The organism is Arthrobacter ginkgonis, from assembly GCF_039540195.1.
Lineage (GTDB): Bacteria > Actinomycetota > Actinomycetes > Actinomycetales > Micrococcaceae > Zafaria > Zafaria ginkgonis.
In genome coordinates this window covers 1-98,210 of record NZ_BAABEO010000035.1, presented here as the reverse complement: position 1 = coordinate 98,210, position 98,210 = coordinate 1, and the positions used below count along the sequence as shown (strand labels likewise).

Below are 98,210 nucleotides of genomic sequence, written 5' to 3'. Positions count from 1 at the left end.
GACGCCTCGCCCTCGACCCCGAAGCGACCGCAGCACTGAGGGCAAGCATGGCCCAGGTGTAACGGCCGGCAGCAACGGGCCGGGCCCGGGACGGCGGAGACGCCGTCCCGGGCCCGGCCCGTTGCTGTTGTATCAGCTGCGTGCGGTGTCAGCTGTGTGGGGAGTCAGCCGGCGGTTCCTCCGAGCCGGACACTGATCTCGGACGCCGCACGCCGGCAGGCGGCCCGCAGCGAGTCGAGGACGTCCCCGGTGACGCGGTAGCGCGGGGCAGCGATCATAACCGCGGCGACGACCGTGCCCCGGTGGTCGCGCACCGGGGCCGCGACGCCGACTTCGTCCGGGCTCGTTTCGCCGTAGTTCACGGCGCTGCCGGCCTCGCGGACGGCAGCCAGGCGCTCCTGGTACGACGCGGCGTCACCGGTCCCGGCCTCGAACTTGATGGTGCCTCCAGCCACGCGTTCGGCGACGCCGGCAGGGTCCTCGTAGGCCAGGAAGACCTGCACGGACGCGCTCAGCCCGGTGGCGTAGCGGCTGCCCATGGGCGAGGTGTGCTTGACCTGGCGCGGGCTCGCAAGCTGCTCGACGGAGATCGATTCGGCCCCGTCCCAAACGGTCAGGGCGACCGTCTCCTGGGTGGACTCACGCAACTCCTCCAGGACGGGATAGGCGACCTGGCGGACATCGAGGTTCGCCAGCAGCGGGCCGGCCACGGCAATCAGCCCCAGGCCCAGCCGGTACTTGCGGCTGGGCCCGTCACGCTCAACGATCCGCTCCTGCTCGAGGGTGGCCAGGATGCGGGAAACCGAGGACTTGTGCAGCCCCACCCGGGCGGCGATCTCGGTCACCCCTTGCAGGGGCTGCTCCACGGTGAAGCAGCGCAGCACCTCGATGACATTGACGATCACCGACGCGCCCCGCGATTCCGTGGCGCTGCCTGCCGACGTCTCGACGGCCATCGGTGCTCCCTTCCGTTGTGCTGGGTTTCCTTGTGTCCCGCGCCCCGTTGATTCCGAGGTTGTTGCCCCTGAGGATATCCTGCCCAATCCACCCCGAACCCTGCCGCCTTAAACCCAGCCGCCCTGCCCCAAGACGGGTGTCCGGGGCAGGGCGGCTGGGGTCCGGGGTGGCCTAGCGGTGCCGCAGCGGCTTGTGGCTGGTTTCCGCCGACAGGCCGACCGCCACCAGCGAGACGACGGCGGCCGCCATCAGGTACCAGCCGGGTGCCAGGTCGCTTCCGGTCGACGCGATGAGCATGGTCGCCACGAGCGGCGCGGTGCCTCCGAAGAGGGCGTTGGAGAGGTTGAAGCTGACGGCGAACCCGGAGTAGCGGACCTTGGTCGGGAACATCTCGGCAAGGAAGCTGGGCAGCGTGCCGTCATTGAGGGTCAGCATGGCGCCCAGGAGGATCTGCACCAGGACGATCAGCAGGAAGTTGCCGGTGCCCAGCAGGGCGAACGCCGGAACGGTGAGCACGATGAACAGGACGGACGCGGTGATCAGGATCTTCTTGCGGCCGTACCGGTCGGACAGCATGCCGGTGAGGAAGATGAACCCGATGTACGTCGCCAAGGCAACCGTGGTGGCCATAAAGGACAGCGTTTCGTCGAGGCCGATCTCCTGGGACAGGTACGTGGGCATGTAGCTGAGGATGACGTAGAAGCCGACGGCGTTGAGCAGGACCGCGCCGGCCGCCTGCAGCAGCTGCCGCCAGTAGGTGCGGAACAGGTCGCCAAGGGGGGCCTTGGCCGCCGCGGCGTCCTCTTCCTCGGCGAGTTCCCGGAAGGCGGGCGTGTCCTCGAGCTTGGTCCGGATATAGCGCCCGATCAGGCCCATGGGTGCCGCGAGCAGGAACGGCAGCCGCCAGCCCCAGTCGTGCATCTGCGTGGAGTCGAGCAGGCCGGTGAGCAGGGCCGCGAGGAGCGAGCCCAGCAGCAGCCCGGTGGCGGTGCTGGCCGGAACGACGGCGGCGTACAGGCCGCGCCGGTTGGCCGGGGCGTACTCGACTAGGAAGGCGGAGGCGCCGGCGTATTCGCCGGAGGCGGAGAAGCCCTGGACCACCCGCATGACCAGGAGCAGCACCGGAGCCCAGATACCGATCGTGGCGTAGCCCGGGATGAGCGCAATGCAGAACGTGGCCATCGACATCAGCAGGATCGACCAGGACAGCGCCGTGCGCCGCCCGATCCGGTCGCCGAGGTGGCCCCAGACGAACCCGCCGAGGGGCCGGACCAGGAAGGAGATCGCAAACAGGGCGAACGTGAGCATCAGGCCGGTCTTGGGATCCGATTCGGGGAAGAACACGGCGGTGATCGTCACCGCCAGGTAGCCGTAGACGGCGTAGTCGAACCACTCGACGAAGTTGCCGATGAAGCTGGCCGCAACGACGCGGGTCCGCGTCTGCTTGTCCACGCCGGCCGTGATTGCGGGCTGCGGCACTCCGGCCTGCAGCGATGAAGCTTGGGGATCTGACATTGGTTACCACCATCTTGAGGAGTCGCACCGGGTACGACGTGCTTGCATCAATTGGTTGTGTTGCAAAGATCGCTTCAGGGCCTTCCGGGTCCTTTTTTTGAACGCCTCGTGGGAGCCGTCCGCCGGCAGGCAAGAAAATGGCAGCGGGGCACCCACGGAAGCCGTGGGTGCCCCGCTGCCAAGCGTCGACGGCTAGGCGTCGATGATGTTGTGCTCCGGGCCGAAGCCGAACTTGGTGATGTTCTCGGCCCCGTCCTCGCCCACGACGAGGATGTCGTGCTCGCGGTAGCCGCCGGCACCCGGCTGGCCGTCCGCAACCGTGATCATCGGCTCCATCGAGACGACCATTCCCGGCTCGAGCACGGTGTCGATGTCCTCGCGCAGCTCCAGGCCCGCCTCGCGGCCGTAGTAGTGGGACAGGACGCCGAAGGAGTGCCCGTAGCCGAAGGTGCGGTTGGCCAGCAGGCCGTGTCCGATGAAGATCTCGTTGAGCTCGGCGGCGATGTCCTTGCAGACGGCGCCGGGCTTGATCAGTTCCAGGCCGCGGCGGTGGACCTCGACGTTGATGTTCCACAGCTCCAGGCTGCGCTCGTCCGGCTGGCCCAGGAACATGGTGCGCTCCAGGGCGGTGTAGTAGCCGGAGGTCATCGGGAAGCAGTTCAGCGAGAGGATGTCGCCGCGCTGCAGCTTGCGGGTGGTCGCCCAGTTGTGGGCGCCGTCGGTGTTGAGGCCGGACTGGAACCACACCCAGGTGTCGCGGACCTCGCGGTCGGGGAAGGTGCGGGCGATCTCGTGGACCATGGCCTCGGTGCCGATGAGGGCGACCTCGTACTCGCTGATGCCCTCGCGGATCGCGGCCTTGATGGCCTCGCCGCCGAGGTCGCCGATGCGGGCGCCGTGCTTGATGACCTCGATTTCCTCGGCCGACTTGATCATGCGCTGGCGCATGGCCTCCTGGGAGATGTCCAGCAGCTGCGCGCCGTCGAACGCGGCCTGGATGCGCTGGCGGGTCATCAGCGGCAGGGCGTCGTCCTCGACGCCGAGGCGGCGGGCCTTGACGCCGCGCTGGCGCAGGGCCTCCTGCAGGCCGAAGTAGAAGTTGTCCCGCCGCCAGTCGGTGTAGACGATGTTCTCGCCGTAGCTGGTGCGCCACGGCATGCCGGCGTCGATGTTGGCGGTGACGGTGACCGAGTCGTCGGCGGTGACGACCAGGGCGTAGTTGCGGCCGAACGTGGTGTACAGGAAGTCCGAGTAGTACTTGATGCCGTGGTAGCTGGTCAGGATCACGGCGTCGAGGTCCTTGGCCGCCATGATGCTGCGCAGCCCGGACAGGCGGCGCTCGAACTCGGCGTCGGAGAAGGTCAGCGGCTGCTTGGTGCCGTTGTGCAGGACCTTGAGGCGCTCCAGCTCGGCGACGGAGTTCGGGTTCGCTGCAATGCTCATTGGTTTTCCCTTTCTAGCTACGCCTCGGGCGCGTTGGTTTGGCGTGGAAGGTTGTTGTGTTCGTGCCGCTGTGTGTGCGGCCGGATCCGGCGGGGAGTGCCACCAAACCAAGATCCGAGTTTCGGGATCCTCTTGTGGGATCCGACTTGCCCTTCAAGAGTTGCATTCTTTGCAACCCTGTTGCATCAGTATGGTCGAGTGACGGCCGCCACGTCAAGGCATGCCCGCCGTCACATTTGCCGCCGCTTCGGGTGGGGTCGGGCCCGCACGGAATCCCGCACGCTGGCCCGCACGCACGGAGGGTGGCGACCCCGATGGGTCGCCACCCTCCGTGCGTGGTGTCACCTCCGCGGCGTCATTGCCGCGGCGTCACAGGCCCCATGTCACAGGCGGACGGCGTCCGGCAGCGACAGCTCCGCCGCCGTGTCGGCCGCGATGTCGGCGACCACCTGCTCGTAGAGCAGCCGGCCCTTGGCAGCATCCGCACCCTGGGGCGAGGAGAGGCATCCGGACTCCGGGGTCCGCGACGCGACCACGGGCAGCCGGTCGAAGCGCGGCAGGCGGGCCGGCGGGCCGGACGGGCTGCGGTCCAAATCGACCCGGGCGGGCTCGAGGTGCAGCATCAGCGAGGTTTCCAGCACCCCGCCATGCTCGATCTCCCACCCGGGGAAGCCCTCGGGGTAGACCTTGGCCAGGGTCTCGTCGGTGACGAAGTCCCAGTAGGAGAGCAGGAGGACGGAGCGGTCCGCATCGGAACCGATGCCGCACTCCTCCAGGGCGAGGTCGATCCCCTCGTAGAGGAACTGGTAGTTCTCGTAGTGCCCGTTGACGAAGACCAGGTGCCGGAACCCCTGGCGCAGGTACGACTTGACCAGGTCGCGGGCCTGGGCCGTCAGGGAGGCCCCGGCCAGGCTGGTGGTGCCGACCAGGTGGTCCCCGCCGCCGGACTTCTGCTGCGACTTGTACCCGTAGGCGATCGCCGGTGCGACCACGGCCCCGATCCGTTCGGCAACCCCCTGGCAGATCCGCCCGGACAGCAGCGTGTCGGTGCCCAGGGGCAGGTGCGGTCCGTGCTGTTCCAGCGATCCGACCGGGACCATCGCCACCCCGGATCCGGTGGCCAAGTAGTCGCGCAGGGTGAAGGCGTCGATGTCTTCGAGTCGCACGGCGTTGTTCATGGTGCTTTCCTCTCCGCCCGCAGGGCGTGGGGTCGTGGGATGGGGACTGGCTAGGCGAGCGGTGCCGGCGTCGTCTCCGGCTCGGTTTCGGGCGCGGCGCCCGGACCGAGGTCGATCGCCTCCTGCCGGCGCTCGGCCTCCTGCTGCTGGCGCAGGGCGTCCTCGTCGCAGATTCCGGCCTTCAGGCCCAGCGGGACGCCCGCCTCGATGCGGGTGCGGAAGCGCCGGTACCCGAGGGCGAAGTACACGCCGCCGGAGGTTACGGTGCCGGCCAGCCAGGAGAAGTCGATCCCGCCCACGGCGGTGGCGATCGGGCCCTGGAGGGCGGGGACCGAGCCGTACATGCACATCCAGGTCATCAGGATGCCCGCGAAGAAGGCGATCATCGCGGCCGGGTTGACGGCCTTCAGCGTCGTCTTCGACGGCGACAGGAACAGGTAGGAGTAGTCCTTGTGGCGCCGCTCGAAGATGAAGTAGTGCACGGCCATGATGCCGCCCCAGGTCGCCACCCAGGCGGCGATCGCGATGATCCAGTTGTGCAGGATGTGGGCGAAGTCGGTGGCGAAGAGGAACGCGATGACCGCGCCCATCGAGAGGCAGCCGACGATGATGGAGATCTTCTTGCGCGAGACCTTGATGTCCAGGGACTGCACCGCCACGCCGAAGGTGTAGAGGTTGATGATGTTGGTGGCGATGGGGCCGTGGATGACCAGCAGGATGACCGGGATGGCCATAACGCCGAAGCTGGAGACGATCAGCTGGCCCGGGTCGGCGTGGCCGTTGCGGGTGGCGAGGCTGGCGCCGAGCACGCCGAGCCAGACCACGGGGAGGAACTGGCCGAGCACGCTGACCGCATACAGCCTGGACGGACGCACGGTGCGGGAGACGAAGCGCGAGTAGTCGGGGGCGTAGGTGAACCAGCCGATGCCCCAGCCGATGCCGATCGCGGTCATGATCGAGGACATCGCGGCGATGCGGGGCATCCCGGTGAGCACCTCGCCGACCGGGCCCTGATAGCCCCAGTCGATGTCCAACTGCGTCCAGGCGACGATCGACATAACGATCAGCACCAGCACGGTCGGCGGCATGGTGATCCGCTCGAAGCGTGCGATCGCCCGGTAGCCGCGGTAGCAGATGGCGACCTGGATGGACATGATCACGGCGGCGGTGCCGATCTTCCACCCCATGTTGGCCTCTGCCGGGTCGACCCACCCGATCATGCCCAGCAGGGCCATGATCAGGTCCAGGATCACCCAGGTGTTGACGGCGGACCAGCCGATGGCGATCGTGGCCTGGATGGCCGCGGGCAGGTAGGCGCCGCGCCGGCCGAAGGCCCCGCGGGCCAGCAGCATGCCGGTGGCTCCGGTCCGCTGGCCCAGCAGCACGAAGAAGCCGAAGCCGAGCATGCCGATGACGTTGCCCAGGATCAGGACGGTCAGGGTGTCGGCCAGCCCGAGGCCCAGCTGGATGCCCAGCGCCCCGAGAATCCAGTTGATCGGGGCGACGTTGGCGCCGGCCCAGATCCAGAACTGCCCCGACAGCTTCCGGGTGCGGTTCGCTTCCGGGATGGGCTGTAGCTCGTCCTCAATTTCGCCGTGGCCCGGCGATTGCTGCAAGCTCATGTGTCGTCTCGATTCTTGAGGAAAAAGGTGACACATCAAGCGTAGGAGTGATACAGGTCACCGGATATATGCTATTCGTCTACACCCAACGCCTTATGGGGCGACAAAATGTCAGGAGATTCCATGCCCACCTTGGCCGCGGCGTTGCGCTTCCCCTCATTGGCGGGGGCTGCCCCGGTGGTCCGGACGGCCCCGGAGGGCGGGCTGGAGCGCGACGTCCGCTGGATCCACTCCAGCGAGGTACTCGCCATCGCCCCACTCCTGCGCGGCGGAGAGGTCCTGCTCACGGGCGGAATGGCGCTGCTGGCGCTCGCCGATGCGGAGCGCCGGGAATACGTGCGGAGCCTGGCCGCCCGCGACGTGGCGGCACTGGCCGTGGAAATGACGGACTGGGACGAGCCGGAGGTGGAGGCCCTGACGGAGGCCGCCGCCGAGGCCGGCCTCACCCTGGTGGAACTGAGGCGCGTCGTCCGGTTCGTGGACGTCGCCGAGGAGATCAACAGCGCCATCGTCAACCGGCAGGCGCGCATCCAGTCCGTCGTCGACGGCATTTCCCGCAGCATCGCCGAACACATCGCCGGGCGGGGTCCCCAGCTGGACGCCATCGTCCGCCTCGCCGCCGAGTCCCTCGAGGCCCGCGTCACACTCACGGCGACCGATGGCGCCCGCGAGGAAGCGGCCGGGAGCGCCGGCGATCCCGCCGGGCCGGCGCCACGTTCCGCCGAGGCCGACATCGCCGTCGGCGGACACGTGGTCGCCCACCTGCTCATCGAGTCGCGCGCGGCCGGCAACGATCTCCTGTCGGCGGCGGCCAGTCGCCTGTCCGAGGTCCTGGCCCTGGCCCTGGCCCAGTCCTTCCGGCCCTCGCCGGACCAGATCGCCGAGGGCCGCTTGATGCAGGCGGTGATTGACGGCGCCCCGCGCAAGTCAGTGGGCAGGCTCTGGGCCGGGACCACCCTCCCGCCCGGCCCCGCCTGCGTGGTGCTCCTCGTGCCGCTGGGCTCGACGACGGCGCACGAGGCCGTGCTGCGGCGCACCGTCCCCCGCGCCGCGGGCGCCGTGTGGGGCCGCGGCCGCGCGGTCCTGGTCCCGCTGGCCAGGCCGGATGCACCGCAGCGCCGGGCGGACCTGGTGGCGGCAGCGGTGGAAGCCGTGGACGGCCTCATGGTCCGCTGCGTCGTCGGACCCCTGGTGTGGGACGGGGCGGAGGCCCACGAGTCCTTCACCGAGGCGCGCACGCTGCTGGACGAAGCCGCCGACCAGCCCGGCGTCGTCGACGTGTCGGCCGAGTTCGGGAACCGCGTCGCCCGCCAGTTGGAGGCGGCCTCCTTTGTCCCCGTCCACGTGCGCTCCGCGCTGGGCATGGTCCACGACTGGGACCGGCGGCACGGGACGCCGCTGGTGGAGACCCTCGCCCGGTGGCTCGACTCCGGCTGCAATGCGACCGCCACCGCGGCGCGGCTGCACATCGAACGCCAGACCCTGCACAAGCGGCTGTCCAAGTCGTTCGAGCTGCTGGGCGGGGACCCGCGGACGACCGGCGACGTGTTCCCGCTCCACGTGGCGGTGCGGGTCGCGCTGCTGGGCTTTTACCTCCCCTAGGGAGCGGCCCCCGGAACCGCCCTACAGGACCGCGCGCACCGCCCGCTCGAAGTGGCGCACGTGCTCGGCCGCGAGCTTCGCCGCGCCCTCGGCGTCCCCGTCCAGGATGGCCTGCAACAGCCCGACGTGCTCGGCGATGTGCTCGGTGATGGCCGGGAGCCGGTCCAGCACCAGGCACCAGATGCGGGTGGCAAGGTTGTCCAGGCGCACCAGGGACTCCTCGAGGTGGCGGTTGCCGGCCGCGCGGTAGATCAGCCGGTGCACCTCCACGTCGTACTCCATCAGTTCGCGGCGGTCGCGGCCCGCGTCGAGGGCCTCGAGGCCCTGCGCGACCTCCTCCAGCTCGGCGCGCACCGCCGGATGGGTGTTCAGCGCCGCCTTGCGCGCCGCCAGCGGCTCCAGCAGCTGGCGTACCTCGGAGATCGCGGCCAGCTCGGTGATGTCCACGATGGTGGCGAACGTGCCGCGCCGCGGGTAGGACACGACCAGGTGATCGGTCTCCAGCCGCTTGAGCGCCTCGCGCAGGGGCGTGCGCCCGAAGCCCAGCTCCGCCGCCAGCTGCCCCTCGTTCAGCGGATCGCCCGGGGCGATGTCCAACATGATGAGCCTGTCCCGCAGGGTCCGGTACGCCTGCTCGGCCAGCGAGAGCCCGCTCGACGCGATCTCGGTCTGAATCCCCATGCCTCCTCCGATCCGCCCCCGTTCGCCGGGGGTCTTGACGGTGTGTGAACCCCATCATACTCTTGATCTCACATTGATATATCAGTGGTCGACAAAAGATCAACGAGGAGGAAACCCATGACGCAGATCGCCGTGAGCGCCACCGGAACACCGGCCGAACTGGCCGCTCCCCTGGCCGAGCTGGATCCCGAGGTTGCGGCGCACATCGACGCCGAACTCGCCCGTCAGCGCGATGGGCTGGAGATGATCGCCTCGGAGAACCACACCGCGGCCGCCGTCATGCAGGCCCAGGGCTCCGTCCTGACCAACAAGTACGCCGAGGGCTACCCGGGCAAGCGCTACTACGGCGGCTGCGAGCACGTGGACGCCATCGAAACGCTCGCGATCGAGCGCGTCAAGGCCCTCTTCGGTGCGGAGTTCGCCAACGTGCAGCCGCACTCCGGCGCCCAGGCGAACGCTTCGGTCATGCACGCCCTCATCAAGCCCGGCGACACGGTGCTCGGGTTGAACCTGGCCCACGGCGGCCACCTGACCCACGGCATGAAGATCAACTTCTCCGGCCGCCTCTACAACATCGTCCCCTACGGCGTGGACGAGGTGAACCACACCGTGGACATGGACGAGGTCGAGCGGCTGGCCCGCGAGCACCGTCCGCAGCTGATCATCGCCGGCTGGTCCGCCTACCCGCGGCAGCTGGACTTCGCCCGCTTCCGCGCGATCGCGGACGAGGTCGGAGCCTACTTCATGGTGGACATGGCGCACTTCGCCGGCCTGGTTGCCACCGGCCTGCACCCCTCCCCGGTCCCGCACGCCCACGTGGTCACCTCCACCACCCACAAGACCCTCGCCGGTCCGCGCGGCGGCATCATCCTGAGCAACGACGCCGACATCGCCAAGAAGATCAACTCCGCCGTCTTCCCCGGCCAGCAGGGCGGCCCGCTGGAGCACGTCATCGCCGGCAAGGCCGTGGCCTTCAAGATCGCCGCGACCGACGGATTCCGCGAGCGCCAGGAACGCACCCTGGCCGGCGCCCGGATCCTGGCCGAACGGCTCTCCCGCCCCGACGTGGCCGCCCGCGGCATCACCGTCCTGACCGGCGGCACGGACGTGCACCTGGTCCTGGTGGACCTGCGCGCCTCCACCCTGGACGGCCAGCAGGGCGAGGACCTGCTCGCCGCCATCGACATCACCATCAACCGCAACGCGGTCCCGTTCGACCCGCGCCCGCCGATGGTCACCTCCGGCCTGCGCATTGGCACCCCCGCCCTGGCCACCCGCGGCTTCGGCGAAGAGGCCTTCACCGAGGTCGCCGACATCATCGCCGAGGCCCTCATCGCCGGCACCACCGAAGGCGTCGCCGACCCGGAGACCCTGTCCGCCCTCAAGGCCCGCGTCGAGGCGCTCGCCGCGGCCCACCCCCTCTACCCGAACCTCGCCCCGATGGGAGCCCAGTAATGGCCGATCTGCTGCCCGAGCACCCGGATTTCCTCTGGCACAACCCGGACCCGAAGCCCTCCTACGACGCCGTCATCGTCGGCGGCGGCGGGCACGGCCTGGCCACCGCCTACTACCTGGCCAAGAACCACGGCCTGACCAACATCGCCGTGCTGGAGCGCGGCTGGCTGGCCGGCGGCAACATGGCCCGCAACACCACGATCATCCGCTCCAACTACCTGTGGGACGAGTCCGCAGGGATCTACGAGCACTCGCTGAAGCTGTGGGAGCAGCTGCCGGAGGAGCTGGAGTACGACTTCCTCTTCTCCCAGCGCGGCGTGATGAACCTGGCGCACACCCTCGGGGACGTGCGCGAGAGCATGCGCCGGGTCAACGCCAACGTCCTCAACGGGGTCGACGCCGAGTGGCTCACCCCGGAGCAGGTCAAGGAACTGTGCCCGATCATCAACATCGGCGACGACATCCGCTACCCCGTGATGGGCGCGACCTACCAGCCGCGCGCCGGCATCGCCAAGCACGACCACGTCGCCTGGGCCTTCGCCCGCAAGTGCGACGAGATGGGCGTGGACATCATCCAGAACTGCGAGGTCACCGGGTTCATCAAGGACGGCAACCGGGTGGTGGGCGTGGAAACCAGCCGCGGCCGCATCAACGCCGGCAAGGTGGGCCTGAACGCCGCCGGTCACTCCTCGGTCCTGGCCGACCTCGCCGGGTTCCGGCTGCCGATCCAGTCCCACCCGCTGCAGGCCCTGGTCTCCGAGCTCTTCGAGCCGGTGCACCCCACCGTGGTGATGTCCAACCACGTCCACGTGTACGTGTCCCAGGCCCACAAGGGCGAGCTGGTCATGGGAGCGGGCATCGACTCCTACAACGGCTACGGCCAGCGCGGCGCGTTCCACGTGATCGAGGAGCAGATGGCAGCCGCCGTCGAGCTCTTCCCGATCTTCGCCCGGGCGCACCTGCTGCGCACCTGGGGCGGCATCGTGGACACCACCCTGGACGCCTCCCCGATCGTCTCCACCACCCCGATCGACGAACTCTACGTCAACTGCGGCTGGGGCACCGGCGGTTTCAAGGGCACCCCGGGCGCCGGGTACACCTTCGCCCACACCATCGCCACCGGCGAGGCCCACCCGCTGAACGCGCCGTTCGCGCTGGATCGCTTCGAAACCGGCCACCTCATCGACGAACACGGCGCCGCCGCCGTCGCGCACTAGGAAGGACAGCCATGCTGCTCATCGAATGCCCCAACTGCGGTCCGCGCGACGAGACCGAGTTCCACTACGGCGGCCAGGCCCACGTCGCCTACCCCGAGGACCCCAACGCGCTGACCGACCGCGAATGGGCCGAGTACCTCTTCTACCGCGAGAACCCCAAGGGGCTCTTCGCCGAACGCTGGCAGCACAGCACCGGATGCCGCAAGTGGTTCAACGCCGTGCGCGACACCGTCACCTACGAATTCAAGGCCATCTACCGCATGGGCGAGCCCCGGCCGGCCCTCGCCGAAGGAGGAACCAAGTGAGCACCGCACGCCTGGGCGCAGAGCGCGCCACCGGCCACGGCATCGACCGCACCCGCGAGGTGTCCTTCAGCGTCGACGGACTCGTCTACACCGGCTTCGCCGGCGACACCATCGCCAGCGCCCTCATCTCCGCCGGCCGCGTCGACTGCGGCACCTCGATGTACCTGGGCCGCCCCCGCGGCGTCCTGAGCGCCGGCGTCGAGGAGGCCAACGCCCTGGTCACGGTGAAGTCCCGCTTCCCCGGGCACGTCGACGAGTCGATGCTGCCGGCCACCACCACGGAAATCACCGAGGGCCTCGAGGCGACCTACCTGCGCGGCCTGGGCACCCTGGACCCGCGCAAGGACGAGGCCGTCTACGACCGCAAGTACGTCCACGCCGACGTGCTGGTCATCGGCGCCGGTCCGGCCGGCCTGGCCGCGGCCCGCGAGGCCGCGAAGACCGGCGCCCGGACCATCCTGATGGACGACCAGCCGACCCCCGGCGGCTCGCTGCTCTCCACCCGCGGGGAATCGATCGACGACGTCGACGCCCGCGACTGGGTGGCCAACACCATGGCCCGCCTGGCCCACGCCGAGGAGTTCACCTACCTGCCGCGAACCTCCGCCTTCGGCAGCTACGACTCCAACTACGTGATCGCCGTCCAGCACCGCACCGACCACCTGCCGGCCCGGGAGCGCCGCGGCGTCTCCCGCCAGCGGATCTGGCACGTGCGCGCCGCCCAGGTGGTCCTCGCCACCGGCGCCCACGAGCGCCCGATCGTCTTCGCCAACAACGACCGGCCCGGCATCATGCTCGCCGGCGCGGTGCGCTCCTACCTGAACCGCTACGCCGTGGCCGCCGGCTCCAACATCGCCGTCGCCACCACCAACGACTCGGCCTACGCGCTGGTCGAGGACCTGCACGCGGCCGGCCTGGGCGTCGCCGTCGTCGTGGACTCCCGTCCCGCCCCGTCCGCCACCGCCGCCGCGGTCCTGGAGGCCACCGGAACGCGCGGCGTCTTCGGCGCGGCCGTCGTGGACACCGAAGGCAGCGGCACGGCGGGCCGGATCAGTTCGGTCACGATCAGCCGGATCGACGACGCCGGCGCGCTCGCCGGCGAGGTCGAGACCGTCGCGGCGGACCTGCTCGCGGTCTCCGGCGGCTTCTCCCCGGTGGTCCACCTGCACAGCCAGCGCCAGGGCAAGCTCGCCTGGAACGAGTCGGTCGCCGGCTTCGTGCCGTCCGCCCCGGTGGCCAACCAGCAGACCGCCGGCGCCGTCAACGGCTCCTACTCGCTGCACCAGGCCCTCGCCGAGGGCGCGGCGGCGGGCCACCGCGCCGCGCAGCTCACCGGCCGCTCGGCTCCGCTGGTGGTTCCCGCGGCCCCGGCCGACGCCTCCGGCACGGTCCGCCCGCTCTGGCTGGTGCCCGGGCTGGCCGGCGAGCCGCGCGAGTGGCGCACCCACTTCGTGGACCTGCAGCGCGACCAGACGGTCGCCGACGTGCTGCGTTCCACCGGCGCGGGTATGCGTTCGGTGGAGCACGTCAAGCGCTACACCTCCATCTCCACCGCCAACGACCAGGGCAAGACCAGCGGCGTCAACGTCATCGGCGTGATCGGCGCGGCGCTGAACAACGAGGACCTGGGACAGATCGGCACCACCACGTTCCGGGCCCCGTTCACGCCGGTCGCCTTCACCGCACTGGCCGGACGCCAGCGCGGTGAGCTGTTCGACCCCGCCCGCGTCACCTCGATCCACCCGTGGCACGTCTCCCACGGCGCCCTCTTCGAGGACGTCGGCCAGTGGAAGCGCCCCTGGTACTACCCGGCCCCCGGCGAGGACATGGACACCGCAGTGCTGCGCGAATGCGCCGCCGTGCGCGAGTCCGTGGGCTTCATGGACGCCACCACGCTGGGCAAGATCGAGATCCGCGGCACCGACGCCGGCGAGTTCCTCAACCGCATCTACACGAACGCGTTCAAGAAGCTCGCCCCCGGCATGGCCCGCTACGGCGTGATGTGCACCCCGGACGGCATGGTGTACGACGACGGCGTGACCCTGCGCCTGGACGAGGAACGCTTCTTCATGACCACCACCACCGGCGGCGCGGCCAAGGTGCTGGACTGGCTGGAGGAGTGGCACCAGACCGAGTGGCCGGAACTGGACGTGGTGTGCACCTCCGTCACCGAGCAGTGGAGCACCGTGGCCGTCGTCGGGCCGAAGTCCCGCGCGGTCATCGCCAAGCTGGCCCCCGAAGTGGACCTGTCCAACGACGCCTTCCCGTTCATGGCCTTCCGCGAAACCACGCTGGCCAACGGGATCCCGGCGCGGATCTGCCGGATCTCCTTCTCCGGCGAACTGGCCTTCGAGATCAACGTGGAGGCCTTCTACGGCCTCACCGTCTGGGAGGCCGTCGCCGAGGCCGGCGCGGAGTTCAACATCACCCCGTACGGCACCGAGACCATGCACGTGCTGCGCGCCGAGAAGGGCTTCATCATCGTCGGCCAGGACACCGACGGCACGGTCACCCCGCAGGACGCTGGCATGGACTGGGTGGTCTCCAAGGCCAAGGAGTTCATCGGCAAGCGCTCCTACGTCCGCCAGGACACGGCCCGCACGGACCGCAAGCACCTGGTCGGCGTGCTCCCGGTGGACCGCACCACCCGGCTGCCCGAGGGCGCCCAGCTGGTGGCCGCCGGTACTCCGATCACCCCGCAGGAGGCACCGGTGCCGATGCTCGGCTACGTCACCTCCTCCTACCTCTCCGCCGCCCTGGGCCGCCCCTTCGGCCTGGCCCTGGTGGAGAACGGCCGCAACCGGATCGGCGAGGTCATCCAGGCCCCGCTGGGCGACCAGCTGGTCGACGTCGAAATCACGTCCCCCGTCCTCTACGACCCCGAAGGGAGCCGTCGCGATGGCTGAGAACACCCTGACCCACGCATCCACCTCCACCCCCGCCGGCCTCGAGGCGCTGCGCACCTCTCCGGCAGCCCACCTGGCCGAGGCCATGGCCGCCGCGACGGTGTCCGGTGAGCGTTCGGTGGCACTGCGAGAGGTCGCCTTCGCGGTCCAGCTGGGCCTGCGCGCGGAGCCGGGTTCGGCCTCCGCCGCGGCGCTCGAGGCAGTGCTCGGCCTGCCGCTGCCCGCCGGGTACGGCCAGATCACCGGCGACCCGGCCGCGGCGCACGTGCTGTGGCTGGGCCCGGACGAGTTCCTGGCCGTGGACGTGTCCCGGCGCCAGGCCCCCGGCGCGGCCGACGCCTCCGCCGCGGCGCTGGCCGGGCTGCCCGGACAGGCGGTGGACCTCTCCGCCAACCGGACCATCCTGGAACTCTCCGGCGCCAGCGCCCGCCTGGTGCTGGAGAAGGGATGCCACGCGGACCTGCACCCGCGCTCGTTCCCGGTGAACACCGCGGTCTCCACCCAGGTCGGACCGGTCCCGGTGGTGCTGCACCGCACCTCCGAGCGCGGGTACCGGCTGTACCCGCGGGCCTCCTTCGCGGACTACCTGGTGCGCTGGCTGCTCGATGCCATGTCCGAGTTCTCGGGGGAAGAGGTCCGGTAATGGCCCTCAGCGTCCTGGACCTCTTCTCCGTCGGCATCGGTCCCTCCTCTTCCCACACGGTGGGGCCGATGCGGGCAGCCCGGCGGTTCACCGCCGAGCTGGCCGACGCCGGCCTGCTCACCTCCGCCGCACGCGTCAAGGCCGAACTCTTCGGCTCCCTCGGTGCGACCGGGATCGGGCACGGCTCCGATGCCGCGGTGGTCCTGGGACTGGCCGGCCACGACCCGGAGAGCGTCGACACCGTCGCCGCCCCCGGGATCGTGGCCGGGGCCGCGGCCTCCGGCAAGCTCACCCTGGGCGGGGAGCACGAGGTGGCGTTCGACCGCTCCCGCGACGTGGTGCTGCACCGCCGCCGGTCCCTGCCCGGACACCCGAACGGGATGCGGCTGTCCCTCTTCGGGCACGACGGAGCGGTCCTGGCCGAACGCGACTACTACTCGGTCGGCGGCGGGTTCGTCGTCGCCGCCGACGAGGCGTCCGCTCCGGCGGGCGGGGAGGAGGGGCCGGCGGAGCCGTACCCCTTCGCCTCCGGCGCCGAGCTGCTCCAGCGGTGCCGGGAGACCGGGCTGTCCATCGCCGGGGTCATGCTTGCCAACGAGCTCACCCGGCACAGCGAGGCGACGCTGCGCGCCGAACTGCTGCGGATCTGGGAAGTCATGCGCGAATGCGTGGAGAACGGCTGCACCCGCACCGAGTCGACGCTGCCCGGCGGCCTCAAGGTCCGCCGTCGCGCCCCGGAACTGCGCCGGCGCCTGCGCGAGCAGGAGGCGGCGCGGACCGTCGAAGACCCGCTGTGGGCGATGGAGTGGGTGAACCTGTACGCGCTGGCGGTGAACGAGGAGAACGCCTCCGGCGGTCGGATCGTCACCGCCCCGACCAACGGGGCGGCCGGCATCATCCCGGCGGTGCTGCACTACTACACCCGCTTCGTCAGGGGTGCCAACGAGGACCAGGTGGTGGACTTCCTGCTCACCGCCGGGGCGATCGGCTCGCTGTTCAAGCGCAACGCCTCCATCTCCGGTGCCGAGGTCGGCTGCCAGGGCGAGGTCGGGTCGGCGTGCTCGATGGCCGCCGGGGCGCTGTGCGCGGTGCTCGGCGGAACCCCGGAGCAGGTGGAAAACGCCGCGGAGATCGGGATCGAGCACAACCTCGGCCTGACCTGCGACCCCGTCGGCGGGCTGGTCCAGGTTCCGTGCATCGAACGCAACGCGATCGCCTCGGTCAAGGCCATCAACGCGGCCCGGCTGGCCATGGCCGGCGACGGCGACCACCGGGTGAGCCTGGACCAGGCGATCAACACCATGCGCCAGACCGGCGCGGACATGAAGTCCAAGTACAAGGAAACCTCGCGCGGCGGCTTGGCCGTCAACGTCGTCGAGTGCTGAAGGAAGGAATGACCATGGAGAACACGGCCGGACGGTTTGTCCTCACGCTCGCCTGCGCGGAGCAGCCGGGGATCGTGCACGCGGTGACCGGGGTGCTGCTCAAGCACGGCGGGGACATCCTTGAGCTTAAGCAGTACGACGACGCCCTCTCCGGCCGCTACTTCCTGCGGCTGGCCTTTTCCACCGGCGCCAGCGAGCTGCCGCAGGGCCGCGAGGCGGCCCTGCGGGCGGACTTCGAGGCCCTCGGCGGGGACCTCGGGGCCACCTGGGAACTGCGCCCCGAGGGGGCGAAGCGGCGGGTGCTGGTGATGGTCTCCAAGTTCGGGCACTGCCTCAACGACCTGCTCTTCCGCGCCCGCATCGGCGAGCTGCCGGTGGAGATCGCCGCGGTGGTCTCCAACCACCCCGACCACCGCCAGCTGGTCGAGTGGCACGGCATCCCCTTCTTCCACGTCCCGGTGACCGCCGAGACCAAGCCGGAGGCCGAGGCGAAGCTGCTGGACCTGGTGGACCGGTTCGAGATCGACCTGGTGGTCCTCGCCCGTTACATGCAGGTGCTCTCCGACGACCTGACCCGCCAGCTCAGCGGGCGGGCGATCAACATCCACCACTCGTTCCTGCCCTCGTTCAAGGGCGCCAAGCCGTACCACCAGGCGTTCGAGCGCGGGGTGAAGACCGTGGGGGCCACCGCACACTACGTCAACAGCGAGCTCGACGAGGGGCCGATCATCGCCCAGCAGGTGGTGGAGGTGGACCACACGTTCGGTCCGGAAGACCTGGTGGCCGCCGGCCGCGACACAGAGTGCAAGGCGCTCTCCAACGCGGTGAAGTGGCACTGCCAGGGCAGGGTCTTCCTCAACGGCAGCCGCACCGTCGTGCTGCGCTAGGAGCGCCCGCCGGCAAGCCCAGATATGCGATCAAGGACGCCTACTCCAAGCGGATCATCGGATACTCCATCGATCCAGTTGAGGTAGGCGTCCTTGGTCGTGGCGGCCTGGGGGGCACGCGATCGGCCTTAGGGACCGCCGCCGTACCGTGGTCCGCTCGGGTCACAGCCTTAGTTCCGTTCCAACGCGTTCGTCCGGGGTAACTGGCCAACCAACCTCCTACGAGGGTCGGTGGGACGGGCCGGAACTTGCGAAGGCAATGCAGAAGGGAGTCCTCCTTCGCCCTGATTCGGAGAAACGTGCCGGGCCAGGCCCCGGTCCCGACAATCCGGAGGGACACGTGCATGTGGTGGTGGCTGCCCTTGCAGCCACCACCACATGCACGGCGGTTTTTCCTAAACGAGCGCCGACTCGCTGTCTTGGTTATCCGGCTGCCGCCGGAAGGCGGGCGCGCTGTACTCGTCAGGGCGAATGGTTCCATTCGTCCGGTCTTCGGCCTCAAGCTTGCGGGTTTGAGGCAGCGAGAGCCATACCGCCAGCAGCATCGCGATGATGCCTGCCGAGACCTTCCCCACGATGAAGGGGAAGACCATGTTGGGCTGGAAGTTGGCGATGAAGGCCAGGTGGTCTCCAAACGAGAACGCCGCGCAGACGCTGAAAGCCGTGCACAGCACCTTGTCCCGCGGGGGCATGGTCTTGATTAGCCGGAACATTGCCTGAATGTTCACGGCCCCTGCCACCACGCCGGCTGCCCCTTCTTCGGTGAAGCCGAAGCGGGCTCCGGCCGCACTGAGCGGCTTGGCCAGCCAGGTCTTGATGGCATAGACCAGCGGGAACGCCCCGGCCAGCATGATGCCCACGTACCCGGCAATCTCCAGCGCCCTGAACTGGTTTTCGGCGTCCGCAATGAACGGGTGCAGGCCCCAGCCTCCGAGAAGGCCCGAGAAGAAGCCGGTGAAGTACTCCACGATCGAGACCGCGAGGCCGATCTTGATCACCCCGTCCACGATGCGGCCGAAGACAATGAACACCCGCACCATGAAGCCGGTGAAGAATTTCAGTCCCACGGCCAACGCCGTTACAACGATCGCCAATGGAATGAGGTTGAGGAAAATCTCGCTCCAGGGCAGGCCGAAGGGCTGGGTCGAAGCCGCATCGGTGGACACTTCGGTGCGCAAGGGCGTACCCGTCACCTGGAGCATCAGCGTGGTCACGAACACCGCAACCGGAATCGTGAGCAGGCCTGCCATGAAACCGAGGGCCATGTACTTGTGGTCCCTCTTGTCCAGCATGGCCAGGCCAACCGGGATGCTGTAGAGGATGGTGGCGCCGGCCGTGAGGCTGGTGGCAAACGCCATCATCCACGCCCCGTGGCTACCGGCTGTCTCCGAAGCCAGCTGGTAGCCGCCCATGTCCCCGGCGATGATCGTGGTGGCCGCCAGTGACGGGTCCGCATGGAACCATGCGTAGATTGGCCCCAGGAACTGCGTAACGAAGGCCGTCAGATAGGGCATGAAGACCATGATTCCCGCCACCGGCAGGAAGATGACCCCGATCGAGTAGATGCCTTCCTTGAATTCCCGTCCCAGCCCCCTTTCATCATCGATGACCGCGGCGACGGCACCGATGAGCACGAACGCCATCATGATGTAGATGATGACCTGTCCGATAACTTCCATGGCTCGACTCCTGTCCGGTGCTTAGGCCGGCCTAGCCCACAAGGGCGCGGGTGTGGTCGTTGAGGAAGACTCCGTTGGGGTCGAATTCCCGGCGGACCTGGACAAAGGTGTCGTATTCGGGGAAGTGCCGCTGCATGCGTTCGCGGGTCATGAAGTGGATCTTGCCCCAGTGCGGGCGGGCATCGAAGTCTTCCAGCAGCGCATCGAGGTCGCGCAGGTAGGGCCAGTAGTCGGTGCCGGGAGCGCCGGAGACGGAGAGCACGGTGGTATCGCGCTTGTAGAAGGGCGAGATGTAGCCCTCGTCGCCCTTCACCCAGCGGACTTCCAGCGGGTACTTCTGGTCCTTGTGGGTAGTCTGCAGCAGGTTCTGCACCGCCTTGACGGCTTCCAGGCCCTGTTCGGCCGGAACGTAGTACTCCAGTTCGTGGAACGGGATCATGTATCCGCCGGCGTAGATGTTGTAGGCACGGTCCTTGCGGGCGCCTTCAACGCTGGAGAGTTCAGTGGCTTCGTCGAGATTCGCCGCACGGTACTTCTTTGTGTAAGTGCGGTTGACCATGGACTCGCCCTTGGGGGTGGGGAGTTCATAGAGTTCGGCTGAGCCTTCTTCCTGGCACCAGATGAAGGAGTAGTGGCGGTTGTTGCGGATGTTCTCTTCCCAGTTCCGTTCCACGTCGTCCCACAACGGGTAGGTGATTTCCTCGACGATGTGGTAGGCCGGTGAGGCCTGCAGTTCGACTTCCAGGAAGATGCCCAGGGTGCCCAAGGCAACCTGGGCCGCCTTGAGTTCACGCAACTGGTCTTCGCCGACCTCCACGATTTCCCCATGGCCGTTGACGATCTTCGCCCAGCGCAGTGCCGATGAGAAGCTGCCCAGGTCGATGCCTGAGCCGTGGGTGCCGGTGGAAATCGCGCCGGCGATGGCCTGCTTGTCGATGTCGCCCTGGTTCGACAGGGAAAGGCCCTTGTCCCAGAGCGGGGCGCCGACGTCGCTGATGCGGGTTCCGCCGTACATGCGTACACGGTTCTTGTCGGTGTCGGTACCGGTCAGGCCGGCGAGGCCTTCAAGGTCCATCAGGATGCCGCCGGTCTGCACGAGCGGTGTGAAGGAGTGTCCGGCGCCCACCGCGCGCACGGGCAGCCCTTCCTTGATCGCGAAACGGACCGTGTCCAGAACTTCCTGCTCCGTCTTCGGACGGACGGTGAAGGCCGGAGTGCAGGACTGGTTTCCGCCCCAGTTCGTCCACTTCTGTTCGGTGCCGTGGGGAATCGGGGGGACGGGGTAGAGCGCATTGGGCATGGGAAATCCTTAGGTGTGGGGTTGGGTTCGGTACCGGCCGGGACTGTCCCGGCCGGTACCGGTAAGGGAAGGGCCGCTGCTGCACCCGTTTGCGGGCGCCGCGGTGCGGTCGGTGGACGGGCTGGTGTGGCGCCCGGCCTTAGCGGCCGTGGTTGATCATCACGTGCTTGGTGCGGGAGAAGTCTTCCAGCGCATAGATGGACAGATCCCGGCCGTAGCCGGAGCCCTTGAAGCCGCCCCAGGGAACTTCACTTGCCAGTACGAGGTGGGAATTGACCCAGACCGTGCCGAAGTGAAGCTTCTTCGGGACATCGAGGCTGCAGGCTGAATCCTTGGTCCATACGGAGGCGGCGAGGCCGTAGGGGACCTCATTGGCCCGTGCGATGGCGTCGTCCTCGTCGGTGAAGGTTTCAATCGAGACAACCGGACCGAAGATCTCATCCCGTGCCACCTCGGCCCCGGCAGGGACGTTGGTCAGGACGGTGGGGGCGATAAAGAAGCCTGGACCCTCCAGCGGTCCGCCGCCGATGGCTGCTGTGATGCCGGCTTCGCGGGCCCGCTCCAGGAAGCCCGATACCCGGCGGAAATGGGCCTCGGAAACCATCGGGCCGATCTCGACGTCCTCGCCGGCAGTGGGATCTCCGATGACGAAGGAGGCGACCTGTTCCACGAGCAGTTCGGTGAAGCGCTCGGCCACGGATTCGTGGACCAGGACACGGCAGGCGGCGCCGCATTCCTGGCCCGAGTTCCAGTAGCTGGCAGCGCGCAGCGATTCGGCAGCGGCGGCGAGATCGGCATCGGCGAAGATCACGACCGGTGCCTTGCCGCCGAGCTCGAGGTGGACGCGCTTGACCGTGCTGCCGGCCGCGGTGGCCACGGCCTTGCCGCTGTTGACGCTGCCGGTGAGGGCGACCAGGTCGATGTCCGGGTGATCGGCCAAGCGCGCGCCGACCTCCGGCCCCAGACCGGTGACGACGTTGAACACGCCGGCGGGCAGCAGATCGGCGATGATCTCGGCCAGCTTCAGTGTGGTCAAGGGGGTCTGCTCGGAAGGCTTGAGAATCAGGGAGTTGCCGGCGGCCAGAATGGGGGCGATCTTCCAGGCCGCCATCAGCAGCGGGTAGTTCCACGGGGTAACCACCCCGACGACCCCTGCCGGCTCGCGGAGGATGATCGAGAGGTGGCCCTGGGCATAGTCGGAGGCCGCCATCGAGGTCAGCGCCCGGCCGGCGCCGGCCATGAACCGGAAAGTGTCCGCCGAGCCGGCAACGTCATCCTGGGACGTGGCCAGCGGCTTGCCGGCATTGAGGGATTCGATCCGGGCCAGCACGTCCGCGTGCTCTTCGATCCGGTCCGCGATGCGCAGCAGCAGTTCTGACCGCTCCTTGGGCGTGGTGGCCTCCCACCCGGCCTGCGCCTTCCGGGCGGCCGCAACGGACAGGTCCACATCGCCCGCGGTTCCTTCCGGCACCCGGCAGATCAGCGACCCGTCGCTGGGATTGATGATTGCGGTGCTGGCCGCAGCGGCCGCAGAGACAAAGGTTCCGTCGATGAAGTGGTTCAGCGGCGGAAGTTCTTCCGGCGCGACGAGGGGGGCGCCGTTGCCCCGGCGGATGACGACAGTGGTAAGGGTGGCGTTCATTAGTGTGCAAGCTCCGTTATATGCAGCGGGTTGACCGGATTCCGGCCGTGTGGCTGTTGTCACACTTAAAAGATACAAACCCAGATCTTAAATTCAATACCCCTGGGCGTTAACTTTTTGTTTCGCCGCAATTGGGGGGCCGGGGGTCGAAGCGCCCTCGGGCAGGGAGCAGCGGCTCAGTGGGCAGCAGATTCCTGCCGAAGGGTGGGCGGAATACGGCTCGCCGACTCGATCGGGGTGCGGTCCGAAGCCATGGATCGCCGCGGGAGCGGCTAGTGGTTGGCGACGACCAGATTCCAGGGAAGCTGTTCATACTTCGCCGGCAGCAGGGGCTGGTTCACCACTGCTTTAGTTAGGTCGGCGAGAGTGCCGACAACCAGTAGCGGGGAGTTCGACGCGATGATTCTGGCATTCGGACCCACGAGGATCACCGTAGGATCAAGCGTCCGCACCGCCTTGATGAATATGGTCTCCAACGCGGAGAGGGAGACATCGCAGCCAAGCACATGGGTTCCATGAACTGTCCGGGCGGGCGCCGTAAGGGTGACGGTATTGACGTTGATTCCACCCATGTCGATGTAGGGCCCGATCGCTACCGGGTGGCCGGCGGTCCTGGGAATCCTGAACCAGTCACGGGCGGAGTAGTCGTAGTACCTGAGGGAGCTGGGATTCAGGTCATGACGGATGAACTTGGGATGGCCGGTAGCTTGGATGCGCCACCAGTCAAGCCAGTACTCGACGTCGGCCAGGGTGCCGGGTTCGTAGGCAATGCCGGCGCCGTCAATGAGACCGCCGTTGCGCACCAGCAGGTCCTCGAAGAGGGGCTTGAGGAAGGATAATTCAGCCCTTCGCGGCACATGCCCCATCTTGGCCACTGCCGCAGCAAGCTGTGCTTCGATTGCCTGGAGGTCATCAACAAGGCCCCCAATGCGGGAGGCCACCGCTTCGGCGGTTCGGCCCAGCACATCGGAGAGAGGTTCCGTTGTCATCCGCTCTCCTCGGACTGCACCAACAGCTGAAGGTGCTGCGCGATAAGCAGTGCCGTCTCGCTGCGACTGTGGGATTCCGCTGCTTCTGCCGCCGCCGCCGGATCGTGTTTGGCGATTCCTTCCACGATTTGGGCATGCTGCCTGCTTGCCTCCGCCACGGAGAATCCATACTCGTCGGCCGCCCAGATGAAACCGGACAGCTCAGCCTGGATCTGCAGCATCGCGGCGGTGAGCCGACTCGACTGCGCGGCGACCCCGACAGTGACGTGGAACCGGCTGTCGGCCCTGCGCCGTTCCTGCGGGCTTGAGCTGTTCTCAAAGCGTTCGGCCAGTCCGGCCAGGTATTGGACGTTCCGGTCGTCGGCGCGTTCCGCTGCCAACTTTGCGGATATGGCGGCGATGGCAGTGCAGTGATCACCTAAGTCGCGCAGCTCTTCCGTATTGGTGGTGCGCAGCCTCCGGCGGACCTCGGCGCCGGACGGTTCCAGCTGGCCCAGCACGACGCTGCCTCCGCCGCGCCCCCGACTGGTCTCGATCAGTCCCTTGGAGCGTAGGGCGGACAGGGACTCTCTCAGGGTGGCGGGAGAGACGCCGAGTTCGGACGCCAGGACCAACTCCCGGGGCAGCCTGTCGCCCTCGCCGAGGATCCCCATCATGATGGCGGTCTCAAGCTGGTAGGAGACTTGTTCTGCGCGGCCGAGACCCTCGGGCTCGCTGCCCCTGAGGAGCACCAAGAGATCGATGGCGGAAGAAGAAACCGTGGCGTCTTCTCCTGATCCTCGCTTCACGCTTGAAGCTTATCAGCGCCGGTCGCCTGAAATGCGTCGTCAGGCCGCGAACAGAGCCGATCGCACCACGCCATCTCGAACCCGTCCACGTGCGTGCGCACGAGCTCGGCCGCACGGCCCTCGTCGCCATCGAGGTGCCCGAAACGCCAGCCGAGACGGGAGGAATCGACGCAACAACGGAGGACGGCAGCACTCTTCCGGATGCACCAGGGACACGCGGCCGCCCCGGGACGGATTCCGTCCCGGGGCGGCCTTTTGCCTATCCCCGGCAAGCGCGGGGCAGCAGGGTCCCTAGTCCAAATGCGTCGGAGCGAACATCCGCAGCAGCGTCTCCACGACCACGACGTTCGGTCCGTCCGCGGCGAAGGACTCCTCCAGCGCGGCACGCACGTCCTCGGGCGCGGCCCGCCGGGCGGGGACCCCGAAGGACTCGGCGAGCGCCACGAAGTCGGGGCGGGCCAGTTCGGTCGCCGTGGCCTTGCCGAACGCACCGACCATGTACTCGCGCAGGATCCCGTACCCGCCGTCGTCCACGATCAGCCAGGTGACAGGCACGTTGTGCTGCTTGGCGGTGGCCAGTTCGGCGATCGAGTACATCGCGGACCCGTCGCCGGAGACCGCCAGGACGCGGCCGTCGATCCCGGTGTTCCCGGCAACGGCCAGTCCCACGGCCCCGCCGATCGCCGCCGGGTAGCCGAAGCCGAGCCCGCCGGCGCCCTGGGCGGAGTGGAACTCGCCGGCGCGCGCGTCCCAGCAGCTCCACGCCCAGTAGGCGGAGATGGTCATGTCCCAGAACGTCTGCATGGCGTCCGGCACCGCGGCCCGGATGTCCGCCATGAACGTCCGCTCCTTGCCGAGGTCCTGCGCGTCCAGCCGGGCCTTCACCTTGGCCAGCGTTTGGGCGACCACCGCCTCCGGGGCCTGTCCGTGCCAGTCGGCGCCGTCGCGGGCCTCCTCCGGGAGCGTGTCCAGCGCGCGGTCCAGGTCCTCGAGGGCCGCCCGGGCGTCGGCGCGGATGCCCAGCGCCGGCACGTTGGATTCGAGCACGCGCGGCTCGGCGTCGATCTGGATCATCCGCCCGCGCGGGGCGAGCGTGAAGTAGTTGGAGGTGACCTCCCCGAGCGAGGATCCGACGACGATCAGCACGTCGGCGTCCTCCAGGACCTCGGTCACGTGCCGGTCCTCCACCCAGGACTGCAGGCTCAGCGGGTGCGTCCACGGGAAGGCGCCGTTGCCGCCGGGCGAGCAGACCACGGGCGCGCGCAGCTTCTGGGCCACCCGCAGCAGCGCGTCCCGGGCCTGCGCCCGGCGCACCCCTCCCCCGGCCACGATGGCGGGGCGGCGGGCCGCGGCCAGCCAGCGCACCGCCTCCTCGACCAGTTCCACCCGGGGCGGGTGCTCGTAGGGCACGGCGAGCGCGTCGGCCACCGGCGGCACCAGCACCGGGGCCAGCAGCACGTCCTGCGGCACCTCGACCCACACCGGGCCCTGCGGCATGGTGATCGCGTCCGCCCAGGCGTCCTGGATGGCGGAGGGAATGCCGGAGGCGTGGTGGACGGTGCGCTGGCTCTTGGTGACGTTGGCGGCGGAGGCCTTCTGGTCATCGAGCTGGTGCAGCATGCCCTTGCGGCGGGCGCCGAGCCCGGAGAGCGGGATCTGGCTGGCGACCACGACCATCGGAACGCCGGTCGCGTAGGCCTCCTGGAGGCCGGCGAGGCTGGTCAGCGCGCCGGGGCCGGTGGAGAGGAAGAGGACGCCGACCTCGTTCGTGGCGCGGGAGTACCCGTCGGCGGAGAACGCTGCGTTGTTTTCCACCCGGGAGGAGACGAACCGCAGCGGCGAGCGCGAGAGCGCGTCGAACAGCCCCAGCGCATGCTGGCCGGGGATGCCGAACACGGTCTTCGCGCCGAGGGCGGCGAGGGTCTCGACGACCAGGTCGCCGCCGTTCCGGCCAGTGGGCAGGGCGGCACCGACCGCGTCCGGGCCGGAGGACGGCGCCGGGGTAGACGACGCCGGCGCGTCGGCGGGGATTTCGGGGGTTGCCTTCGCCTGCACCAGGTTTCCTTCCACCAGGTTTCCTTCCATGAGGTTCCCTTCCACCTAGGCGTCCTTCCGCTGTCCGGCGAGCGACGCCTCGGCACCGATGCGCGAGGAGCGCAGGTCCGCCATGAGGGTGACCAGGTCGTAGGCCACGTGGGAGGCCGCGACGCCGGTGAGCTCGGCGTGGTCGTAGGCCGGGGCGACCTCGACGACGTCGGCGCCAACCAGGTTCATCCCGCGCAGCCCGCGCAGGATCTCCAACAGTTCGCGGCTGGTGATGCCGCCGGCCTCCGGCGTGCCGGTGCCCGGCGCGTGCGCCGGGTCCAGCACGTCGATGTCCACCGAGACGTACAGCGGGCGGTTGCCGATGCGGTCGCGCAGCTTCGCCACGATCTCCGCCACCCCCTGGTAGTAGACGTCCGCGCTGGTCACGATGCCGAACCCGAAGCGCTTGTCATCCTCCAGGTCCTTCTTCCCGTACAGCGGGCCGCGCGTGCCCACGTGGGAGATCGCCTCGGTATCCAGGATGCCCTCCTCCACCGCCCGGCGGAACGGTGTCCCGTGCGTGTACTCGGCCCCGAAGTAGGTGTCCCAGGTGTCCAGGTGGGCGTCGAAGTGCAGCAGCGCCACGGGCTCGCCGGCGCGCTCGGCCGCCGCGCGCAGCAGCGGCAGCGCGATCGTGTGGTCTCCGCCCAAGGTCACCAGCGAGGAGCCGTCGGCCGTGAGGTCCAGCGCGTTCTGTTGGACGGTCTCGATGGCCTCGTTGATGTTGAACGGGTTCACCGCCATGTCGCCGGCGTCCGCGACCTGGACCAGCTCGAACGGGCTCACGTCCAGGGCCGGGTTGTAGGGACGCAGCAGGCGCGAGGCCTCGCGCACGTGGCTGGCGCCGAAGCGGGCGCCCGGACGGTAGGAGACCCCGGCGTCGAAGGGCACGCCCACAACCTTGATGGATGCCTCCTTCAACTGGTCCAGCCGCGGCAGGCGGGCGAACGTGGCGGCGCCGGCGAAGCGCGGGATGCGGGAGGAGTCGATGGGACCGATGTTTCCGTTGGCCTCTAGCCGGATCTCTTCCATGGTGCTCCTTGGGAGTCGTCGCCGAAGATGGCGGTGCGGATGGTAGGGGGATGTGGCACGAAGGGTGCGGGCGGAGGAGCCGCCGGAAAGGGGAACCTCCGCCGCATGTTTTCCGGTAAGTATGTTTTCCGATAAGCAACATCCGTTGCCTTGCATGCTATTTCTTGGGTGGCCGGCGGTCAAGGCCGCGCCGCCTCCACCCCTCCGTTTTTTGTGACGAACCATACTGGGATTCGCCGCCCCCGGGGGTCCTCCCGGCGCCCGCCAGGGAGTAGCGTTCCCTCTCGTGATCAATTCCCCCGTCGCCCCGCGCCGTGGGGCGGGCACCGCCGCCTCGCTGCGGGCCCGCGCCGGCCGCTGGCTCATGGACGAGGAAGTCGGACGCGAGGAGCACCCGGAAGTCCCGGCGCCCCAAGCCCCCGCCACCCCACCCGGGCACCACTGGTGGCAGGTCATGTGCCTGTCCGGCCTCGACTACTTCTCCACCCTGGGCTACCAGCCGGCCATCGCGGTCCTGGCCGCCGGGGCGCTGGCCCCCATAGCCACGATCATCCTGGTCATCGTGACCCTCTGCGCCGCGCTGCCGGTGTACCGGAGGGTCGCGGAGGAGAGCCCGCACGGCCAAGGCTCCATCGCCATGCTGGAGCGCCTTCTGCCGCACTGGAAGGGCAAGGTCCTGGTCCTGGTGCTGCTGGGCTTTGCGGCCACGGACTTCATGATCACCATCACCCTCTCCGCCGCCGACGCCACCGCCCACGTGATCGAAAATCCGCTGGCGCCGCACTGGTTCGAGGGCCAGAACGTCGCCATCACGCTGGTCCTGCTGGCCCTGCTCACGGCCCTGTTCCTGCGCGGCTTCCACGAGGTGATGGGGCTGGCGGTGTTCCTGGTCTTCACCTACCTGGCGCTGAACCTGGTGGTCATCGCCTCCAGCCTGGCCCGCATCGCGGCCCAGCCGTACATCCCGGGAGACTGGTGGGCCGGACTCACTGCCAGCCACGGCAGCCCGCTGGCCATGGTCGCCGTCGCCCTGCTGGTGTTCCCGAAACTGGCCCTGGGCCTGTCCGGGTTCGAAACCGGCGTGGCCGTTATGCCGCAGATCCGCCACCGGCCCGGCGACACCGAGGCCCGTCCCGCCGGCCGCATCCGGGGAGCCAAGCGGCTGCTGACCACGGCGGCGCTGACCATGAGTGCCTTCCTCATCGCCTCCAGCGTTGCCGTCACCTGGCTGGTCCCGGAGGATGAGCTGCAGCCCGGGGGCGAAGCGAACGGGCGTGCCCTGGCCTATCTGGCCCACGAGCAGCTCGGCGAGGTTTTCGGCACCGTGTACGACGCCTCCACCATCGGCATCCTGTGGTTCGCCGGGGCCTCCGCGATGGCGGGCATGCTGAACCTGATCCCGCGCTACCTGCCCCGCTTCGGCATGGCCCCCGAGTGGGCACGCGCCAACCGGCCGCTGGCGCTGGTACTGGCGTCCATCGCCGTCGTCGTCACGGTGCTGTTCGAGGCGAGTGTGGACGCGCAGGGCGCCGCGTACGCCACCGGCGTGCTGGTGCTGATCACCTCCGCCGCGGTCGCCGTGACCCTCTCCGCCCGGCGAAAGCGCCAGTGGGGGCTGGCCGTCGGGTTCGCGCTCACTTCCGTGGTGTTCCTCTATACAACCGTGGCGAACTCGTTCGAGCGCCCGGACGGCCTGCGCATCGCTGGGTTCTTCATCCTGGCGATCGTCCTGGTCTCCTTCGCCTCCCGGTTCCACCGCTCCACCGAACTGCGCGCCACGACGGTCCGGCTGGATCCGGCGGCCGTGGCGCTGCTGCGCGGGGCCGAGGAGGACGGGCTGGTCCGGCTGATCGCCCACGAGCCGCTGCGGCTAAGCGCGGAGCGGTACCGGCACAAGCTGGAGCACGCCCGGCTGGCCAGCCACCTGCCGCAGCAGAGCCCCACCCTGTTCATCGAGATCCGGGTCGGGGACTTCTCCGACTTCGCCCAGGACGTGGTGGTGCGCGGCATCGAGCGGCACGGCTACGGCGTCCTGGAGGCCACGGCCCCGGCCGTCCCCACCGCCATCGCGGCGATCTGCCTGCACATCCGCGACGAGCTGGGCATCATGCCGCACGTCTACTTCCGCTGGACCGAGGGCTCCCCGCTGCGGAACCTGCTGCAGTTCCTCTTCCTCGGCCAGGGCGAGATCGCCCCGGTGACCCGCGAGGTGCTGCGCGAGGCCGAACCGAACCTGCAGCGGCGGCCCTGGGTGCACGTCGGCTGAGCTCGGCAGTTCCCCACCCGCTCCCCGCCTGCCCTGGGCAGGGAGCGGCGAACATCGTCTAGGGTGATCCGCGTGAGCTACCAGGCCGACGACACCACCATCGAGCACGCAGCACGCCGGATCGCCATCTCGACCACCGCGCCCTTCGGACTGCTGCGGCGGCGCTTCGAGGAACTGGTCCCGGCCGTGTCGCTGACGGAGCTGCACGGGGAAGCCGAGGGCGGAAACGCGTGGGAGGCGATCCGCCGGGGCGCCGAGTGGAACGCCCCATACGGGCTCTGCCGCTTCTGGTCCGACGAACCCACCGTCCTGATGCGCGCAGCGGGCAACGACACCCCCAGCGCGACATACCTGGTGGGCAGCCTGACGCTGCAGGCACGGCTGTTCCGGCACAGCCCGGCGACCATGCTGTACTTCCCGATGCGGATCGAACTGCATGAGGAGCGAACCGGGCGGACCGTCGTCGGATTCGAACAGCCGGGAGCGCAACTGGCAGGCTTCGGGATCAACAAGGTCACGCAGGCCGGCTACGAGCTGGACCGGCTCCTCGGCGACCTGCTGGAGGCCCTGGACCTGCCCCGGCCCGCCGCGCTCCGGCGTTAGGGCCTGCCGCGGCGGGTTCGCTTCCCCGGCAGAAGGGCCTGCTAGCGCGAGGCCGCGGGCACCAGGACCCAGAGGACCACGGCCTCCTCGTCGGCGGGGTTGATCCAGGAATGCGGTTCGCGGCCGGGGAAGGTCACCGAGTCCCCGGCCTCCAGCTCCAGGCGCTCATTGGCCAGGACCAGGACGAAGCTGCCGGAGACGACGTGCAGCACCTCCACCTCGCAGTCCACCGAGTACAGTTCCGCCTCGCCGGCGCCACGCGGCTCAATCACGGCCCGGATCACCTGCAGCCGCTGCTCGGAGCGGGCCGTGAGCAGCCGCTCGACGATCCCCTCCCCGCCGAGGGAGATGCGGGGGGCCTCGGCCAGCCGGACCAGGTGGGTGTCCGGCTGCGCGAACAGGTCGCCGATGGACAGGCTCAGCACCTGGCACAGGGTCACCAGCGAGGCGACGGACGGGGAGGTGAGGTCGCGCTCGACCCGCGAGAGGAAGCCCTTGGTCAGCCCGGTGGATTCGGCCACCTGTTCGATGGTCATGCGCTGGGCCTGCCGCGCGGCGCGGATCTTCGCCCCGATCGCGAGCGGCGCGTTGCTGGGTTCGACGGGCAGGACCTTCATGGCTGGGTTCTCCGGACGGCAGGGCGGGTGGTGGACGGCGGACCGCTGGGCACCAGCCTAGGGGAAGTTGACGTGTTAGTTGAGTCACATTAGCCTAATGGGCAACATACGTTTACCAATGGTAAATGAGTCTGCCCGTCTCCTCCCTGAAAGGCCCGCCCGTGGACTACATCAACGCGGGCATCGTGATCGTCTACCTGGTCGCGATGCTCCTGTTCGGCTGGTGGGGCAAGTCCCGCACCAAGAACTCCAGTGACTACCTCGTGGCCGGCCGCAGGCTCGGCCCGTTCCTCTACACCGGAACCATGGCCGCCGTCGTGCTCGGGGGCGCCTCCACCGTCGGCGGCGTCGGGCTCGGCTACAAGTTCGGCATCTCCGGGGCCTGGCTGGTCATCGCCATCGGCGCCGGCGTCCTGCTGCTCAGCCTGCTCTTCGCGCCCACCCTGCAGCGGCTGAAGATCTACACCGTCTCGCAGATGCTGACCCTTCGCTACGGCAGCCGCAACGCCACCAACACCTCGGGCATCGTGATGCTGGCCTACACCCTGATGCTCTGCGCCACCTCCACCAGCGCCTACGCCACCATCTTCGTGGTCCTCTTCGGCTGGGAGCGCTGGGCCGCCATCGCCATCGGCGGGGCGATCGTCCTGGTCTACTCGACCGTCGGCGGCATGTGGTCGATCACGCTGGCCGACCAGGTGCAGTTCGTCATCAAGACCATCGGCATCTTCTTCCTGATGTTGCCGTTCGCCCTGAACGCGGCCGGCGGCTTCGCCGGCATCAGCGCACGCGTCGAGGAATCCTTCTTCCAGTGGAACGGCATCGGCGTGCAGACCATCATCACGTACTTCGTGGTCTACACCCTGGGCCTGCTGATCGGCCAGGACATCTGGCAGCGCGTCTTCACCGCCCGCACCCCGCAGGTCGCCCGCTGGGGCGGCTCCACGGCCGGCGTGTACTGCATCCTCTACGGGATCGCCGGCGCCGTGATCGGCATGGCCGCCCGCGTCGCGCTGCCGGAGATCGATGTCGCCTCCATGGGCAAGGACGTCGTCTACGCCGAGGTGGCCACCCAACTGCTGCCCGTCGCGCTCGGCGGGCTGGTGCTCGCCGCGGCCGTCGCCGCCATGATGTCCACCGCATCCGGGGCACTCATCGCCGCCGCCACCGTTGCCCGCGCCGACGTTTCCCCGTTCGTGGCCAGCTGGTTCGGACGGCGCATCGAGGTCAACACGGACCGGAACCCGGAACACGACGTCCGCGCCAACCGCATCTGGGTCCTGGCCTTGGGGCTCGTCGCGATCGTCCTGGCCATCCTGGTCAAGGACGTCGTCGCGGCCCTGACCATCGCCTACGACATCCTCGTCGGCGGCCTGCTGGTGGCCATCCTGGGCGGCCTGGTCTGGAAGCGGGGCAACGGCGTGGGCGCCGCACTGTCCATGGCCGTCGGCACCGTGGTGACGCTCGGCACCATGATCTACCTGGAGATCAACGCCGCGGCACCCCTGGACGGGGTCTACGCCAACGAGCCGATCTACTTCGGCCTCGCCGCCTCGGCCGCCGTCTACATCATCGCGAGCCTGGCCACCCCGCCCACGCGGCCGGAGGTTGCCGCCGGCTGGAGCGCACGCGTCGCCGGCCGGAACCCCGACGGGTCGCCCATCATGGACGACGGGGCCGTGCTGGAACAGCGGGCCTGATCGGTACACACAGTCACGCCGTCCACACGGCACCGCCCGTCCGCACCCGCGGGCGGGCGGTGCCGTGTGTTGTGGTGCCGCCGGTCCGGCCCGCGGAACGCCGCGGTTTTTCCTTCCGCGGGGCCCGCGGCTATGCTTGAGGGTTGAAGGGGAGTAGTTCCTGAACCGCCCGCGGCCACGCAGGGCGTATGCGGCTTGTCGACATACTGGTCACCACCGTGACCCGGCAATCCACCCGGCTCCAGCACAACGGCGGCACCGCCGCCGCGGACCGGGCGAACGAGACCTTCGGCCCGCCAGGCGCGGTCCGAAGCTCGCCGTACCCCTAAACCAGTTCAGGCAGAGCCGATCGGACCAGCGCCCCCGGAAGATGATTCCGGGGCACGACGACCGAACGAGGACTGATTCATGACACCGGACACCGTACCGGCCGACCCGTCACCCGCCGACTCCCCCCAGCGCGACGCCGTCGCCCCCCACCGGAACCCCACCCACGCCCAGATCCGGCGCTGGCGCAAGTATCTGGCCGACGAGCGCGCCGAAGGCGCCATCTACCGCGAACTGGCCGCCCGCCGCGAGGGCGAGGAACGCCAGATCCTCCTCGGGCTGGCCCAGGCGGAGCTGCGCCACGAGATGCACTGGCACCGGATGCTCGGCGAGCACGCCCACCGCCGCGCCCGCCCCTCCGCCCAGCGCGTGGTGCTGCGTGCCCTCGCCCGCCACTTCGGCTCCGTGTTCGTCCTGGCGCTGGCCCAGCGCGCCGAAGGGGCCTCCCCCTACGCCGAGGACACCGACGCCACCCCGCAGATGGCCGCCGACGAACTGGTCCACGAGGAGGTGGTGCGCGGCCTGGCCGTTCGCGGACGCAACCGCCTCTCCGGGAACTTCCGCGCCGCCGTGTTCGGCGCCAACGACGGACTGGTCTCCAACCTGGCGCTGGTCATGGGCATGGGCGCCACCGGCGCCTCCAGCTCCCTGGTCCTCTTCACCGGATTCGCGGGCCTGCTCGCCGGCGCCCTGTCCATGGGGGCGGGCGAATACGTCTCCGTCCGCTCCCAGCGCGAACTGCTCTCCGCCTCCAAGCCCACCCAGATCACCCTCACCGCCGCCCCGAACCTGGACCTGGACGCCAACGAACTGGTGCTGGTCTACAAGGCCCGCGGCATGTCCCAGGAGGCCGCGGAGCACCGTGCCGCCGAGCGCATGGGCTACTTCTCCTGCGACTGCGACCCGTCGCTGTCGCTGCACCCGGAGAAGGCGGACGAGGACGAGCTGGAGCACGAGACGGTCGGCTCGGCCCTCGGCGCCTCCGCCGCCAGCTTCTGCTTCTTCGCCTCCGGCGCGATCGTGCCGATCCTGCCCTACCTCCTGGGGCTGACGGGAGCGCCGGCCGTCATCGTCGCGACCGTCCTGGTGGGCCTGGCCCTGCTCTTCACCGGCAGCGTGGTGGGACTGCTTTCCGGCGCCTCGCCGTCCAAGCGCGCCTTCCGCCAGTTGGGCATCGGCCTGGGGGCCGCCGCCTGCACCTACGGCCTGGGCCTGCTCTTCGGAACCACCGCCGTCTAGCGCGTGGGGCAGGCCCTTTCGTGTCGACTTCGTCGCCCGTTCGCGGCCTGCCCCGCACGCTCCGCACACGGGGACCCCTGGCCGCTCTCTTGCAGGGACCCGGCTGCCCCACGCTTACACGGCGCGGGGGCGCTCAGGACGCCGCGCCGACACCCCGCTTTGGTGGCCGGGGCCGTCCTCGTGAAACGATAGGAGGATGGCCGAAACAGCATTTCCCCTCATCGACGCCCGCGAGATCCTCCGCGTGGTGGGAGGCGCAGCGTTCACCCGTGGCAAGGGCTACGCCAACGCTGCCACGATCAGCGGATTCGGCTGGGACGGCGCCGGCCAGCTGCTCTCCGGCCAAGTCTCCGGATCGGCTCCGGAGCCCTACCGCACCGCGGTGCGCCTGGCGGACAAGAAGGGCGCCTGGACCATCGCCTCCACCAGCTGCAGCTGCCCCGTGGGCTCCGGCTGCAAGCATGCCGCCGCCCTGCTGATCTACTCCAACGCCCTGCACCTGCAGGCCAAGGACGTCTTCTTCCGGGACACCGCCGCCACCGCCCCGGCCTGGCAGGAGTCGCTGACCGGACTGCTGGCCACCGCCAAGCCCGCCGCCCGGGCCCACGGGGCCGACCGGCAGCCGCTGCAGCAGATGGCCCTGCAGTTCGACCTGCAGGACACCACCATCCAGGCGCACCGGCAGTGGGCCCCAGGTTCCGGCGTCGGACGCCAGGTGGCGGCCGCCCAGCGCTGGCGCCTGGGCGTGCGCCCCATGGTCCGGTCCGGCAACGGCCGGTGGGTGCGCGGAAACCTGCGCTGGAACACCATCAGCTTCAAGACCTACGGCCTGAACCTGGACGCGGAGCAGCACCGCTGGTTCTGCCAGTTCGTCCCGCTCTACCGCGCCAACGGGCAGCTGTACTTCGGCGAGGACAACGACTGGCTCTTCCTCGACGAATTTTCCTCGCCGCTGCTGTGGCCGCTGCTGAAGGAGACCGTCGCGCTGGGCATCGAACTGACCAGCACCCAGCCCGGGCTGCACATCGAGGTCGGCGGCACGGCGGGGGTCTCGTTGGTGGCGGCCGGATCCGCGGCGGGCATCGAGCTGGCCCCGACCGTTGCGCTGGACGGGGCGCAGCTGACGGTGGATGCCGACCTGGCCGCCGGCGCGATCGGCAACCACGGGGTCTACGCGCTCGACGGCGGCGTCCTGCGGCTGGCGCCCACCGGCCGCCGGCTCGATTCCGCCGAGCTGGAGCTGCTGCACCGCCGCGAGACGGTCACCGTTCCGGCCTCCGACGTGCCCGTCTTCCTGGCCAAGATCTACCCGCGGCTGGGCCGGCGCATCGCCGTCGCCAGCCCCGACGCGTCCGTCGAGCTGCCGGCCATCCTGCCGCCGAAACTCAAGCTCTCGGTGCGTTTCGAGGCGGACACCGCCCACCTGGCCTGGGACTTCGACTACGGGCCGGTCGCCGTGGAGGCGGACACCCGCGACACCGCGGCCGAGGCCGCGCTGGAGCAGCGGGCCCTGGCCGTCCTGGCCCAGTCCCCCGTGCTGGAGACCCAGGTCCTGGCCCCGCGCACGCTGCACGGCCTGGACACCGTGGACTTCGTGCGCCGCACGCTGCCGGCGCTGGAGGCCCTGGAGGACGTGCGCGTCGAGACGGCCGGCGAGCGGCCCACGTACCGCGAACTGACCGAGGCGCCGGAGCTGACGGTCACCACCGTGGAGTCGGAACAGCGCGACTGGTTCGATCTGGGACTGGTGATCTCCGTGGGCGAGCGTCGCATCCCGTACGCGGACATCCTGCGCGCGCTCTCCCGCGGGCAGACGAAGCTGCTCATGACGGACCGCACCTACCTGTCCCTGGAGCAGCCGCTCTTCGACAAGCTGCGCGCCCTGGTCGGCGAGGCCAGCCAGCTGCATGACAAGCAGCACGGACTGCGCATCACCCGCTACCAGGCCTCCCTGTGGGAGGAGCTGGACGCCCTGGCCACGCACACCGAGGCCCCGGACTCGTGGACCGAGTCCGTCGGGTCGCTGCTGGCCCTGGCCGAGGTCGGGCCCGTCCCGCTGCCCGCCGGGCTGAACGCGCAGCTGCGCCCCTACCAGCGCGACGGCTTCGCGTGGCTGGCCATGCTCTGGCGCAACGGGCTTGGCGGCATCCTCGCCGACGACATGGGCCTGGGCAAGACGCTGCAGACCCTCGCCCTGATCCTGCACGCCCGCGACAGCTGGGCGGAGGACGCCGTGCAGTCCTCCCAGCCGGGCCCGTTCCTGGTGGTCGCACCGACCTCCGTGGTCTCCAACTGGGCCGCGGAGGCGGCGCGCTTCGCCCCGGAGCTGCGCGTGGCCTCCGTCGGGGACACCCAGGCCAAGGCGCAGCAGGGGCTGGCCGCGCTGGCCGCCGGGCACGACGTCGTGGTCACCTCCTACACGCTCTTCCGCCTGGATGCGGAGGCCTACCAGGAGATCGCGTGGGCGGGCCTGATCATGGACGAGGCGCAGTTCGTGAAGAACAAGGCGACCAAGGCCCACCACGCCGCACGGGACCTGAACGCCCGGTTCAAGCTGGCGATCACGGGCACCCCGATGGAGAACAACCTGATGGAGCTGTGGTCCATCTTCGCCATCGTGTCCCCGGGACTGTTCCCGTCCGCGGTGAAGTTCGGCGAGCAGTACCAGCGCCCCATCGAAAAGCAGGGCGCGGCGGAGTCGCTGGAACGGCTCCGCCTGCGGGTGCGCCCGTTCATGCTGCGCCGCACCAAGGACGCGGTGGTCACCGACCTGCCGCCGAAGCAGGAGCAGGTGCTGCACGTGGAGCTGGCGCCGAAGCACCGCCGGATCTACGACACGCACCTGCAGCGCGAACGGCAGAAGATCCTGCAGCTGGTGGAGGACATCGACAAGAACCGGTTCACGATCTTCCAGTCCCTGACGCTGCTGCGCATGCTTTCCCTGGACGCGTCGCTGGTGGATGAGGAGTACGCCGGCGTGGCCTCGGCCAAGCTGGATGTCCTGTTCGAGCAGCTTGAGGACGTGCTCGCCGAAGGCCACCGGGCGCTGGTGTTCAGCCAGTTCACGTCCTTCCTGAAGAAGGCCGCCGAACGGCTCGAGGCCGAGGGGGTGGAATACGTGTACCTGGACGGGTCAACGCGCAAGCGCGGCGAGGTGATCGACGCCTTCAAGTCGGGCAAGGCCCCCGTGTTCCTGATCTCGCTCAAGGCCGGCGGATTCGGGCTGAACCTCACGGAGGCGGACTACTGCTTCCTGCTGGACCCGTGGTGGAATCCGGCGGCGGAGTCCCAGGCCGTGGACCGGGCCCACCGCATCGGGCAGACCCGCAACGTCATGGTGTACCGGATGGTCGCCAAGGACACCATCGAGGAGAAGGTGGTGGCGCTGCAGGACGCCAAGCGCCAGCTGATCTCCTCGGTGATGGACGAGGGCGAGGGCTTCGGCTCGGCCCTGACCGCCCAGGACATCCGGGACCTCCTCAAGGACTGAGCCGCTCCCCCGCCCCCTCCCGCCCCCGACTTGCGGGGAAACATAACGCCGGACTGTTGAGCGGCATGACGGCGGGCGGAGAACGCGGGTGCGCGGAGCCCGCGCCCCGGGTTAGGCTGGTCACAGCTTCACGAGACATGGCCCCGCGCCCGCAGGACTTCCCTTCCAGGGGTCCCGCGGGCGGCGAACAGCTCCGACTGGCCATGCACCAACCCCGCGGTGGGGCGCGTTCCGCGTCCCGGATTGTTTCTCCCGACTTGCTCGGGGGGTGGTTCGGATGACGAAGCGGCCCGTGCGGCAGCCGCCGGCGGGCAAGAGCGATCCGAAAGGTCCTGCCATGTCGGCACGTCCCCTGCCCCACGCCCTCCCCGCTCCCGCGCCGCGCGCGCTGGCGTTCGTTCCCGAGCCGGTCGTGCCGGTCTCGGCGCACAGCGCCCCGCGCTTCGCCAACGACTGGATCGGCGCCACCCTGCGGCTGTGCCCGGAGCGCCGGATGGTGCGCATCGCCGCCGGCACGCTGGAATGGCTGCTGGCCGCCGCCGATTTCGACGCGCTGGCCGAGGCCGCCGGGAGCCTGGGCCCGCTCGCCGTGGAATGGAACCCCGACCTCGGCCAGGTCCTCGTCCCGGGCGGGCACCTGCGCGGCGGCGCGTCCTTCTTCCGGCTCCGCGCCTGACCTCCTCGCGGCCTGACACAACGACGACTGTCTGGCGCAACGAAAACGACGGCGGTGGGTGCGGTCCCTAGGGACCGCACCCACCGCCGTCGTACCGGTTCTGCACCCGGCCATCGCTAGGCGATGGCGATGTCCTTGGTGTCGTGCCGGTAGTTGATCGTTACCGTCCCGCCCTCGTGGGTGAGTTCGTGGTTCGCCCCGTCAAAGCTGCCGAAGGCGCCGTAGTTCTCCGCCCAGGACCGGTTCAGCGCGATCTTGAAGCTGTAGGTGCCGGCCGGCAGGTCCACGGTGCGGACCCAGCTGAGTGTCGGGGCATTGAACTCCATCTGCACCTCGTCCAGTTCGGGAGCCCAATCGGCCGCGCCGCCCAGCAGCGCGGCAAAGTCGCCGGCAATCGCCACAGCTTCCGGCTGGCCGGAGCGGCCAGCGGACTCCCCGGCAGGTGCCTCTTCCTCGCCCTGTGCCGGTTCCTCGGCCTGTGCCACTTCCGGGGCCACCTCGGCCTCCGGTGCCGCCTCCGCGGGGGCCGGGAGTTCGGTGCCGGCCGGCACCGGGGTGCCGGAGGCGAGAGCCGCACCCAGTTCCTCGGGGGTGGGGAACGCCACCAAAGCGCGCAGCCCCTCCTCGGTGATCGCCCAGCCGCTGCGTCCCTTGACCATCCATCCGGCCTTGACCAGCTTCGCGGTGGCGGTGGTGAGCGCCTTGTACCCGCGCGGAACACCGCCGGAGAGCAGGTGCGCTTCCTGCTCGTCGAACGGGTGCGCAGCCACGGCCATGGACAGCACCGTACCCGCGTTCGCATTGCCGCCGTCCTGGTCGGCCGCGGCCAACCCGTCCAGAACCGCCTTCAGCCGTGCCTCAAGTTTCGAGTCCTTCGCCATACCATCCCCTTTTCACAGAACAATCCAGAGCACGCTCCCCGAGCGGACCCAACTCTAGCCTGCCGTAGCAAGGTTTCGAATGGAAGACGGGAATGTATAAAAAGAACGACGGCGGCAGGTGTACCTTCCCGTGGGGAGGATCCTGCCGCCGTCGTGCTATAAGGGGCTACCGCGGGGCAGCCTTAGAGGCTGGAGAGCTCTTCGCGCTCCGGGTAGACCTCGCGCAGCAGGTGCGCGGTCTCGGACGGGGTCTTGCCGACCTTCACGCCCGCGGCCTCGAGGGCCTCCTTCTTGGCCTGCGCGGTGCCGGAGGAGCCGGAGACAATGGCGCCGGCGTGGCCCATGGTCTTGCCCTCCGGGGCGGTGAAGCCGGCCACGTAGCCGACAACCGGCTTGGTGACGTTGTTCTTGATGAACTCGGCCGCGCGCTCCTCGGCGTCGCCGCCGATTTCGCCGATCATCACGATCGCCTTGGTCTCCGGGTCCGCCTCGAACGCAGCCAGGGCGTCGATGTGGGTGGTGCCGATGACCGGGTCGCCGCCGATGCCGATGGCGGTGGAGAAGCCCAGGTCGCGCAGTTCGTACATCATCTGGTAAGTCAGGGTGCCGGACTTGGAGACCAGGCCCACGCCGCCCTTGCCGGTGATGTTGGCCGGGGTGATGCCGACCAGGGACTCGCCGGGGGTGATGATGCCGGGGCAGTTCGGGCCGATGAGGCGGGTGATCTGCTTGCCGTCGGCGTCCACCTTGGACTGGGCCAGGGCCCAGAACTCGGCGGAATCCTGCACCGGGACACCCTCGGTGATGATCACGACGAGGCCGATCCCGGCCTCGATGGCCTCAACCACGGCGTCCTTGGTGAATGCCGGCGGAACGAAGACGATCGAGACGTCCGCGCCGGTCTCGGCGATGGCTTCCTTGACGGAGCCGAAGACCGGGAGGGTCTTGTCGCCGTGGGTGACGGTCGTGCCGGCCTTGCGGGCGTTCACGCCGCCCACGATGTTGGTGCCGGCGTGCAGCATGCGCGCGGTGTGCTTGGAGCCTTCGCCGCCGGTGATGCCCTGGACGATAACCTTGGAATCCTTGTTGATGAAGATAGACATGTTCTTTTTCCCCTGAATCCTTAGGCGTTCGCCAGTTCGGCGGCCTTGTCGGCGCCCTCGTCCATGCCCAGCGCCAGGGTCACCAGCGGGTGGTTGGCCTGGGCCAGGATGTGGCGGCCCTCTTCGACGTTGTTGCCGTCCAGGCGCACGACGAGCGGCTTGGTGGCCTTGGCGCCCAGGATCTCCAGGGCCTGCACGATGCCGTTGGCAACGGCATCGCACGCGGTGATGCCGCCGAAGACGTTCACGAACACGGACTTGACCTGGGAGTCGTTCAGGATGATGTCCAGGCCGTTGGCCATGACCTCGGCCGACGCGCCGCCGCCGATGTCCAGGAAGTTGGCCGGCTTCACGCCGCCGTGGTTCTCGCCCGCGTAGGCGACGACGTCCAGGGTGGACATGACCAGGCCGGCGCCGTTGCCGATGATGCCGACCTCGCCGTCCAGCTTGACGTAGTTCAGGTCCAGTTCCTTGGCGCGCGTCTCGATCGGGTCGGCCGCGGCCGTGTCCTCAAGCGCAGCGTGCTCGGACTGGCGGAAGTCGGCGTTCTCGTCCAGGGAGACCTTGCCGTCCAGGGCGATGATGTCCCCGGCGCCGGTGCGGACCAGCGGGTTGACCTCGACCAGGGTGGCGTCTTCCTTCTTGAAGACGTCCCACAGCTTGACGATCGTGTCGGCGACCTTCGGGGCCAGCTCGGCGGAGAAGCCGGCTTCCGCGACGATTTCCTCGGCCTTGGCCTGGTCGATGCCCACCAGCGGGTCGACGGCGACCTTGGCGAGGGCCTCGGGGCGCTCGACGGCGAGCTGCTCGATCTCCATGCCGCCCTCGACGGAGCACATGGCCAGGTAGTTGCGGTTCGCGCGGTCCAGCAGCACGGAGAAGTAGAACTCCTCGGCGATGTCGGCGCCCTGGGCGATCATCACCTTGTTGACGGTGTGGCCCTTGATGTCCATGCCGAGGATGGCGGAGGCGTGCTCGAAGGCCTCGTCCGCGTTCTTGGCAACCTTCACGCCACCGGCCTTGCCGCGGCCACCGACCTTTACCTGCGCCTTGACCACAACGACGCCGCCGATCTTCTCAGCAGCGAGCTTGGCTTCTTCCGGGGTGTACGCCACGATGCCGGCAAGCACGGGAACGCCGTGTGCCTCAAACAGATCGCGCGCCTGGTACTCATACAGGTCCACGTGCTTGTGTCCTTCTACGTCGAAGTAGTTCTTGACTGCGGAGGGTGCCGACGGTAGCCGGCGACTCCATGGGGAACTTTAGCCCCTAGGCGCTGGGCGCCCCATTCAGAGTATCCCTTTCGTGATGAAGCGCACAGTTCTACAAAAGGTAGAGACTTAACCTGGAAAAACCGCAGAAAACCGCGGATTTTCGGCAGGGCAAAGCCCCTCCGGCAGCTGGCGCCGGCCGCTTCCGGGCCGCCGGACTAGGCCAGTTTGGTGAGCGGCGCGTAGCGCAGCAGCAGGCGCTTTTCGGCGTCCCCGAACTTCACCTTCGCCACCGTCTTGTCCCCGGCTCCCTCCAGTGCCAGCACCACGCCGTCGCCGAAGCTCGCGTGGCCGACCTTGTCCCCGACGGACAGGGCGATGATCTCCTTCTGCGGCTGGACGCGGCCGGCCGCCCGGGCGGTCGGGGCGGTGCTCAGCGTCGCGGTCTCCGAGTCGCCGGCACGGCGCCCGCCGGTCCCGGACCCCCAGTGGGAGCCCTTGTCGTAGCGGCTGGTCGCGAAGTCGCGCTGCAGCGAGCCGCCGAACCCGCCCAGGGGGGTCCGTGCCCGGCCCTCCCGCTTCCAGTCGATCAGCGGTGCCGGGATCTCCTCGAGGAACTGGCTGGCCGGGTTGTACTGGGACTGGCCCCACAGGCTGCGGTACTCGGCCCGGGTGACGTAGAGGCGCTTGCGGGCCCGGGTCAGCCCCACGTAGGCCAGCCGGCGTTCCTCGGCGAGTTCTTTCTCGTCCGTCATGGAGCGCTGGTGCGGGAAGATCCCGTGCTCCATGCCCGTCAGGAACACCACCGGGAACTCCAGGCCTTTGGCGGTGTGCAGGGTCATCAGGGTGACCACGCCTTCCCGGCGGGCCATCTCCGCGCCTTCCTCGTCGGTGGGGGAAGCGGGAATCTGATCCGCGTCGGCCACCAGGGAGACCTGCTCCAGGAATTCGGCCAGCGACCCCTCCGGGTTGTCGCGCTCGTAGTCGCGCACCACCGCCACCAGTTCCGCCAGGTTCTCCACGCGGGACTCGTCCTGCGGGTCCTCGCTCTTGCGCAGCATCTCCAGGTAGCCGGTCTGCTCCAGCACGGCCTCCAGCGAGGCGGCGGCGCCGGAGCCTTCGGCGACGACGGCCAGGTCGTCGATGATCTTCACGAAGGCGGCGACGGCGTTGAGGCTGCGGGTCGCCAGCCCCGGGGCGTCCCCGGCTCGGCGCAGCGCGGCCATGAAGCTGCTCCGCTCGCGTTCGGCGAGCGCTGCGACGGCGTACTCGGCGCGGTCGCCGATCCCCCGCTTGGGCTCGTTAAGGATGCGGCGCACGTTGATGTCGTCGTCCGGGTTGACCAGCACGCGCAGGTAGGCCAGCGCGTCCTTGATCTCCTTGCGGTCGTAGAAGCGGGTGCCCCCGACGACCTTGTACTTCAGGTCCACCCGCATCAGTTGCTCCTCGAGGGAGCGGGACTGGGCGTTGGTGCGATAGAAGACCGCGACGTCGCCGGGGCGGATGCCCTCCTCGTCGTTGAGCCTCAGGATCTCGTCGGCGATCCAGCGGGCCTCGTCCTGCTCGGATTCGCCGACGTAGCCGACGATCCCCGCCCCGTCGCCCTCCGCGGTCCACAGCCGCTTCTCGGGCCGGTCCGGGTTGCGGGAGATCACCGCGTTGGCCGCGGACAGGATGTTCTGGGTGGAGCGGTAGTTCTGCTCCAGCTTGATGGTCTCCGCGTCCGGGTAGTCCTTGCCGAACTCCACGATGTTGCGGATGTCGGCCCCGCGGAAGGCGTAGATGGACTGGTCGGAGTCGCCCACCACGGTCAGCTCGCCCGGCGGGGTCGGCCCGTCGGGACCGGTGAGTTCGCGCACCAGGGCGTACTGGGCGTGGTTGGTGTCCTGGTACTCGTCCACCAGCACGTGGCGGAAACGGCGCCGGTAGGAGTCGGCGACCGCGGGGAAGGCGCGGAAAATGTGCACCACCTGGGCGATCAGGTCGTCGAAGTCCATCGCGTTGGCTTGGCGCAGCCGCTGCGTGTACCCGCGGTAGACGGAGGCCACGGCGGAGGAGAACGGGTCGTTCCCGGAAATGGTGGACGCGAAGTCCTCGTCGTCGATCAGTTCGTTCTTCAGCGCCGAGATCTTGTGCTGCATGGCCTTGGGGCTGAAGCGCTTGGGGTCCAGGTCCAGCCCCTTGGCCACCAGGGTGACCAGCCGCAGGGAATCGGCGGAGTCGTAGATGGAGAAGTTCGACTTCAGCCCGACGGCGGGCGCCTCGCGGCGCAGGATCTTCACGCAGGAGGAGTGGAAGGTGGAGATCCACATGCGGTCGGCGACGTCCCCGACCAGTGCTCCGATGCGCTCGCGCATCTCGGCGGCGGCCTTGTTGGTGAACGTGATCGCGAGGATCTCGTGCGGGCGGGCCCTGCCGGTGGCCAACAGGTAGGCGATGCGGTGGGACAGCACCCGGGTCTTGCCTGAGCCGGCGCCGGCGACGATCAGCAGCGGCGAACCCGCATGCTTGACCGCCTCCTCCTGTTGCGGGTTCAGCCCATCCAGCAGCGCGGCGGCATCGGGCAACGCGGGACGGCGGGCCGGGGCAGTGAAGTCGTCGAAGAGGAAATCCATGGTCCTTCCAGTCTACGGTTCGGCGCCAGTGGCGCTCCGGCCGCGCCCTCCGGCCCTCCGGTCCGGCCCGCTAGGATCGAGACCGTGTCCAAGAAGTCCGGCAAGCGCCGCCCCCAGCAGAAGCGGCGCCCGGCGCCGGCCACCCCGCAGCGGCCCGCACCCGGGCAGCAGCCAATGGTCCCGCGCAGCCCCACCCCGGCGGAACAGACCCCGAAGCAGTCCGCGTCGAACGCGGGCCTGATCCTGCTGGCCGGCTTCGGCGCGGCCCTCCTGCTGTTCTGGTACTACCACCTGCTGGTGCTGAACCAGATGACCGACCTCTCCGCCGGACTGGCGATGCCGGACCAGCTCGTCGGGGGCTTCGACGCCGCCCACGTCGAGGCGCTCCGGGCGGCCATGGACGCGGACGCGGCGGGCCAGCTGAACTACGTGCACAAGACCGCCGGCGTGCTCTTCACGCTGTTCCTGTCCGGCGCGACGCTGCTGGCGATCGCCCTGCACGTGCGGCGCCGGGCCCTGCGCTGGGCGCTGTTCGCGGTGCCGCTGGGCTTCGCCGTGGTCCGGTTCTGGGGCCAGTCGGCCATCGATGGGCTGCTCGGCTCCGCGGCGGCGTCTCCCGTCGACGCCGGGGCCGTCGCGGTGGCCAGCGTCCTTACCGTCGCGGGCTGGGTGCTGCTGTTCGCCACGGTGGCGGTGGCCGCCGGCGTGCTCCTGGCCTCCTTCAACCGGACCTTCCGGCAGAAGTGGGCAGAGGCCGGACTGGGCTAGCGCGTGGGGCAGCCGGGGCCCAGTTGGATGCACGGGCCTGGCTGTGATTACTATGGGGAAGGTCCGCGCACGCGGGCGCGCCCCTGTAGCTCAGTAGGATAGAGCGACCCTCTCCTAAAGGGTAGGCCATCGGTTCGATTCCGGTCAGGGGCACCACAGGGCCCGCGCACGGCCCGGGCCGCCCGAAGGACTCGGGCACAAACAAAAAAGGGGCCGTCGGCCGGAGTGGCGAGGAAGGCTCCCTTTAAACATCCCCAACACACTCCGGCACGACGGCCGGGCTTGGCTCTGTCCCCCGACAGCCGAACCGCCGTTCCCCCATCAATCCGGTGGCGGCCCCTGAGACTCGCACGCGACCCCTGATGGGCAGTTCGGATACCGCAGAGCCAATACGTATTATCTAAAGCTATTCGAATTAGGGAGTCAACCCGGTGAACAACTATTTCTACTGGTGTCCGAATGTGACGGGGGCCACGCTATACTCGTTGACTTAAATCCACTTTCCCGCCTTTTGTTACGGGCCTTTCCGGTTCCTCGCCTAGTGCAGCAGCAGCGCGCTGGCCTTCGGGGAGAGCACAGCGTCCATCACCGCGCAGGCGCCCCCGATCGCTCCAACCAGGTGCCCCAGGTCGGAACTCACCACCTTCACCCCGTGCAGGTCCCGGGCGACGAACCCGGCGTTGATGACCTCGGCCACGGCGCCCAGGTGGCGGCCCTCCAGCGCGGACCACAGCGGGCCGCCGAAAATCACCTTGTCGACGTCCAGGGCGTTGGCCAGGCGAATGGCCACCTGGGCGACCATCCGGGCGCCGCCGCCGATCAAGGCCTCGGCGTCCTCGTTGCCGGCCAGGGCTAGTTCGACGAGGCGGTTCATCCCGGCTGCGCGGCCGGCCACCGTGGCATCCAGCTCCTCCGGCAGGTCGATCCCGCGGCGGCGCGCCGAGCCAGCCAGCCTGGTGAAGGAGAAGGCGACGGCGAGGCAGTCGAGCCTCCCGCATTCCTCGCACGGTTCCGCCCCGTCCTCGACGAATTCCATGCCGGCCGAGAAGTGCCCGACCTCGCCGGCGTTGTTGCTCACCCCGCGCAGCACCTCCCCGTTGACGACGATGCCCGCCCCGATGCCCGCCCCGATGTACATAAAGAGGAAGTTGTCGCGCCCGTGGTCCGGACCCTTCCACAGTTCCGCGATGGCGGCCGCGATCGTGTCCTTCTCGAGGAGGACGTCCATGTCCAGCCGCCTGCGCAGCGGTTCGACGATCTCCACGTGGTTCCAGCCGTCCAGCAGCGGCGGGGCCGCAAGGAAACCGCGCTCCCGGTCCATCGGACCGGGGGCGACGACGCCGACGCCGAGGATGCGCTGGCGGGGCCGCCCCGACGCCTCGACCAACTCCTCCACGGCCGCGGCCATCGCCTCGATGGTGCGCTCCGGATCCTCCAGGGACGGCTCGTCCACGCGCTTGGAGACCACGACGTCACCCCGCAGGTCGAGCATGACCACGCTGACCATCCCCGGATCAACGTGGATGCCGAGGCTCAGCAGCCGGTCCGCCTCCAACTCCAGGACCGTGCGCGGCTTGCCCGGTCCCGACACGACGGTGCGGTCCTCCCGGACCAGCCCCTCGTCGAGCAGGCGGCGCACCACGTTGGAGATGGTCTGCGGAGACAGGCCCGTCGACTCCGCGAGCTCGACGCGGCTGATCCCTTCCGCAGCGCGGCGGATGGATTCGAAAATCACCGCTTGGTTGAAATCCCCGAGCCGGCCTAGGTTGGTACCCCGCTGCATGTGGTCTCCAGATTGTTGTTGATTGCTTGTAAAGCTATCAGGTCGACGGGCGCCGGGAACCATTCTTTGCACCGAAAATTACCCGGTCAGGGTCCAGTGGCAGCGGTCCACAACTTCGTCAAGTGTCCGACAAATGACGGATTGCTAGGGTTGGAACATGCCTTCGATCCTTACGGTTTCAGCCGTCCGCCTGCTCGATCCCGCCGGCCGCATCCTGTTGGTCCGCAAGCGCGGAACCACCATGTTCATGCAGCCCGGCGGCAAGCCCGAACCCGGCGAGTCGCCCGCCGCGGCGGCCAGCCGCGAGCTCGAGGAGGAACTGGGCCTGCGGGTTCCGGCCGCCGACCTGGAGCCGCTGGGAACATGGACCGGGCCGGCCGCCAACGAGGCGGACACGCTCATCGACGCCCACCTGTTCGGGGCGCCGCTGCGCGGCGAGCCCCGGGTGGCCGCCGAGCTGGAAGAAATGGTCTGGGAGGACCCGGAGGCGGCGCTGGCCCGCACGGACATCGCCCCGCTGCTGCGCGAGCACGTGCTGCCCGAACTGCTGGGCCGTTAGGCGGCCGTGCCGGTCGGGTCGGCGAACTGGGTCTGGTACAGCTCGGCGTAGCGTCCTCCCGCGGCGAGCAGCCCCGTGTGGGTGCCGCGTTCGACGATCCGCCCGTCCTCGACCACCAGGATCGCGTCCGCCGAGCGGATGGTGGAGAGCCGGTGGGCGATGACGACGGCGGTGCGCCCCTCGAGGGCCTCCGTCAGGGCCGCTTGGACGGCGGCCTCGTTGGTCGAGTCCAGGGCCGCGGTGGCCTCGTCGAGGATGACCACGCGCGGGGAGGCCAGCAGCAGCCGGGCGATGGTCATGCGCTGGCGTTCGCCGCCGGAGAGCCGGTAGCCGCGCTCCCCCACCGTGGTGTCCAGCCCGTCCGGCAGGGAACGGACCAGCCCCTCCAGCCTGGCCCGGCGCAGGGCGTCCCAAAGCCGGGCCTCGTCCGCGTTCGGGTCGGCCAGCAGCAGGTTGGCACGGATGCTCTCGTGGAAGAGGTGCCCGTCCTGGGTGACCATGCCGACGGTGGAGCGCAGCGAGGCGAAGGACACCGAGCGCACGTCCGTGCCGGCCAGTTCCACGGCGCCGGAATCGACGTCGTACAGGCGCGCGAGCAGCTGGGCGATGGTGGACTTGCCCGCGCCCGAGGAGCCCACCAGGGCGACTGTTTGGCCGGGGGCGACCTCGAAGTCGATGCCGTGCAGGACCTGCTGCCCGCCCCGGCTGTCCAGCATGGCGACCTCCTCGAGCGAGGCCAGTGACACCTTGTCGGCGCTCGGGTAGCCGAAGTTCACGTCGCGGAAGCGCACCCCCACGGGGCCCGCCGGCACCGCGACGGCGTCCTCCTTTTCGCGGATGAGCGGGACCAGGTCCAGGACCTCGAAGACGCGGTCGAAGCTCACCAGGGCGCTCATGATTTCCACCCGGGCGTTGGCCAGCCCGGTCAGCGGGGCGTACAGGCGGGTCAGCAGCAGGGCCAGCACCACGACGTCGCCGGGGGCCAGCTGCCCGCGCAGCGCATAGACGCCGCCGAGCCCGTACACCAGCGCCAGGGCCAGCGCGGCGACCAGGGTGAGCGCGGTGACGAAGAGGTACTGCCGCATCGAGGTCTTGATGCCGATGTCCCGGACCCGGGCGGCGCGCACCGCGAACTCGCGCGACTCGGCGTCCGGGCGGCCGAACAGCTTGATGAGGGTGGCGCCGGGGGCGGAGAACCGTTCGGTCATCTGGGTGCTCATCGCCGCGTTGTGGTCCGCGGCCTCCCGGCGCAGCGAGGCCAGCCTGGCCCCCATGCGGCGGGCCGGGATGAGGAAGATCGGCAGCATCGCCAGCGCCAGCACGGTCACCTGCCACGAGGTGCTGAGCATGACCACCAGCGTCAGGGCCAGCGCGACGACATTGCTCACCACCCCGGACAGGGTCCCGGCAAAGGCGGCCTGGGCGCCAATGACGTCGTTGTTCAGCCGGCTGACCAGCGCGCCGGTTCGGGTGCGGGTGAAGAACGCGATCGGCATCTTTTGCACGTGGTCGAAAACGGCGGTGCGCAGGTCGTAGATGATGCCCTCGCCCAAATTGGAGGAGAGCCAGCGCAGCCCCACGGAGACACCGGCATCCACGAGCGCGACGAGCGCGATCAGCAGGGCCAGGGCGATGACCGTCGATTCGGTGGAACCGGCGACGATCGCGTCCACCACGCGCCCGGCCAGGACCGGGGTGGCCACGGCCAGCGCCGCGGAGACCACCGAGACCGCGATGAACCCCGCCAGCCTCCGCCGGTAGCGTTTCGCGAAGGCGATGACGCGCTTTAACGTGCCCGGGGCGAAAGCCCGCCCCTTGTTGGCCGTGGACATCCGCCACAGCGAATTCCAGGCGGCACCCTCCATGCTCATGTTCGTTCCCGTTCCCGCGCCGTCCGGCGGACCGCAGCCCCCCGGGCCTTCATACCCGTATCCAGCCCACGAGTCTACTCCCGCCGGCGCTGGGGGCCCGTGCCCGGGCGGCGCCGGCGGTCAGCCGCCGCAGCGGGCGGCGGCACGCTCGACGGCGGCAGCCACCTCCGCCGGCGCCTCCAGGGGCGGGGTGTGGCCCACCCCGGGGAGCAGCGTGAAGCACGCCGAGGGGAACAGTTGGGTCCAGGCGCGCGAATCCACCGGACGGCGTTTGGGGTCGCGTTCCCCGTGGAGCAGTTCCACCGGCACCCCCTCCAGGGGCGGGCGTCCCAGGAAGTCTTCGCCGGCCTGGCTTTCCAGGATGCTCAGGGCCGGGCCGGAGCCGACGGAGCGGCTGTACCCGACCATCTGCCCGATCCAGGCCTCCCGCTGCCCCGGATCCCCGGAGGAGACGTTCAGTTCGGCGTACCCGCGCCAGTCGGCGTCCGAGCGGGCGACGCGCAGGCCCTCCAGCATGGGCCCGATCGAGGCGTGGGCGGCCATGTTCGGCCCGCCGTCGACCAGCACCAGCGCCGCGACCCTGGCCGGGTGCAGCACGGCGGCCATGGCGGCGATCGCGGCCCCGGTGGAATGGCCCACCAGGATCACCGGCGGCCCGCCGCGGGTGAGCGCCACGACGTGATCGGCCACCCGCACCAGCGTGGGATCGGGCACCTCCCGCATCCAGTCGACCGTCACCGGGCGGAAGGCGCCCGTCCGCTCCAGGAGCGGGACCACGGCGTCGAACACCGAGGCCGGGACCAGGGTTCCAGGCAGCAGCAGGACCGGGCGCATCGGACGGCTCCTTCGTGGTGCGGATGGCGGTGCTGGTGGCGATGCTAGTGGCCCGTGCCGGCGATCGGTACTGGTGACAGGTACCGGCGTGCGCCGGGCCGGTCAGGCGCGGCGCACGTCGGCGGGATGCGGATCAGCTGATTGGGGATCAGCCGTGTTGGATTCAGCTGGGCGGGAACTCGGCGGTGGCCCGCCCGGCTTGCCGTTCGTCAAAGGCAGGATCCGGTTCCTCAGTGTGGGGGACGAACCTGACCATCATTGCCTTGTAGCCGGGGGTGTTGGACTCGCGGGCGACCAGTTCGCGGTGGACCAGCGCGTTGGCCTCCGGGAAGTACGCAGCGGCGCAGCCGCGCGCGGTCGGGTAGGAGACCAGCCGGAAGCGGTTGGCGCGCCGTTCGGTGCCCTGGAAGGTGGAGATCACGTCCACCAGGTCGCGGTCCTGCAGGCCCAGTTCGGTCAGGTCCTCCGGGTGCACCAGGATCACGCGGCGGCCGTGGGAGATGCCGCGGTAGCGGTCGTCCAGGCCGTAGAACGTGGTGTTGTACTGGTCGTGGCTGCGCATCGTCTGCAGGACCAGGTGCCCCTCGGGCGCGCTGAGGTACTCCAGCGGGCTGACCGAGAACCGGGCGCGGCCGATGTCCGTGCCGAAGGTGCGGGTGTCCCGCGGCGGGTTGGGAAGCACGAACCCGTTCTTCTGGCGCACCCGGCGGTTGAAGTCCTCGAACCCGGGCAGCACGCGCGCGATGTGGTCGCGGACGACGTCGTAGTCCTCGGCCATCGCACGCCAGTCGACCGGGTGCTCCGGCCCGAAGACGGCCTCGGCCATCCGGGCCACGATCACCGGCTCGGCGAGCAGGTGCTCGGACACCGGCGCCAGGCGGCCCTGGGTGGTGTGGACCACCGACATCGAGTCCTCGACGGAGAGGAACTGCGGGCCGTCCGAGTGCTTGTCGTCCCGGTCGGTGCGCCCCAGCGTGGGAAGGATGAGGGAGGTCTGCCCGTGCACCACGTGCGAGCGGTTGGGCTTGGTGGAGATGTGCACGGTCAGGCCCACGCGCTCCATGCCGGCCTCCACTACCGCGGTGTCGGAGCACGCCAGGGAGAAGTTCCCGCCCATGGAGACGAAGACGTCCACGTCGTCGCGTTCGAAGGCCTCGACCGTTTCCACCGCGTCGTAGCCGTGGTGGCGCGGGGACTCGATGCCGAACTCGGCATCGATCGCGGCCAGCAGGTCCTCCGTCGGCTTTTCCCAGATGCCCATGGTGCGGTCGCCCTGGACGTTGGAGTGGCCGCGCACGGGGCAGGCGCCGGCGCCGGGCTTGCCGAAGTTGCCCTGCAGGAGCAGGACGTTGATGATCTCGCGCAGCGTGTCCACCGAGTGCGGCTGCTGGGTCACGCCCAGGGCCCAGCAGATGATGGTGGCCTTGGACTTCGCGAGCAGGCGCGCGATCGAGGCGATTTCCAGCCGCGAGAGCCCCGTCGCCTCCTCGGTCTGATCCCAGTCGATCTCGGCGCGGGCGGAGCGGTAGGCCTCGAAGCCTTCCGTCTGGGCCTCGACGAAGGCCCGGTCAACGATCGTGCCCGGAGCACGCTCCTCCTCCTGGAAGAGCAGGTGCCCAAAGGCCTGGAACAGGGCCAGGTCGCCGCCGACCTTGATCTGCAGGAACTCGTCGGCAATCTGGTCGCCGTGGCCCACCACGCCGTTCACCCTCTGCGGGTCCTTGAACGCCAGCAGGCCGGCCTCCGGCAACGGGTTCACCGCCACGACCTTCGCCCCGTGCTTGCGCGCCTCGGCCAGCGCCGAGAGCATCCGCGGGTGGTTGGTCCCGGGGTTCTGCCCGACGACGAAGATCAGTTCGGCGTGATCGAAGTCCTCCAGGGACACCGTGCCCTTGCCGATGCCGATGGTCGGGCGCATTGCCGAGCCCGAGGACTCGTGGCACATGTTGGAGCAGTCCGGCAGGTTGTTGGTGCCCAGCGAGCGCGCGAACAGCTGGTACATGAAGGCGGTCTCGTTGGCCGTGCGCCCGGAGGTGTAGAAGACGCAGCGGTCCGGGGTGGTGGCCCGCATGTGTTCGGCGATGGTCCCGAACGCATCGCTCCAGCTGATCCGCCGGTAGCGGTCCTCCCCCGGCCGCAGGATGACCGGTTCGGTGATCCGCCCCTGGTTGCCCAGCCAGTATTCGGTCTTGTTGCGCAGCACCTCGATGGGGTGCTCTTCCCACCATTCCGGGGTGACCGTGCGGGTGGTGCTCTCCTCGGCCAGGGCTTTGGCTCCGTTTTCGCAGAATTCCGCAGGTTTGCGGGCCCCGGTGATCGACTCGGGCCAGGCGCAGCCCGGGCAGTCCACGCCGCCGCGCTGGTTGACCCGCAGCATGGACCGCACCGTGCGGGAGACGCCCGCCTGCGCGATGCCGCGTTCCAGCGCCACCATCACCGCCTTCACGCCGGCCGCCGACGTCTTGGGCGTACCGACCCGGAGGTCCTCCTCGTTGATGTCCTCCACTGGTGCGAGGCGGTTCATGCGGTCTCCTGTTCGTGCTTCGGATGCGGACCGGCTGGATGCGGCCTGCCCGCGTGCGGACTGCTGGGATGTGTACTGCTGGGGTGTGGACCGCGTGGGTCCGGGCTGCCTGGGTGTCGGCCCGTCAGTTGCGGCCGGCGGCGCTGCCTTGGCTGCGGGCGGCCTGGCCGTGGATGGTGTGGCCAGGGGCGGTGCCCGCCTCCGGGGCCATGATCCGTTCGGGGTGGGAGTAGACATTCACGGTGCTGCCGCGGCTGAAGCCCGCAAGCGTCATTCCGGCGCGCTGGGCCAGCTCGACGGCGAGGGAGGAGGGCGCGCTGACCGCGGACAGCACGGGGATCCCGGCCAGCCAAGCCTTCTGGACCAGCTCGAAGGACGCCCGGCCGGACACCTGGAGCACGGTGTCGGCCAGCGGCAGCCGGCCCTCGCGCAGCGCCCAGCCGACCACCTTGTCCACGGCGTTGTGCCGGCCCACGTCCTCGCGCAGGCACAGCAGCTCCCCCTCCGTGCTGAACAGCCCGGCCGCGTGCACGCCGCCGGTCTTGCCGAACAGCGCCTGCCCCGAGCGCAGCGTCTCCGGCAGCTGCAGCAGCACCGGCAGTTCCACCCGTCCGCGCTCCGGGTCCAGGGCGAAGCGCGAGGTCTTCGCCACCGCGTCGATCGAGGCGGTCCCGCAGATCCCGCAGGAGCTGGTGGTGTACACGTGCCGGTCCAGCGACGGGTCCGGGGCCGCGGCGCCCGGTCCCAGCTGCGCCTCGACCACGTTGAACGTCTGCCGCCCGTCCTCGTCCTCGCCGGCGCAGAAGCGCAGGCTGAGCAGGTGCTCGGCGGCGGAGACCACGCCCTCGCCGACCAGGAATCCGCCGACCAGGTCGAAGTCGTCCCCCGGGGTGCGCATCGTGACGCTGAACGCGCGCCCGTCCAGCCGGATCTCCAGCGGCTCCTCCGCCGCCATGGTCTCCTCGCGCGTGCGCGGCGCATCGCCCAGGGAGAAGCGCACCACGCGCTGCCGTCGGGTCAGCCTGCCCATCGCCGCCTCCATCTCCGGTTCAGTTTCCGGTTAGGTCTTGCGGATCACCGTGCGAAGGCGCACCGCGGGCGCCGGGCCTGTCGTCTTGCGTGTGGGCCCGCCGCCCCGTGTGCGCCGTTGCGCAATGTGTCCTACATCTCGCTATACGAAGCTACCACGGCAGGGGAAGCCACCCGGCGTCCGCGCCCTGCCGCAGCCCCTCGGGCGGGATGACCAGCAGGGCATCGGCGGTGGCCAGCCCGCGCATCATGGCGCTGCCGACGTGTTCGGCCGGGGCCAGCGCGCGGTCCGCGCCGGCGCCGATCCAGCGCGCGGGCACCAGCCGGTGCCGTCCCGGCAAGGGCGGTGCGTCCGCTGCCGCGCGGCACGGCACGGGGTACGACGCCGGCCGTCCGGCGGCTGCCCGCAGCGCCGGTTCCAGCAGGGTCGCCACCGCCACCAGTGCGGCCAGCGGGTTCCCCGGCAGCGCCAGGAGCAGCCTCCCGTCGGGGAAACGGGCCAGCAGCGCGGGGTGTCCGGGGCGCATCGCGATGCCGTCGACGAGGAATTCGGCGCCGAGCCTGCGGGCGGCCGGGCGGACGTGGTCCGCCGGCGATGCGCCGGTCCCCCCGGTGGTGACCAGGATGCGGGCGCGGCGGGCGGCGGGCCCGTCCAGGGCCTCCAGCGTGGCCTCCATGCTGTCCCCGATCCGCGCGGTGGAGTCCACGGTGCCGCCGAGCCCGGCAACGCAGGCCGGCAGCACGGGGCCGAACGCGTCGCGCACCTGGCCGGGGGCGGGGATGCCGGAGGTGACGACCTCGTCGCCGGTGAACACCAGCCGGACCGGGACCGGTGCGGCGACCTGGACGGTGTCGGCGCCGGCGACCGCGGCCACCGCCACGGCCCCGGGGTTCAGGCGCGTGCCGCGGGGCAGCAGCAGGTCGCCCTCCGCGGCCTCGGTGCCGGCCGGGCGGATGTCGGTCCCCTCGGAAGGGGCGCAGCCTTCGGTGGCGGACAGCACGTCCGCGGACCCCTCGCTTCCGGACCCTCCTTCACCGGAGACGGCGCCGCGCTCGCGGCGCAGCACCGCCGTCGTGCCGTGGGGCAGGGCGCCGCCGGTGAGGATCGGCACCGCCTGCCCGGCCTCCAGCGGCGGGGGCTCCCCGTGGCCGGCGGGAGCGGCCGGCGGGAGCCTCCACGGGCCGGGGCCGGCCACGGCCCAGCCGTCCATCGCGGAGGAGGCGTAGTGCGGCAGCGCGTAGCGGGCCAGCAGGTCGGCGGCCAGCACGCGGCCCACCGCGGCCGGCAGCGGCACGGTTTCGGGGCCGGGCAGGTGCGCGGCCAGGCCGGCACCCGCCTCCTTGGCCGCCTCCCGGGCTGCGGGCCAGGACAGGTCATGCACGGGCAGGTCGTGCGCCGGCAACTCGCGTCCGGGGCCCGCGCCCGCCAGGCGGCCCGGTTCGGCCTGGTGCATCAGGCTCAATCGGTGGGTCCGGCGGCTTCGGCGCGGCGGCTCAACACCTCACGCACCACGCGGTCCGCGGCGCGCACGGACTCGGCTTCCGGAGCCTGTCCGCTTCCGGCCGCCAGGCCCGCGGCGAAGCCGGCGATGTAGGTGGTGAGGGGGGCCGCGGGGCGGACGATCTGGTGGGCCGCCACGCCGGCCAGGGACAGCACCGCGTCGATGTCGATGGGAGCGTCGGGGATCTCGAACGCCTCCAGCAGTTCCCTAACCCACGGTTCCAGTTCCGGCTGTTCCGCCACGTGTTCCTCCTGATGCGGTCCCGTCCGCGGGCCGCTCGTTCCGTTCCGGCCGGCCGATGCCGTGCCTCCCGGCGTCGGCCCACGTGTCGACGTCATTGAATTCGATGCCGTCCAGGGCCAGCCGGACTATGTGCACCTTAGCAAGCAGGAGCATCATGCTGGAGTGGGCCAACCCTCCGGAGCCGGCCTCGGCGGCCCCCACGGCGGCCCGCAGGGCGTCGGTGGCCACGGCGCAGCTGAGCGGCTGGAGGCGGCCGGTGGCGTCGACCGGCACCCAGGCCGAGCCGGCGTCGAACCCGCTCCGGGCGGCGGCCACGACCCCGGCGACGGCGGGTCCGGGATCCAGCAGGTCGGCGGCCAGGACAACGGTCAGCGGCGACTCGCCCCGCGCCTCCGGTTCCAGGTCGTCGGATTCGCCCGAGGCGTTGGCGGCCCCTGTGTCCTCGGCCAGCGCATGCAGCCCGGCGGCGACGGCCGCGGCCGGCCCGCCGAAGGCGGGGTGTTCCCGGGTGAGCAGGATCAGCTGCCGCGGGTCGGCCGCGGCCGCGAAGCGGGAGACGGCCGCGGAGAGCTCCGGAGGGCCGACCACCGCGATGCGGGTGGCCTCCGCAAGCGCCTCCAGGGAGTGCTCAAGCAGCGTCTTTCCGCGGTGGACCAGCAGCGGCTTGGGTTCCCCGCCCAGGCGGCTGCCGCGCCCGCCCGCAACGACGACGGCGTCGAAGTTCATGCGGCCCCGCTGCGCAGGAAGTCGGTCCAGGCCGGGGCGGGGCGCTCCAGTTCGGTGATGTACCACTGGGGCCCGTGCGGCCGGGTCGGGACGGTGCGCAGCGTCCAGCCCAGCTGGCGCAGGGTCTTGTTGCCCTTGGCGTTGTTGCAGGTGAGGCAGCAGGCCACCAGATTCTCCCATGTGTCTTGGCCCCCGGACGAGCGCGGCTGGATGTGGTCCACGGTGGAGGCGTGGCGCCCGCAGTACCCACAGCTGTGTCCGTCCCGGCGCAGCACCCCGCGCCGTGTGACGTTCGCCGCCTCGCGGTACGGGACCTTGATGTAGCGGTGCAGCAGGATCACTGACGGACGGCCCAGCACCTCGCGCGGGCCAACCACGGGCTCGCCCTCCTCGGCCAGCACGCTGGCCTTGCCGGTCAGTACCAGCAGCAGGGCGCGGCGGAAGGTGACGACCGCAAGCGGTTCGTATCCAGCATTCAGTACCAGGGTTCGCATCAGCGTTCCTCGTTGTCCTGACGGGCCGCGGGCCCTTTGGTGACGCATCGCTCGCGGCATCCAGCATGGGCTATCGAATCCTAGCCTAGTCCCCTCGGCGATTCGCGCCACCTGCCGGAGGGTTCCAGGACGCGCATCGGGGAATCTTCACCCGGATTTCGCCCGGATGTGGCGTTGTCCCCGGCCCCGGAAACGCAAGAAGGCAGGACCCGCCCAAAAGGGGGATCCTGCCTCAAGGCGGGTGGTGCTAGCCGCGCAGGGTGTAGTACCCGTACAGCGGGTTGCGGGTGACGTCGTGGATGATGGTGTCCACGGTCGGGTTCTGGGCGCCGACCATCTTGCCGCCGCCGAGGTAGATGCCGACGTGGCCTCCACCGTTCTGGAACACCAGGTCGCCCGGCTTCGGGCTGCTGGTGCGCACGAACTGGCCGGAGGCCAGCAGGGCGGAGGTGCCGCGGGCGACGTTGATGCCGTGCTGGGCGTAGACGTACTTCACGAAGCCGGAGCAGTCCCAGCCGGAGGTGCTGGCGCCGCCCCAGACGTAGGGAACGCCAACGTACTTGGCGGCGGTGGCCGCGATGCCGCCCAGCTTGGAGGTGTCCACGGAGGCGGAAACCTTGGCCGAGGCGACGGAGGTGGTGGCCCCCGCGCTGGTGCGGGTGGTCGGGGCCAGCGCGTTGCTGGAGGCGTTGCTGCTGGAAACGGTGTTCGCGACGGCGGCGACGACCGGGGCCGGAGCAGGCTTGGAGGTCAGCTCGGCACGCTCGATCGAAAACTTCTTGACCGCGTCCTTCGAAACGGCGACGGCCTTGACGGCGACGCGCTCGGCGTTCAGGCCCTCGGCCGGAACGGCGGAGGCCTCGCGGGTGGCGGTGGTGTTCTGGGCCGGAACGCCCAGGGTCAGCACCAGGCCGGAAGCGGCTGCGATGACGGCGGCCTGGCGGCCGACCGAGCCGGCGTTGGACGCAACGGCCTTGGAAATCGCTTCTAGCGGGTTGGTGCGGACGGGAGTCGCGCGGTGGCGACCCAGCACTTGGCTCTTGGACACGTTAGTTAGGCCTCTCCCAATGCCTGCGAGGTAAGCTGTCGGGTTCGAGTGGGAGTCACTCGGCATCCACCCGTTTCCGGGCCGGACACTTAACCCCAAGGATCCTTGCGGATCCAAAATGTGGGTCCCCCGCCACTGCCAAGCGATTCTGCGAACGGACCTCGGTCGGTGGCAGTGTTCGGCACTCCGCCCGAGGGTGTTGGATCCTTGCCGATCCAGCACACGGACAACGGTAACGGAAAATCACCCGAAAGTCACATTCTGGTCACGGAACGGTATTTCTCCGGTTACAGCCAGCCCGCGGGGTCCACCGCTTTGCCATTAATGAGCACTTCGAAGTGCAGGTGGCAGCCCGTGGAGTTGCCCGTGGTTCCGCTCAGCGAAACCACGTCGCCACGCTTCACTTTTGCGCCCACCGAAACTTTGAGACTGGTGTTGTGGTTGTAAGTGGTCTGCAACCCGTTGCCGTGGTCGATCACCACGCGGTTGCCGGAGTGCCCGGCCCAGCCGGCCTGGACGACCGTTCCGGCGGCCGCGGCCTTGACCTCGGTGCCGCATTCGACGCCGTAGTCCTGCCCGATGTGGGTCACGGTGCCGCTGCCGCCCCACGGGTCGGGACGGACGCCGAAGCGGGACGTGACCCGCACATCGGCGAGCGGCTGGGCCAAGACCCCCGCCGTCTCCACCTTGGTGACGTCGCCACCGGCCGCGGACATCAGCTCGGTGAGCTGCTGGTCCTTCGAGAACGTACTGGTCAGGGCGGTGCGCTCGACGGCATATCCGTCGGCGGCGGGAACTGTGACATCCGCCACGGCGGCGGAAGCCTTCGCCACCCGATCCTCGGCGGCGTCGCCGAGCGCGGGGTAGGCGGCGGCCAGCGCCAGGCCGGAGACGGCGGCCACGGCGGCGATCTTGTGGCTCAGGCCCAGCGTGTCGCGCTGGAACCGCTGCGGGAAGGCAATGACGTTGCCGGGCTCGCCGGGGGCCGGGCTGGCGGGCGCCTCGGCGGACTGGGCCGGGAGGTCCGCTTCCGGCAGCTGGGGCAGCTCAAGGGCCGGATCCGGCAGGGTCTCCGGATTCCGCACGCTGTAGCGCATGGAGGTGGAGAAGCGGCGGCCAACGTACCCGGCGGCGTCCGGGTCCATCGTGGGCACCGCGGGCCGGACCTCCGGCTGCGCGGCGCGGCGGGACTCGCCGCGCGGGCGCTGCGGAACGGCGGGAGCCGCTGCGTTGGGGGCCGCTGGCGCGGCGGGGGGAGCCGCGGGGGCGGCGCCGGGCCGCGCCGGAATCACCGCGGGGGCCGCTGGCACCATATTCCGGGCCGCTGGCGCTGCGTTCGGGACCGCTGGCGCGGGGACCGGACGCGCAGCGTCCAGCGGTCCGGCGGCACGGCGGCGGCCGGAAACCTTTTGTTCCGTCAAGTCGACAACCTCTCAGGCGCCGGCGAAGTTAGCTGTCGGATTCGGGTCTGAGATCAACCCGGCCGAGCCCGTAGACGGACCCGACTTCACCCCAAGGCTGCGGCGGGGAATACCGCGCACCGGAATTTGTGGATCCTCCGCCCCTGTCGTACATGCGTGAACGGATCCGGTCCGCCGACAGGGCTAGGCGTTCGAACTGGATGAAGGAAACGAGTCTCCTCCGCTATCTAAGATAGCGGCCGATTTGTAAAAGTAATAATTCCGTTATCAAGCAGCGCGTGACACGAAGACATGCACGCTGACCTCCGAGGGGAGCTCCAGCGCCCCCTCGATGCCGTCGACCCGGACCACCACGTAGTCTCCGGCGCGCTCCAGCGTGACCGTCGCGCCCGGGCGGATGCCGCCGTCGTCCAGCTGCGCCAGGAGTTCCGGGTCGACCTGGATCGTCTCGGCCAACCGGGCCACCACGACCGGTCCGGTGACGCCGCGGGCCAGCGCCTTGTCCAGGTTCTCCACGCCGGACGCGAAGCCGGAGACGGCGGGCCCGCCCAGGGCCTCGAGGCCGGGGATCGGGTTGCCGTACGGCGAGTCGGCGGGGCGGCCCAGCAGGTCGTACAGGCGCTGCTCGACGCGCTCGCTCATGACGTGCTCCCACCGGCAGGCCTCGTCGTGCACGTATTCCCAGTCGAGGCCGATCACGTCGGCCAGCAGGCGTTCGGCCAGGCGGTGCTTGCGCATCACCTCGGTGGCCAGCTGGCGCCCGGACGGGGTCAGCTCCAAATGGCGGTCCTCGGTCACCACCAAGAGTCCGTCGCGCTCCATCCGCGCAACGGTCTGGGACACGGTGGGGCCCGAATGGCCCAGGCGTTCGGCAATGCGCGCCCGCAGGGCGGTGATCTGCTCCTCCTCGAGTTCGAGGATGGTCCTCAGGTACATCTCGGTGGTATCGATCAGATCAGACACAGCTGGAACTCCTGTAGGGATCAATGGGAATCAAGGGGCGGCAACTGGTAAGCGGCCTCCCCTAACTGTAGTGCCCGTAATCAATTGCGGTGCGGTTCTGCGTTCGGCGGCATTTTGCGAGACGATAAGGGCTGGTGTGGGCCGTCCCCACGATCCGACGCGCCCCCACGTCACCGGAACATCCACGAGGAGCAGCATGAGCACCTTCCCGACCATTCCCACCGATCTCCTGCCCGCCGACGGACGCTTCGGCGCGGGCCCCTCGAAGGTCCGCAAGGAGCAGATCGATGCCCTCGTTGCCGCGGGCCCGACCCTGCTGGGCACCTCCCACCGCCAGGCGCCCGTGAAGAACCTGGTCAAGAGCGTCCAGGAAGGCCTGCTGGAGTTCTTCCGGGCCCCGGAGGGCTACGAGGTCGTGCTCGGCGTCGGCGGCTCCACCGCGTTCTGGGACATAGCCTCCTTCGGGCTGGTCGAGAACAAGGCCCAGCACCTCTCCTTCGGCGAGTTCGGCTCCAAGTTTGCCGCCGCCACCAACAAGGCCCCGTTCCTGGACGCCTCCTCCATCATCAAGGCCGAGCCGGGCACCCGCCCCGAGGCGGTCGCCGAGGCCGGCGTCGACGTCTACGCCTGGCCGCAGAACGAGACCTCCACGGGCGTCGCCGCCCCGGTCCAGCGCGTCGCGGGCGCCGACGAGGGTGCCCTGACGCTCGTTGACGCCACCTCCGCCGCCGGCGGCCTGGCCGTGGACGTGAGCGAATCCGACGTCTACTACTTCGCCCCGCAGAAGAACTTCGCGTCCGACGGCGGCCTGTGGCTGGCGCTGTTCTCCCCGGCCGCGCTGGAGCGCGCCGAGCGCATCGCCGCGACGGACCGCTGGATCCCGGACTTCCTGAACCTGAAGACCGCGATCGACAACTCCAAGCTGAACCAGACCTACAACACCCCGTCGCTGAGCACGCTGGTGACCCTCGACGCGCAGGTGCAGTGGCTGAACGGCAACGGCGGCCTGGACTGGGCCGCGGCCCGCACCGCCGACTCCGCCTCCCGCGTCTACGGCTGGGCCGAGGCCTCCCCCATCGCCACCCCGTACGTGGTGCGCGCCGAGGACCGCTCCAACGTCATCGCGACCATCGACCTCGACGAGTCCATCGACGCCACCGCCGTCGCCAAGGCGCTGCGCGCCAACGGCGTGGTGGACACCGAGCCCTACCGCAAGCTGGGCCGCAACCAGCTGCGCATCGCGACCTTCGTCGCCATCGAGCCGGACGACGTCAGCGCGCTCACCCGCTGCATCGACTACGTCATCGAGAACCTCTAGCCGGTCCCGACCGGCAAAAGGGGCTGGGCCCCGACTCCGCGGAGTCGGGGCCCAGCCCCTTTTGCCAGGACGCCCGGTCAGGCGTCCGCCTCGGCGAGGTCGCCTTCGGTTCGGCCCTCTTCGTCGCGATCCTCTTCGGCAAGGTCCGTCTCGACGGAGGGCCCGCCGTCGGATTCATCCTCTTCGGATTCCGCGTCGTGCCCGTACTCGGCATCGTGCTCGGCCTGCAGTTCAGCCTGCTCGGCGGCCTGCTGTTCGGCCAGCTCCTCGGGCTTCACGCGGTCGGCCCACGGAACCCACTCGGGGGCGAGCAGCGCGCCCGCTCCCGGCAGGATGCCGACCTCGCACACCGAGGCGTCCTTGCCGCGCGGGATGCGGGACAGCGTGGCGTACCACTCCCAGCCGGCGTAGCCGACCACGTTTGCCGTGAAACGGTGGGTGACCAGACGGTCGTCGTCAGCAAACGCGCCGGCGTGGTCGCCGACGGCCTCGGCCGGGGCGACCTCCAGCACCGCGGCGCGGGCGGCGTCGACCGCCGCGGCGAGCATCGCGTCCAGCTTGGGTTTCCGGGCCATGGTCAGGCTTCCAGATCGTCCGCTACGCGGCGCAGCGCCGCGGCGATGCGCGCACCCTGTGCCTTCTCCGGGTAGCGGCCCTTGCGCAGCCCGGCGGAGATTCCCTCAAGAACCGTGGCCAGGTCCTGGATGATCACCGCGTTCTCCTCCGCCGGGGTGCGCTTGGCGCGGGCCAGGGACGGAGCCGCCTCGACGATGCGGGCGTTGAGGGCCTGTGCACCCTTGCGGCCTTCGGCAATGCCGAACTCCATGCGGGTGCCGGCCCGGACCTCGGTCACGCCCTTGGGCAGCACGGATCCGGGCAGGTAGACCTGCTGCCCGTCGTCGGTGACCACAAAACCGAACCCCTTGCCGGAGTCGAAAAACTTGACCTTGCCCAATGGCACTTCGATTACCTCGCTCTAACGTCGCTGCGGCGCGGGAGGAATCCCCCTGCCGGCCGGGTTCCCGGCGCTCCGAAGCCGTCCGCGCGTCGGTCGGCCGGACGCGGACGCCGGGGAAGTCTGTTCCTCTAGGGTACGACATGGCCTTGCCGCGCAGGACTTTGGTGCGGTGCGCGTCCGCTGTTAGTTTTAGAGGCGTGAATTCGCCCAAGGAATCAAGCTCGCTGCGCCGGATCGTCCTGGTTTCCACCGCCGCGGTGGCCCTCGCGTCCCTGCTCAGCCTCGCGGCGATCCTGGCGTTCTACGTCGCCGGCGCGACCCCCTGGACCGGACTGTTCGCCGTCGGCCTGTGGGGCCTTCCCCTCGCCTTCATCCTGCTGTTCGTCCTGCTGGCGATGTCCTGGCGGGAGCGCCGCCGCGCCTGACCCGGCCGCCCCAGCCCACTCACGAAACGTCCAGCTAATTCACAGCGTACGGTCGCACACTGGACAGATGAATCCCAAAGTTCCGGAAGCCAAGCTCTTGGTCGTCGACGACGAACCGAACATCCGCGAGCTGCTGTCCACCTCCCTGCGCTTCGCCGGGTTCGAGGTGGTCGCGGCCGCCAACGGGCGCGAGGCCCTCGCGGCCGCCGAAACCGAACAGCCCGACCTCGCGGTGCTCGACGTTATGCTGCCGGACATGGACGGATTCACCGTGACCAGGCGCCTCCGGGCAGCCGGCCGGCACTTTCCGGTCCTCTTCCTGACCGCCCGCGACGACACCGAGGACAAGGTCACCGGCCTGACCGTCGGCGGCGACGACTACGTGACCAAGCCCTTCAGCCTCGACGAGGTCGTGGCGCGGATCCGCGCCGTACTGCGCCGCACCCAGCCGGCGGGCGAGAACGACGCCGTGATTCGCGTCGACGACCTGGAACTCGACGACGACGCCCACGAGGTCCGCCGCGCCGGCGAGGTGGTGGACCTGTCCCCCACCGAGTTCAAGCTGCTGCGCTACCTGATGATGAACCCCAACCGGGTCCTCTCCAAGGCGCAGATCCTCGACCACGTGTGGGAGTACGACTTCAACGGGGACGCGTCCATCGTGGAGTCCTACATCTCCTACCTGCGCCGCAAGATCGACTCGCGCGAGGACTGGCCCGCCATGATCCAAACCAAGCGCGGGGTGGGCTACCTGCTGCGTTCCGCGGACCGCCGCTAGGAGGCCGCCTCGGTGCACCGACTGGCCCGGCTCCTCCGACAGGTCTCGCTGCGCTCGAAGCTGGTGGCCCTCATGGGACTGCTGATGGTCTGCGCCATCGTGGCCACCGCCATCGGCACCTCCCAGTCGCTGAGGCTGACGCTGGTCGCCCAGACCGACGCCGACCTTGCGGGCAACAGCGGGGCCCTGGCGGACATCATGTACACCGAATACTCCAACGCGGGCACCTCCGGCGGCCTGTCCAACATCGACCTGCTGCGCTTCCACGGAACGCTGCGCGATGCCGACGGCAACAACCTGTACGTGCTGCCCAGCACCTCCGGGCCCGATGCCCCGGTCCTGCCCCAGCCGACCCTTGACGAGGTTCGGGACGAGAACGGGCGGGCCTTCGACGTCCCCGGGACGCAGCTGGGCTCCAGCGGGTGGCGGGTGCGCATGGTGGCGCTGAAGAACGGCACCGGCTACATCACCATTGCCCTGCCCCTGAAGGCGGTGAACGCGATCACCGCGCGGGCCGCGGCGCTGATCATGTCCACCGGCATGCTGGCGACCCTGGTGATGTCCATGGTCGCCTACGGCATCACCAGCCGCGCGTTGCGCCCGCTGCAGCGGGTGGAGCGGACCGCCGCGGCCATCGCCGCCGGGGACCTGTCCCGACGCGTCGAAGAGTACCCGGCGGAGACGGAGGTGGGCCGGCTGTCCAGGTCGCTGAACGCGATGCTCGCGCACATCGAGCACGCCTTCCGGGCCCGGGCCGCCTCGGAACGGAAGATGCGGCGGTTCGTCCAGGACGCCTCCCACGAACTGCGCACCCCGCTGGTAACGATCCAGGGGTATTCGGAGCTGTACCGGCACGGCGGCCTGGCCGAACCGGAGCAGGTAGCCACCGCCATGGGCCGCATCGAGGGCGAGGCCAAGCGGATGGGGCAGCTGGTGGAGGACCTGCTGACGCTGGCCCGGCTGGACGAGCAGCGGCCGCTGGACCGGCGGCCGCAGGACCTGATGCTGCTGGCCATGGACGCCGTCGGCGATGCCCGCGTGAACGCGCCCGAGCGCAAGGTGCGGCTGGTGGGGCTCGACGACGGCCCGCCGCGGAACGCGCCGACCAGCGGCGACGAGGCCAGGTTGCGGCAGGTGATCTCCAACCTGATGACCAACGCGCTGCGCTACACCCCCGCCGGGAGTCCGATCGAGATCGCGGTCGGCGTGCTGCCCACCATCGACGGGCAGTCCGATGCGGTGCTGGAGGTGCGTGACCACGGCCCAGGCATCTCCGAGGACGACGCCGCCCGCGTGTTCGAGCGCTTCTACCGGGCGGACAGCTCGCGGCAGCGCGAAACCGGCGGCACCGGACTGGGCTTGGCGATCGTTGCGGCCATCGCCGCCCAGCACGAGGGATCCGTGCGCCTCACCGAGACCCCCGGCGGAGGCGCGACGATGGCGGTCCACCTGCCGATGGTTCCGTTCGACCCGCCCTCCCCCGAACAGGTCGAAGACTAGCCTCCCCCCGGGTTGTCCACAGCCGCCGCGGCCGCCGGCCCCGCGGCCCGGTTCGCGCCTAGGCTCGGGTCCACGGCGCCTCCCGGTGCCGCGCGGCCGCGGTCCGGCCGTCCTAGGACCCACGACCCACCCGAGGGGACGCCATGAGCACCTTCAGCACCAACACCGTCGAGATGCGCAACAAGGGCCTCGCCGTGCAGGGCACCATCGAACGCCTGCGGGCGGAGGTGAACGCCATGCAATCCGGCCTGCGCGAGCTGGAAGCCACGTGGCAGGGGGCCGCGGCCGGCAGCTTCCAGGCCGTCGTCGCCGACTGGCGGGCCACACAGCTTCGCGTCGAGGAGACGCTGGCGGCCATCAACACGGCCCTGGCCCGCGCCACCCAGCACTACGAGGACGCCGAACAGGCCAACACCGCGATGTTTACATACTGAGCGGGTCCACCCACTGAGCAGGTCCTTCCCGGGGCCCGCCGCCCGAGCCCGATGCCCGGTGGCGGGGCTACGCTGGCGGCGTGGCAATTCTCATCGATCCCCCGTTCTGGCCGGCCCACGGAACGGTGTTCTCGCACCTGGTCTCCGACACCTCGCTGGAGGAACTGCACGCGTTCGCCCGGGCCGCGGACCTGCCCGAGCGGGCGTTCGACCGGGACCACTACGACGTGCCGGAGCGCCGCTACGCGGACCTCGTCGCCCGCGGGGCGCTCCCCGTGCAGGCCACCGAGCTGGTGCGCCGGCTGCTGCGCAGCGGCTTGCGGGTTCCGGCCCGGCAGCGTCCGGAGAAGCTGGACGGGATCCTCGCCGCCGCCTGGGAAAGGCTCGCCCCCGGGCAGGGCCGGATCGGCGCGGAGCTGATCGAACGCTGGTCGGAGCCCCACCGCCACTACCACGACCGCACCCACCTGCTCGCCGTCATCCGGGCCCTGGACCTGCTGGCCGGCCGGCACGGCGAAGACCCCGGGGACGAGCCCAGGGTTCCGTGGCTGGCGGCGTGGTTCCACGATGCCGTCTACCGGGGCGAGGCCGGCCGGGACGAGGAGGAGTCGGCCGGGCTGGCCGCCCGGTTGCTGTCCGCCGCGCGGTTCCGCACCCCGGAGATCGACGGAACCGTCCGGCTGGTGCTGCTGACGGCGGGGCATGCCCCCGGTCCCGATGACCCTGCGGGGCTGCTCCTCTGCGACGCGGACCTGGAGGTGCTGGGTCGCTCCCCCGCCGACTATCTGCGCTACACGCAGGCCGTGCGCCGCGACTACGCCCACGTGCCCGGCCCGGCCTTCGCCGCGGGACGGGCCGGGGTGCTGCGGGCGCTGCTGGCCCTGGACCCGCTCTACGGGACGGCCACCGCCCGGCGGCTGTGGCAGGACAGGGCCCGGGAAAACCTCGCCCGCGAGCTGGAGTCGCTGGGCGGGAGGTAGCTCCCGCGAAACGCGCAATCTGCTGAAACACGCAAGGCCGCGGCCCCGCAAAGGGGACCGCGGCCTCGTGGTGCGTTGAGGGCTCGGGAGGCTTAGAAGCCGCCCATGCCACCCATCTCGTCGGCGCCCGGCATGGCGGGGCCGGCCTTCTCCGGCTTGTCGGCAACGACGGCCTCGGTGGTCAGGAACAGGCCCGCGATGGACGCTGCGTTCTGCAGCGCGGAGCGGGTGACCTTCACCGGGTCGTTGACGCCGGCGGCCAGCAGGTCCTCGTAGACGCCGGTGGCGGCGTTGAGGCCGTGGCCGGACGGCAGGCCCTTGACCTTGTCGGCGACAACGCCCGGCTCCTGGCCGGCGTTGAAGGCGATCTGCCGCAGCGGAGCCTCGATGGCAACCTTGACGATGTTGGCACCGGTGGCCTCGTCGCCAACCAGCTCGAGGTTCGCGAAAGCCTTGGCGCCGGCCTGGATCAGGGCCACGCCGCCGCCGGCGACGATGCCCTCTTCCACGGCAGCCTTGGCGTTGCGCACGGCGTCCTCGATGCGGTGCTTGCGCTCCTTGAGCTCGACCTCGGTGGCGGCACCGGCCTTGATGACGGCCACGCCGCCGGCCAGCTTCGCCAGGCGCTCCTGCAGCTTCTCGCGGTCGTAGTCGGAGTCGGAGTTCTCGATCTCGGCGCGGATCTGGTTGACGCGGCCGGCGATCTCCTCGGCGTCGCCGGCACCTTCGACGATGGTGGTCTCGTCCTTGGTGACGACGACCTTGCGGGCCTGGCCCAGCAGGTCGAGGGTGGCGTTCTCCAGCTTCAGGCCGACCTCTTCGGCGATGACCTGGCCACCGGTGAGGATGGCGATGTCGGCCAGCATGGCCTTGCGGCGGTCGCCGAAGCCCGGGGCCTTGACGGCGACGGACTTGAAGGTGCCGCGGATCTTGTTGACGACCAGGGTGGCCAGGGCCTCGCCCTCGATGTCCTCGGCGATGATCAGCAGCGGCTTGCCGGACTGCATGACCTTCTCCAGGACGGCAACCAGGTCCTTCACGTTGGAGATCTTGGAGTTGACGATCAGGATGTACGGATCCTCAAGGACCGTCTCCTGGCGCTCGGCGTCGGTGACGAAGTAGGCGGAGATGTAGCCCTTGTCGAAGCGCATGCCCTCGGTCAGCTCGAGGTCCAGCCCGAAGGTGTTGGACTCCTCGACGGTGATGACGCCTTCCTTGCCCACCTTGTCCAGGGCCTCGGCGATGAGCTCGCCGATCTGCGGATCGCCGGCGGAGATGGAGGCGGTGGCCGCGATCTCTTCCTTGGTCTCGATCTCCTTGGCGGCGGCCAGCAGCTCGGCGGTGACGGCCTCGACGGCCTTCTCGATGCCGCGCTTCAGGGACAGCGGGTCGGCGCCGGCGGCAACGTTGCGCAGGCCTTCCTTGACCAGGGCCTGGGCCAGCACGGTGGCGGTGGTGGTGCCGTCGCCAGCGACGTCATCCGTCTTCTTGGCAACTTCCTTGACCAGCTCGGCGCCGATCTTCTCGTACGGGTCCTCGAGCTCGATCTCCTTGGCGATGGAGACACCGTCGTTGGTGATCGTGGGGGCGCCCCACTTCTTCTCCAGGACGACGTTGCGGCCGCGCGGGCCCAGCGTCACCTTAACGGCGTCGGCCAGGATGTTGAGGCCGCGCTCGAGACCGCGGCGTGCTTCCTCGTCAAATGCAATGATCTTGGCCATAGCGGCTTGTGGTCCTTTCGGGACGGTCATGCGTTGCGTGGACCACGGCAGCGCCCGCGACGGACGGGTCCGGAACGGCGTGTTCGGCACGCCGCCCGCGGGCCCTCGCTGCGCCAGGTCCGGGGGTCACCCGCCATGCCGCAACGACGGCTTTCCCACCGGGGGTTAGCAGTCGAGGCATGTGAGTGCTAACTCCAATTATTGGCACTCTAGGCCAAGGAGTGCAAGCCATGGTTTCCGCCGGGGGCGAACCGCGTCACCCGTAGCTGCGGCCCAGGACCACCGAGATCTCGACCGGAATGTTGGGTGTCTGGTACACCGTGGCGATGCCCAGGACGCGGGCGGTCTCCAGCGCGGTGGCGCGGGAGGCGTCGCTCTTGTAGTAGACCACCGAGGCGTCGACCTTCTTGGTCCAGTTGCCGGCCGACAGGGAGCTGAATCCGCTCCCCTGCAGCTTGGCGAGCCCGTTGCCGGCCAGGCCGCTGATGCTCGACCCGTTGTAGACACCCACGGCCGCCGCGTAGTTGACCGCGACGGTGGCTTCCTTCGTTGCGCTCGGGGTGGCGGAAGCGCTCGGGGATTCGGCGGCCACGGGCTCGGAAGCGTCCGCGGGTTCGGCGGACTCGGATTCTGCGGATTCGGATTCGGCAGGTTCTGATTCCACCGCTTCGGACTCGGCCGGTTCGCTGGTACTGGAGGCGGCCGCCGTCGTCTGCGCGGCCACGGCGGTGGCGTCGGTGCCCAGGACGCGGGGCAGGACCAGGAAGGAAACCAGCCCGACGACCAGCGCCAGGACGCCCACGCCCATCAACAGCCCGAGCCCGGAGCCTCCGCCCTTCACGGCGGGCTGCTCGCGATGCACGCCTTTGCGGTCGGTGAACTCGGGAGTCCTGTCGAATTCGTCGCGCGGGTACTTGCTCATACCTGTCCTTGTTCGTGGTTCATTCCCAGAGTGCATGCCCGTGGTGCATGCCCAGACGCGGGCCCTCAGAACAAAGCCCTCCGAACGAAGCCCTGCCCACGAAATCCCCGGAACACGCTGCCCGGGAACACCGCGTCGAGGGCACCCGGGGCCTTGGCGCTACGCCTCGGGGGCGGAGCGTCGGACCGTCCGGGCTCGATGCCTGGTTGTTCGTAGTCTACGCAATCTCTTCACCAGCATCGGGTCGTAGGCCAGCGCGGCGTCCGTGTCGATCAGCGCATTGAGCAGCTGGTAGTAGTTCGCGGAGGACAGTCCGAAGAGTTCGCGGATGGCCTGTTCCTTGGCCCCCGCGTACTTCCACCACTGCCGCTCAAGGGCCAACATCAACTGCGCCCGTTCGTCGAGCTCGCTGGATTCGTCGTACTCGAAATCCAACTCGATCGCTGCTGCAGCCACCACGTTCCCCTCGTATTGCCGCCGGTGAATCCTTCCCGCCCATGGTACGAGCCCGGAATCCGGGTTGTCATATGGGCCCGGACCGGCCGGCAGGCAAGAATGGTCGCCATGAGCGACGCACAGGATGCCCTCTTCAGCTTCGACGGTAGGCCCGACGGCCTCGGCGATGGATCCGATCCAGCGCCGTGGCCCTTCGCCGCCGGCCTGGAAGCGGCGGTCCAGACCGGAGCGGTGCATCCGAGCTGGGCGCCCGGACTGGCGCCGGTGGACGGGCGGCTGCGGTCCATCGCGGCGGAACTGGAGGCCCGGCGCGCCGCCGGCGAGCGCATCCTGCCCGCCCCGGAGCGGGTCCTGCGCGCCTTTTCCGCGCCGCTGGACCGGGTGAAGGTGCTGATCGTGGGCCAGGACCCCTACCCGACGCCGGGCCACCCGGTGGGGTTGAGTTTCGCGGTGGACGCGCACGTGCGGCCCCTGCCGCGCAGCCTGGCGAACATCTACCGGGAGTTGGCCGACGACGTCGGCGCGGAACCGCCGGCACACGGGGACCTCTCCGCGTGGGCGGACCAGGGGGTGCTGCTGCTGAACCGGGTGCTGACCGTGGGTGCGGGCGAGAGCGGATCCCACCGCGGGCTGGGCTGGCAGAAGGTCACGGACGCCGCGGTCGCGGCCTTGGCCGCCCGGGGCGGGCCGCTGGTTTCCATCCTGTGGGGCCGCGACGCGCAGGCCCTGGCCCCGGCGCTCGAAGGGACCGCGGTGATCACCAGCGCGCACCCCTCCCCGCTCTCGGCCAGCCGCGGTTTCTTCGGTTCCCGCCCGTTCAGCCGCACCAACGACCTGCTGGCCGGACAGGGTGCGGCACCGGTGGACTGGCGCCTGCCGGCGGCGCCTTAAGTAGATCCGGCACCGGCCACAGGTGGCCGGTGCCGGATCTACTGCCGATCGGATCCACTGCCCATCAGCGCAGGGCGCTTTAGCGGCGGCGGATGCGCCGGCGTTCGTTGCCGTGCCAGCCGCGGGTGAGCGGACGGGCCAGCGTGTCTCCGAAGACCACCCCGCCGGCGATGGCCAGGATGATCGAGAACGCGTTGAACATCTGCACCAGGCCGGTGGTCACGTCCTCGGGTTGGATCGCGATCCCGTACATCGCCCGGAAGATCATCAGGCCCGGCAGCAGGAACACGATCGCCGGAACCGCGACCACCAGCTGCGGGGCACCCATCCGCAGCGCCACCCAGCGCCCGGCCGCGCCGATCGCGACGGCGGCCAGCGCCGGGGCCAGCCGGTCCCCCACCCCGAGCGCCTGCACGCCGAGGTAGACCAGGTACCCCAGCAGCGCGACGCCGGCCGTGGGCACCAGCATCCGGCGCGCCGTCTGTTCGGAGACCGCGCCGAAGATGACCGCCAGCACCATGAGGACCGTCAGCAGCCATCCGGGATAGGGCACCGTCTCGATCGAGGCGACGTTCAGCTCCTGGGCGCCGGCCAGCGTGCCCAACACCAGGGCGGTCATGATGCCGGCGACCAGGGCCGCGTAGATGATCAGGGCGGAGAAGAACCGGCCCGCGGCGGTGACGGGGAAGCCGTTGATGGCGTCCTGCACGGAGGAGACGAAGCGCGAGGACGGCAGCAGCAAGATGATGCCGCCGGCCACCACCATGGCCGGGGAGATCGGCACCGAGAGCACCCACAGCAGCAGGGCGATCCCGGTGACCACGAAGGCGCCCGCGGCGGTGGAGAAGAACTCCGGGATGCGCCAGCGCCCGGCGAGCTTCGCGACCTGCGAAACCACCAGCGAGGACAGGAACGCCGTTACGGCCCCCTGCCAGGTGCCGCCGATGAAGAGCACGAACATCGCCGCGAACGCGCCGCCGGCGGCCGTGACCATCCAGCGAGGGAAGGGCTTGGGGCGCCGGACGATCGAGCGCAGGCGTTCGACCGCCTCGCGCCGGGTCACCCCGTCCGCCACGATGTCCGTCACCAGTTGGTGGACCAGGGCCAGGCCCGCGTAGTTGTTGGTCCGCGAGCGGACCACCCGCAGAAGGCTCATCGGAACCGCGTCATGCGGGGCGTAGTTCAGGTGGATGGACTGGTTGGTGATATCCACTTCGACGTTGCGCAGGCCCAGCGACGCGGTGACCGCGATGATGCTGGTTTCGGCCTCCAGGGCGCCGGCGCCGTAGCGGAACATGGCTTCGGCCAGGTCCAGTGCGAACTCGAGGGTCTTGCGGGCGCTTGCGTCCTGCGTCCCGACCTGGATGGTGGGGTTGGCGTACGGGCTGCCGACCAGCCGGTCCACGATCGAGAACGCCTGCGTGGGCGGGGACTCCGAGTTCATCAGCCGCCCGAGCAGCCGCCGTCCGTGATCCTTGCCGGCAGCCGCGGCGTCGGCAGGCGCAGCGTCGGCAGCGGGAACGCCGGACGGGGTCCGGCCGGGCGCGGGCCTGCCGGGGACGACGCCGGAGCGGTCGGCGGTACCTGGGCTGCGTGGCTGCTTGGCGGAGGCGGGTCCCGGCGGCACGATCGGGCGTGCCCCGGTGCTGGGGAAGTCGGCCGGGGCCGGGACGGGGGCGGACCGCTGCCGGCTGCGCCTGCCGACGCGCTGCAGGGCCTGGGCCCGGGGGTTCGGATCGGCCGCGGGACCCGGGTTCGCGGGGCGTTGTCCGCCCGCGGATTCCGGGGCTGGGGCGGTGTCCTTGGGCTCTCCTGTGGACACTGCTGCTCCTGTTCTGTGTGGTGCTTGGAACCACTGTAGCGAAGGCGCATTCTGGGTGCTGAACCGCCCGCGGCGGCCCCGAAAAGCGAGGCGGGGAATAGCGTCGCCCATCCCGTGGTTATTGCATGCGATTGCATATTTCTACCGCTATTTCTACCGTCCGGGAGGAACCATGGACCACCTGCTTGAGATCGGCGTCGAGACGTTCGGCGACGTTACGGAAGACGCCGACGGCCAGCCGATGCACCACGCGGCGGTGCTGCGCAACGTCGTCGCCGAGGGCGTTGCCGCGGAGGAGGCCGGCCTGGACTTCTTCGGCGTCGGCGAACACCACCGCGAGGACTACGCCGTGTCCGCCCCCGAGGTGGTGCTGGCCGCGGTGGCCGCCAGGACCGAGCGGATCCGGCTCGGGTCCGCCGTCACCGTGCTCAGTTCCGATGATCCGGTGCGGGTCTTCCAGCGCTTCTCCACGGTCGATGCCCTCTCCGGCGGACGGGCCGAGGCGATCCTGGGCCGCGGCTCCTTCATCGAGTCCTTCCCGCTGTTCGGCTACGACCTGAAGGACTACGAGATCCTGTTCGAGGAAAAGCTGGCGCTGTTCGCGCAGCTGCTCAAGGAGGACTCCGTCACCTGGTCCGGCAGCACCCGGGCGGCGCTGAGCAACCAGCGCATCTTCCCGCCCACCGAGCAGGGCATGCGGGCCTGGGTGGGGGTGGGCGGCAGCCCGGAGTCCGTGCTCCGCGCCGCACGGCACGGCCTGCCGCTATTCCTGGCCATCATCGGCGGCAACCCGCTCGCCTTCGAGGGCCTCACCCGCCTGTACCGGCGCACCCTGGAGCAGGCCGGGCACGCCGAGCAGCCGATCGGCGCGCACACCCACGGCCTGGTGGCGGACACGGACGAGGAGGCCCTGGAGATCCTCTGGCCGCACTACAAGCGGACCATGGACCGCCTCGGCGCCGAGCGCGGCTGGCCGCCGGCCTCCCGGCTGCGCTTCCAGGCCTCGGCCTCCCCGAACGGGAACCTGGTCATCGGGTCTCCGGAAACGGTCGCGCGGAAGATCGTGCGCATCTCCCAGGGCCTGGGCCTGTCCCGCTTCGACATCAAGTACAGCGCCGGGACCCTGCCGCACGCCCCGATGATGCGCAGCATCGAACTGCTCGGCACCAAGGTGAAGCCGCTGGTGCTGGACATGCTCAATTCCTAGCCCCGCAATTCCCAGCCCCGCCATTCCCGGGACAGTTCCGCGGGGCGGAAGGAGGGGCACGACGGCGGCGCGCGCCGCCGTCGTGCCCCTCGCCGGGGCGGACCCCGCGTCGGAACCCTCTGGAACGGCGAAAGGCCCCCGCAATGCGGGGGCCTTTCCTGTGGTGGTTCTTAGCAGACTCGAACTGCTGACCTCTCGCGTGTGAAGCGAGCGCTCTAACCAACTGAGCTAAAGAACCGGGCTTGTCAGCCCGTCGGGCGTACCTTGAAAGGTTAGCCGAGGGGTGGCCGCGACGCCAAATCGGGGTGCCCGGGCGGCGGCGCGGGGCGAAAATCCCCGGCTCCGGCACGCCGCGCCGGCGCCGTTTCAGGCGCCGTTTTACAAGCCGCAAATCAATGCGCTATCTTCGCTGTGGCCGCCGCCGATGCGGCCGAAACTGGGCCCTACAAGGAAGCTGCCGGACTCCACCGGCACCGGTCCCCTAACGGCCAAAGAACCGGCCCGGCGTACACCGGGAACCCCTTCTTTCGTTCGCTCTTAAAGCACCACATAGAGGACCGCTCCCAGTGCATCCCGTCATCGACTATGCCCTCTCCTACGCCCCGCCGACCGCCGCGGAACGCGAGGCACTCTCGCTGCTCACCCCCGACGCCGGGCCGCGCTGGCACCAGAAGCTGGACCACGCCCTGCTGACCGTCACCGCACTGCATTCCGGAACCCCCGTGGGCCTGGGCGTGCTGCACGCCTCGGTGACCGCCCCGACCGGGGTCGACTCCCCCGTGGAACTCGGCGCGATGTACGTGCACCCGGCCTACCGGAGGCTGGGGATCCGCGAGCGCATTGCCGCCTCAAGGCTGACCTACGCGCTGTCCACCGGCGGGACGCCCATCACCGTGATCGACAACCGCAACGAGGCATCGTGGCGGCACTTCGAGCGCTCGCCGCAGTGGGCCGTGGAGAAGGAGTACACGGGCTGGTTCACCGGATTGCCGATGACCATTTGGGTGGCCACGGAATCCGCCTGGTACCGCACACTCAAGGCCCCGCCCGTGACGGGCGGGGCCTTGAGGGAAGGGGACCTGCTGGAAAGCGTCTAGGGCCTACGGGCCGAACGAGCCGGAGGGAACCATCGTGGCGAGCACCAAGAGGAGGATCATGCCCACGATGGAGAGCACGCCGAGGATGGTGCCGATCCAGCCGGTAACCTTGCCGACGGTGGCGGCGGTGTTCAGCCGCTCGGCCTGCTTGGCCTTCACGATGGCGATCGGCCCCAGGATGACGCCCACGACGAACAGGGACAGGATGCCCAGGATCATCGAGGTCTGGGCCAACTGCTGGCCGCGCAGCTGATCGGGCGAGTTCTGCGCCTGGAACGGTTGGCCGGGCTGCGGGTATTGGGCTGGCTGGGACATGGTTTCCCCCGATGTTTTTGCGAGTGGTGGACCCTGAAAACCCTACCCGCACCGCAGGCCGGGGCGCCGGAATCCGCCGCCCCGGCGCGTTCCGGCACGAAGCCCGAGGCTTCACGCGGCACCGGGACTTCCCGCGGCGCCGGGGCTTCAGCGGCAAAGGCTTCACGTGCCACAGCACCGTTCTGTACGGTGAGCCATGGCCACTATGCACACCCGCAGCAACTCCACCTTCCCCGCCAGGCTGGTCCAGACCGGCGCCGCCACGGCGGCGGCCGCCGTCGTCGGGGCCTGGGCCACCAATCCGGACGGCGCATGGTACCGGTCCCTGACGCTGCCGTCCTGGCAGCCGCCGCGGACCGCCTTTCCCGTCGTGTGGACCGCGCTCTACACCGGCCTCGCGGTGACCTCCGCGGCCGTGCTGGCCCGCCATGACATGGAGGCCGGCAGCGGTTCGGCCACGGCCCAGACCCACCGGAGCGGATTCCAGCGCGCGCTCACGACCAACCTGGTCCTGAACGCCGGCTGGAGCGTGATCTTCTGGCGGCTCCGCAATCCTGCGCTGGCCAGCCTGGAGGCCGCCGCGCTGGCGGCCAGCACGATCGACCTGGCCCGCCGCGCCGCCCGGGAGGATGGCCGGCTGGGCGCGAGCCTGGTTCCCTACGCCGCGTGGACAATGTTCGCGAAGGTCCTGACCTCCGCCATCGCCAAGCGGAACCCCAGGCCCACGGATTAGCGCCTATCGGGCTCCCGCCGTGTAACGGCGCTTGGCGGGCCGTCCGGTCCCCGCCTAGAATTGCCCTGTTTTGGTTCGTGGATTTCGGATTCGCGGGCGTCGGATTCGCGTGACGGAAGGCAGGTCCCGGATGGGTGCCGTTGCGTTCACGGATCGGATGCTGCGCGGCTGGGCCGCCGGCTTCGTGGCCACGCTCTTTGCGGCCATCGGACACTTCTCGGTTTCGGGCACGCTGCCCGGCTTCCCCGGAATGGTTCTGGCGTTCGCCGCATCAGGGTTCGTCTGCTCCCTCTTCGCCGGGCGGCGCATGGGCCCGGGACGGGTTGCCGCGGCGGTCCTGGCGAGCCAGGGCCCGTACCACCTCCTGTTCTCCACCCCGGCAGCGATGGCGATGGATGCCACCGCCCACGCACAGCACCAGATTGGGCAGCACCAGATTGGGCACCACGGGCACGGCCAGCCGGCCTTGCAGGTTGCCCTCGACGCGACATTCGACGCCGGGGCGGCCGGCGGCGCGGCGATGTGGTTGGCCCACCTCGCGGCCGCTGCCCTAACGGTCCTCGCGGTGAGCCGTGCCGAACGGTTCGTGTGGATGCTCGCCGGCCTCCTTGGAGCGCGGCTGGTCCGCCTGTTCCGTCTCCTGCTCCCGGTTGCGGCGCCGCCGCGGCCACGGCCCGACTCCCGGCGGGAGCCGGCAACCCTGCCCGGCCGCCCCGCAGCCCGTCCCATCGCCAGGCGGGGACCGCCGTCGTGCGCCGCGCCCCCGCGTCCCCGCGCATCGGCACCGGTACTGGCACCCGCCTAGCTTTTTGGCGTTTGGCGCCTGGTTTTTGGCGTCCGGCCTTGGCGTTCCGTCCCCCGCGTCCATCATGAGCCGCGGGACGGTCCTGCCCTGCTTCGACCGGCCTGTCTCCACCGGCCTGCCTCCACCTGCTTGGGGATCCGTGCGGCGCTTTCGTTTCCACTTCCCCCGATGGACGAAAGACCACCATGACCTCCAGTACTTCAGCGCGCCCCGAAACCGGGCGCGAGGCAACGCTGCCTCCCACCACGCCCACTACTGCCCCCGCGCCCGCCAGCCCAGCCTCCGCAACCGCCCCGTGGCTTGTGGCCCTCCTGCGCCGGCTGCACTTTTATGCGGGCATCCTCGTCGGCCCGTTCCTGCTGGTCGCCGCGGTCACCGGCGGCCTCTACGCCGCGGCACCACAAATCGAGGACCTGGTCTACGCCACCGAGCTGACCGGTTCGCCCGGGACGCCGCTGCCCCTGGAGCGGCAGATCCAGGCGGCACAGGAGTTCCGCGGCTCCGCCACGGCACCTGCCGCCGTCCGGCCCGGCACCGAGGGCGGAACCACCCGCGTTATGTTCGCCGACGAATCCCTCGGCGAATCGGAATCGCTGGCCGTCTTCGTCGACCCGGCGACCGCGAAGGTCAAGGGTGAACTGGTCGCCTACGGCACCAGCGGCTCCCTGCCGCTGCGCACCTGGGTCGACCAGATGCACCGCAGCCTGAACCTGGGCGACGCCGGCCGGCTCTACAGCGAACTCGCGGCCTCCTGGCTGTGGGTCGTCGCGCTCGGCGGCGTGGCCCTGTGGGTGGCGCAGCGCCCGTCCCGCGCCGCGAAGGCGGGCACCCCAACCCAGCGCGGGAACGCACCACGGAAGGGCAGCCGGGCCCGCCTGCTCGGCTGGCACAAGGTCTTGGGCCTGACGCTGGTTGTCGGGTTCCTGGGGCTCTCCGCCACCGGCCTGACCTGGTCGAAGTACGCCGGGGAGAACGTGTCCCAGCTGCGCGCCACGCTGGGCTGGGAAACGCCCTCGCTCTCCCGCGAGCTCGCAGCGGACCCATCCCACGCGCACATGGGCCATGAGGGCCACAGCGGGCACGTGATGGCGGAGCCGGCCGCCACCGTCCCGAACGGCGGGTTCGACGCCGCGCTGGCCGCGGCCCGCGGGGCCGGCATCGACGCCGCCAAGGTGGAGATCAGGCCCGGCGCGGCCGGCGGACAGGCCTGGTCCGTGGCCGAGATCGACCGGTCCTGGCCCACCCAGGTCGATGCCGTATCCCTGGATCCGCGGGACATGGCCGTGGTGGACAGCATCGACTTCAAGGACTTCTCCGTGCCCGCGAAGCTGTCCCGCTGGGGCATCGACGCGCACATGGGGACGCTCTTCGGCGTGGCGAACCAGGTGGTCCTCCTGGCGCTCGCCGCCGGGCTGGCCTGCATGGTGGTGTGGGGCTACATGATGTGGTGGAAGCGGCGCCCCAAGGCGGCCACGGGGCTGCGCTTCGGACCGCTGCCGCGACGCGGAGCCCTGCGCCAAAGTCCGTGGTGGGCCGTGCTGGCGGTTGCCGCCGTGGCGGTGCTCGTGGGGTTCTTTGTCCCGCTGCTGGGGATTTCGCTGGCGGGCTTCCTGCTGGTGGACCTCTTCCGGGCGGCCGCCGCCCGGCGCCGGGATACGGCTCCGGCCGGGTAGCTGGCCGGGTAGGGCGGTAGCGGACCGTCCGGAACCATAGTGCAAGAGCTGCTGGAATGGCTGATCCATTCCAGCAGCTCTTGCACTACCGTCGGCCCGACTCCGAACCTAGCTGTCCATGGCCCCGAAGCCGCCGACCGCCGTCGCGCCCTTGCCGCGTTCGGCGAGCGCCACGGGGTCAGACGGCGCGGATCGGCAAGTAGACGGAGCTGCCCATGCGGGCGAACTCCGCGGACTTGTCCGCCATCCCGGCCTCGATGGCCTCCAGGCTGTCCAGCCCGTTCTCCTGCGCGTAGGTCCGAACGTCGGCGGAGATCCGCATCGAGCAGAACTTCGGCCCGCACATCGAGCAGAAGTGCGCGGTCTTGGCCGGCTCCGCAGGCAGGGTCTCGTCGTGGTACTCGCGGGCGGTGTCCGGATCCAGCGACAATGCGAACTGGTCCCGCCAGCGGAACTCGAAGCGGGCTCGGCTGAGCGCGTCGTCGCGTTCCTGGGCCCTGGGGTGCTGCTTGGCCAGGTCCGCGGCGTGGGCGGCGATCTTGTAGGTGATCACCCCGACCTTCACGTCGTCGCGGTTGGGCAGGCCCAGGTGCTCCTTCGGGGTGACGTAGCAGAGCATGGCGGTGCCCGCCTGGGCGATCATCGCCGCGCCGATGGCGGAGGTGATGTGGTCGTAGGCCGGGGCGATGTCCGTGGCGAGCGGGCCAAGCGTGTAGAACGGGGCCTCCTCGCACAGTTCCTCCTCAAGCCGCACGTTCTCCACGATCTTGTGCATCGGCACGTGGCCGGGGCCCTCGATCATGACCTGCACGCCATGGGACTTGGCGATCTTCGTGAGCTCGCCAAGGGTGCGCAGCTCGGCGAACTGGGCCTCGTCGTTGGCGTCGGCGATCGACCCCGGACGCAGCCCGTCGCCGAGCGAGAAGGTGATGTCGTACTTCCGGAAGATCTGGCACAGCTCCACGAAGTGGGTGTAGAGGAAGCTCTCCTGGTGGTGGGCCAGGCACCAGGCCGCCATGATCGACCCGCCGCGCGAGACGATGCCCGTGACGCGCTTGGCCGTCAGCGGCACGTAGCGCAGCAGCACCCCGGCGTGCACGGTCATGTAGTCCACGCCCTGCTCCGCCTGCTCGATCACCGTGTCCCGGAAGATTTCCCAGGTGAGGCTGGCCGGATCGCCCTTGACCTTTTCGAGGGCCTGGTAGATGGGCACGGTGCCGACGGGGATCGGCGAGTTGCGCAGGATCCATTCGCGGGTCTCGTGGATGTTCCGGCCGGTGGAGAGATCCATCAGGGTGTCGGCGCCCCAGCGGGCGGCCCACACCATCTTCTCCACCTCCTCCTCGATCGAGGACGTGACGGCCGAGTTGCCGATGTTCGCGTTGATCTTCACCGCGAAGGCCTTGCCGATGACCATCGGCTCGGACTCGGGGTGCCGGTGGTTGGCCGGGATCACGGCCCGGCCGCGGGCGACCTCATCGCGGACCAGCTCCGGCGAGACGCCTTCGCGGGCGGCGACGTACGCCATTTCTGGGGTGATGATTCCGGCGCGCGCCCAGACCAGCTGGGTCGCGGCGCCGTCGATCGGTTCCGGGTGTTCCCACCCGTCACGCGTTTTCGCCAATCCCACCTCGACGTCGATGCGTGCCTGCGGATCCGTGTACGGGCCCGAGGTGTCGTAGAGGTCGAAGTGCTCTCCATTGCTGAGATTAACGCGCCGCACGGGGTAGCTCATGCCCGGGAAGCCGGGCACGTCCTCGTAGCGTTTGGTGCTGTCCTGGATGGGGCCAGTGGTGACAGCGGACATGGTTGTAGCGTCGCTTGTGCGCATTTTGATCTCTTCCTACGCCGGCATTATCCGGTCAGGTTCAACGGTCGACGGCCCTAGCCGTCCTCTCAGCTCGCTGGTGCGAGCTCCCGTGGAGGGTGTTTACAGCGCTGGAGCGTAGCACGCATCGCCCGCCGCTTTCGAACCGTGTCCACGGTCCGACAGCGGCGGGCGCGTCCGGGCGCGTGCTTTTCGGCGTTCGTGGCGGAGCGCTTTTCGGAGACCGGAGCGCTAGGTGCGCGCCACGGCCTGGCCGCGGTACTCCTCCTCGGTGACGTGCTCGCCCCATTCGGTCTCCGGCACCTCCGCGTCGCCGGTCCCCTCCCACATGGCCAGATGGCTCATGAAGTGGTCGGTGGCCGCGCCGTGCCAGTGCCACTCGCCCGGCGGGGTGTAGACGGTGTCCCCGGGCCTCATCACGACGACGTCGCCGCCGCGGGCCTGGACGAGTCCGGTCCCCTCGAGCACGTGCAGAGTCTGGCCCACGGCGTGGGTGTGCCAGGCGGTCCTGGCGCAGGGGGCGAAGCGGACCATGTTGACGCGCATACGCGAGGGCTCCGGCCGCGGAGCGGCGATGACGTCGAACCAGACGTCTCCGGTGAACAGTTCCGCCGGGCCCTTGGTGCTCGGCATCGTGGGTTGGATCTCCATGGGGTCTCCTGTCGGTCGGGAAAAGGGGCTGGGCCGGAAATGGCTAGCTGGCGCGCAGCCGGTCGAGGTCGGCGCGCAGGCTCTCCGGCTCGCGCGCCAGGGGCAGCGTGCCGGAGTCCTGGGCCGCGTCGACGGCGCCGGACACATCGGCCAGCACGTCGGCGAAGAGTCCGGCCCAGTCCCGCGGGGCGGGACCGGCCTCGGCGAACAGCTCGAACGTCTTGCCCGCGGCCGTTGCGGTGAGCAGGCTGCGGACCAGGACCTCGGCAACCTGGGCGCGGTCGACGGCGCCGGAGCGGCGGTCGCCCTGTGCGAGGACCAGGCGCCGGTCGCCGGGCCCTGCCGCGTCGAACCATCCCGGGCGGACGATCGTGTAGGGGTGGCCGCTGGCGCGCACGAGGCGCTCCGAGCGGCGCTTCCAGTCCAGCAGGTCCTGATAGGCGCCGTTGTCGTCGCGGGTCACGTTGATCGATGTCATGAGCGCGATGCGCAGCGCGCGCCCGTCCAGCGCACGCAGGACGTTGGCCACTCCCCCGTAGTCGACGCGTTCGTAGGCGCCGGCGTTGTGCGCGCCGTGGGTGAAGACGACGGCGCCGACGCCGTGCACCGCGCGGGCGAGCGTCTCCGGGTCCTCAAGGTCGCCGTGGACGATCTCGGTGCCCGGCAGGAGGCGTCCGGCCCGGCCGACGTCGCGGGCCAGGGCCCGAACGGCCAGGCCGTGGCGGGCCGCCGCAGCGACGACAAGCCGGCCGACGCTCCCGGTGGCGCCGATGACGAGGACGCCGCCGGGAACGGTGTCAGGGTGGTTCATGTGTGCTGCTCCATCAGAGGTGTCGGTCGTGCTCGGAGGTTCGGTCCGCGGTCCGGTCCGCCGGTTCGGTGCCGGCCGTCCAGCTGGCCAGGAGATTCAGCGCGTCCTGGGACGGGGACCCGGGTTCGGCGGTGTAGGTGATGACCACAAGGCCCGGATCCGCGGGCAGTTCCATGGCCTCGTAGTCCAGGTCGAGGTCGCCGACCAGCGGATGGTTCAGGCGCTTGCCTCCGGTCCGGTGGAAGCGCACGTTGTGCGCGGCCCACCGGGTGCGGAACAACTCGCTGCGGGTCGACAGCTCCCCGATCAGGTTGGACAGGCCCCGGTCGTAGGGCCGGCGGCCGGCCTCCGCCCGCAGGATCGCCACCGAATCCTCGATGACCCGGTCCCAGTCGCGGAAGAAGCGCTCGGCGCGGGGGTCGAGGAACGCGAACCGGGCGGAGTTCGGTGGCTGGACGGGGCTGTCGAAGATCTCGCCGTAGAGCGCCCGACCGAGCCGGTTCGCCGCCAGGATGTCCATGTTGCCGTTGCGCACGAAGGCCGGCGTGCCCATGGCGTCCAGCACGCGCTGGAGGGTGGGCCGCACCTTCTGCGGGGCCTGCCGGCGGCCTGCCGGGGTGGACGGAGCCGCCGCCCGGGCCAGGTCGAAGAGGTGGGCCCTTTCGGCCTCGTCCAGCTGCAACGCGCGCGCCAGCGCATCCAGAACGCTGTCCGAGACGCCCCTGAGGTTTCCGCGCTCAAGCCGGATGTAGTAGTCGATGCTCACCCCGGCGAGCATCGCGACCTCCTCCCGGCGCAGCCCGGGAACTCGCCGGTTTCCCCCGTAGGCGGGCAGCCCCGCCTGCTGCGGGGTGATCTTGGCCCGCCGGGTGGCCAGGAATTCGCGGATGTCGTTCCGATTGTCCATGCCTTCCACGCTAGAAGCCCGGGACGCGTTCCGGGAGGCCCTGCCAGTACCTGTAACGGCAGGACCTCCCGCCCGCGCCGGGACGCTGTTTCTCTGGAAAGGCAACCCGACCGGAGCCGCCCCGGGCCGGTACCGACGCACCCGAAGGACTACGAGTGAACAAGAGATCCACCCGCCGCAGCAATCCCACGGCGGTCCTGGCGATCATCCTGGTGAGCTATTTCATGATCGTGCTGGACACCTCGATCGTGATCACCGGCCTGCCCAAGATCCGCGACGAGCTGGGATTCACCGCAGCGGACCTGTCCTGGGTCCAGAACGCCTACGTGTTGGTGTTCGGCGGCCTGCTGCTGCTCGGAGCGCGCGCCGGGGACATCCTCGGGCGGCGGCGCGTGTTCGTCGCGGGCCTGGTGGTCTTCGGCCTCGCCTCGCTCGCGATCGGGGCCGCGCCCTCCGCGGCGTGGCTGCTGGCCGCCCGCGCGGTGCAGGGCGTGGGCGCCGCGGTGCTCGCACCCTCGAGCCTGGCGCTGCTGACCGCCGGCTTCCCCGAGGGGCGCGAGCGAACCCGGGCCCTGGCCGCGTACGGTGCGACCGCTGGCATCGGGGCCAGCGTCGGGCTGGTGCTGGGAGGCCTGCTGGCGGACTGGCTCTCCTGGCGGGTGGGGTTCCTGATCAACGCACCCATCGCCGTCGTGATGGTCTTTGCCGCCCTGCGGCAACTGCCCGAGACCGAACGCCGCGCCGGGCGCTTCGACCTCGCCGGGGCGGCCTGTTCGACGCTGGGCATGGGTTCCCTGGTCTACGGCATCGTCCATGTGGCCGACGCCGGGTGGGGCGACCCCGCCACCCTCGGCGCGCTTGCCGCCGGGGTGGTGCTGATGGGCGGCCTGGTGCTCAACGAGGCCCGGGCCCGGCAGCCGATCATGCCGCTGGGCCTGTTTGCCAGCCGGGAACGCTCGGGCGCCTACCTAGCCCGGCTGCTCTTCGTCGGCGCGATGATGGGCTACTTCTTCTTCACCACGCAGTTCCTCCAGGGCGTCTACGGGTTCGGCCCGCTGCAGGCCGGGCTCGCGTTCATGCCGATGACGGTGGTGAACTTCTTCGTGGCCCTCGCCGTTCCGCGGCTGACCGGGAGGATCGGCAACACGGCGCTCCTGGCCTCCGGCATCGCGGCCACCCTGGCGGGAATGGGGTGGCTCAGCCGCCTGGAGGCGGACAGCCCGTACGTCGTGGCCGTGGCCTTGCCGATGGCCCTCATCGGCATCGGGCAGGGCTTGGCGTTCGGACCGCTGACCGCGGCCGGCATCGCCGGCGTCGGGTCCCGGGACGCCGGTGCGGCGTCCGGCGTGGTGAACACCGCCCACCAGCTCGGCGGCTCGCTGGGCATCGGCATCCTCGTGCTCGTTGCCGCCGCCGCAGGTACCGGCAACACCGCCGGGGTCCTCGCCGCCCAGGTCTCCGCCGCCCAGGTCTCCGCCGCCCTGGGCGGCGGCACGGTCCTGCTCGCCCTCGCGCTGCTCGCCGTCGTCGGACTCGTTGTCCGCTGGGATGCCGTTCGTTGGGATGCCGTTCGCCGGCGGCGGCCGCACCCCACTGGCCCGAGCGACCCTGCCAAGGGGGTATTGCCAGTACCCGTAACGGCAGGGACTCCCACAACCCAACCCGACCCTGTTGGCTGGAAGCAGCCAACAGGACACAGAGAAACGGAAACAACTACCTGATGCGAGCAACCTACATGTTCGGTGCCGGCGACGTGCGCGTGATCGACGTCCCCGACCCGGTCATCGAGCGGCCCACCGACGCGATCGTGCGGATCGTGCGCGCCTGCGTGTGCGGCTCGGACCTGCACCCCTACCACGGCCTGCCGGCCACCGCCGAGGGCATCCCCATGGGCCACGAGTTCGTCGGAGTTGTCGAGGAAACCGGCAGGGACGTCGCGACCCTGAAGAAGGGCGACCTGGTCATCGCCCCCTTCGCCTGGTCCGACGGCACCTGCGACTTCTGCCGCGAGGGCCTGCACACCTCCTGCCGCCACGGCGGGTTCTGGGGCAGGAACGGCATCGGCGGCGGACAGGCCGAGGCCGTGCGCGTCCCGCTGGCCGACGGCACCCTCGTCAAGGTCCCCGTCGGCGAGGACTCCGCCCTGCTGGCCTCCCTGCTCACTCTCTCCGACGTCTACGGCACCGGCTATCACGCCGCCGTCAAGGCCGGGGTGAACGAACGCACCACCGTCACCGTTATCGGCGACGGGGCCGTGGGCCTGATGGCCGTGCTCTCCGCCAAGCAGCTCGGCGCCGAGCGCATCATCCTCATGGGCCGGCACCAGGCCCGCACGGACCTGGGGCGCGAATTCGGCGCCACCGACGTCGTTGCCGAACGCGGCGAGGCGGGCATCGCCGCGGTCCGTGAGCTCACCGGCGGCGACGGCACCCACACCGTCCTCGAAGCTGTCGGGCACATGCCCGCCTACCGGCAGGCCATCGGCGTCGTTCGCCCCGGCGGTGTGATCAGCCGGGTGGGCGTCCCCCAGTACGAGGAGGCGCCCATCGGCTTCGGGTCCCTGTTCGGACCCAACGTCACCCTCACCGGCGGCCCCGCTCCGGTCCGCGCGTACATCGAGCCCCTGCTTCCCAGGGTGCTCGACGGCAGCGTGAACCCCGGCCGGGTCTTCGACCGCGAGGTCGGCCTCGAACAGACCCCCGAGGCCTACAAGGCCATGGATGCCCGTGAGGCCCTCAAGGTCCTCGTCCGCCCCTGAACTCTGAACTCCGAACTCCGAACTCTGACCGGAAGGAAAACCCCATGCAGACAGTGACCCTCAACAACGGCGTCGAGATGCCGATCCTCGGATTCGGCGTCTACCAGATCCCCGCCGACCAGACCGAACAGGCCGTCACCGATGCCCTCGCCGCCGGGTACCGGTCCCTGGACACCGCGGCCGCCTACCAGAACGAGGAAGCCGTCGGCCGCGCCATCCGCAACAGCGGCATCCCCCGGGGTGAACTGTTCGTCACCACCAAGCTGTGGATCCAGGACCCGGGCGAGGACAACACCAAGCGGGCGTTCGACGCTTCCCTGAAGCGCCTCGGCCTCGACCATCTGGACCTGTACCTGATCCACCAGCCCTTCGGCGACTACTACAGCGAGTGGCGGGCCATGCAGGAGATCCACCGGCAGGGCCTGGCCCGCGCCATCGGGGTCTCCAACTTCCACCCCGACCGGCTCGTGGACCTCATCGCCCACAACGAGGTCGCGCCCGCGGTGAACCAGATCGAGACCCACCCGTTCTTCCAGCGGCGGGCCGACCAGGACCTCATGCGCCGGCACGGCGTGCAGATCGAGTCCTGGGGGCCGTTCGCGGAGGGCCGGAACAATCTGTTCACCGATCCGGTCCTGGCCGGCATCGGCGAGGCGCACGGCAGGTCCGTCGCGCAGGTCGTGCTCCGCTGGCTCGTCCAGCGCGGCGTGGTGGTCATCCCGAAGTCGGTCCGCGTCGACCGGATGAAGGAGAACCTCGACGTCTTCGGCTTCGAGCTCGCCAGAGACGAAATGGACCGGATCGCCGCACTGGACACCGGGGCCTCGCAGTTCTTCGACCACCGCGACCCCGAATGGGTCAGCCGGCTCGGCGGCCGCAGGATCGACTGACGGCGGGCGCCGCGGGGCCTCCTCATTCACCACCCGTGTTCCGCGGAGGGCCTGGTACCGGCGTCGGTGCGCATGGGGCGGCGTGACCGGGTACGGCATAACCTCAAGAGGAGCGCCGGTGCCAGGCCACCAAGGCGCTGGCCCGACGGCCACCGGCCACGGAAGAACGGAGAACGCCAGATCGTGAATGGGTGGGAAATACTGCTGGGCCTCCTCGCGGGACTGGTCGGCGTCTACGTGATCCTGCTCCTGGGCCTATGGGTCTATGCCCGGCGCCACCCGGAGACGGTGGGCATGAAGGATGCCCTCCGCCTGCTGCCGGACCTGCTGCGCGTGCTCCGGCGCATGGCGGCGGACCGCACGGTGCCCGCCGGTGTGCGGGTCAAGCTGGGCCTGCTCCTGGCCTACCTTCTCCTGCCGCTGGACCTCGTGCCGGATTTCCTGCCCGTGATCGGCTACGCGGACGACGTGATCATCGTGGCGCTCGCCCTCCGCTCCGCGCTGCGTTCCGCCGGGCCCGAGCCGCTGCGCCGCCACTGGCCGGGAACGCCCTCCGGACTGGCCGTCATCGAACGGCTTGCCGGCCTGAAGCCTTCCCATCCCGGGGACTAGCGCAACAGGCCGGGGCCGCGTCTGCGCCTAGGACCCCTGGGCCACGGTGGCGACGACGAGTTCGATCTCGACGGTCGCGTCGGCCGGAAGGTTGGCCGCGGGCAGGGCGGTGCGGGCATGCCCGCCGGCGTCCCCGAGGACGGTTCGGATGAGTTTGGAGGCCCCGTCGATGACTTCGGGCTGGCGGGTGAAGCCGTCCGCGCTGGAGACGTAGCCGTTGAGCTTCAGGACGGTGCGAACGTTTTCAAGCCCGATGGTGGCCTCGAGCTGGGCCAGCAGGTTCAGCGCGCAAAGCTCGGCGGCCTCGATGCCGCGCTCGATGTCGTGGTCGGAGACGGGGCCGGTGTGCACGACGTTGCCACCGAGCTTGGGAATCTGGCCGGAGACGTAGGCGAGGTTTCCTTCGACCGCGACCGCCTCATAGGCGTACTTCGGGGCCGCGGCGGCGGGGAGGACCCATCCGTTGGCGGTGAGGTTCTGCAGGATGTCGGGGGTCATGTGGTTGTCCTTGTTCGTGGATGCGGTGCCGGACCGGGCTCGCCCGGTCCGGCACCGCGGCTTATGGTGGTGGGCCCGGCTCAGATGGTGGTGTTGTAGACGCGGTCCGCGCCGATGTACCACATGTCCTCCGCACCGATCGAGTAGTTCCCGAAGGACCACTGGATCTCGGCCGCGCCGAGCGAGCGGGCGGGCAGCGCGAAGGGATGCCCGGGCTTGAACTCCAGCCCGAAGGATTCCTGCTTGCCCATCAGGTGGCCGACGTTCCGCTTGCCGTACTCGGCGGCGAAGTCGGTCTCCTCGGCGAGCAGGTTGAGCTCGATCAGTCGCTGGCGGTGGGCCAGGACTGCTTCGACGGCCTCGCGGTGGACGACCTCGCAGTCCTTGCCCGCGTGCAGCGCCCCGATGATGTCCTCCCGCACGACCTTGAGGAAGAACTCGTAGCCTTCACGGGCCTCGTCGGTGGTGACGAGCGAGCGGGCCATGTCCGAGGTGGCCAGCACGACGCCATTGTGGGTGACCTTAAGCCCGGCGTCCAGCTTGACCGAGCCGGACCCGGCGGTGATCCGAAAGTCGGTCGGCGGGCCGGGGTACAGGCTGCGGTCGGCCGCGTGCAGGTTGACGAAGAAGGGTTCCAGCGCGAAGGGGATGCCGTGCTCCGCGCGGAACGCGTGGATCAGTTCGCGGTACTTGGCGTGTGCCTCGTTCTCGGTGATGTAGCCGCGCTCGGCGATGGTTTCCTCGGCGTGCTTGAGGGCCCCGGAGATGCAGTACGTGCTGGCGCGGGCGGCGATCAGCTGGAACGGCAGGTCCTCGTGGTCGCGCAGGTCCCGCCACTTCCCCAGTTCGAGGGACAAGGGAGCCAGTTCGACGCCGGCCCCGTGGAGGGCGTCGGCGGTGGCCGCTCCCAGCCGGTGTTCCTCGATGCCGGTGGCGCCGTCGCCGGCCAGGGACCGGATGGCCGCCGACAGGCTGCTGTAGGTGCCAGTGGGAACCCCGGGAATGGAGTAGTCCGTGGCCGGGCCTATCACGTAGAGCTCGCCGGTTCCGCCCACCCAGAGGGCGTGGAGCCCCTCCCGGGCGGCGAAGCCGGTGAGCTCGCTGAAGTTGGGGCGCGCGGAGGACAGCACGGCGGCGACCCCGTTTTCGGCAGCGATCTTCTCCAGCAGGCTGTAGCGGGAGTCGACGGCGTCGGTGAACTCGTCCTGGATGCCGTCCAGCTGCGGCAGGGATTCGACGAGGGCACGTGCCGCCCCGATGCCGCGGGCCCGGATCGCCCGGAAGTCCCGGAGGACCGCGCCGGTATCGAGGCGGTAGGCGACCACGGCCGCCGTCGTGCCGTGTTCCTCGATGCGGACGTCGAGGCCGGCGTCCTTGAGCGCGAGGTAGCGGGAGTAGGGGAAGCCGCCGTCGACGGCCACCGCCTCGCCAGGCCGGGCGAGCTCCTCGACGGCGGCGGCGAAGGACTTGGCCGAGCGGGTGGACTTGAGGGCCGGATCGAGGGTGACGTAGCCCTCGAAGAGGCGGATCCGGTCCATCGGGACGCCCTGGGACAGGAGGCTGCCCAGTTCCTGCTGGCGGGACAGTACGTACTCGCCGGCGTCGGTCGCTGCGACCACGGGAGTGGCCATGAGGGGCGAGTCCATCCGAATGTTGGGGATCAGGAGGTTGGCGAAGGGGTCGAATCCGTAGTTGTCGCGGATGTACTGGGGGTTGCTGATCAGTCGCATGCTGTTCCTTTCTTGTGACGCCGAGTGGGCGCCTAGCTGATGCCTTCCTTGACTCCGATGAGTTCGGCGACCTGGTGTTCGTAGGCCGCGAATTCGGGAGAGAACCGGTGTTCGCGGGTGCGCAAACGGGGCAGGTCGATCTTGATGTCGGCGATGACGCGGCCGGGCTTGTCTCCGATGACCACGACCCGGTCGGAGAGGAACACCGCTTCGGGGATGCTGTGGGTGACGAAAAGGATGCTGCGTCCGGTTTCGGCCCAAATCCGCTGGAGTTCGAGGTTCATGGTGTCGCGGGTCATCGCGTCCAGGGCGCCGAAGGGTTCGTCCATGAGCATGATCTGCGGGTGGGAGACCAGGGCCCTGCAGATGGCGACGCGCTGCTGCATGCCGCCGCTGAGCTCGTAGGGGTACTTGCTTCCGGCGTCGGCCAGTCCGACGAGCTCGAGCAGGTCCTGGGCGTCCCGCTTCATCTTGGGGGTGACCTTGCCGCGGAACTCCAGGGGCAGCAGGATGTTGCCGATGTTGTTGCGCCACGGCAGCAGGACGGGTTTCTGGAAGACCATGGCCAGGTCGTTCAGGGCCTCCTGGACGGGGTTGCCCTTGATGGTGACTTCGCCGGCGGTGGGGGTGAGCAGCCCTGCGACGATGCGCAGCAGGGTGGTCTTGCCGCCCCCGGAGCGCCCGACGATGGAGATGAATTCGCCTTCGCGGATCTGGAGGTCGCAGTTCTTTAGGATGGTTGCCGTGCCGTCGGGGGTGTCGTAGGACATCTCGACGTCGCGGACCTGGATGACGGGTGTGGTTTTCATGGTTCCTTAGCCTTCGTTGGCGGCCGGGGCGGCCATCTTCTCGTCGACGCGTACCTCGGGCAGGTAGTCGTTCGTGTAGAGGTCGGAGGGAGTGACCTTGCCGGCGTCGAGGCCGAGGTAGTTCCCGGCCAGGTCGACCACGCGCTCGGCTCCCTTGTCGCTCATGGCACCGAGGCCGAGGTCCGCCATTTCGTCGCTTGCCAGGATGGAGCAGGCGGCTTCGACCCCGGCCTGGGCGGCTTCGGGGCCCATCTCGGTGACGCTCTTCATCAGGGCCTGTGCGGCCTGCTCCTGGTTCTGGCAGGCCCAGGCGGCTCCGCGGAGGGTGGCGTCCATGAACCTGGATGCCTTGTCCCCGTCGCCGAGCGTCTTGCTGCTGGCGACGATGCCGTTGCCGTACATGCTGATGCCGATGTCGCTCCACTTGAGCACGACCGGGCTTTCACCCTGGGCCTTGAGCACGGGTTCGTCGGAGATGAAGAACGCGAGGGTGGCGTCCCACTGCTTGCTGAGCAGGCCTGGGATCTTGGCTTGGCCGGTTGCGGCGACGACTTCCACGTCGCCGGGGGCCAGCCCGGCCTTTTCCAGGGCCAGGGGCCACATGGCGGTCATGGCGCCGCCGGCCTCGGTGGCCACGGTCTTGCCCTTGAGGTCGTCCCAGCCCTCGATGCCCCGGCCTTCGGTGGTGACGGTCGCGTAGGCGGTCTCGGCCTGCACAAGCCCGATCTGTTTGACGTCGGCGCCTTCCGCCCGCGCGACGGCGGTCATGGCGAAGTCGGCGAATCCGAAGTCGACGCGTCCGGCGCTGACGGCCAGGGCGGTGTCCTTCGATCCGGTCCCGGGGAGGATGTTGACGTCGAATCCGGCGGCTTCGTAGAAGCCGTGCTCCTTCGCGGCGTAGAACAGGGCGTGCTTGGGAAGCAGGCCGACGTCCATCATGAGGGACACCTTCTCCTTGCCTCCTGCGCCGGAGGCCCCGGAGCAGGAGGTCAGCAGCAGGGTGGCGGCCGCGGCGCCGGCCAAGGCTTTGGTCATGTTGCGCATGTTCGTGGTCCTTCGGGGTCGAGTTACTTGGACGTTGCTTCGTTCCAGGGCAGCAGCTTCTTGCCGAGCCATTCGACGGCGACGAAGAGCACCAGGGACATCAGGGCCAGGCAGATGAAGGCGGCGAACATCGAGGCCAGGTTGATCTGGCTGTTGGCCACCAGCACGACGTAGCCGAGCCCGGAGTTGCCGGCGATGAACTCGCCGACGACGGCACCGCCGACGGCCATGGAGATGGAGATCTTCATTCCGGTGAAGATCGCCGGCAGCGAGTGGACCAGCTCGATCTTGCGCATCTGCTTGAACCGCGAGGCGCGGTTGATCCGGGCCAACTCCCGCAGTTCGGAAGGGACGGAGGCCAGTCCGTCGAAGGTTGCGATGACCAGGGGGAAGAAGGCGATGCTCAGAGCGACGGCGACCTTCGACTCGAGGCTGAACCCGAACCAGACGATGAACAGCGGGGCCAGCGCGACCTTCGGAATGGTGTTGATGGCGATGAGCGAGGGGTAGAGCGCGTGCCGCACGAAGGGCACGTAGTAGATCACGGCCCCGCAGGCGATGCCGAGCAGCGCTCCGAGCACGAAGCCGAGCAGCGACTCGTAGAGGGTGACCCCGCTGTGTTCGAGATAGTACGCCGGCTGCGCAACCAGCTCCCCCAGGGCGGCGGACGGGGCCACGAACAGGAACCGGGGCACGTCGAGCGCCCTAACCACTGCCTCCCAGAGCAGGACGAGGGTGAGCACGCCGATGGTTGATTTGACCGCGTTGGGTAGCGGGCGGCGGGCCTTGCGGCGCGGACGGGACGCCGCGTCAGACGTGCGCCCGCCGGAGGGCGGGGCTGCGCTCACGCGGGGCGCGTTGGTCTGGGTCGCCATGGAAACTCCTAATGTACGAAATGGTGAGTGAGCCTGTGACTGGAACAACATAACAAGCCGAGTCCCTACCGTCTAGAGTGAATTTGTGTGCTCCTTTCAGGAGGATCACGCGGAGATCGGGTACGATCGCAGAAAGTTCACGAACCAGTTAGTGAGGGCGAGATGACGCAGGTAGCGGATAGGCAGTCCCCCGAGCGGAAGCGCAACAAGGAGGAGACGAAGAACAACATCCTCGTTGTGGCCACCGAGGAGTTCGCCGACAAGGGGTTCGCGGGGGCGCGCATCGATGAGATCGCCGCGCGAACCCAGACCACCAAGCGGATGTTCTACTACTACTTCAGCGACAAGGAGGGCCTGTACAAGGCCGTGGTCCACAGGGTCATCCGGCAGATCCGCGCGGAGGAACAACGCGTCGACGTCGACGACCTGGCTCCCCTGGATGCGCTGCGCCGGATCGCCGAGATCACGTTCGACTACCACGAGGCGCATCCCGAGTTCGTCCGCGTGATGGCGGACGTCAACACCAACTACGCGGCCCTCTGGCCGGACGGGAAGCAGGAAGAGCTGGCCGGCCCCATCGTCGGTCAGCTGGAGCGGGTCATTGAACGCGGCGTGGAGCTGGGCGACATCAACCCCGCCACAAAGGCCGTCGACCTGCACTTCATCATCACGTCATTCAGCTTCTTCAGGATCTCCAACCAGTACACCTTCGATAAGCTATTCGGCCGCCGCACCATCGACCCGCGCGACCGCGAACGCATGCGCCGCATCCTGGGGGACCTCGTCGTGAGCCACGCCGCGGCACGCTAGCCATTGGTCCCCCGGCCGGGCGATCCGCCACGGATACGATGAACCGACACCGCACGTCCATGGGGGGGAACCATGAAGAAGCGCCTTGCGTATGCCTTGGCCACGCTGCTCTTGCTCACCGGCTGTGCCTCGGGCGGCCAAGCCGGCCAGGTTGCCGGCTCCACTCCGGCAGCAGATGCGAGCACTGCGGCCGACCGGGAACCGATGAGCATCGAGGAAGCAGCGGCGTACTTCCTGAAGCACGTTTGCCCCATGAACGCCATGGCGGACGAGTACGACGACGTGTATCTCGCCGCGTACGCCGAGGCCGAGGAGGGCGGCGCTCCGTCGCTGGGGTCCTTGACCGAGGCCTCTGCCGAGATGCGGGATGCCGCCCGGGACCTGGCGGATGCGTTTTCCGATGAGGACATCCTGTGGCCCAGCGTGATCGAGGAGGAGATCGAACCGCTCCTCGACGTCCAGTACGACTACATCGCTTCCATGGCCGTCCTGGCGAATGCCAAGACCACGGATCAGTTCTTCTTCCTTATGTCAGGTGTCGAACAGAAAGCCGCCCTATCGAATGGCGGGGCCATATCCCAAGAGATCCGGGCGAAGCTGAACCTCTCCGCGGATCCGGTGTACTCCTGCAGGAACTACACCAGCAGCTAGCCGGGCCCTAGGCAAGAATGGCCGCTTCCCTTTGTTTCCAAGGGAAGCGGCCATCGCATCAGTGGAGCCCCTTGCCGGATTCGAACCGGCGACCCCCTGTTACCAGCACAATTGTTTAGGGGTCCCTTCGGGAGCTCTGTCATCCCGCGAAAAAACCCCCGGATTCAAGGGGAAGTGGAGGGGTTCCTCGCCAGCCGGCTTCCCGTGAATGCCCGCAAAACCCACCGGATTCCCGCATCCAAATGCAATCAAAATGCAACGGGAACCAGCGGGAACTCGGTTGTGAGCCAGACACGCACCCCCACGCTCTCTAGGGGCATGACCACGAAGAAGAAGGCCGCCCCTGAGGCCGCCACCCCGAAGACCCTGGACCTTGTCACCCGAGAGGAAGCCGCCCGCATACTCCACCAGACCCCCAAGACCCTCGCCAACTGGCACTCCGCCCGGATCGGCCCGAAGTGCACGATCGTGGGGCGCCGCGCACTGTACCGGCGCGAGGACGTCATCGCGTTCTTCGAGGCGCTGGAAGCCGGGAAGGCCGCCTGATGGCCGGCCACGGCAGGGAGCCCCTCGGCGTTGGGGAGCTCGGCAAAATCAAGGAGTCGAAGTTCACCAAAATCGACGCGGTCACCAAGAAGGAGGTGGAATGGACCCGCTATGACAGCTCCGTGGGCATGCCCGACGGGAGCGTAAAACGTTTCCGTGTCAGCGCCCCAACCGAGACTGCCGCCTACCGGGCGATGCGCGCGAAGGCCGAAGAGCTGTCAAGCCTCGGCACGAGCCTCTCCAAGAAAAACCCGACGGTGGCCGACGCGTTCACCGACTGGCTGGAGCATCGCGAGAAGCAGGTGAAGGCCTCGGACCAGAAGACTATCGGCGGCAAGACCATCACCAGGCAAACCCTGGAGCAGTACCAGCACCACGCTGGAATCGTGATCAGGCTCCTGGGGCCGGTGCGCCTGACCGCCCTGAGCGTGCCGCTCATCGAGGCGAAGCTGGAGAGCCTCATCACCGGGGGTGATGAGCTCGAGGGGGCGTCCACGGCCAGGCTCTGCAAGGTGGTGCTGAAAATGGCCTTGGACCACGCGGTCCGCCTCGGCTACCTCAAGGCCAACCCCGCCGCCTCCGTCGTGCTGACCTCACCCGGCGTGCCTGAGGTTAAGGCTCCCGACCGGGCTGCCCTGGACCTGTTGCGCGCCATGGTCAAGGCTCGCTTCGAAGCCAAGGGCGTGCCCGGGCCGAAGCCAAACCGCCGCGTCCTGCAGGCCATCGAACTGATGGTCGCCACCGGTGCCCGCATCGGGGAGGTCATGGCGCTGCGCTGGCGGGATGTTGACCTCAAGGAGCCTTCCGTGGCGCTCACGGGCACCTTGATCGAGCGCGGGCCCCTGCGCCGGCAGAGCTACGGCAAATCGGCCAACAGCTACGCGAAGTTCATGGTGACGCCGTTCGTCGGCACGATGCTCATCGAAATGAAGGAGAACACGCCGTTCGACCGGTTGGATGATCCGATCTTCCCCACCCGCACCGGCAAGCATGCCGCCCCATCCGCGGTGCGGACATCCCTTCGCAACATCATCGAGAAGTCGGACGTCGAGCTGCCCATGCACATCTCCCCGCACAGCTTCCGCAAGGCCGTCGCCACCCACCTGGAGGCGACTATGGGGATCGAGGCGGCCAGCCACCAGTTGCGCCATGCGGATACCCGCACCACGCGCCGGCACTACATCGCGCGCGCCGAGCAGGTGCGGGATGCGACCCCCGCACTGGTCGAGCTCTCCCCCACCGGCCCCTGACTCGCGATGGAGTGAAAACCCCGGCGGCCGGACGGTTACCCGGGCAACGCAAAAAGGCCCCGCCGCATACCTCGATATAGGGGTACGCGGCGGGGCCAGGAGGCGGAGCGGGATGGATCAGTTGCTGGGGGCAAAGTGGCCGCGGAACGCATCGAGCACGGCATCGGCATCGTCCAGGCGGTCCAGGGCGCAGGAGCCCTCCGACCCGCCAGCCCAGGCGTTCCGTGACGTGAGCCACACCAGGACGCGCACCGGGTCGACGACCAGGCCTTTACCGGACGCGAGCAACCGCCGCACCGTGGGGTGGGCCGGATCGGCCGCCGTCTCGAGCAGCAACCCCTCAGCCTGCGAAGGCTCCGCGGACCGTGCCCGCTCTGCCCGCTCCGGATCCCCAGTGGTGTCCCAGACCACGCCCACCACGCCCAGGACCCCTGCCGGGTCTGCCGGCAGCAAGCGGGCGGCCGTGGAAAGCAGGCGATCGACGTCGTTCTTCTCCATGGCTCCATCCTGCCACCCCGGACCGACGCAAAAAGGCCCCCGAACCAGCCCCGTGATGGGGGCCGCGCGAAGCCAGGTTGTGGCTTAGTGAGGCGCAGATGAAAGCGGGGGTGGCGAAGGCCTCTAGCACCAGCCGCCAAGGCATATGACCGTGGGGTTAGTCGATCTCTCGGAATCCAAAGGATCAACTACGGGCAGCACAACGGCCGGGCTATGCAGTCCGGCCGTTGTGTTATCTAGATGCTCTCAGGATGACGGCCCGCCAAGTGAGGGGCTAGCCGGAGCCGGGGCTACGCGTCGTAGTTCTTGACGCTGAGCCGCAGCTCGTCGGCGAAGTTGTAGATCTCATCGAGTGAGTCGATCGGGTGGCGGGTTTCGGCCTTGTCGGCGTCGAAGACGCCGAGGTACTTCTGGCTCCTGTTGAAGTGCAGCCGTGCGATGGGCTTGCGGTTGTTGTCATCGAGCAGGATGGCGAAGTAGCTCTTCGCGTCGCGGTGGACAATGCGCTGGGGCTTGACTTCGCTGCAGACGATGGCGCGCACGATCTGGAAGCCTTCGAGCTCTTCCAGGGTCGTCTCGACGGAGTCATCGGCGGCCAGGTCGGCCTCGACGGCGGATTCGCTCGTCACGCTCGCGGCCAGGGTGGCCGTGTCAGGGGACGGGATGGGGGATTCGCCCAGGGCCGCCTTCAGGCGGTCGTTGACCTGGTCGCTGAGGAACTGCCGGGAAGCCTTGGCCACCAGTCCGGTGAACTGCTCGCGGACGCGCGCGGTGAAGGCGCCCTCGTAGACCTTCGAGGTGAGGAACTTGACCCACTCGTCCGTGGGCTCCTGGAACAATCCGGTGATGGTCCGCTTGAGCTGCCCGACGTACTTGAGTTCTTCCGCGGCGCTGACGATGGAGTCCAGGTCGAACTCGGCCTTGGACAGCTTCATCAGCTCGGGGATCAGCGTCTCGTCGATGTCGGCCATGTCCAGGACCAGGAACGGCTTGGAGTCCATGCGGTTGGGCGCATCCAGGTCCGTGTAGAACTGGTAGACCTCACCGTTGGTGAGGATGGCGATGCGCGCGTTGGTCACCGCGAAGTACCGGTAGAGCTGCGAGGCGTGCTCGATGCGCAGGTCCCCGGCGGACTTCTTGCACTCGATCAGCATCTGGACTTCGCCGTCGCGGACGATGGCGTAGTCGATCTTCTCGCCCTTCTTGATCCCGACGTCGGCCGTGAACTCGGGCACGACCTCCAGCGGGTTGAAGACGTCATAGCCGAGAATCGTCGAAATGAACGGCATGACAAACGCGTTCTTCGTGGCTTCCTCGGTGACGATGATGTCCCGCTGCTGCCGGATCTTGGCTGCCAGCGCTGCCAGCCGCTCTGCAAACTGCATTGCTTTCTTTCCCCCAAATTAGCGTGATGGTTGTGCTCAGAACCTATCGTGCGCGGCCGACGATAAAGGGGACGCTGCCAAGGACCTGCCGTGCCGGCCCGCACCAGGGGCCCCGAACCGGCCCCCGCGATGGGAACCGGCCCGGGGGGCCAAGTCGTGCATAGGCAGGGAAGTAGTCCTGCTCCGTCTTTGCCTTGAAGACCGCACCGGTGTGGGCGGCCTTCGTGGTGGTGGACGCGACGTTGCGGTGCAGGGTCCCATCCGCCTCGATGATGAAGCGGTAGTGGACGCTTCCCCTCCGGCAGCTGCGCGTACGGGGTGCCGGCCGTGGTGCTGCTCGCCCAGCCGCGCAGCATGACGACCCCGTCGGGCAGCAGGGCCGCCTCCAGCCGTCCAGTCGGGCGGGGGTGCAGGTGGCGGTGGCATGTCGCTCCTTCGGGCCGGTGTCCTACCCCATGCGGTTTCCCCCGACGCGGCGGGGAAGGGTGCTGTCGGCGTGCTGGGCGTCGGTGTCGATCGAGCCACCCCCGCCGCAACGGGGACATTGATGCATTGGTTCATTGCACCGTTGACGCATTGCTTCAATGCATCAGTGCATCACTGTTGACCAGTGAAGCTTCACTGAGGGTTGATTGACGAGTGTTCCCTGCTTGCGGGTGCGCGGCTGGTGGCCGTGCACAGAGCCGGTCCCGCCTCAGCGGCGGGCGGGGAGGATCGTCGTCGTGACGGCCACGGCCTGCGGCATGCGGGGAACGGAACTGAAGCCGAAGCGCACGGGCGGATCCACCGGCGCGAGGGGTCCGAGGCCGGCCCCGTTCCAGCTCGCCGCGGCGCGCTCGACGCCACGGATGGAGCGCACGCCATAGTACTCCCGACGCCCGCCTCCGGCGGAGCCGGCGGTGGCCACCCCCGGGAGCAGGATCCCCGCGGCGCGGTTCACGGCCGTCAGCCACGCCGGGTGGACGGCGATCCGGGCGGGGACCCGTTGCAGCATCCGGCCCAGCGCTGTCACGGGGCCCAGGTCGGCGCGCAGCTCCAGCGGGCCGCCGGAAACGCGGAGGACCAGTGCGGCGGTCCCGGGTTCGTTCCCCGGTTCCGCGCTCCGTTCCCCGGCGGGGCCCAGGCTGGCGCCCAGCGGCGCCACCACCACCTCGTCGAAGCGGTAGGTCGCGGACACATAGTCGGCGACCGCCCGGTTGGGGGCCAGCAGCGTCCGAAGCCCGTCGCGGTCCTCGGTCATGACGTCCGTGAAGGCACCGAGCGGGGAATCCATCCAGTGCCCGACCACCAGCCGGCGACCCGCACTGGTGCCCAGACCCGCGATGAACCCGGTAAAGCGTTCCATCCGGCTACCGTACGGCCCCGGCGGCCCCGGCGGGCCCGCCGCACGCCGTTGCGTAGAATCGACGCCGCCGCTGTCGAACGGACCACCTTGGCCAAGCTGTATTTCCGTTACGGCGCCATGAACCCTGGGAAGTCCACCGGCCTGCTGCAGGCGCCGTTCAACTACGAGGACCGCGACCACTCAAGGGTTCCTACTTCGAATATCGGGCTCAGGCACAGGTACGCGGCGTCCTTGACTGGCTGCAAGGTCCTGGTCGGCGAGGCGGGCGATAGCATTGCCACCGGGACCCGCAGGCCGCTCTCAGCCACCCCCGGCCCGGCCGATCACCCCACCAACAACCCGACGATGAGCGCACTAGCGTCTGCACCAGACGGTTCCCGGCCATAGCACGGTCTGTTTGGGGCTGTTTTGCCCCAGCGTGGCCGGCTCTGTCCCGCTTTTGGGGCAGCTTCTGGGGCAATGAAAACCGCGCC

86 protein-coding genes, 2 tRNA genes, 1 pseudogene and 3 riboswitches are annotated in these 98,210 nt (G+C 69.6%); of the genes and pseudogenes, 39 read left to right on the top strand and 50 right to left on the bottom strand.

Going from position 1 to position 98,210, the window contains the following annotated elements; genetic code table 11:
- Positions 1–164: 164 nt before the first annotated feature.
- From ABD912_RS22715 to ABD912_RS22695, 5 genes are all read right to left on the bottom strand, one after another.
- Positions 165–956, bottom strand: coding sequence for an IclR family transcriptional regulator (locus tag ABD912_RS22715; protein WP_345154635.1), 792 nt, complete (start codon positions 954–956; stop codon positions 165–167).
- Between the two features lie 172 nt (positions 957–1,128).
- Entirely contained in the window at positions 1,129–2,472 is a 1,344-nt protein-coding gene (locus ABD912_RS22710; RefSeq protein WP_345154634.1) for an MFS transporter, read from the bottom strand.
- A gap of 192 nt (positions 2,473–2,664) precedes the next feature.
- Entirely contained in the window at positions 2,665–3,915 is a 1,251-nt protein-coding gene (locus ABD912_RS22705) for a M24 family metallopeptidase (RefSeq protein ID WP_345154632.1), read from the bottom strand.
- 383 nt (positions 3,916–4,298) lie between these two features.
- Positions 4,299–5,093: a creatininase gene (locus tag ABD912_RS22700; protein ID WP_345154631.1), complete on the bottom strand. Its 795-nt coding sequence runs from the start codon at positions 5,091–5,093 to the stop codon at positions 4,299–4,301.
- 50 nt (positions 5,094–5,143) lie between these two features.
- Positions 5,144–6,715: a purine-cytosine permease family protein gene (locus ABD912_RS22695; protein WP_345154629.1), complete on the bottom strand. Its 1,572-nt coding sequence runs from the start codon at positions 6,713–6,715 to the stop codon at positions 5,144–5,146.
- 123 nt (positions 6,716–6,838) lie between these two features.
- On the opposite strand from ABD912_RS22695, the gene ABD912_RS22690 reads away from it, so the two are divergent.
- Entirely contained in the window at positions 6,839–8,317 is a 1,479-nt protein-coding gene (locus tag ABD912_RS22690) for a PucR family transcriptional regulator (RefSeq protein ID WP_345154626.1), read from the top strand.
- A gap of 21 nt (positions 8,318–8,338) precedes the next feature.
- Here ABD912_RS22690 and ABD912_RS22685 read toward each other — a convergent pair whose 3' ends face one another.
- On the bottom strand, positions 8,339–8,998 hold the full coding sequence (locus ABD912_RS22685; RefSeq protein ID WP_345154624.1) for a GntR family transcriptional regulator: 660 nt from the start codon (positions 8,996–8,998) through the stop codon (positions 8,339–8,341).
- A gap of 117 nt (positions 8,999–9,115) precedes the next feature.
- On the opposite strand from ABD912_RS22685, the gene glyA reads away from it, so the two are divergent.
- From glyA to purU, 7 genes are read left to right on the top strand one after another with little or no spacing between them, the layout of a single operon-like run.
- Positions 9,116–10,453 (top strand): serine hydroxymethyltransferase, encoded by a 1,338-nt coding sequence (glyA, locus tag ABD912_RS22680; protein WP_345154621.1) that lies wholly within the window; start codon positions 9,116–9,118, stop codon positions 10,451–10,453.
- A complete protein-coding gene (locus ABD912_RS22675; RefSeq protein ID WP_345154619.1) occupies positions 10,453–11,670 on the top strand; it encodes a sarcosine oxidase subunit beta family protein in 1,218 nt (405 codons plus the stop codon). The genes glyA and ABD912_RS22675 overlap by 1 nt, the downstream gene beginning before the upstream one ends.
- 11 nt (positions 11,671–11,681) lie before the next feature.
- Positions 11,682–11,975 (top strand): sarcosine oxidase subunit delta, encoded by a 294-nt coding sequence (locus ABD912_RS22670; protein WP_345154617.1) that lies wholly within the window; start codon positions 11,682–11,684, stop codon positions 11,973–11,975.
- On the top strand, positions 11,972–14,881 hold the full coding sequence (locus tag ABD912_RS22665) for a sarcosine oxidase subunit alpha family protein (RefSeq protein WP_345154615.1): 2,910 nt from the start codon (positions 11,972–11,974) through the stop codon (positions 14,879–14,881). The genes ABD912_RS22670 and ABD912_RS22665 overlap by 4 nt, the downstream gene beginning before the upstream one ends.
- Entirely contained in the window at positions 14,874–15,524 is a 651-nt protein-coding gene (locus ABD912_RS22660) for a sarcosine oxidase subunit gamma (protein ID WP_345154612.1), read from the top strand. The genes ABD912_RS22665 and ABD912_RS22660 overlap by 8 nt, the downstream gene beginning before the upstream one ends.
- Positions 15,524–16,909 carry an L-serine ammonia-lyase gene (locus ABD912_RS22655; protein WP_345154611.1) on the top strand — a complete coding sequence of 462 codons (1,386 nt, stop codon included), beginning with the start codon at positions 15,524–15,526 and terminating at the stop codon, positions 16,907–16,909. Before ABD912_RS22660 ends, ABD912_RS22655 begins: the two co-directional genes overlap by 1 nt.
- Before the next feature lie 14 nt (positions 16,910–16,923).
- Positions 16,924–17,796 carry a formyltetrahydrofolate deformylase gene (gene purU, locus ABD912_RS22650; RefSeq protein WP_345154609.1) on the top strand — a complete coding sequence of 291 codons (873 nt, stop codon included), beginning with the start codon at positions 16,924–16,926 and terminating at the stop codon, positions 17,794–17,796.
- Positions 17,797–18,191: 395 nt separating this feature from the next.
- Here the strand turns inward: purU and ABD912_RS22645 are convergent, their stop codons facing one another.
- The 7 genes from ABD912_RS22645 to speB all read right to left on the bottom strand — a co-directional run bounded on the left by ABD912_RS22645 (position 18,192) and on the right by speB (position 27,311).
- The gene (locus ABD912_RS22645) at positions 18,192–19,475 is read right to left on the bottom strand and encodes an ethanolamine utilization protein EutH (protein ID WP_345154607.1); all 1,284 of its coding nucleotides are present in this window, start codon (positions 19,473–19,475) and stop codon (positions 18,192–18,194) included.
- Between the two features lie 31 nt (positions 19,476–19,506).
- Complete coding sequence (locus ABD912_RS22640; protein WP_345154605.1) at positions 19,507–20,775, bottom strand: D-arabinono-1,4-lactone oxidase; 1,269 nt, start codon at positions 20,773–20,775, stop codon at positions 19,507–19,509.
- 139 nt (positions 20,776–20,914) lie between these two features.
- On the bottom strand, positions 20,915–22,417 hold the full coding sequence (locus tag ABD912_RS22635; RefSeq protein ID WP_345154603.1) for an aldehyde dehydrogenase family protein: 1,503 nt from the start codon (positions 22,415–22,417) through the stop codon (positions 20,915–20,917).
- Between the two features lie 272 nt (positions 22,418–22,689).
- Positions 22,690–23,406: a cache domain-containing protein gene (locus tag ABD912_RS22630; RefSeq protein WP_345154601.1), complete on the bottom strand. Its 717-nt coding sequence runs from the start codon at positions 23,404–23,406 to the stop codon at positions 22,690–22,692.
- Positions 23,403–24,194 carry a FadR/GntR family transcriptional regulator gene (locus ABD912_RS22625; protein WP_345154598.1) on the bottom strand — a complete coding sequence of 264 codons (792 nt, stop codon included), beginning with the start codon at positions 24,192–24,194 and terminating at the stop codon, positions 23,403–23,405. The genes ABD912_RS22630 and ABD912_RS22625 overlap by 4 nt, the downstream gene beginning before the upstream one ends.
- 291 nt (positions 24,195–24,485) lie before the next feature.
- Positions 24,486–26,294: a thiamine pyrophosphate-binding protein gene (locus tag ABD912_RS22620; protein ID WP_425548132.1), complete on the bottom strand. Its 1,809-nt coding sequence runs from the start codon at positions 26,292–26,294 to the stop codon at positions 24,486–24,488.
- Entirely contained in the window at positions 26,295–27,311 is a 1,017-nt protein-coding gene (speB, locus tag ABD912_RS22615) for an agmatinase (RefSeq protein ID WP_345154596.1), read from the bottom strand. It lies immediately after the preceding gene.
- Positions 27,312–27,765: 454 nt separating this feature from the next.
- Between speB and ABD912_RS22610 the strand changes: the two genes are divergently transcribed.
- Positions 27,766–29,577 (top strand): APC family permease, encoded by a 1,812-nt coding sequence (locus tag ABD912_RS22610; protein ID WP_345154638.1) that lies wholly within the window; start codon positions 27,766–27,768, stop codon positions 29,575–29,577.
- Positions 29,578–29,649: 72 nt separating this feature from the next.
- Entirely contained in the window at positions 29,650–30,180 is a 531-nt protein-coding gene (locus ABD912_RS22605) for a hypothetical protein (protein ID WP_345154593.1), read from the top strand.
- Between the two features lie 41 nt (positions 30,181–30,221).
- On the opposite strand, the gene ABD912_RS22600 is transcribed toward ABD912_RS22605, so the two are convergent.
- Entirely contained in the window at positions 30,222–30,797 is a 576-nt protein-coding gene (locus ABD912_RS22600; protein WP_345154592.1) for a cupin domain-containing protein, read from the bottom strand.
- A 125-nt stretch (positions 30,798–30,922) separates the two neighbouring features.
- Here ABD912_RS22600 and ABD912_RS22595 point away from each other — a divergent pair, with 125 nt between their 5' ends.
- From ABD912_RS22595 to ABD912_RS22575, 5 genes are all read left to right on the top strand, one after another.
- Complete coding sequence (locus ABD912_RS22595; RefSeq protein ID WP_345154591.1) at positions 30,923–32,497, top strand: sodium:solute symporter family protein; 1,575 nt, start codon at positions 30,923–30,925, stop codon at positions 32,495–32,497.
- Between the two features lie 188 nt (positions 32,498–32,685).
- Entirely contained in the window at positions 32,686–32,826 is a 141-nt protein-coding gene (locus tag ABD912_RS22590) for a hypothetical protein (protein WP_345154590.1), read from the top strand.
- Positions 32,827–32,905: 79 nt separating this feature from the next.
- A complete protein-coding gene (locus ABD912_RS22585; RefSeq protein WP_345154588.1) occupies positions 32,906–34,063 on the top strand; it encodes a VIT1/CCC1 transporter family protein in 1,158 nt (385 codons plus the stop codon).
- A gap of 196 nt (positions 34,064–34,259) precedes the next feature.
- Positions 34,260–37,553, top strand: coding sequence for a DEAD/DEAH box helicase (locus ABD912_RS22580; RefSeq protein WP_345154586.1), 3,294 nt, complete (start codon positions 34,260–34,262; stop codon positions 37,551–37,553).
- A gap of 337 nt (positions 37,554–37,890) precedes the next feature.
- The gene (locus ABD912_RS22575) at positions 37,891–38,229 is read left to right on the top strand and encodes a hypothetical protein (protein WP_345154583.1); all 339 of its coding nucleotides are present in this window, start codon (positions 37,891–37,893) and stop codon (positions 38,227–38,229) included.
- A 116-nt stretch (positions 38,230–38,345) separates the two neighbouring features.
- On the opposite strand, the gene ABD912_RS22570 is transcribed toward ABD912_RS22575, so the two are convergent.
- The 4 genes from ABD912_RS22570 to pcrA all read right to left on the bottom strand — a co-directional run bounded on the left by ABD912_RS22570 (position 38,346) and on the right by pcrA (position 44,039).
- Positions 38,346–39,110 (bottom strand): pullulanase X25 domain-containing protein, encoded by a 765-nt coding sequence (locus ABD912_RS22570; RefSeq protein ID WP_345154580.1) that lies wholly within the window; start codon positions 39,108–39,110, stop codon positions 38,346–38,348.
- A 182-nt stretch (positions 39,111–39,292) separates the two neighbouring features.
- Positions 39,293–40,213: a succinate--CoA ligase subunit alpha gene (gene sucD, locus ABD912_RS22565; protein ID WP_345154578.1), complete on the bottom strand. Its 921-nt coding sequence runs from the start codon at positions 40,211–40,213 to the stop codon at positions 39,293–39,295.
- 20 nt (positions 40,214–40,233) lie between these two features.
- Positions 40,234–41,397, bottom strand: a complete 1,164-nt coding sequence (gene sucC, locus ABD912_RS22560; protein WP_345154576.1) for an ADP-forming succinate--CoA ligase subunit beta — start codon at positions 41,395–41,397, stop codon at positions 40,234–40,236.
- Between the two features lie 245 nt (positions 41,398–41,642).
- Entirely contained in the window at positions 41,643–44,039 is a 2,397-nt protein-coding gene (gene pcrA, locus ABD912_RS22555; RefSeq protein WP_345154574.1) for a DNA helicase PcrA, read from the bottom strand.
- A gap of 84 nt (positions 44,040–44,123) precedes the next feature.
- Between pcrA and ABD912_RS22550 the strand changes: the two genes are divergently transcribed.
- Together ABD912_RS22550 and ABD912_RS22545 are read left to right on the top strand one after the other, a co-directional pair.
- Positions 44,124–44,807, top strand: a complete 684-nt coding sequence (locus ABD912_RS22550; RefSeq protein WP_345154572.1) for a hypothetical protein — start codon at positions 44,124–44,126, stop codon at positions 44,805–44,807.
- 79 nt (positions 44,808–44,886) lie between these two features.
- Positions 44,887–44,963 (top strand) — tRNA-Arg (locus tag ABD912_RS22545).
- 382 nt (positions 44,964–45,345) lie between these two features.
- Here ABD912_RS22545 and ABD912_RS22540 read toward each other — a convergent pair.
- Positions 45,346–46,590 carry an ROK family transcriptional regulator gene (locus tag ABD912_RS22540; RefSeq protein ID WP_345154570.1) on the bottom strand — a complete coding sequence of 415 codons (1,245 nt, stop codon included), beginning with the start codon at positions 46,588–46,590 and terminating at the stop codon, positions 45,346–45,348.
- A gap of 157 nt (positions 46,591–46,747) precedes the next feature.
- On the opposite strand from ABD912_RS22540, the gene ABD912_RS22535 reads away from it, so the two are divergent.
- Positions 46,748–47,149, top strand: a complete 402-nt coding sequence (locus ABD912_RS22535) for an NUDIX hydrolase (protein WP_345154568.1) — start codon at positions 46,748–46,750, stop codon at positions 47,147–47,149.
- Here the strand turns inward: ABD912_RS22535 and ABD912_RS22530 are convergent.
- From ABD912_RS22530 to ABD912_RS22480, 11 genes are all read right to left on the bottom strand, one after another.
- Complete coding sequence (locus ABD912_RS22530) at positions 47,146–49,020, bottom strand: ABC transporter ATP-binding protein (protein ID WP_345154565.1); 1,875 nt, start codon at positions 49,018–49,020, stop codon at positions 47,146–47,148. The genes ABD912_RS22535 and ABD912_RS22530 overlap by 4 nt on opposite strands.
- A gap of 120 nt (positions 49,021–49,140) precedes the next feature.
- A complete protein-coding gene (locus ABD912_RS22525; protein WP_345154562.1) occupies positions 49,141–49,854 on the bottom strand; it encodes an alpha/beta fold hydrolase in 714 nt (237 codons plus the stop codon).
- A gap of 163 nt (positions 49,855–50,017) precedes the next feature.
- Positions 50,018–52,378, bottom strand: coding sequence for an FdhF/YdeP family oxidoreductase (locus ABD912_RS22520; protein WP_345154561.1), 2,361 nt, complete (start codon positions 52,376–52,378; stop codon positions 50,018–50,020).
- 124 nt (positions 52,379–52,502) lie between these two features.
- Positions 52,503–53,408, bottom strand: a complete 906-nt coding sequence (fdhD, locus tag ABD912_RS22515) for a formate dehydrogenase accessory sulfurtransferase FdhD (protein ID WP_345154559.1) — start codon at positions 53,406–53,408, stop codon at positions 52,503–52,505.
- A gap of 151 nt (positions 53,409–53,559) precedes the next feature.
- Positions 53,560–54,861: a molybdopterin molybdotransferase MoeA gene (locus ABD912_RS22510; RefSeq protein WP_345154558.1), complete on the bottom strand. Its 1,302-nt coding sequence runs from the start codon at positions 54,859–54,861 to the stop codon at positions 53,560–53,562.
- A 5-nt stretch (positions 54,862–54,866) separates the two neighbouring features.
- A complete protein-coding gene (locus ABD912_RS22505; RefSeq protein WP_345154557.1) occupies positions 54,867–55,151 on the bottom strand; it encodes a DUF6457 domain-containing protein in 285 nt (94 codons plus the stop codon).
- A complete protein-coding gene (mobA, locus tag ABD912_RS22500) occupies positions 55,117–55,878 on the bottom strand; it encodes a molybdenum cofactor guanylyltransferase (RefSeq protein ID WP_345154555.1) in 762 nt (253 codons plus the stop codon). Before mobA ends, ABD912_RS22505 begins: the two co-directional genes overlap by 35 nt.
- On the bottom strand, positions 55,875–56,372 hold the full coding sequence (locus ABD912_RS22495) for an HNH endonuclease (RefSeq protein WP_345154553.1): 498 nt from the start codon (positions 56,370–56,372) through the stop codon (positions 55,875–55,877). The genes mobA and ABD912_RS22495 overlap by 4 nt, the downstream gene beginning before the upstream one ends.
- Before the next feature lie 247 nt (positions 56,373–56,619).
- On the bottom strand, positions 56,620–57,420 hold the full coding sequence (locus ABD912_RS22490) for a C40 family peptidase (RefSeq protein WP_345154550.1): 801 nt from the start codon (positions 57,418–57,420) through the stop codon (positions 56,620–56,622).
- 6 nt (positions 57,421–57,426) lie between these two features.
- Positions 57,427–57,575: riboswitch (cyclic di-AMP (ydaO/yuaA leader) on the bottom strand.
- Positions 57,576–57,707: 132 nt separating this feature from the next.
- The gene (locus ABD912_RS22485; protein ID WP_345154548.1) at positions 57,708–58,730 is read right to left on the bottom strand and encodes a M23 family metallopeptidase; all 1,023 of its coding nucleotides are present in this window, start codon (positions 58,728–58,730) and stop codon (positions 57,708–57,710) included.
- A 120-nt stretch (positions 58,731–58,850) separates the two neighbouring features.
- Positions 58,851–59,031: riboswitch (cyclic di-AMP (ydaO/yuaA leader) on the bottom strand.
- A 77-nt stretch (positions 59,032–59,108) separates the two neighbouring features.
- A complete protein-coding gene (locus tag ABD912_RS22480) occupies positions 59,109–59,804 on the bottom strand; it encodes a metal-dependent transcriptional regulator (RefSeq protein WP_345154546.1) in 696 nt (231 codons plus the stop codon).
- A gap of 196 nt (positions 59,805–60,000) precedes the next feature.
- Here ABD912_RS22480 and serC point away from each other — a divergent pair, with 196 nt between their 5' ends.
- Positions 60,001–61,122, top strand: coding sequence for a phosphoserine transaminase (gene serC, locus ABD912_RS22475; RefSeq protein ID WP_345154544.1), 1,122 nt, complete (start codon positions 60,001–60,003; stop codon positions 61,120–61,122).
- Positions 61,123–61,199: 77 nt separating this feature from the next.
- On the opposite strand, the gene ABD912_RS22470 is transcribed toward serC, so the two are convergent.
- Together ABD912_RS22470 and ABD912_RS22465 are read right to left on the bottom strand one after the other, a co-directional pair.
- Complete coding sequence (locus tag ABD912_RS22470) at positions 61,200–61,697, bottom strand: DUF3027 domain-containing protein (protein ID WP_345154543.1); 498 nt, start codon at positions 61,695–61,697, stop codon at positions 61,200–61,202.
- 2 nt (positions 61,698–61,699) lie between these two features.
- The gene (locus ABD912_RS22465) at positions 61,700–62,083 is read right to left on the bottom strand and encodes a cold-shock protein (RefSeq protein ID WP_345154541.1); all 384 of its coding nucleotides are present in this window, start codon (positions 62,081–62,083) and stop codon (positions 61,700–61,702) included.
- Positions 62,084–62,277: 194 nt separating this feature from the next.
- On the opposite strand from ABD912_RS22465, the gene ABD912_RS22460 reads away from it, so the two are divergent.
- The 5 genes from ABD912_RS22460 (at position 62,278) to ABD912_RS22440 (ending at position 66,197) form a co-directional block, all read left to right on the top strand.
- Positions 62,278–62,505, top strand: coding sequence for a hypothetical protein (locus ABD912_RS22460; RefSeq protein ID WP_345154539.1), 228 nt, complete (start codon positions 62,278–62,280; stop codon positions 62,503–62,505).
- A gap of 67 nt (positions 62,506–62,572) precedes the next feature.
- Complete coding sequence (locus ABD912_RS22455; RefSeq protein ID WP_345154537.1) at positions 62,573–63,283, top strand: response regulator transcription factor; 711 nt, start codon at positions 62,573–62,575, stop codon at positions 63,281–63,283.
- Positions 63,284–63,295: 12 nt separating this feature from the next.
- The gene (locus ABD912_RS22450) at positions 63,296–64,783 is read left to right on the top strand and encodes a sensor histidine kinase (RefSeq protein ID WP_345154535.1); all 1,488 of its coding nucleotides are present in this window, start codon (positions 63,296–63,298) and stop codon (positions 64,781–64,783) included.
- Between the two features lie 143 nt (positions 64,784–64,926).
- Complete coding sequence (locus ABD912_RS22445) at positions 64,927–65,217, top strand: WXG100 family type VII secretion target (protein ID WP_345154532.1); 291 nt, start codon at positions 64,927–64,929, stop codon at positions 65,215–65,217.
- A gap of 80 nt (positions 65,218–65,297) precedes the next feature.
- Positions 65,298–66,197: a DUF4031 domain-containing protein gene (locus ABD912_RS22440; protein ID WP_345154530.1), complete on the top strand. Its 900-nt coding sequence runs from the start codon at positions 65,298–65,300 to the stop codon at positions 66,195–66,197.
- 92 nt (positions 66,198–66,289) lie between these two features.
- Here the strand turns inward: ABD912_RS22440 and groL are convergent, their stop codons facing one another.
- The 3 genes from groL to ABD912_RS22425 all read right to left on the bottom strand — a co-directional run bounded on the left by groL (position 66,290) and on the right by ABD912_RS22425 (position 69,296).
- Positions 66,290–67,918 carry a chaperonin GroEL gene (gene groL / locus ABD912_RS22435; protein WP_345154529.1) on the bottom strand — a complete coding sequence of 543 codons (1,629 nt, stop codon included), beginning with the start codon at positions 67,916–67,918 and terminating at the stop codon, positions 66,290–66,292.
- A gap of 256 nt (positions 67,919–68,174) precedes the next feature.
- Positions 68,175–68,840 (bottom strand): LytR C-terminal domain-containing protein, encoded by a 666-nt coding sequence (locus ABD912_RS22430; protein WP_345154528.1) that lies wholly within the window; start codon positions 68,838–68,840, stop codon positions 68,175–68,177.
- Positions 68,841–68,999: 159 nt separating this feature from the next.
- The gene (locus ABD912_RS22425; RefSeq protein WP_345154527.1) at positions 69,000–69,296 is read right to left on the bottom strand and encodes a DUF3263 domain-containing protein; all 297 of its coding nucleotides are present in this window, start codon (positions 69,294–69,296) and stop codon (positions 69,000–69,002) included.
- Positions 69,297–69,404: 108 nt separating this feature from the next.
- Here ABD912_RS22425 and ABD912_RS22420 point away from each other — a divergent pair, with 108 nt between their 5' ends.
- Positions 69,405–70,187 carry a uracil-DNA glycosylase gene (locus tag ABD912_RS22420; RefSeq protein ID WP_345154525.1) on the top strand — a complete coding sequence of 261 codons (783 nt, stop codon included), beginning with the start codon at positions 69,405–69,407 and terminating at the stop codon, positions 70,185–70,187.
- 79 nt (positions 70,188–70,266) lie between these two features.
- Here ABD912_RS22420 and ABD912_RS22415 read toward each other — a convergent pair whose 3' ends face one another.
- Positions 70,267–72,009 carry a threonine/serine exporter family protein gene (locus tag ABD912_RS22415; RefSeq protein WP_425548131.1) on the bottom strand — a complete coding sequence of 581 codons (1,743 nt, stop codon included), beginning with the start codon at positions 72,007–72,009 and terminating at the stop codon, positions 70,267–70,269.
- A gap of 172 nt (positions 72,010–72,181) precedes the next feature.
- Between ABD912_RS22415 and ABD912_RS22410 the strand changes: the two genes are divergently transcribed.
- Entirely contained in the window at positions 72,182–73,216 is a 1,035-nt protein-coding gene (locus ABD912_RS22410) for an LLM class flavin-dependent oxidoreductase (protein ID WP_345154523.1), read from the top strand.
- A 161-nt stretch (positions 73,217–73,377) separates the two neighbouring features.
- Here ABD912_RS22410 and ABD912_RS22405 read toward each other — a convergent pair.
- Positions 73,378–73,454, bottom strand: a tRNA-Val gene (locus ABD912_RS22405).
- A 328-nt stretch (positions 73,455–73,782) separates the two neighbouring features.
- Here ABD912_RS22405 and ABD912_RS22400 point away from each other — a divergent pair.
- The gene (locus ABD912_RS22400; RefSeq protein WP_345154521.1) at positions 73,783–74,313 is read left to right on the top strand and encodes a GNAT family N-acetyltransferase; all 531 of its coding nucleotides are present in this window, start codon (positions 73,783–73,785) and stop codon (positions 74,311–74,313) included.
- 3 nt (positions 74,314–74,316) lie between these two features.
- On the opposite strand, the gene ABD912_RS22395 is transcribed toward ABD912_RS22400, so the two are convergent.
- The gene (locus ABD912_RS22395) at positions 74,317–74,628 is read right to left on the bottom strand and encodes a DUF4190 domain-containing protein (RefSeq protein ID WP_345154519.1); all 312 of its coding nucleotides are present in this window, start codon (positions 74,626–74,628) and stop codon (positions 74,317–74,319) included.
- 196 nt (positions 74,629–74,824) lie between these two features.
- On the opposite strand from ABD912_RS22395, the gene ABD912_RS22390 reads away from it, so the two are divergent.
- The 3 genes from ABD912_RS22390 (at position 74,825) to ABD912_RS22380 (ending at position 77,839) form a co-directional block, all read left to right on the top strand.
- Complete coding sequence (locus ABD912_RS22390) at positions 74,825–75,361, top strand: TspO/MBR family protein (RefSeq protein ID WP_345154517.1); 537 nt, start codon at positions 74,825–74,827, stop codon at positions 75,359–75,361.
- A gap of 130 nt (positions 75,362–75,491) precedes the next feature.
- Positions 75,492–76,166 (top strand): hypothetical protein, encoded by a 675-nt coding sequence (locus ABD912_RS22385; RefSeq protein ID WP_345154516.1) that lies wholly within the window; start codon positions 75,492–75,494, stop codon positions 76,164–76,166.
- Between the two features lie 185 nt (positions 76,167–76,351).
- Positions 76,352–77,839 carry a PepSY-associated TM helix domain-containing protein gene (locus ABD912_RS22380; protein ID WP_345154514.1) on the top strand — a complete coding sequence of 496 codons (1,488 nt, stop codon included), beginning with the start codon at positions 76,352–76,354 and terminating at the stop codon, positions 77,837–77,839.
- A 178-nt stretch (positions 77,840–78,017) separates the two neighbouring features.
- Here the strand turns inward: ABD912_RS22380 and thiC are convergent, their stop codons facing one another.
- From thiC to ABD912_RS22360, 4 genes are all read right to left on the bottom strand, one after another.
- Positions 78,018–79,646: a phosphomethylpyrimidine synthase ThiC gene (thiC, locus tag ABD912_RS22375; protein WP_345154512.1), complete on the bottom strand. Its 1,629-nt coding sequence runs from the start codon at positions 79,644–79,646 to the stop codon at positions 78,018–78,020.
- Between the two features lie 15 nt (positions 79,647–79,661).
- Positions 79,662–79,770, bottom strand: a riboswitch (TPP riboswitch).
- A 128-nt stretch (positions 79,771–79,898) separates the two neighbouring features.
- Complete coding sequence (locus ABD912_RS22370) at positions 79,899–80,318, bottom strand: (R)-mandelonitrile lyase (RefSeq protein ID WP_345154510.1); 420 nt, start codon at positions 80,316–80,318, stop codon at positions 79,899–79,901.
- A 43-nt stretch (positions 80,319–80,361) separates the two neighbouring features.
- Entirely contained in the window at positions 80,362–81,129 is a 768-nt protein-coding gene (locus ABD912_RS22365; protein WP_345154508.1) for an SDR family oxidoreductase, read from the bottom strand.
- Between the two features lie 13 nt (positions 81,130–81,142).
- On the bottom strand, positions 81,143–82,036 hold the full coding sequence (locus ABD912_RS22360; protein ID WP_345154507.1) for a helix-turn-helix transcriptional regulator: 894 nt from the start codon (positions 82,034–82,036) through the stop codon (positions 81,143–81,145).
- 155 nt (positions 82,037–82,191) lie between these two features.
- Here ABD912_RS22360 and ABD912_RS22355 point away from each other — a divergent pair, with 155 nt between their 5' ends.
- The 4 genes from ABD912_RS22355 (at position 82,192) to ABD912_RS22340 (ending at position 86,296) form a co-directional block, all read left to right on the top strand.
- The gene (locus ABD912_RS22355) at positions 82,192–83,757 is read left to right on the top strand and encodes an MFS transporter (protein ID WP_345154502.1); all 1,566 of its coding nucleotides are present in this window, start codon (positions 82,192–82,194) and stop codon (positions 83,755–83,757) included.
- Positions 83,757–84,794, top strand: coding sequence for an alcohol dehydrogenase catalytic domain-containing protein (locus ABD912_RS22350; RefSeq protein ID WP_345154499.1), 1,038 nt, complete (start codon positions 83,757–83,759; stop codon positions 84,792–84,794). The genes ABD912_RS22355 and ABD912_RS22350 overlap by 1 nt, the downstream gene beginning before the upstream one ends.
- A 44-nt stretch (positions 84,795–84,838) precedes the next feature.
- The gene (locus ABD912_RS22345) at positions 84,839–85,684 is read left to right on the top strand and encodes an aldo/keto reductase (RefSeq protein ID WP_345154496.1); all 846 of its coding nucleotides are present in this window, start codon (positions 84,839–84,841) and stop codon (positions 85,682–85,684) included.
- Between the two features lie 183 nt (positions 85,685–85,867).
- The gene (locus ABD912_RS22340; protein ID WP_345154494.1) at positions 85,868–86,296 is read left to right on the top strand and encodes a DUF1232 domain-containing protein; all 429 of its coding nucleotides are present in this window, start codon (positions 85,868–85,870) and stop codon (positions 86,294–86,296) included.
- A 27-nt stretch (positions 86,297–86,323) separates the two neighbouring features.
- On the opposite strand, the gene ABD912_RS22335 is transcribed toward ABD912_RS22340, so the two are convergent.
- The 5 genes from ABD912_RS22335 to ABD912_RS22315 form a co-directional block, all read right to left on the bottom strand.
- A complete protein-coding gene (locus ABD912_RS22335) occupies positions 86,324–86,794 on the bottom strand; it encodes a RidA family protein (protein WP_345154492.1) in 471 nt (156 codons plus the stop codon).
- A gap of 80 nt (positions 86,795–86,874) precedes the next feature.
- Positions 86,875–88,524, bottom strand: a complete 1,650-nt coding sequence (locus ABD912_RS22330; protein ID WP_345154490.1) for a Xaa-Pro aminopeptidase — start codon at positions 88,522–88,524, stop codon at positions 86,875–86,877.
- Positions 88,525–88,556: 32 nt separating this feature from the next.
- Positions 88,557–89,333, bottom strand: a complete 777-nt coding sequence (locus ABD912_RS22325; RefSeq protein ID WP_345154489.1) for an ABC transporter ATP-binding protein — start codon at positions 89,331–89,333, stop codon at positions 88,557–88,559.
- Between the two features lie 6 nt (positions 89,334–89,339).
- A complete protein-coding gene (locus ABD912_RS22320) occupies positions 89,340–90,377 on the bottom strand; it encodes an ABC transporter substrate-binding protein (RefSeq protein ID WP_345154487.1) in 1,038 nt (345 codons plus the stop codon).
- 23 nt (positions 90,378–90,400) lie between these two features.
- The gene (locus ABD912_RS22315; protein WP_345154486.1) at positions 90,401–91,252 is read right to left on the bottom strand and encodes an ABC transporter permease; all 852 of its coding nucleotides are present in this window, start codon (positions 91,250–91,252) and stop codon (positions 90,401–90,403) included.
- Positions 91,253–91,414: 162 nt separating this feature from the next.
- On the opposite strand from ABD912_RS22315, the gene ABD912_RS22310 reads away from it, so the two are divergent.
- From ABD912_RS22310 to ABD912_RS22295, 4 genes are all read left to right on the top strand, one after another.
- A complete protein-coding gene (locus tag ABD912_RS22310; RefSeq protein ID WP_345154484.1) occupies positions 91,415–92,062 on the top strand; it encodes a TetR family transcriptional regulator in 648 nt (215 codons plus the stop codon).
- A 72-nt stretch (positions 92,063–92,134) separates the two neighbouring features.
- On the top strand, positions 92,135–92,713 hold the full coding sequence (locus ABD912_RS22305; RefSeq protein ID WP_345154482.1) for a hypothetical protein: 579 nt from the start codon (positions 92,135–92,137) through the stop codon (positions 92,711–92,713).
- 282 nt (positions 92,714–92,995) lie between these two features.
- Complete coding sequence (locus ABD912_RS22300; protein ID WP_345154480.1) at positions 92,996–93,259, top strand: helix-turn-helix domain-containing protein; 264 nt, start codon at positions 92,996–92,998, stop codon at positions 93,257–93,259.
- The gene (locus ABD912_RS22295) at positions 93,259–94,509 is read left to right on the top strand and encodes a tyrosine-type recombinase/integrase (RefSeq protein ID WP_345154479.1); all 1,251 of its coding nucleotides are present in this window, start codon (positions 93,259–93,261) and stop codon (positions 94,507–94,509) included. Before ABD912_RS22300 ends, ABD912_RS22295 begins: the two co-directional genes overlap by 1 nt.
- 117 nt (positions 94,510–94,626) lie before the next feature.
- Here the strand turns inward: ABD912_RS22295 and ABD912_RS22290 are convergent, their stop codons facing one another.
- The 3 genes from ABD912_RS22290 to ABD912_RS22280 all read right to left on the bottom strand — a co-directional run bounded on the left by ABD912_RS22290 (position 94,627) and on the right by ABD912_RS22280 (position 97,737).
- Positions 94,627–95,007 (bottom strand): hypothetical protein, encoded by a 381-nt coding sequence (locus ABD912_RS22290; RefSeq protein ID WP_345154476.1) that lies wholly within the window; start codon positions 95,005–95,007, stop codon positions 94,627–94,629.
- Positions 95,008–95,297: 290 nt separating this feature from the next.
- Positions 95,298–96,392, bottom strand: coding sequence for a type I restriction endonuclease (locus ABD912_RS22285; RefSeq protein WP_345154474.1), 1,095 nt, complete (start codon positions 96,390–96,392; stop codon positions 95,298–95,300).
- A 694-nt stretch (positions 96,393–97,086) separates the two neighbouring features.
- Positions 97,087–97,737, bottom strand: coding sequence for a hypothetical protein (locus ABD912_RS22280; RefSeq protein ID WP_345154472.1), 651 nt, complete (start codon positions 97,735–97,737; stop codon positions 97,087–97,089).
- Between the two features lie 87 nt (positions 97,738–97,824).
- Between ABD912_RS22280 and ABD912_RS22275 the strand changes: the two are divergent.
- Positions 97,825–97,911: pseudogene (locus tag ABD912_RS22275) on the top strand (thymidine kinase); the annotation flags it as partial.
- Positions 97,912–98,210: the final 299 nt, after the last annotated feature.

Coding starts and splice junctions, on each gene's coding strand:
- groL (WP_345154529.1), bottom strand. CDS start 67,918: ATGGCCAAGATCATTGCATTTGACGAGGAAGCACGCCGCGGTCTCGAG.
- ABD912_RS22595 (WP_345154591.1), top strand. CDS start 30,923: ATGAGTCTGCCCGTCTCCTCCCTGAAAGGCCCGCCCGTGGACTACATC.
- ABD912_RS22380 (WP_345154514.1), top strand. CDS start 76,352: ATGACCTCCAGTACTTCAGCGCGCCCCGAAACCGGGCGCGAGGCAACG.
- ABD912_RS22320 (WP_345154487.1), bottom strand. CDS start 90,377: ATGCGCAACATGACCAAAGCCTTGGCCGGCGCCGCGGCCGCCACCCTG.
- ABD912_RS22325 (WP_345154489.1), bottom strand. CDS start 89,333: ATGAAAACCACACCCGTCATCCAGGTCCGCGACGTCGAGATGTCCTAC.
- ABD912_RS22280 (WP_345154472.1), bottom strand. CDS start 97,737: ATGGAACGCTTTACCGGGTTCATCGCGGGTCTGGGCACCAGTGCGGGT.
- ABD912_RS22285 (WP_345154474.1), bottom strand. CDS start 96,392: ATGCAGTTTGCAGAGCGGCTGGCAGCGCTGGCAGCCAAGATCCGGCAG.
- ABD912_RS22540 (WP_345154570.1), bottom strand. CDS start 46,590: ATGCAGCGGGGTACCAACCTAGGCCGGCTCGGGGATTTCAACCAAGCG.
- ABD912_RS22690 (WP_345154626.1), top strand. CDS start 6,839: ATGCCCACCTTGGCCGCGGCGTTGCGCTTCCCCTCATTGGCGGGGGCT.
- ABD912_RS22660 (WP_345154612.1), top strand. CDS start 14,874: ATGGCTGAGAACACCCTGACCCACGCATCCACCTCCACCCCCGCCGGC.
- ABD912_RS22495 (WP_345154553.1), bottom strand. CDS start 56,372: ATGCGAACCCTGGTACTGAATGCTGGATACGAACCGCTTGCGGTCGTC.
- ABD912_RS22580 (WP_345154586.1), top strand. CDS start 34,260: ATGGCCGAAACAGCATTTCCCCTCATCGACGCCCGCGAGATCCTCCGC.
- ABD912_RS22345 (WP_345154496.1), top strand. CDS start 84,839: ATGCAGACAGTGACCCTCAACAACGGCGTCGAGATGCCGATCCTCGGA.
- ABD912_RS22315 (WP_345154486.1), bottom strand. CDS start 91,252: ATGGCGACCCAGACCAACGCGCCCCGCGTGAGCGCAGCCCCGCCCTCC.
- ABD912_RS22335 (WP_345154492.1), bottom strand. CDS start 86,794: ATGACCCCCGACATCCTGCAGAACCTCACCGCCAACGGATGGGTCCTC.
- ABD912_RS22575 (WP_345154583.1), top strand. CDS start 37,891: ATGTCGGCACGTCCCCTGCCCCACGCCCTCCCCGCTCCCGCGCCGCGC.
- fdhD (WP_345154559.1), bottom strand. CDS start 53,408: ATGGGCAGGCTGACCCGACGGCAGCGCGTGGTGCGCTTCTCCCTGGGC.
- ABD912_RS22350 (WP_345154499.1), top strand. CDS start 83,757: ATGCGAGCAACCTACATGTTCGGTGCCGGCGACGTGCGCGTGATCGAC.
- glyA (WP_345154621.1), top strand. CDS start 9,116: ATGACGCAGATCGCCGTGAGCGCCACCGGAACACCGGCCGAACTGGCC.
- ABD912_RS22510 (WP_345154558.1), bottom strand. CDS start 54,861: ATGCACCAGGCCGAACCGGGCCGCCTGGCGGGCGCGGGCCCCGGACGC.
- purU (WP_345154609.1), top strand. CDS start 16,924: ATGGAGAACACGGCCGGACGGTTTGTCCTCACGCTCGCCTGCGCGGAG.
- mobA (WP_345154555.1), bottom strand. CDS start 55,878: ATGAACTTCGACGCCGTCGTCGTTGCGGGCGGGCGCGGCAGCCGCCTG.
- ABD912_RS22645 (WP_345154607.1), bottom strand. CDS start 19,475: ATGGAAGTTATCGGACAGGTCATCATCTACATCATGATGGCGTTCGTG.
- ABD912_RS22715 (WP_345154635.1), bottom strand. CDS start 956: ATGGCCGTCGAGACGTCGGCAGGCAGCGCCACGGAATCGCGGGGCGCG.
- ABD912_RS22700 (WP_345154631.1), bottom strand. CDS start 5,093: ATGAACAACGCCGTGCGACTCGAAGACATCGACGCCTTCACCCTGCGC.
- ABD912_RS22630 (WP_345154601.1), bottom strand. CDS start 23,406: ATGACAACGGAACCTCTCTCCGATGTGCTGGGCCGAACCGCCGAAGCG.
- ABD912_RS22295 (WP_345154479.1), top strand. CDS start 93,259: ATGGCCGGCCACGGCAGGGAGCCCCTCGGCGTTGGGGAGCTCGGCAAA.
- ABD912_RS22585 (WP_345154588.1), top strand. CDS start 32,906: ATGACACCGGACACCGTACCGGCCGACCCGTCACCCGCCGACTCCCCC.
- ABD912_RS22710 (WP_345154634.1), bottom strand. CDS start 2,472: ATGTCAGATCCCCAAGCTTCATCGCTGCAGGCCGGAGTGCCGCAGCCC.
- ABD912_RS22420 (WP_345154525.1), top strand. CDS start 69,405: ATGAGCGACGCACAGGATGCCCTCTTCAGCTTCGACGGTAGGCCCGAC.
- ABD912_RS22310 (WP_345154484.1), top strand. CDS start 91,415: ATGACGCAGGTAGCGGATAGGCAGTCCCCCGAGCGGAAGCGCAACAAG.
- ABD912_RS22570 (WP_345154580.1), bottom strand. CDS start 39,110: ATGGCGAAGGACTCGAAACTTGAGGCACGGCTGAAGGCGGTTCTGGAC.
- ABD912_RS22685 (WP_345154624.1), bottom strand. CDS start 8,998: ATGGGGATTCAGACCGAGATCGCGTCGAGCGGGCTCTCGCTGGCCGAG.
- ABD912_RS22520 (WP_345154561.1), bottom strand. CDS start 52,378: ATGAACCGCCTCGCACCAGTGGAGGACATCAACGAGGAGGACCTCCGG.
- ABD912_RS22655 (WP_345154611.1), top strand. CDS start 15,524: ATGGCCCTCAGCGTCCTGGACCTCTTCTCCGTCGGCATCGGTCCCTCC.
- ABD912_RS22525 (WP_345154562.1), bottom strand. CDS start 49,854: ATGCGCCCGGTCCTGCTGCTGCCTGGAACCCTGGTCCCGGCCTCGGTG.
- ABD912_RS22675 (WP_345154619.1), top strand. CDS start 10,453: ATGGCCGATCTGCTGCCCGAGCACCCGGATTTCCTCTGGCACAACCCG.
- ABD912_RS22530 (WP_345154565.1), bottom strand. CDS start 49,020: ATGAGCATGGAGGGTGCCGCCTGGAATTCGCTGTGGCGGATGTCCACG.
- ABD912_RS22455 (WP_345154537.1), top strand. CDS start 62,573: ATGAATCCCAAAGTTCCGGAAGCCAAGCTCTTGGTCGTCGACGACGAA.
- ABD912_RS22670 (WP_345154617.1), top strand. CDS start 11,682: ATGCTGCTCATCGAATGCCCCAACTGCGGTCCGCGCGACGAGACCGAG.
- ABD912_RS22395 (WP_345154519.1), bottom strand. CDS start 74,628: ATGTCCCAGCCAGCCCAATACCCGCAGCCCGGCCAACCGTTCCAGGCG.
- ABD912_RS22610 (WP_345154638.1), top strand. CDS start 27,766: ATGTGCCTGTCCGGCCTCGACTACTTCTCCACCCTGGGCTACCAGCCG.
- ABD912_RS22305 (WP_345154482.1), top strand. CDS start 92,135: ATGAAGAAGCGCCTTGCGTATGCCTTGGCCACGCTGCTCTTGCTCACC.
- ABD912_RS22390 (WP_345154517.1), top strand. CDS start 74,825: ATGGCCACTATGCACACCCGCAGCAACTCCACCTTCCCCGCCAGGCTG.
- speB (WP_345154596.1), bottom strand. CDS start 27,311: ATGGAAGAGATCCGGCTAGAGGCCAACGGAAACATCGGTCCCATCGAC.
- ABD912_RS22535 (WP_345154568.1), top strand. CDS start 46,748: ATGCCTTCGATCCTTACGGTTTCAGCCGTCCGCCTGCTCGATCCCGCC.
- thiC (WP_345154512.1), bottom strand. CDS start 79,646: ATGTCCGCTGTCACCACTGGCCCCATCCAGGACAGCACCAAACGCTAC.
- ABD912_RS22290 (WP_345154476.1), bottom strand. CDS start 95,007: ATGGAGAAGAACGACGTCGATCGCCTGCTTTCCACGGCCGCCCGCTTG.
- ABD912_RS22705 (WP_345154632.1), bottom strand. CDS start 3,915: ATGAGCATTGCAGCGAACCCGAACTCCGTCGCCGAGCTGGAGCGCCTC.
- ABD912_RS22600 (WP_345154592.1), bottom strand. CDS start 30,797: ATGAAGGTCCTGCCCGTCGAACCCAGCAACGCGCCGCTCGCGATCGGG.
- ABD912_RS22385 (WP_345154516.1), top strand. CDS start 75,492: ATGGGTGCCGTTGCGTTCACGGATCGGATGCTGCGCGGCTGGGCCGCC.
- sucD (WP_345154578.1), bottom strand. CDS start 40,213: ATGTCTATCTTCATCAACAAGGATTCCAAGGTTATCGTCCAGGGCATC.
- ABD912_RS22430 (WP_345154528.1), bottom strand. CDS start 68,840: ATGAGCAAGTACCCGCGCGACGAATTCGACAGGACTCCCGAGTTCACC.
- ABD912_RS22410 (WP_345154523.1), top strand. CDS start 72,182: ATGGACCACCTGCTTGAGATCGGCGTCGAGACGTTCGGCGACGTTACG.
- pcrA (WP_345154574.1), bottom strand. CDS start 44,039: ATGGATTTCCTCTTCGACGACTTCACTGCCCCGGCCCGCCGTCCCGCG.
- ABD912_RS22695 (WP_345154629.1), bottom strand. CDS start 6,715: ATGAGCTTGCAGCAATCGCCGGGCCACGGCGAAATTGAGGACGAGCTA.
- ABD912_RS22635 (WP_345154603.1), bottom strand. CDS start 22,417: ATGAACGCCACCCTTACCACTGTCGTCATCCGCCGGGGCAACGGCGCC.
- ABD912_RS22590 (WP_345154590.1), top strand. CDS start 32,686: ATGCGGCTTGTCGACATACTGGTCACCACCGTGACCCGGCAATCCACC.
- serC (WP_345154544.1), top strand. CDS start 60,001: ATGAGCACCTTCCCGACCATTCCCACCGATCTCCTGCCCGCCGACGGA.
- ABD912_RS22365 (WP_345154508.1), bottom strand. CDS start 81,129: ATGAACCACCCTGACACCGTTCCCGGCGGCGTCCTCGTCATCGGCGCC.
- ABD912_RS22330 (WP_345154490.1), bottom strand. CDS start 88,524: ATGCGACTGATCAGCAACCCCCAGTACATCCGCGACAACTACGGATTC.
- ABD912_RS22360 (WP_345154507.1), bottom strand. CDS start 82,036: ATGGACAATCGGAACGACATCCGCGAATTCCTGGCCACCCGGCGGGCC.
- ABD912_RS22445 (WP_345154532.1), top strand. CDS start 64,927: ATGAGCACCTTCAGCACCAACACCGTCGAGATGCGCAACAAGGGCCTC.
- ABD912_RS22370 (WP_345154510.1), bottom strand. CDS start 80,318: ATGGAGATCCAACCCACGATGCCGAGCACCAAGGGCCCGGCGGAACTG.
- ABD912_RS22470 (WP_345154543.1), bottom strand. CDS start 61,697: ATGGCCCGGAAACCCAAGCTGGACGCGATGCTCGCCGCGGCGGTCGAC.
- ABD912_RS22640 (WP_345154605.1), bottom strand. CDS start 20,775: ATGCCCAATGCGCTCTACCCCGTCCCCCCGATTCCCCACGGCACCGAA.